Annotated in this window: 102 protein-coding genes, 4 tRNA genes and 2 pseudogenes (1 of these 108 running past the window's edge); 33 read left to right on the forward strand and 75 right to left on the reverse strand. The window is 66.9% G+C overall.

The genetic code is table 11. The features are described 5' to 3' along the window. Positions 1-41: 41 nt before the first annotated feature. A complete protein-coding gene (locus QFZ83_RS20100) occupies positions 42-1,463 on the reverse strand; it encodes a PLP-dependent aminotransferase family protein (protein WP_307509427.1) in 1,422 nt (473 codons plus the stop codon). Positions 1,464-1,613: 150 nt separating this feature from the next. Between QFZ83_RS20100 and QFZ83_RS20105 the strand changes: the two genes are divergently transcribed. Next, positions 1,614-2,225 (forward strand): FMN-dependent NADH-azoreductase, encoded by a 612-nt coding sequence (locus tag QFZ83_RS20105; RefSeq protein ID WP_307509430.1) that lies wholly within the window; start codon positions 1,614-1,616, stop codon positions 2,223-2,225. Here the strand turns inward: QFZ83_RS20105 and QFZ83_RS20110 are convergent. From QFZ83_RS20110 to polA, 3 genes and pseudogenes are all read right to left on the reverse strand, one after another. Next, positions 2,222-3,124 (reverse strand): LysR family transcriptional regulator, encoded by a 903-nt coding sequence (locus QFZ83_RS20110; RefSeq protein ID WP_306877892.1) that lies wholly within the window; start codon positions 3,122-3,124, stop codon positions 2,222-2,224. The two genes, QFZ83_RS20105 and QFZ83_RS20110, sit on opposite strands and share 4 nt — an antisense overlap. A gap of 16 nt (positions 3,125-3,140) precedes the next feature. Further along, the gene (locus QFZ83_RS20115; protein WP_307509435.1) at positions 3,141-4,424 is read right to left on the reverse strand and encodes a M20/M25/M40 family metallo-hydrolase; all 1,284 of its coding nucleotides are present in this window, start codon (positions 4,422-4,424) and stop codon (positions 3,141-3,143) included. A 51-nt stretch (positions 4,425-4,475) separates the two neighbouring features. After that, positions 4,476-7,290: pseudogene (gene polA, locus QFZ83_RS20120) on the reverse strand (DNA polymerase I). A 97-nt stretch (positions 7,291-7,387) separates the two neighbouring features. Here polA and QFZ83_RS20125 point away from each other — a divergent pair. From QFZ83_RS20125 to QFZ83_RS20135, 3 genes are read left to right on the forward strand one after another with little or no spacing between them, the layout of a single operon-like run. Next, entirely contained in the window at positions 7,388-7,753 is a 366-nt protein-coding gene (locus QFZ83_RS20125) for a hypothetical protein (RefSeq protein WP_307509437.1), read from the forward strand. 55 nt (positions 7,754-7,808) lie between these two features. Next, a complete protein-coding gene (locus tag QFZ83_RS20130; RefSeq protein WP_307509439.1) occupies positions 7,809-8,858 on the forward strand; it encodes a homoserine kinase in 1,050 nt (349 codons plus the stop codon). 10 nt (positions 8,859-8,868) lie between these two features. Beyond that, entirely contained in the window at positions 8,869-9,711 is an 843-nt protein-coding gene (locus tag QFZ83_RS20135; protein WP_306877898.1) for a BPSS1780 family membrane protein, read from the forward strand. Positions 9,712-9,721: 10 nt separating this feature from the next. Here the strand turns inward: QFZ83_RS20135 and QFZ83_RS20140 are convergent, their stop codons facing one another. From QFZ83_RS20140 to QFZ83_RS20150, 3 genes are all read right to left on the reverse strand, one after another. Beyond that, a complete protein-coding gene (locus tag QFZ83_RS20140; RefSeq protein ID WP_307509442.1) occupies positions 9,722-11,218 on the reverse strand; it encodes a DUF3999 domain-containing protein in 1,497 nt (498 codons plus the stop codon). Then, positions 11,215-15,066 carry a DUF2339 domain-containing protein gene (locus tag QFZ83_RS20145; RefSeq protein WP_307509444.1) on the reverse strand — a complete coding sequence of 1,284 codons (3,852 nt, stop codon included), beginning with the start codon at positions 15,064-15,066 and terminating at the stop codon, positions 11,215-11,217. Before QFZ83_RS20145 ends, QFZ83_RS20140 begins: the two co-directional genes overlap by 4 nt. Positions 15,067-15,173: 107 nt before the next feature. Beyond that, positions 15,174-17,600: a UvrD-helicase domain-containing protein gene (locus QFZ83_RS20150; RefSeq protein ID WP_307509446.1), complete on the reverse strand. Its 2,427-nt coding sequence runs from the start codon at positions 17,598-17,600 to the stop codon at positions 15,174-15,176. A 204-nt stretch (positions 17,601-17,804) separates the two neighbouring features. Between QFZ83_RS20150 and QFZ83_RS20155 the strand changes: the two genes are divergently transcribed. Next, complete coding sequence (locus QFZ83_RS20155) at positions 17,805-18,782, forward strand: GMP reductase (protein WP_307509448.1); 978 nt, start codon at positions 17,805-17,807, stop codon at positions 18,780-18,782. Positions 18,783-18,806: 24 nt separating this feature from the next. On the opposite strand, the gene QFZ83_RS20160 is transcribed toward QFZ83_RS20155, so the two are convergent. Continuing rightward, entirely contained in the window at positions 18,807-19,673 is an 867-nt protein-coding gene (locus tag QFZ83_RS20160; RefSeq protein ID WP_307509450.1) for an alpha/beta hydrolase, read from the reverse strand. 98 nt (positions 19,674-19,771) lie between these two features. Between QFZ83_RS20160 and QFZ83_RS20165 the strand changes: the two genes are divergently transcribed. Continuing rightward, positions 19,772-19,847: transfer RNA gene (locus QFZ83_RS20165), tRNA-Ala, on the forward strand. Between the two features lie 49 nt (positions 19,848-19,896). Here QFZ83_RS20165 and QFZ83_RS20170 read toward each other — a convergent pair. Continuing rightward, on the reverse strand, positions 19,897-20,607 hold the full coding sequence (locus QFZ83_RS20170) for an SDR family NAD(P)-dependent oxidoreductase (protein WP_307509452.1): 711 nt from the start codon (positions 20,605-20,607) through the stop codon (positions 19,897-19,899). A gap of 142 nt (positions 20,608-20,749) precedes the next feature. Here QFZ83_RS20170 and QFZ83_RS20175 point away from each other — a divergent pair. Beyond that, a tRNA-Lys gene (locus tag QFZ83_RS20175) sits at positions 20,750-20,825 on the forward strand. A 91-nt stretch (positions 20,826-20,916) separates the two neighbouring features. Here the strand turns inward: QFZ83_RS20175 and QFZ83_RS20180 are convergent. Then, positions 20,917-21,324: a hypothetical protein gene (locus QFZ83_RS20180; RefSeq protein WP_307509455.1), complete on the reverse strand. Its 408-nt coding sequence runs from the start codon at positions 21,322-21,324 to the stop codon at positions 20,917-20,919. Positions 21,325-21,531: 207 nt separating this feature from the next. Here QFZ83_RS20180 and QFZ83_RS20185 point away from each other — a divergent pair, with 207 nt between their 5' ends. Further along, complete coding sequence (locus tag QFZ83_RS20185; protein ID WP_307509457.1) at positions 21,532-21,774, forward strand: hypothetical protein; 243 nt, start codon at positions 21,532-21,534, stop codon at positions 21,772-21,774. Positions 21,775-21,863: 89 nt separating this feature from the next. Here the strand turns inward: QFZ83_RS20185 and QFZ83_RS20190 are convergent, their stop codons facing one another. The 5 genes from QFZ83_RS20190 to QFZ83_RS20210 all read right to left on the reverse strand — a co-directional run bounded on the left by QFZ83_RS20190 (position 21,864) and on the right by QFZ83_RS20210 (position 23,477). Beyond that, positions 21,864-22,427 (reverse strand): HNH endonuclease, encoded by a 564-nt coding sequence (locus QFZ83_RS20190; RefSeq protein ID WP_307509459.1) that lies wholly within the window; start codon positions 22,425-22,427, stop codon positions 21,864-21,866. Positions 22,428-22,483: 56 nt separating this feature from the next. After that, positions 22,484-22,557: transfer RNA gene (locus tag QFZ83_RS20195), tRNA-His, on the reverse strand. Positions 22,558-22,582: 25 nt separating this feature from the next. Then, positions 22,583-22,780 carry a short-chain dehydrogenase gene (locus tag QFZ83_RS20200; RefSeq protein ID WP_306877908.1) on the reverse strand — a complete coding sequence of 66 codons (198 nt, stop codon included), beginning with the start codon at positions 22,778-22,780 and terminating at the stop codon, positions 22,583-22,585. Positions 22,781-22,818: 38 nt separating this feature from the next. Next, positions 22,819-22,895 (reverse strand) — tRNA-Arg (locus QFZ83_RS20205). Positions 22,896-23,273: 378 nt separating this feature from the next. Beyond that, entirely contained in the window at positions 23,274-23,477 is a 204-nt protein-coding gene (locus QFZ83_RS20210; RefSeq protein WP_144298954.1) for a hypothetical protein, read from the reverse strand. 153 nt (positions 23,478-23,630) lie between these two features. On the opposite strand from QFZ83_RS20210, the gene QFZ83_RS20215 reads away from it, so the two are divergent. Beyond that, the gene (locus QFZ83_RS20215; RefSeq protein WP_013540117.1) at positions 23,631-24,014 is read left to right on the forward strand and encodes a hypothetical protein; all 384 of its coding nucleotides are present in this window, start codon (positions 23,631-23,633) and stop codon (positions 24,012-24,014) included. A 3-nt stretch (positions 24,015-24,017) separates the two neighbouring features. Here the strand turns inward: QFZ83_RS20215 and QFZ83_RS20220 are convergent, their stop codons facing one another. The 22 genes from QFZ83_RS20220 to QFZ83_RS20325 all read right to left on the reverse strand — a co-directional run bounded on the left by QFZ83_RS20220 (position 24,018) and on the right by QFZ83_RS20325 (position 48,687). Beyond that, the gene (locus QFZ83_RS20220; RefSeq protein ID WP_306877909.1) at positions 24,018-24,482 is read right to left on the reverse strand and encodes a thioesterase family protein; all 465 of its coding nucleotides are present in this window, start codon (positions 24,480-24,482) and stop codon (positions 24,018-24,020) included. A 2-nt stretch (positions 24,483-24,484) separates the two neighbouring features. Then, entirely contained in the window at positions 24,485-25,015 is a 531-nt protein-coding gene (locus QFZ83_RS20225; RefSeq protein WP_306877910.1) for a MarR family winged helix-turn-helix transcriptional regulator, read from the reverse strand. After that, the gene (locus tag QFZ83_RS20230; RefSeq protein WP_307509460.1) at positions 25,012-25,788 is read right to left on the reverse strand and encodes an SDR family NAD(P)-dependent oxidoreductase; all 777 of its coding nucleotides are present in this window, start codon (positions 25,786-25,788) and stop codon (positions 25,012-25,014) included. The genes QFZ83_RS20225 and QFZ83_RS20230 overlap by 4 nt, the downstream gene beginning before the upstream one ends. A gap of 109 nt (positions 25,789-25,897) precedes the next feature. Continuing rightward, entirely contained in the window at positions 25,898-27,484 is a 1,587-nt protein-coding gene (locus QFZ83_RS20235; protein ID WP_307509462.1) for an ATP-dependent acyl-CoA ligase, read from the reverse strand. Beyond that, complete coding sequence (locus QFZ83_RS20240; RefSeq protein ID WP_306877913.1) at positions 27,474-28,205, reverse strand: ABC transporter ATP-binding protein; 732 nt, start codon at positions 28,203-28,205, stop codon at positions 27,474-27,476. The genes QFZ83_RS20235 and QFZ83_RS20240 overlap by 11 nt, the downstream gene beginning before the upstream one ends. Beyond that, positions 28,202-29,989, reverse strand: a complete 1,788-nt coding sequence (locus QFZ83_RS20245) for a branched-chain amino acid ABC transporter ATP-binding protein/permease (RefSeq protein WP_307509464.1) — start codon at positions 29,987-29,989, stop codon at positions 28,202-28,204. The genes QFZ83_RS20240 and QFZ83_RS20245 overlap by 4 nt, the downstream gene beginning before the upstream one ends. Continuing rightward, positions 29,986-31,041, reverse strand: a complete 1,056-nt coding sequence (locus QFZ83_RS20250) for a branched-chain amino acid ABC transporter permease (protein WP_307509467.1) — start codon at positions 31,039-31,041, stop codon at positions 29,986-29,988. Before QFZ83_RS20250 ends, QFZ83_RS20245 begins: the two co-directional genes overlap by 4 nt. 70 nt (positions 31,042-31,111) lie before the next feature. Beyond that, on the reverse strand, positions 31,112-32,275 hold the full coding sequence (locus QFZ83_RS20255; RefSeq protein ID WP_306877915.1) for an ABC transporter substrate-binding protein: 1,164 nt from the start codon (positions 32,273-32,275) through the stop codon (positions 31,112-31,114). Positions 32,276-32,315: 40 nt separating this feature from the next. Beyond that, positions 32,316-32,789: an aromatic-ring-hydroxylating dioxygenase subunit beta gene (locus tag QFZ83_RS20260; RefSeq protein ID WP_307509469.1), complete on the reverse strand. Its 474-nt coding sequence runs from the start codon at positions 32,787-32,789 to the stop codon at positions 32,316-32,318. Beyond that, on the reverse strand, positions 32,786-34,105 hold the full coding sequence (locus tag QFZ83_RS20265; RefSeq protein ID WP_307509471.1) for an aromatic ring-hydroxylating dioxygenase subunit alpha: 1,320 nt from the start codon (positions 34,103-34,105) through the stop codon (positions 32,786-32,788). Before QFZ83_RS20265 ends, QFZ83_RS20260 begins: the two co-directional genes overlap by 4 nt. A gap of 21 nt (positions 34,106-34,126) precedes the next feature. Further along, positions 34,127-35,272 (reverse strand): ABC transporter substrate-binding protein, encoded by a 1,146-nt coding sequence (locus tag QFZ83_RS20270; protein ID WP_307509473.1) that lies wholly within the window; start codon positions 35,270-35,272, stop codon positions 34,127-34,129. Between the two features lie 40 nt (positions 35,273-35,312). Further along, on the reverse strand, positions 35,313-36,482 hold the full coding sequence (locus QFZ83_RS20275; protein ID WP_307509475.1) for an ABC transporter substrate-binding protein: 1,170 nt from the start codon (positions 36,480-36,482) through the stop codon (positions 35,313-35,315). A 56-nt stretch (positions 36,483-36,538) separates the two neighbouring features. Continuing rightward, positions 36,539-37,264, reverse strand: a complete 726-nt coding sequence (locus QFZ83_RS20280) for an SDR family oxidoreductase (RefSeq protein WP_257858558.1) — start codon at positions 37,262-37,264, stop codon at positions 36,539-36,541. Continuing rightward, positions 37,261-38,073 (reverse strand): cyclase family protein, encoded by an 813-nt coding sequence (locus QFZ83_RS20285; RefSeq protein ID WP_307509479.1) that lies wholly within the window; start codon positions 38,071-38,073, stop codon positions 37,261-37,263. The genes QFZ83_RS20280 and QFZ83_RS20285 overlap by 4 nt, the downstream gene beginning before the upstream one ends. A gap of 14 nt (positions 38,074-38,087) precedes the next feature. After that, the gene (locus QFZ83_RS20290) at positions 38,088-39,341 is read right to left on the reverse strand and encodes an SDR family NAD(P)-dependent oxidoreductase (protein WP_198788156.1); all 1,254 of its coding nucleotides are present in this window, start codon (positions 39,339-39,341) and stop codon (positions 38,088-38,090) included. Next, the gene (locus QFZ83_RS20295; protein ID WP_307509484.1) at positions 39,338-40,510 is read right to left on the reverse strand and encodes a thiolase family protein; all 1,173 of its coding nucleotides are present in this window, start codon (positions 40,508-40,510) and stop codon (positions 39,338-39,340) included. The genes QFZ83_RS20290 and QFZ83_RS20295 overlap by 4 nt, the downstream gene beginning before the upstream one ends. Then, on the reverse strand, positions 40,507-42,132 hold the full coding sequence (locus QFZ83_RS20300) for an AMP-binding protein (protein WP_307509487.1): 1,626 nt from the start codon (positions 42,130-42,132) through the stop codon (positions 40,507-40,509). The genes QFZ83_RS20295 and QFZ83_RS20300 overlap by 4 nt, the downstream gene beginning before the upstream one ends. Positions 42,133-42,139: 7 nt before the next feature. Next, positions 42,140-42,634: an aromatic-ring-hydroxylating dioxygenase subunit beta gene (locus QFZ83_RS20305; protein ID WP_306877925.1), complete on the reverse strand. Its 495-nt coding sequence runs from the start codon at positions 42,632-42,634 to the stop codon at positions 42,140-42,142. Next, entirely contained in the window at positions 42,634-43,947 is a 1,314-nt protein-coding gene (locus QFZ83_RS20310) for an aromatic ring-hydroxylating dioxygenase subunit alpha (RefSeq protein ID WP_307509490.1), read from the reverse strand. The genes QFZ83_RS20305 and QFZ83_RS20310 overlap by 1 nt, the downstream gene beginning before the upstream one ends. 20 nt (positions 43,948-43,967) lie before the next feature. After that, positions 43,968-44,960, reverse strand: a complete 993-nt coding sequence (locus tag QFZ83_RS20315) for a PDR/VanB family oxidoreductase (protein ID WP_306877927.1) — start codon at positions 44,958-44,960, stop codon at positions 43,968-43,970. An 18-nt stretch (positions 44,961-44,978) separates the two neighbouring features. Next, the gene (locus QFZ83_RS20320) at positions 44,979-46,490 is read right to left on the reverse strand and encodes an indolepyruvate oxidoreductase subunit beta family protein (protein WP_306877928.1); all 1,512 of its coding nucleotides are present in this window, start codon (positions 46,488-46,490) and stop codon (positions 44,979-44,981) included. A 4-nt stretch (positions 46,491-46,494) separates the two neighbouring features. Beyond that, positions 46,495-48,687, reverse strand: a complete 2,193-nt coding sequence (locus QFZ83_RS20325; RefSeq protein ID WP_307509492.1) for an indolepyruvate ferredoxin oxidoreductase subunit alpha — start codon at positions 48,685-48,687, stop codon at positions 46,495-46,497. 159 nt (positions 48,688-48,846) lie between these two features. Here QFZ83_RS20325 and QFZ83_RS20330 point away from each other — a divergent pair, with 159 nt between their 5' ends. Next, entirely contained in the window at positions 48,847-49,329 is a 483-nt protein-coding gene (locus QFZ83_RS20330) for a MarR family winged helix-turn-helix transcriptional regulator (protein ID WP_013540094.1), read from the forward strand. A gap of 6 nt (positions 49,330-49,335) precedes the next feature. Here QFZ83_RS20330 and QFZ83_RS20335 read toward each other — a convergent pair whose 3' ends face one another. The 6 genes from QFZ83_RS20335 to orn all read right to left on the reverse strand — a co-directional run bounded on the left by QFZ83_RS20335 (position 49,336) and on the right by orn (position 56,083). Beyond that, positions 49,336-50,211: a zinc-binding alcohol dehydrogenase family protein gene (locus QFZ83_RS20335; protein WP_307509495.1), complete on the reverse strand. Its 876-nt coding sequence runs from the start codon at positions 50,209-50,211 to the stop codon at positions 49,336-49,338. Then, entirely contained in the window at positions 50,208-51,008 is an 801-nt protein-coding gene (locus QFZ83_RS20340; protein ID WP_307509497.1) for an alpha/beta fold hydrolase, read from the reverse strand. Before QFZ83_RS20340 ends, QFZ83_RS20335 begins: the two co-directional genes overlap by 4 nt. Beyond that, on the reverse strand, positions 51,005-52,009 hold the full coding sequence (locus QFZ83_RS20345) for a 3-hydroxybutyryl-CoA dehydrogenase (protein WP_307509500.1): 1,005 nt from the start codon (positions 52,007-52,009) through the stop codon (positions 51,005-51,007). Before QFZ83_RS20345 ends, QFZ83_RS20340 begins: the two co-directional genes overlap by 4 nt. After that, entirely contained in the window at positions 51,999-53,072 is a 1,074-nt protein-coding gene (locus tag QFZ83_RS20350) for an NAD/NADP-dependent octopine/nopaline dehydrogenase family protein (protein WP_307509503.1), read from the reverse strand. Before QFZ83_RS20350 ends, QFZ83_RS20345 begins: the two co-directional genes overlap by 11 nt. Before the next feature lie 213 nt (positions 53,073-53,285). After that, positions 53,286-55,235: a DEAD/DEAH box helicase gene (locus QFZ83_RS20355; RefSeq protein WP_306877934.1), complete on the reverse strand. Its 1,950-nt coding sequence runs from the start codon at positions 55,233-55,235 to the stop codon at positions 53,286-53,288. A gap of 251 nt (positions 55,236-55,486) precedes the next feature. Beyond that, positions 55,487-56,083, reverse strand: a complete 597-nt coding sequence (orn, locus tag QFZ83_RS20360) for an oligoribonuclease (protein ID WP_307509506.1) — start codon at positions 56,081-56,083, stop codon at positions 55,487-55,489. Between the two features lie 59 nt (positions 56,084-56,142). On the opposite strand from orn, the gene QFZ83_RS20365 reads away from it, so the two are divergent. Genes QFZ83_RS20365 through rsgA form a run of 3 tightly spaced genes read left to right on the forward strand, consistent with a single transcriptional unit; the run spans position 56,143 to position 58,762 of the window. Beyond that, a complete protein-coding gene (locus tag QFZ83_RS20365; protein ID WP_307509509.1) occupies positions 56,143-57,408 on the forward strand; it encodes a M48 family metallopeptidase in 1,266 nt (421 codons plus the stop codon). Between the two features lie 31 nt (positions 57,409-57,439). Beyond that, positions 57,440-57,790 carry a 4a-hydroxytetrahydrobiopterin dehydratase gene (locus QFZ83_RS20370; protein WP_307509513.1) on the forward strand — a complete coding sequence of 117 codons (351 nt, stop codon included), beginning with the start codon at positions 57,440-57,442 and terminating at the stop codon, positions 57,788-57,790. A 12-nt stretch (positions 57,791-57,802) separates the two neighbouring features. Beyond that, the gene (gene rsgA, locus QFZ83_RS20375) at positions 57,803-58,762 is read left to right on the forward strand and encodes a ribosome small subunit-dependent GTPase A (RefSeq protein ID WP_307509515.1); all 960 of its coding nucleotides are present in this window, start codon (positions 57,803-57,805) and stop codon (positions 58,760-58,762) included. Here the strand turns inward: rsgA and hisC are convergent. The 7 genes from hisC to rpsP all read right to left on the reverse strand — a co-directional run bounded on the left by hisC (position 58,756) and on the right by rpsP (position 63,857). Beyond that, a complete protein-coding gene (gene hisC, locus QFZ83_RS20380) occupies positions 58,756-59,844 on the reverse strand; it encodes a histidinol-phosphate transaminase (protein ID WP_307509518.1) in 1,089 nt (362 codons plus the stop codon). The two genes, rsgA and hisC, sit on opposite strands and share 7 nt — an antisense overlap. A 10-nt stretch (positions 59,845-59,854) precedes the next feature. Further along, on the reverse strand, positions 59,855-60,856 hold the full coding sequence (locus QFZ83_RS20385) for a CobD/CbiB family protein (RefSeq protein WP_307509523.1): 1,002 nt from the start codon (positions 60,854-60,856) through the stop codon (positions 59,855-59,857). A 41-nt stretch (positions 60,857-60,897) separates the two neighbouring features. Continuing rightward, positions 60,898-61,638 (reverse strand): CoA pyrophosphatase, encoded by a 741-nt coding sequence (locus tag QFZ83_RS20390; protein ID WP_307509525.1) that lies wholly within the window; start codon positions 61,636-61,638, stop codon positions 60,898-60,900. Positions 61,639-61,761: 123 nt separating this feature from the next. Continuing rightward, positions 61,762-62,145: a 50S ribosomal protein L19 gene (rplS, locus tag QFZ83_RS20395; protein ID WP_042582524.1), complete on the reverse strand. Its 384-nt coding sequence runs from the start codon at positions 62,143-62,145 to the stop codon at positions 61,762-61,764. 113 nt (positions 62,146-62,258) lie between these two features. Then, positions 62,259-63,005 (reverse strand): tRNA (guanosine(37)-N1)-methyltransferase TrmD, encoded by a 747-nt coding sequence (gene trmD, locus QFZ83_RS20400; RefSeq protein WP_307509530.1) that lies wholly within the window; start codon positions 63,003-63,005, stop codon positions 62,259-62,261. A gap of 17 nt (positions 63,006-63,022) precedes the next feature. Further along, entirely contained in the window at positions 63,023-63,577 is a 555-nt protein-coding gene (rimM, locus tag QFZ83_RS20405) for a ribosome maturation factor RimM (protein ID WP_307509531.1), read from the reverse strand. Positions 63,578-63,593: 16 nt separating this feature from the next. Beyond that, entirely contained in the window at positions 63,594-63,857 is a 264-nt protein-coding gene (gene rpsP / locus QFZ83_RS20410) for a 30S ribosomal protein S16 (protein ID WP_013540078.1), read from the reverse strand. Positions 63,858-64,037: 180 nt separating this feature from the next. On the opposite strand from rpsP, the gene QFZ83_RS20415 reads away from it, so the two are divergent. After that, positions 64,038-64,562, forward strand: coding sequence for a GNAT family N-acetyltransferase (locus tag QFZ83_RS20415; protein WP_307509533.1), 525 nt, complete (start codon positions 64,038-64,040; stop codon positions 64,560-64,562). Further along, entirely contained in the window at positions 64,559-65,005 is a 447-nt protein-coding gene (locus QFZ83_RS20420; RefSeq protein ID WP_307509535.1) for a hypothetical protein, read from the forward strand. Before QFZ83_RS20415 ends, QFZ83_RS20420 begins: the two co-directional genes overlap by 4 nt. 3 nt (positions 65,006-65,008) lie before the next feature. Here the strand turns inward: QFZ83_RS20420 and QFZ83_RS20425 are convergent, their stop codons facing one another. The 5 genes from QFZ83_RS20425 to hda form a co-directional block, all read right to left on the reverse strand. Next, a complete protein-coding gene (locus QFZ83_RS20425; RefSeq protein ID WP_307509537.1) occupies positions 65,009-66,019 on the reverse strand; it encodes an inorganic phosphate transporter in 1,011 nt (336 codons plus the stop codon). Positions 66,020-66,033: 14 nt separating this feature from the next. After that, on the reverse strand, positions 66,034-66,678 hold the full coding sequence (locus QFZ83_RS20430; RefSeq protein WP_124463399.1) for a DUF47 domain-containing protein: 645 nt from the start codon (positions 66,676-66,678) through the stop codon (positions 66,034-66,036). Positions 66,679-66,860: 182 nt separating this feature from the next. Further along, the gene (folK, locus tag QFZ83_RS20435) at positions 66,861-67,520 is read right to left on the reverse strand and encodes a 2-amino-4-hydroxy-6-hydroxymethyldihydropteridine diphosphokinase (RefSeq protein ID WP_307509541.1); all 660 of its coding nucleotides are present in this window, start codon (positions 67,518-67,520) and stop codon (positions 66,861-66,863) included. Continuing rightward, positions 67,517-69,148, reverse strand: coding sequence for a polynucleotide adenylyltransferase PcnB (gene pcnB, locus QFZ83_RS20440; RefSeq protein WP_307509545.1), 1,632 nt, complete (start codon positions 69,146-69,148; stop codon positions 67,517-67,519). The genes folK and pcnB overlap by 4 nt, the downstream gene beginning before the upstream one ends. A gap of 18 nt (positions 69,149-69,166) precedes the next feature. Beyond that, positions 69,167-69,853, reverse strand: coding sequence for a DnaA regulatory inactivator Hda (gene hda / locus QFZ83_RS20445; RefSeq protein ID WP_041942819.1), 687 nt, complete (start codon positions 69,851-69,853; stop codon positions 69,167-69,169). A 133-nt stretch (positions 69,854-69,986) separates the two neighbouring features. Here hda and purM point away from each other — a divergent pair, with 133 nt between their 5' ends. From purM to QFZ83_RS20470, 5 genes are all read left to right on the forward strand, one after another. Then, entirely contained in the window at positions 69,987-71,027 is a 1,041-nt protein-coding gene (gene purM, locus QFZ83_RS20450) for a phosphoribosylformylglycinamidine cyclo-ligase (RefSeq protein ID WP_307509548.1), read from the forward strand. A 54-nt stretch (positions 71,028-71,081) separates the two neighbouring features. Beyond that, complete coding sequence (locus tag QFZ83_RS20455; RefSeq protein ID WP_013540070.1) at positions 71,082-72,167, forward strand: AI-2E family transporter; 1,086 nt, start codon at positions 71,082-71,084, stop codon at positions 72,165-72,167. Between the two features lie 125 nt (positions 72,168-72,292). Further along, positions 72,293-72,859, forward strand: coding sequence for an isochorismatase family protein (locus tag QFZ83_RS20460; protein WP_307509549.1), 567 nt, complete (start codon positions 72,293-72,295; stop codon positions 72,857-72,859). After that, entirely contained in the window at positions 72,856-73,485 is a 630-nt protein-coding gene (locus QFZ83_RS20465) for a DJ-1/PfpI family protein (RefSeq protein ID WP_307509551.1), read from the forward strand. Before QFZ83_RS20460 ends, QFZ83_RS20465 begins: the two co-directional genes overlap by 4 nt. Further along, on the forward strand, positions 73,452-74,450 hold the full coding sequence (locus QFZ83_RS20470) for a GlxA family transcriptional regulator (protein WP_307509554.1): 999 nt from the start codon (positions 73,452-73,454) through the stop codon (positions 74,448-74,450). Before QFZ83_RS20465 ends, QFZ83_RS20470 begins: the two co-directional genes overlap by 34 nt. Here the strand turns inward: QFZ83_RS20470 and QFZ83_RS20475 are convergent. Beyond that, positions 74,447-75,673, reverse strand: a complete 1,227-nt coding sequence (locus tag QFZ83_RS20475; RefSeq protein ID WP_307512781.1) for an RNA polymerase sigma factor — start codon at positions 75,671-75,673, stop codon at positions 74,447-74,449. The genes QFZ83_RS20470 and QFZ83_RS20475 overlap by 4 nt on opposite strands. Before the next feature lie 104 nt (positions 75,674-75,777). Between QFZ83_RS20475 and QFZ83_RS20480 the strand changes: the two genes are divergently transcribed. Then, positions 75,778-76,749 (forward strand): formylglycine-generating enzyme family protein, encoded by a 972-nt coding sequence (locus QFZ83_RS20480; protein WP_307509557.1) that lies wholly within the window; start codon positions 75,778-75,780, stop codon positions 76,747-76,749. A 5-nt stretch (positions 76,750-76,754) separates the two neighbouring features. On the opposite strand, the gene QFZ83_RS20485 is transcribed toward QFZ83_RS20480, so the two are convergent. From QFZ83_RS20485 to murJ, 5 genes are all read right to left on the reverse strand, one after another. Then, complete coding sequence (locus QFZ83_RS20485; protein ID WP_013540064.1) at positions 76,755-77,171, reverse strand: YciI family protein; 417 nt, start codon at positions 77,169-77,171, stop codon at positions 76,755-76,757. A 27-nt stretch (positions 77,172-77,198) separates the two neighbouring features. After that, a complete protein-coding gene (locus tag QFZ83_RS20490) occupies positions 77,199-77,627 on the reverse strand; it encodes a YciI family protein (RefSeq protein WP_307509560.1) in 429 nt (142 codons plus the stop codon). Between the two features lie 129 nt (positions 77,628-77,756). After that, positions 77,757-78,197, reverse strand: coding sequence for a VOC family protein (locus tag QFZ83_RS20495; protein WP_307509562.1), 441 nt, complete (start codon positions 78,195-78,197; stop codon positions 77,757-77,759). Further along, positions 78,194-79,048: a SirB1 family protein gene (locus QFZ83_RS20500; RefSeq protein ID WP_306877982.1), complete on the reverse strand. Its 855-nt coding sequence runs from the start codon at positions 79,046-79,048 to the stop codon at positions 78,194-78,196. Before QFZ83_RS20500 ends, QFZ83_RS20495 begins: the two co-directional genes overlap by 4 nt. A gap of 74 nt (positions 79,049-79,122) precedes the next feature. Further along, positions 79,123-80,676: a murein biosynthesis integral membrane protein MurJ gene (gene murJ, locus QFZ83_RS20505; protein WP_307509565.1), complete on the reverse strand. Its 1,554-nt coding sequence runs from the start codon at positions 80,674-80,676 to the stop codon at positions 79,123-79,125. 117 nt (positions 80,677-80,793) lie between these two features. Between murJ and rpsT the strand changes: the two genes are divergently transcribed. After that, positions 80,794-81,108 carry a 30S ribosomal protein S20 gene (gene rpsT, locus QFZ83_RS20510; protein ID WP_007831346.1) on the forward strand — a complete coding sequence of 105 codons (315 nt, stop codon included), beginning with the start codon at positions 80,794-80,796 and terminating at the stop codon, positions 81,106-81,108. Between the two features lie 124 nt (positions 81,109-81,232). On the opposite strand, the gene QFZ83_RS20515 is transcribed toward rpsT, so the two are convergent. Then, a complete protein-coding gene (locus tag QFZ83_RS20515; RefSeq protein WP_307509568.1) occupies positions 81,233-81,637 on the reverse strand; it encodes a DUF3579 domain-containing protein in 405 nt (134 codons plus the stop codon). Positions 81,638-81,797: 160 nt separating this feature from the next. Between QFZ83_RS20515 and QFZ83_RS20520 the strand changes: the two genes are divergently transcribed. The 9 genes from QFZ83_RS20520 (at position 81,798) to QFZ83_RS20560 (ending at position 90,589) form a co-directional block, all read left to right on the forward strand. Then, complete coding sequence (locus QFZ83_RS20520) at positions 81,798-83,006, forward strand: aspartate aminotransferase family protein (protein WP_307509570.1); 1,209 nt, start codon at positions 81,798-81,800, stop codon at positions 83,004-83,006. Beyond that, complete coding sequence (argF, locus tag QFZ83_RS20525; protein WP_013540057.1) at positions 83,003-83,938, forward strand: ornithine carbamoyltransferase; 936 nt, start codon at positions 83,003-83,005, stop codon at positions 83,936-83,938. Before QFZ83_RS20520 ends, argF begins: the two co-directional genes overlap by 4 nt. Before the next feature lie 29 nt (positions 83,939-83,967). Next, entirely contained in the window at positions 83,968-84,276 is a 309-nt protein-coding gene (locus QFZ83_RS20530; RefSeq protein WP_306878003.1) for a YkgJ family cysteine cluster protein, read from the forward strand. Positions 84,277-84,351: 75 nt separating this feature from the next. After that, positions 84,352-85,005, forward strand: a complete 654-nt coding sequence (kynB, locus tag QFZ83_RS20535) for an arylformamidase (protein ID WP_013540055.1) — start codon at positions 84,352-84,354, stop codon at positions 85,003-85,005. An 11-nt stretch (positions 85,006-85,016) separates the two neighbouring features. Then, positions 85,017-86,294, forward strand: a complete 1,278-nt coding sequence (gene kynU, locus QFZ83_RS20540; protein ID WP_307509573.1) for a kynureninase — start codon at positions 85,017-85,019, stop codon at positions 86,292-86,294. Positions 86,295-86,307: 13 nt separating this feature from the next. Then, positions 86,308-86,793 (forward strand): hypothetical protein, encoded by a 486-nt coding sequence (locus QFZ83_RS20545; RefSeq protein WP_307509576.1) that lies wholly within the window; start codon positions 86,308-86,310, stop codon positions 86,791-86,793. Between the two features lie 16 nt (positions 86,794-86,809). Continuing rightward, the gene (gene kynA / locus QFZ83_RS20550; RefSeq protein WP_307509578.1) at positions 86,810-87,658 is read left to right on the forward strand and encodes a tryptophan 2,3-dioxygenase; all 849 of its coding nucleotides are present in this window, start codon (positions 86,810-86,812) and stop codon (positions 87,656-87,658) included. Positions 87,659-87,879: 221 nt separating this feature from the next. Then, positions 87,880-89,265, forward strand: a complete 1,386-nt coding sequence (locus tag QFZ83_RS20555) for a reverse transcriptase family protein (protein WP_307509581.1) — start codon at positions 87,880-87,882, stop codon at positions 89,263-89,265. 73 nt (positions 89,266-89,338) lie between these two features. Then, the gene (locus QFZ83_RS20560) at positions 89,339-90,589 is read left to right on the forward strand and encodes an SMI1/KNR4 family protein (protein WP_307509583.1); all 1,251 of its coding nucleotides are present in this window, start codon (positions 89,339-89,341) and stop codon (positions 90,587-90,589) included. Between the two features lie 16 nt (positions 90,590-90,605). Here QFZ83_RS20560 and QFZ83_RS20565 read toward each other — a convergent pair whose 3' ends face one another. From QFZ83_RS20565 to QFZ83_RS20585, 5 genes are all read right to left on the reverse strand, one after another. Next, a complete protein-coding gene (locus tag QFZ83_RS20565) occupies positions 90,606-91,790 on the reverse strand; it encodes an FAD-dependent monooxygenase (protein WP_307509585.1) in 1,185 nt (394 codons plus the stop codon). Between the two features lie 5 nt (positions 91,791-91,795). After that, positions 91,796-92,077 (reverse strand): DUF6587 family protein, encoded by a 282-nt coding sequence (locus QFZ83_RS20570; RefSeq protein ID WP_307509588.1) that lies wholly within the window; start codon positions 92,075-92,077, stop codon positions 91,796-91,798. Between the two features lie 34 nt (positions 92,078-92,111). Continuing rightward, the gene (locus QFZ83_RS20575) at positions 92,112-94,007 is read right to left on the reverse strand and encodes a ferrous iron transporter B (protein ID WP_307509591.1); all 1,896 of its coding nucleotides are present in this window, start codon (positions 94,005-94,007) and stop codon (positions 92,112-92,114) included. Then, positions 94,000-94,308: a FeoA family protein gene (locus QFZ83_RS20580; protein WP_257858508.1), complete on the reverse strand. Its 309-nt coding sequence runs from the start codon at positions 94,306-94,308 to the stop codon at positions 94,000-94,002. Before QFZ83_RS20580 ends, QFZ83_RS20575 begins: the two co-directional genes overlap by 8 nt. 126 nt (positions 94,309-94,434) lie before the next feature. Next, positions 94,435-94,893 carry a metallophosphoesterase family protein gene (locus tag QFZ83_RS20585; RefSeq protein WP_307509594.1) on the reverse strand — a complete coding sequence of 153 codons (459 nt, stop codon included), beginning with the start codon at positions 94,891-94,893 and terminating at the stop codon, positions 94,435-94,437. A 69-nt stretch (positions 94,894-94,962) separates the two neighbouring features. On the opposite strand from QFZ83_RS20585, the gene QFZ83_RS20590 reads away from it, so the two are divergent. Next, positions 94,963-96,447, forward strand: coding sequence for a C13 family peptidase (locus tag QFZ83_RS20590; RefSeq protein WP_307509598.1), 1,485 nt, complete (start codon positions 94,963-94,965; stop codon positions 96,445-96,447). A gap of 26 nt (positions 96,448-96,473) precedes the next feature. Here QFZ83_RS20590 and QFZ83_RS20595 read toward each other — a convergent pair whose 3' ends face one another. Continuing rightward, positions 96,474-99,341: an aconitate hydratase gene (locus QFZ83_RS20595; RefSeq protein ID WP_307509601.1), complete on the reverse strand. Its 2,868-nt coding sequence runs from the start codon at positions 99,339-99,341 to the stop codon at positions 96,474-96,476. 162 nt (positions 99,342-99,503) lie between these two features. Further along, positions 99,504-99,917, reverse strand: coding sequence for a hypothetical protein (locus QFZ83_RS20600; protein ID WP_307509604.1), 414 nt, complete (start codon positions 99,915-99,917; stop codon positions 99,504-99,506). 142 nt (positions 99,918-100,059) lie between these two features. On the opposite strand from QFZ83_RS20600, the gene QFZ83_RS20605 reads away from it, so the two are divergent. Then, positions 100,060-100,911 (forward strand): helix-turn-helix domain-containing protein, encoded by an 852-nt coding sequence (locus QFZ83_RS20605; RefSeq protein ID WP_306878030.1) that lies wholly within the window; start codon positions 100,060-100,062, stop codon positions 100,909-100,911. On the opposite strand, the gene QFZ83_RS20610 is transcribed toward QFZ83_RS20605, so the two are convergent. From QFZ83_RS20610 to QFZ83_RS32780, 6 genes and pseudogenes are all read right to left on the reverse strand, one after another. Then, the gene (locus QFZ83_RS20610; protein WP_306878032.1) at positions 100,814-103,099 is read right to left on the reverse strand and encodes an acyl-CoA dehydrogenase; all 2,286 of its coding nucleotides are present in this window, start codon (positions 103,097-103,099) and stop codon (positions 100,814-100,816) included. The genes QFZ83_RS20605 and QFZ83_RS20610 overlap by 98 nt on opposite strands. A gap of 133 nt (positions 103,100-103,232) precedes the next feature. Continuing rightward, positions 103,233-103,868 carry a hypothetical protein gene (locus tag QFZ83_RS20615; protein WP_306878034.1) on the reverse strand — a complete coding sequence of 212 codons (636 nt, stop codon included), beginning with the start codon at positions 103,866-103,868 and terminating at the stop codon, positions 103,233-103,235. Positions 103,869-103,891: 23 nt separating this feature from the next. Next, a complete protein-coding gene (locus QFZ83_RS20620; protein WP_373424044.1) occupies positions 103,892-105,022 on the reverse strand; it encodes a DUF2827 domain-containing protein in 1,131 nt (376 codons plus the stop codon). Between the two features lie 26 nt (positions 105,023-105,048). Next, positions 105,049-106,197 (reverse strand): DUF2827 domain-containing protein, encoded by a 1,149-nt coding sequence (locus QFZ83_RS20625; protein ID WP_307509606.1) that lies wholly within the window; start codon positions 106,195-106,197, stop codon positions 105,049-105,051. Between the two features lie 83 nt (positions 106,198-106,280). Beyond that, on the reverse strand, positions 106,281-106,691 hold the full coding sequence (locus QFZ83_RS32775) for a YadA-like family protein (RefSeq protein WP_373424064.1): 411 nt from the start codon (positions 106,689-106,691) through the stop codon (positions 106,281-106,283). Beyond that, positions 106,674-112,294 (reverse strand): annotated as a pseudogene (locus QFZ83_RS32780) (hypothetical protein) (its annotated part continues 3,154 nt past the right edge of the window); the annotation flags it as partial. The pseudogene QFZ83_RS32780 and the gene QFZ83_RS32775, both read right to left, overlap by 18 nt.

The raw sequence follows: 112,294 nt of genomic DNA on the forward strand, positions 1-112,294 counted from the left end.
AGCCAAGAATGGCATCCGGTTCTAGACCATGATTCCCCGCATCACATCAAGGCCAGGATGCGCTTTCCCAGCTTCTCGGCCGTCGCCAGGGAATCGATGTTCGTGAAGTTGACGAGCAATGCCGAGGCGCCCTTGCCGATCTGCTGCCATTCCGACAACGCCTCCGCGAAGAGGCCGTCTTCCCGCATGCGCAGCATGAGCTTGCGGTCCGACTGGCGGCCCGTCAGCCGCAGGATGAGGTGCATGCCGCCGGGCAGCGCGTCGATCTTCACGTGCTTTCCAAGCACCTTCTCCAGTCCCGCCTTGGTGGCCTCGCGGCGCTCGGCGTAGAGCTTGCGCATGCGCTGGATGTGGCGCGCGAAGTGGCCCTCCTTGATGAAGGCCGTGACGATGGACTGCGTGAGTTCGGGACTGCCCCCGGCGAAGGTCTGGATGATCTGCTCGAAGCGCTCGACCTGCGCTTGCGGCACCACGAGATACGCCAGCCGGAGGCTCGGAAAAAGCACCTTGCTGAAGGTGCCCGCATAGAGCACGCGCCCGTCGCGGTCCAGGCTCTTGAGCGCAGGCAGGGGACGGCTCACATAGCGGTACTCGCCGTCGTAGTCGTCCTCGACGATCCACGCGTTGTTCCGCCCCGCCCAGTCCAGCAGCGCGAGGCGCCGCTGCAAAGACAGGGACACGCCCAGCGGGCTCTGGTGCGCCGGCGTGACCACGGCCATGCGCGCACGCGGCGCCGCCCGGACGCCTTCGGCAACGACCATGCCGTCCGCGTCGACCGGCACCGGAACGGTCGCGATGTGCATCTGCGCGAGCAGTTCGCGCGTGGGCGGATAGCCCGGGTCTTCGAGCCAGACGCGGTCGCCCGCCTTCAGCAAGGCCAGCCCGATCAGCTCGATGGAGTGACGGTATCCCGAGGTCACGAACACCTGCGACGCCGCGCAATGGATGCCGCGCGATACCTGGAGGTAGGCGGCGATTTCCGCGCGCAATGCGGGCTGGCCGTAGACGGAGGGATGCGTCATGTCCGACGGCTGCATGGCCCGCGCGCACCGCGCACCAAGGCGTGCCCATATCTTTCGGGGAAATTCGTCCAGCGCGGGCAAGCCCATCTGGAACGGAAGGATCGAATACGGGCGAAAGCCGATCGATGAAGTCCCGTTGTCGATCACGGGCGACGGCATGGCCACGGGCGTGCGCGGCTTGAGGCCCGGCGTGACGATGGTGCCGGCCTGGCCGCGGGCCTGGATGTAGCCCTCGGCGGTCAGCAGGGAATAGGCCGTGTCGATGGTGCCCCTGGCTAGGCCTAGCTCCTTGGTCAGTGCGCGCGCCGAGGGAATGCGGTCGCCCGGCTTGAGCAAGCCGCTGGCGATGGCGCTGCGCAATCGCTCGTAGATCTGGCGGTAGTAAGGCTCGACCGCGCTGGGGTCCAGGGGCGAGAGGTTGCTGGTCTTCCCGGCGGTCATGAAGAGCCTTCTTTCTCAGCCCGTTCAAGGTGAACGTGGCGTGGTGGTGACGGCAAATTATGGATCAGTGCCAATCTTCACTCATGGCTCTATGACGTAGGCCATGCGATTCCTAGACTTTCGCTTTCACAAGAATCTGAAGTGGTCACTATGAAGATCCTGCACATCGTCTGCAGCCCCCGCGGGGAAGCCTCCGAGAGCTACCGGCTCTCCCGAAAGATCGTCGCGCGCCTCATGGGTCGCGAGCCGGCTGCAACGGTGACGAACCGGGTGATCGGCGGCAACGCCCTGCCCCATATCGACGCGAACTACGCGCTCGGCCAGCATTCGGCAACGGCCGAGATCACGCACGGCGGCTCCATGGCCCAGTCCGACGAACTGATCCAGGAACTGGAGGATTCGGATGCCGTGGTCATCGGAACGCCGATGCACAACCTGGGCGTGCCCTCGGCGTTGAAGGCGTGGATCGATCACGTCGTGCGAGCGCGCCGCACCTTCAACACGGGCTCGGGCGGCAAGGTCGGCACGCTTCGCGACCGGCCCGTATTCATCGCCATCGCTTCAGGGGGCAGTTTTTCCGGAGAGTACGCACGGCAGCCGGATTTTTTGACGCCGTACCTGACGGTCATCCTGGCCCAGATCGGCTTGAAGGACCTGCACTTCTTCTCGGTGCAGGGAACGAGCCTGGGGCCACAGATTCTTGAGGAATCGAGGACGGGCGCCGACGAAGCTCTGCAGGCGTATTTCCCGCTGCGCGTCTAGAGCGTTTCCTGAATCGCCTGCTGCATGCAGCGCGTGATGCCGCGCACCGCCACCGAATCGGGCCGGCCGGTGAAGCGCAGCGCGCGCACAGGCACCGGGATGTGCGGCTCGAGCGTGAGCACATCGACCTTCTCGCGGTCCGCCGAGCGCGCGGTGCAGCCGTCGACCAGCGCCACGCCGAGGCCGTGGTGCGCCATGGCCAGTGCCGCGTGGTAGGTCTGCACCGTCACCACCGCCTGCTGGAAGCCGACGCCGGCCTGCCGGCAGGCCTGGCTCAGGCTGGTGCCGACAGGGTCGCGGCTGTCCAGGCCGATCACCGGGCGATCGACCAGGTCGTGCAGCGCCACCGAGCCGTTGCGCACCAGCGCGCGCGGGAGCATGCCCTTGGGCGCGATGCAGACCATGCGGCTGTCGGCCAGCGTCTCCTGCGTGAGCGAGGGGTGCACCACGGGGCTGAAGGCGAAGCCCACGTCGGCCTCCTGCAGCAGCAGCGCCGACATGATCTGCGGCGAGTGCAGCGACTCGACGGTGATCGCGTAGCCCGGATGCTTTTCGCGAAACGCCTTGAGCGCGCGCGGCAATATCTCGTAGCTCAGCGCCAGCACGCTCAGGATGCGCAGCTCGCCCGTGTCGCTGCCGGCCTTGAGGTTGGAGGCCAGCCGCTGCACTTCGTCGAGTTGCGCGAAGAGGCGCTCGATGTGCGGGTACAGCGTGAGCGCCTCGGTGGTCGGCGAGAGCCGCCCCTTGGCGCGCTGGAACAGCGGAAAACCCAACTGCAGCTCCGCGTGCTGCAGGGTGCGGCTCACCGCCGGCTGCGTGATGTTGATGAGCCGCGCCGCCGCGCTCACGCTGCCGGTCAGCATGATGGCGTTGAAGACCTCGATGTGACGCAGCCGCATGAAGGGGCCGCCGGGGTCAGTTGCCGGTCTTGCCGCGCGAGATATCCATCACCATGCGCGTCGCCAGGTACAGGCGCGGTTCGATGGAATCGATCAGCACGTATTCGGCATCGGCCGAGTGCGCGCCGAAGCCCTGCAGGCCGAAGCGCTCGACAACGGGCGCCTTGGTCTTGAGCGAGGCGAAGGCGGCGTCGGTGCCGCCGCCGGCAGCCTTGTCGTCCGCACCCAGCGGGCGGCCGAGTTCGTCCTTGTAGATGGCCTGCGCATGCTTGGCGAATGCGATCGAGGCGGCGGTGGCTTCGAGCGGCGGACGGCGGCGCTCGAACTTCAGCTCGACCTTGGCCTCGGGAATCAGCTGCTTCTTCACGCGCTCGTTGACCTGCTGCTCGATGCGGTCGTAGTCGGCGACCTTGAGCACCCGCACGTCGGCGCCCGCTGTGGCGGCGGCCGGAATCACGTTGCGGTTGCTGCCCGATTTCGAGATGGTCCAGTTCATCTTCAGGCCCGTGGCCGGGTCGGAGAGGTCGCGCATCTGCAGGATCTGGTGCGAGAGTTCGTAGAGCGCGTTCACGCCCAGCTCGGGCGCGGAGCCCGCATGCGAAGCCTTGCCGGTAACGTTCAGCGTGACCGAGGCGATGCCCGCGGTGGCCAGCGAGAGCTTGTCGTCCTTGATGGAGGCGCCTTCGAACGACATCACCGCATCGTGCTCGCCGCCCAGCCGCGTGAGGAGCGCGCGCGAGCCGGGCGAGCTGATTTCCTCGTCGCCATTGATCAGCACAGTGAGCGTGCCGTACTCCTTGAACTTCAGCGCCTGCAGCATGGCCACCGTGTGCGTGATGACGGCCACGCCCTGCTTGTCGTCGGAAATGCCCAGGCCATAGGCCTTGTCGCCATCGATGCGGAACTGCTGCTTGTTGAGCATGCCCACGGTGTAGACCGTGTCCATGTGCGCGATGAGCATGATCTTCTTGGTGCCCGAGCCCTTGAAGGTGGCGCGCACGACGCGGCCGATTTTCTCGGGCGTGTCTTCCATGCGGTAGGCCTCGGCGCTCGGGTCGATCAGCTCAACCTCTCCGCCCAGCGCCTTGAACTTCGCGGCGATGAGGTCGGAGATTTTTTCCAGGCCGTCGAGGTCGCGGCTGCCCGACTCGATGGAGACCAGCTCCTTGAGCGTGTCGAGCAGCGCGGGCTTTTCTTTCGCGGCGAGCGAGGCGATGCGGGCATCGGGGGCGGCGAAGGCGGTGCCGAGGAAGGCGGCGCAGACGGCGGCGAGCAGGAATTTGCGGGGCTGGATTTTCATGGGTGCGGTTCTTCTTTGGTCTTGTCTCGTATCTCGTAACTTCGTAACGCGTCAGTGGGCCTTGTCCCAGTTGGGGCCAACGCCGATCTCGGCGAGCAGCGGCACCTTGAGCGCCGCCACGCCGGCCATCAGGCGTGGGATTTCGGTGCGCACCCATTCGACTTCGGCCTCGGGCACCTCGAACACCAGTTCGTCGTGCACCTGCATGATCATCTTGGTGGCGCGCTTCTCTTCGTCAAGCACGTTCTGTACCTTGACCATGCTCAGCTTGATGAGGTCGGCCGCCGTGCCCTGCATCGGCGCGTTGATGGCCGCGCGCTCGGCGCCGCCGCGGCGCGGGCCGTTGGGCGAATTGATCTCGGGCAGGTACAGGCGCCGGCCGAACACGGTCTCGACGTAACCCTGCTCCTTGGCGAGCGCCTTGGTCTCGTCCATGTACGCCTTCACGCCCGGGTAGCGCGCGAAGTAGCGCTCGATGTAGGAGGCTGCGGCCTTGGTCTCGATGCCCAGGTTCTTCGCGAGGCCGAAGCTGCTCATGCCGTAGATGAGCCCGAAGTTGATGACCTTCGCATAGCGGCGCTGCTCGCTCGACACCTGGTCGGGCGTGGAGCCGAACACTTCGGCGGCCGTCGCCCGGTGCACGTCGATGCCTTCGGTGAAGGCGCGCAGCAGCGACTCGTCGCCGCTGATGTGGGCCATGATGCGCAGCTCGATCTGCGAGTAGTCGGCGCTGGCGATCACGCTGCCCGCGGGTGCCACGAAGGCTTCGCGCACGCGGCGGCCTTCGGGCGTGCGGATCGGGATGTTCTGCAGATTCGGGTCGTTGCTGCTCAGGCGCCCCGTCACCGCGACGGCCTGCGCATAGTGCGTGTGCACGCGGCCGGTGCGCGGGTTGGCGAGCTGGCCGAGCTTGTCGGTGTAGGTGCCCTTGAGTTTCGAGAGGCCGCGGTGTTCGAGGATCTTGGCGGGGAGCGGGTAGTCCTCGGCCAGTTTCTCCAGCACTTCTTCGTCGGTGCTGGGCGCGCCGCTCGGCGTTTTCTTGACCACCGGCAGGCCCAGCTTGGTGAAGAAGATCTCACCGATCTGCTTGGGCGAACCAAGGTTGAAGGGCTGGCCCGCGATCTCGTAGGCCTCCTGCTCCAGCGCCATGATGCGCGTGCCGAGTTCGTGGCTCTGCGCGGCGAGCGTGGCGCTGTCGATCATCACGCCGTTGCGCTCGACGCGGTAGAGCGCCTCGCTCGAATCCATTTCGAGCTGGTAGACGAAGCGCAGCTTCTCGTTGGCTTCGAGCTGCGGCCACAGCGTGCGGTGCACGTCCAGGGTCTGGTCGCTGTCTTCGCACGAGTATTCGGCGGCCTTGGCGATGTCGACCTGGCTGAAGGAGATCTGGTGCGCGCCCTTGCCGCACAGGTCTTCGTAGGAGATGCCGCTGCGACCCAGGTGGCGCTCGGCCAGGGACGCGAGGCCGTGCGGCTTGTGCACTTCGAGCACGTAGCTCTGCAGCATGGTGTCGTGCGCATAGCCCTCCACCTCGATGCCGTGGTTGGCGAACACATGGCGGTCGTACTTGATGTGCTGACCGAGCTTTTTCTTCTCGGGGTTCTTGAGCCATGGCTTGAGCTTGGCGAGCACTTCGTCGATGGGCAATTGCGCGGGCGCATCGGGATAGTTGTGCGTGAGCGGAATGTAGGCCGCTTCGCCGGGCTCGACGCTGAAGCTCACGCCGACGATCTGCGCGACCATTTCGTCGAGCGAGGTGGTCTCGGTGTCGATGGCGGCGAGTTCGGCGGCTTCGAGCCTCGCGAGCCAGGTGTCGAACTGCTCCCAGGTGGTGATGGTGTCGTACTTGAGGTTGCTCGCGGGCGCGGCGGCGTCGAGCGCGCTCAGGTCCGAAGGCTCGTCGAACAGGCCGCCCTGATCGGTGTTGGCCTTGGCGGCCTTCTTCTTGGCGTTCTCCTCGATCAGCTCGGGCGGCACTTCCTGCGCTTCGAGCGTTTTCACGAGACTCTTGAAGCCGAACTTCTCGTAGAAGGGCTTGAGCTCGCTGGTCTGCGGCGCGCCGACCGGCAGGCCTTCGAGGGACGGCAGGCCGGTGACGTGGCCTTCGAGGTCGCAGTCGGTGCGGATGGTGACGAGCTTGCGGCTCAGCGGCAGCTTGTCGAGCGCCTTGCGCAGGTTCTCGCCCGCGGCGCCCTTCACTTCGGCGGCGCGTTCGACCAGCGCATCGAGCGAGCCGTATTCGAGCAGCCATTTAGCGGCTGTCTTCGGGCCGACCTTCTCGACGCCGGGCACGTTGTCGACCGAGTCGCCCACGAGCGTCTGGTAATCGACCATGAGGTTCGGCGGCACGCCGAACTCGGCCGTGACGCCGGCCACGTCGCGCTTCTTGCCGTTCATCGTGTCGATGATGGTGATGTGCTCGTCGACCAACTGGCTCAGGTCCTTGTCGCCGCTGGAGACGATCACCTCGACGCCCTGCGCGGCGGCGATCTTGGCGAGCGTGCCGATCACGTCGTCGGCCTCCACGTCGGGCACCGTGAGCACCGGCCAGCCCAGGAGCTTCACCACTTCATGGATGGGGTCGATCTGGCTGCGCAGGTCGTCGGGCATCGGCGAGCGGTTGGCCTTGTATTCGGGATACCAGTCGTCGCGGAAGGTCTTGCCGGGTGCATCGAAGATGCAGGCCGCGTAGTCGGCGCGCACCTCGCGGCGCAGGCGCGGTCATCATGTTGATCATTCCCCGGATGGCGCCGGTGGCCGGGCTCTTCGGATCGCCGGGCACGGCGCGCAGGTCGGGCATGGCGTGGAAGGCTCGGTAGAGATAGCTCGAACCATCGACGAGCAGCAGCGTTTTCTTGTCGGTCATCGGGCCATTTTGCCGTGCCCGGACCGGCGCGCAGAACCACGGCGCCATGCGCCCGGCACCGACACCCTTGGCGCAGGTGCGCGCCTACAATGAAGGCATGCCTAGCTCCACACTCCTGATTGCCCGCCGCATCCTGCTGGCGCTGGCCTTTGCAGCCCCCTTCGCCGCCGCGCAGGCGCAGTCCACGCCCGCTGCCACCCCGGCACCGGCGGAGCCGCTACAAAATCAGGAGCAGGCCGACGGCCGCCGCAACCAGAAGATCGAGCACATCCATACGGAAGACAGCGGCGCCTCGGTCGACGAAGTCCGCTACGGCGGCCGCACGCAGAGCATCAACGTCAAGCCGAAGTCGAACATGCCGGGCTACGAAGTGCTGCCCAACGACGGCGGCACCGCCCGGGGTTCGAGCGACGCGAATTCCGGCAGCAGCGGCGCCCGCGTCTGGAACGTGATGAAGTTCTGACCGTGCCCTCGTCGTTCCAGTCCCCCGCATCCCCGGCTCGTCGCTGAGCACCCCCATGGCAGTTTTTACCGAAGTCGAGTTCGGCGAGGCAGACGCGCTCGTCCAGCGTCTGGGCATGGGCGCGTTGCGCGACCTGCGCGGCATCGAGGGCGGCATCGAGAACACCAACTACTTCGCGACCACCGAGTCCGGCGAGTTCGTGCTCACGCTGTTCGAGCGCCTCAGCGCCGAGCAGTTGCCCTACTACCTTTGCCTCATGAAGCACCTGGCGGCCCGGGGCCTGCCGGTGCCGGAACCCGTGGCCGACCCGGCCGTGGAAGCCCCCAAGGGCCACGCGCTGACGGTGCCCGCCAATGCGCCCTGCGAGCTGCTGCACACCGTGGCGGGCAAGCCGGCGGCGCTGGTGCAGCGCCTGTCGGGCCACAGCGAACTCGCCCCGACCGCCGCGCACTGCGCCGAACTGGGCGAGATGCTGGCGCGCATGCACATCGCCGCGCGCGACTTCCCGCGCATCCAGCCGAACCTGCGTGGCCTCGCGTGGTGGAACGAGACCGTTCCGGTGGTGCTGCCCTACATCGACGAATCGCAGGCCGCGCTCCTGCGCGCCGAGCTCGCCTACCAGAACCACATCGCCGAATCGTCGGCCTACGCGGCGCTGCCACGCGGGCCGGTGCATGCCGACATGTTCCGCGACAACGTGATGTTCGCGACCGACGGCGAGCCCGGTTCGGCACCTCGCCTCACCGGCGTGTTCGACTTCTACTTCGCCGGCACCGATACCTGGCTCTTCGACCTCTCGGTGTGCCTGAACGACTGGGCCATCGACCTCGCCACCGGCGTGCACGACGCCGCGCGTGCCGACGCCCTGCTCTCCGCCTACGAAACCGTGCGCCCGCTGAACGCCTCCGAGCGCGCCCTGCTGCCCGCGATGCTGCGCGCTGCGGCGCTGCGCTTCTGGATCTCGCGCCTCTGGGACTTTTACCTGCCGCGCGAGGCCAGCATGCTCAAGCCCCACGACCCCACGCACTTCGAGCGCGTGCTGCGCTGGCGCGCCAACCACCCGCATGCCATGGCGCAGGCTCTCGAGCCGCTCATGGCCGCATGATCCGGACCCCATGAAACTCAACCTCGTGCCGGCGCGAACCGGCGCCGCCTGGGTCCGCTCCGGACTCAAGACCTTCTGGCAGCAGCCGCTGGCCTTCATCTCCCTGTTCTTCCTGTTCATGGCGGCGATCTCGATGGTGTCGGTGCTGCCCATCATCGGCAGCGTGATCGCGCCGGTGCTGCTGCCCTTCATGACGCTGGGCCTGATGGTGGCGACTTCGGTGGCGCACGAGAACAGCAACCCCGACGGCCTCATCCGTGCGACCCGCCCCGGCGACCTGCAGCGGCCCACGGGCTCCGCGATGTTCGTCGAGGTGTTCGGCGCCATGCGCGCCGAATGGCGCTCGCTGGTGGTGCTGGGCGTGATCTCGGCGGTGTACTTCGTGTTCGCGGTGATGGTCACCGCGCTGGTCGACGGCGGACAGCTCATGCGTGCCTACCTGCTGGACGACGCGATCTCGCCCGAGGTGATGGCCAGCAGCGATTTCCAGCTGGCCCGCGTGCTCCTGATGTGCCTGAACCTGCCGCTGTCGCTGGCCATGTGGCACGCGCCGGCGCTGGTGCACTGGCACCGCGTGGAGCCGGTCAAGAGCATCTTCTTCAGCATCGTTGCGCTGTTCCGCAACTTCGGCGCCTATGCGCTCTTCGTGCTCTCATGGTTCGGCGTGTTCCTCCTGGCCGGCATCGCGATGGGCTTGGTGGCCACCGTGCTGGTGGGCGTCGGCGCACTGGGTGCGGGCGGCGCGGCCGTGGCGGTCGGCAACATCCTGATGATCGGCACGGCGCTGGTGCTGGCAGCCATGTCGCTGAGTTCGACCTGGTTCACCTTCCGCGACAGCTTCGATCCGAACTGACCGTCGCCGGTCAATCACTCGCAGCCCTGTCCTTGCGCAGGCTCGCGAACAGCGACCACGCCATGCCTGCGAGCAACAGCAGGCCGACACCCAAGGCACCCCATAGCCACCACTTGCGCGACGGATCGTTCGGCGCCGTCTCGGGAACGGGCGCGAGCGCTGCAGCGGCGACTGCCGCTTCCACCGCCGCCACGGGCAACGTGACCGACGCATCGTCCGCCACGACGGGTTTGTCTGCGGCGTAACCCGGGATCAGCGTAGACAACGCGAGTGGCGCCCCCGGCACCGCACCTTGAACCGCGCCCTTGTCGGGCGCTGCACTCCACGCCAGCGAGAACGGCGCGCCGCCCTGAGCAAGAAACACCAACGTGCGCGGCGTGGCACCCACCGCAATCGTCGGCGGCGTTGCGCCGAGCACGCTCACCGGACCTGAAGTGCGCAGCCTGAGGTGCGAATACACCGCGCCGTCGAGCGCCAGCACCGGCGACCGCGCTTCGCCGCCGGCCTGCGCGAGCCGGTACACGACCGTGTCGAGCAGCGGTGCCTCGCCCGGGCCGGTGGGCAATGGGGTCGTTCGACGCTGCTGGTGCCGCAACGCGTAGAGCGGGTTGCGCGGCACGAACTGCTGTTGCGGCGGCGCCGAAGCCGGTGCGGCATCGACCAGGCCCGACACGCCGACCTGCGCCAGCGTGTTGATGTCGGCCAGGTCGATGCGCAGGCTCTGCACCGGCAGGCCGCGCGGCAGCGAGTAGTCGCAGTAGTCCTCGGCGCAGCGCTCGGGTTTCAGCGCGCCGGACCATTCGATCGGCGCCGCCGGCTCGACCTCCTGCACGCTGTCGATTTCCACCTTGGCGAGCGGTGCGCCTTGTTGCGGATCGCTCCAGCGCAGGCGCAGGAAGCGCGTGCGCAGGTTGCCCAACTCGACCGCCATCCGCTCGATGGTCTGGCCGCCGTGAGCCAGGCGCACCAGTTGCTCCTCGCCGCCCACCGGACGCCATTGCCGCATGTCCTCGCTGGCCTCCAGCCGGAAGGCGAACAGGCCTCGCGCATCGGGCGCGACTTCGAAGCGCGCCTGCAACAGACTGCCCTTGACCTGGCTCACGTCGATGAGCCACTGCGTCGCGTCGTTCGGCTTGGGGGTGGCCTTGTTGTCCAGCGCCAGCGAGCCGTCGGGTCGCACGGTGAACGCAAGTGCGGTGTCGCCAGGTGCGGCATTGCCGGGCAGCGCGAAGATCGGCACTGCCTGCGAGGCCGTGCGCGGCGCGGCCGCCTCGTTGCGCAGCCAGGCATAGGGCACCGCGTGCCCGGCGGCGTTGTGGACCCGCAGGTCGCCGAGGTCGCCATAGGCGGCACGGCCGTAGATGGCAAGCGGCAGCGTGAGCCGGTGGTACGGCCCGGTGCCGTGCAGCGCGATGGGGGCGGAAGTGACCGGCTGCGCCTGCGCAGCGCCTGCCGCAGCCGCGGCCATCAGCGCGATGAAGACGACATGAATCGAACGATCGCTCATACCGCACCTCCTTCAGCCGGTGCCGTCTTCGGCTCCGCCTCTTCCTTCTTGGGCGGCACCGGCGCGAAGTACCCCACCAGCAACAGCAAGGCCCCGACGGCGATGAACGACACGATGCGGAACAGCCCGCCGCGGTCCGCCAGTTCGACGAAGAACAGCTTCAGCACCACCACGCCGAGCAGCGCGGCACCCGCGATCCACAGCGTGCGCACCCGGCGCCCGTGGCCGAGCACCATCGCGACCACGCCGCAGATCGCCCAGGTGATCGACAGCGCCGCCTGCGTGAGCCACGAGGCGTAGAGCGCGTCGAAGCGCCATTCCACGCCCGCGTAGTGATGGCAGGTGCGCAGCACCATGCCGGTCAGCAGCGCGAGGCCGGTGAAGCCGACCGCGCCCTTGGCGACCATCGGCTGCACGCGCGCGAACGAGCCGGGCGGCAGCGCGCGCCACCAGAGCACCATCGCGAACAGCACGAGCCACTGCGCGAGTTCGAGCGGGTTGAGCAGCGGCACATACGGCAGCGGCGCCGCATCGCCGGGGCTCACCGCGTTGGTGACCCAGACCCATGCGAACAGGTACACCGCCACCGGCGTTGCGGCGAGTTCCAGGTAGGCGCTGCGGTATTCGCTGAGCGGCCAGCGCTGCAGCAACACACGCGAGCGCAGCGCCCACAGCGCCAGCGCCGGCACGAGGGCCCAGCCCAGCAGTTGCCAGCTCGACCACTCGGCACCGACGCGGCCGAGCTGCCACTGGCATTCGCGCGCCGCGAGCAGCAGGAAGAGCCAGAAGCCCGCGACGTGGAACGGCGTCAGCACCGAGGCGTCGAGCCAGCGCTTCTGCGCGCGCAGCAGGCGCAGGTGCCACACGAGCGCCAGCGGCCAAGCGATCCAGCCGAGCGCGCTCGACGGCACGTAGAACAGCGTCGGCCCACCCGCGATGCCGTAGGCGGCGATCAGGCCGAAGCCGGGCAGCGTGGCCAGGGTCGCCCGGCCGAGTTGCGACCAGTCGCGCCGGTGTGCCACGAGCGCCGACAGCACGGACGTCACGAGCACCACCGCCATCGCGACCGCCGGCACGTGGCTCGCCAGCGCGTGGAGGTTCAGCACCCGGACGCTCTCGTCCAGCGCGCCGAACAGCCACCAGAACAGGCCCCAGACCACCGGCGTCCACAGCACCGGGGGAAGGGCACACCAGGCGTTGACCCAGCGCTTGCGCGCCACGCCAGTGGGCTCGCCCGCGCGTGGCCGCGCTTCGTCGCGCAGCCAGTCGCCGGCCAGCAGCGCCGTGAGGCCCATCACCACCGGCGTCCAGAAACCAAGGTGCCCGAAGGCGGGACGCAGCACACGCATGTCGCCCCCCATCTCCGCCAGCGTGACGAAGAGAATCGCCGAGACCGCGTGCAGCACGCCCGCAAACGCCGCGAGCGGCAGGTGCGCCATGCGCAGCGCCACCCACAGCACGACAGTGGCAGTCAGTGGCCACAGCAGCGCGGCTTGGGCGAGGCTGATCTGGAACAGCATCGCGAGGTGCAGCAGGCCCACGCCCGCGATCACGCCCACCACATTGCCGACCGACCACACCGGCTGCACGCCGCGCGCGAGTGCCGCGCGGTGCGCCTGCAGCATCGACCAGGCGGCGCTGCCGAGCACGCTGAGGGCGATCAGGCAGGCGGCCGCGGCGCCCTGCCAGCCGCTTTCGAGCGCCCGCCCGGCATCGAGCCCATCGCCTGCGCGGTGCAGCGTGGCGATGAAGCCCGCCACCGCCAGCGCCTGCATGCCGAAGCTCACGTAGGTGAGCGGCAGCAGCGCGAAGCGCACGGCAACCGCGAAGGTGACCGATGCGAGCACGGCCGTCGCGGCCGCGGCCCAGGGCGGTGTGAACCACTGCCACAAGAGCAGCGTGAGCGCGGCCATGCCGAGCCACGGCAAGGCGCTGCCGACGATGGCTTCGAGGCGGTCGCCTTCATCGAGCTTGGCGCGGCGGTGCATGGCCCACATCGCGAAGGCACTCGCCGCCACCAGCAGCGGGCCGATCACCGAGCCCTGCAGCAGCGGATGCCCGGCGGCCCCATCGACCTGCGTGGCTTCGAGCAGCTTCCACACGGCGCCGGCGAACACGAGGAACGAGAAGGCCCGCGCATAGACACGCCCCTGCCGCGCACCCAGCCAGTACATGCCGGCCGCCTCGACCGCCCACGCCGCGCCGGTCCACTGCCCTTCGAGGCCGAGCGGAATCGCGAGCGTGCCGAAGATCACGCCGACGATGGCATAGGCCTCCGCCAACAGCGCGAGGCCCTTGGGCTGCGTGGCGAACACCAGCGGCCCCATCACGAGATAGAACGCCGCGAGCGCCATCGCCGAGAAGGCGGCGCCGTATTCCCACGGATGCATCAGCAGGTACTGCATGCCGAAGGCGACCATCGGCGTGCCGAACACCAGAGAGCTGTCGACCCGGCCGGCGCGGCGCAGTGTGTCCAGCGCGCGCGTCGCCAGCGGCTGCGCGGGCTGCACCGGCGCATCGAACAGCGTTCGGCGCGCGAAGAACAAGCCGATGGCGGTGAACAGCAGGAAGAACACGACGAGGAACGGCTGCACGATGCCGTACTGGTCGTCGGTGTAGTACTTGTGCGCCCAGCCGGACGCGAGCGTGAAGGTGCCCACGAAGCCGATCAGGTTCAGCACGCGCCAGGCCTTGAACCACGCGATCAACACGATGCCCACGTCGAGCACCAGCAGGTAGGTGAAGAGGCCCACCGGCTGGTTGGAGCCGGTCGATGCCAGCACCGGCGCCGCGAAGCCTTCGAGCGCGGCGACGATGGCGAGCAAGGGCGCGTTCTGCAGCACCGCCAATGCAGCACTCAGCACCGCCACGCCGAACAAGAACGCGAAGCCCACGCTGGCCGGCAGCAGGCCGCTGAGCTTCATGGCCGCGAGCGTCGTGAGATAGAAGATGCCGATGCCCGCGCCCTGCAATATCAGCGCATAGCCCGCGCGCTTGTGGCGCAGCAGCCAGCCCAGCACCAGCAGGCCCGCGCCCACCAGGGCGACTGCGGCGTAGCGCAGCTCGATCGGCACGGTGACGCGCTCGGCCGTGTAGCGCAACAGGAAGGCCAAGCCGAGGAACAGGATCAGCACGCCGAGCTTCACCAGCATGTTGCCGCCGAAGATCAGGTTGGCGATCGGTGCGGGCAAGCGGTCGCGCAGCGGGACCGGTGGTGGCGGAGGCGGCGGGGGTGGGCGGCGAACCAGCGGCGGCACCGCGACCTGCGGCGTGGGTGTGACAACGGGCTCAGGTGCGCGTGGCGCGACGGGTTTTTCTGCGGAGGGAGCGACGGGTGCTGCGGGCGGGATCGGCGCTTCTGCAACCGGCTTCTCGACAACGACAACAGGCTGCGGGACCTGCATGGTCGCGATGCGGGGCCGCGTCATCTCGGCAGCTTGTGCCGCCGCAGGTTGAGCCAGCGGCAGCGAAGGCGACTCCGCAACCGGCGTGCTGGCCATGGAGGTGGCGAGGTCGCCGATTGGCGCGGCTGCCGTCGGGACGACGGCTACATCGCTAGCGCCCTGCGCGAGCCGGCGTTCGAGTTGGCTGACGCGCTCCTCGAGTTCTGTCACTCGCTGCTGCAGCTTCAGCACGCCGCCTGCGGGTGCTGTCGCGGCCGGCGTAACGGCGACGCGGCCATCCGGCAAGCCGCCCTCAGCTTCGGTGCGCTGCGGTTCGCCCTTTTTCTTCTTGCCGAACAGCTTGGCGAACGCAAACGCGCCAAGGAGCGCAAGAGCCAGCGCCACAGGCACCGATTCGAACAGCGCCCCAATGAACAGGCCGGCCATCATGCCTATGAACCACATCCCCGACTCCCCTTGTTTTGGCGAGTCCGGAGTGTACGGCTGATCCCGGAAAAACCGGGCTGACGCCCGCCCGGCCTATGCTGTCAGCTATAGGTTTAGTAGCAGCCTCAGACCGGCGTGAGCTTGGCCACCGACAGCGCCAGCCACTTCACGCCGTGCCGCGTGAACTTGACCTGCGCACGCGCGTCGTCGCCCGTGCCTTCGAGGGCCAGCACGGTGCCTTCGCCGAACTTGTTGTGGAACACCTGCATGCCCGAGCGCAGGCCATGCGACGGCGCGGTTTTCTGCGGGGGCACCGGCGGGCTGGCGAAGGTTTCCTTGCTGCCGCCATAGCCACCGCCTCCATATCCGCTGCTTCCACCGCTGTAGCCGCCACTGCCGCCGCGCGTGCTCCCGTAGCCGCCGCCGTAGCCGAAGGCCGATGGCGTGAAGCCCTGGTTCTTGGGCGTGAGCCACTTGAGCGCCCCTTCGGGCAGCTCATCGAAGAAGCGGCTCTTGACGTTGTAGCGGGTCTGCCCGTGCAGCATGCGCGTCTGCGAATGGCTCAGGTACAGGCGCTTGCGGGCGCGCGTGATCGCCACGTACATCAGGCGGCGCTCTTCCTCGAGGCTCTCGAAATCGCTCATCGAGTTCTCGTGCGGGAACAAGCCTTCTTCCATGCCGGTGATGAACACGCAGTCGAACTCCAGGCCCTTGGCGGCGTGCACGGTCATGAGCTGCACCGCGTCCTGGCCGGCCTGCGCCTGGTTGTCGCCCGATTCGAGCGCGGCGTGCGTGAGGAACGCAGCCAGCGGGCTCAGCGTTTCGCCGGTCTCGGCGTCGGGGGCGAGCGGCTCGTCGAGCACCGGGCGGGTCGGGTCGATCCCCTGGCTTGCGGGCGACTGGCGCAATTCGTCGACCGGCAGCGCCACCGCATCGCGGCCGAAGCCTTCCTGCGTGACGAAGCTCTCGGCCGCGTTCACCAGTTCGTCCAGATTCTCCAGGCGATCCGCGCCTTCGCGGTCGGCCTTGTAGTGCTCGACGAGGCCGCTGTGGTCGAGCACCAGCTCGATGATCTCGCGCAGGCTCACGCCTTGCGTCTGCTCCCGCAGCACGTCGATCTTGGCGACGAAGCCGGTGAGGTTCGCGCCCGCCTTGCCGCCGACCACGCTGACCGCGTCGTGCAGCGAACGCCCGGCCGCGCGGGCCGCGTCCTGCAGGGTTTCCAGCGTGCGCGCGCCGATGCCGCGCGGCGGGAAGTTGACGACGCGCAGGAAACTGGTGTCGTCGTCCTTGTTCTCCAAGAGGCGCAGGTAGGCCAGCGCATGCTTGATTTCGGCGCGCTCGAAGAAGCGCAAGCCCCCGTACACGCGGTACGGCACCGAGGCATTGAAGAGCGCGGTTTCGATCACCCGGCTCTGCGCATTGCTGCGGTAGAGCACGGCCATCTCCTTGCGGTCGAAGCCGTCGCGCACGAGCTGGCGCATTTCCTCGACCATCCACTGCGCTTCGGCGAGATCGGTGGGCGACTCGTACACGCGCACCGGTTCGCCCGGGCCCTGGTCGGTGCGCAGGTTCTTGCCCAGGCGCTTCTTGTTGTGGCTGATGAGCTCGTTGGCCGAGTCGAGGATGTTGCTGTAGCTGCGGTAGTTCTGCTCCAGCTTGATCTGGTGCTGCACGTCGAACTCGCGCACGAAGTCGGCCATGTTGCCCACGCGCGCGCCGCGAAAGGCGTAGATGCTCTGGTCGTCGTCGCCCACCGCGATCACGCTGTTGTTGGGGTTCGGCGTGAACTGCCCGCCGACGGTGTTGCCCGAGAGCATCTTGATCCACGCGTACTGCAGGCGGTTGGTGTCCTGGAACTCGTCGATCAGGATGTGGCGAAAGCGCCGCTGGTAGTGCTCGCGGACCGGGTCGTTGTCGCGCAGCAGTTCGTAGCTGCGCAGCATGAGTTCGCCGAAATCGACCACGCCTTCGCGCTGGCACTGCTCTTCGTAGAGCTGGTAGAGCTCGACCTTCTTGCGGTCGTCGTCGCTGCGGATCTCCACGTCCTTCGGACGCAGGCCGTCTTCCTTGGCGCCGGCGATGAACCACTGGGTCTGCTTGGCGGGGAAGCGCTCGTCGTCGACGTTGAACTGCTTCATCAGGCGCTTGATGGCCGAGAGCTGGTCTTGCGTATCGAGGATCTGGAAGGTTGACGGCAGGTTGGCCAGCTTCCAGTGCGCGCGCAGGAGGCGGTTGCACAGGCCGTGGAAGGTGCCGATCCACATGCCGCGCACGTTGACCGGCAGGATCGCCGTCAGCCGCGTCATCATTTCCTTGGCGGCCTTGTTTGTGAAAGTCACGGCGAGGATGCCGCCGGCGGAGACCTGACCTGTCTGGAGCAGCCAGGCGATGCGAGTGGTGAGCACCCGCGTCTTGCCGGAACCGGCGCCCGCGAGGATGAGCGCATTGCCCGCCGGCAGGGTGACCGCAGAAAGCTGCTCCGCGTTCAGGTTCTTGAGCAGCGGCAGGTCCGCAGAGTGGGCGTCAGCCGCAGGATCGTTAAACAACATTCTCTGATTGTAGAAACCACCGCGTATGCGGGTTATACGAGAACTGGAAGACCTGCCTCCGGGACCCCGCGTAAAATCAATCACCGGGCCCAAGATTCTTGCGCCCGGTTTTTTGTGGGCGTTTTCTTTCGAGAAGCACCGCAAAGGCCGGCCGGACCAAGCGCTCATTCGTTTTTTTCAACGATTCCTTTCAGGAGCCTGGTCATGCAGATTTTCGATTACGACAACATCCTTTTGCTCCCCCGCAAGTGCCGCGTGGAGAGCCGTTCGGAGTGCGACGCCAGCGTCACGCTGGGCGAACGCACATTCCGCCTGCCGGTGGTGCCGGCCAACATGAAGACGGTGGTCGACGAGTCGATCTGCCTCTGGCTCGCGCAGAACGGCTACTTCTATGTGATGCACCGCTTCGATCTGGACAACGTGAAGTTCGTCAAGGAGATGCAGGGCAAGGGCGTGTTCGCCTCGATCTCGCTCGGCGTGAAGAAGCCCGACTACGAGACCGTCGACCAGCTGGTGGCACAAGGCCTCGTTCCCGAATACATCACGATCGACATCGCACACGGCCATGCCGACAGCGTGAAGAACATGATCGGCTACCTCAAGGAGAAGCTGCCGAAGGCCTTCGTGATCGCCGGCAATGTTGGCACGCCCGAAGCCGTGATCGACCTTGAGAACTGGGGCGCGGATGCGACCAAGGTCGGCATCGGTCCGGGCAAGGTCTGCATCACCAAGCTCAAGACGGGTTTCGGCACGGGTGGCTGGCAGTTGTCGGCGCTCAAGTGGTGCGCGCGCGTGGCGACCAAGCCGATCATTGCGGACGGCGGCATCCGTGACCACGGCGACATCGCCAAGAGCGTGCGCTTCGGCGCCTCGATGGTGATGATCGGCTCGCTGTTCGCGGGCCACGAAGAGTCGCCGGGCAAAACGGTGGACGTCGACGGCACGCTCTTCAAGGAGTACTACGGCTCGGCCAGCGACTTCAACAAGGGCGAGTACAAGCACGTCGAGGGCAAGCGCATCCTCGAACCCATCAAGGGCAAGCTGGCCGACACGCTGGTCGAGATGGAGCAGGACGTGCAGAGCTCCATCAGCTACGCGGGCGGCCGCACACTGATGGACATCCGCAAGGTCAACTATGTCACGCTGGGCGGCGCCAACGAGGGCGAACACCTGCTGATGTAAGCGCCCTGCCTCGGGCCGTCTCGGTCAGGCCTCGAGCAGTTGCACCGCGTGGCGGTGCAGCGCGTGGGCCGGATCGGCGAATGCGTCGACCACGCTGAAGTGGTCTAGGCCCGGGAGCACCTGGCACACCGGCACGGCGTTGCGGCCCCAGGCGTCGCGGATCATCGCGTTGTGGCGGAGGAATTCGGGGCTCTCTTCGCCACCGGCGACTGCGTAGAGCTGGCCCCTCGGCGGCGCGGGCCAGAGGGCCGGGCTCGCGCGCCGGGCGTCTGCATCGGTCAGCTTCAGCGTGTGCTCCAGGAACGGCGTGTGTTGCAGTGGCCGCAGGTCGTAGAGGCCCGAGATCGAGAGCGCGTTGCGCACCAACTGCGTGGGCAGATCGGGCGCGACCGTTTTCCAGTCGCACGCCAGCAGCGCCGCCGCCATGTGGCCGCCGGCCGAATGACCCGCGACGGTGATGCGCGAAGGATCGCCGCCATAGGCCGCGACGTGGCGCCAGGTCCACTCGAGCGCACGCACCATCTGCATGAGGATGGCCGGCACGGTGACGGGCGCCTCGACCGGTCCGGGACACAGCGCGTAGTTGAGCACCACGACACAGATGCCGCGGTCGTTGAACGACGGCGCGATGAAGGAATGCTGGCTCTTGTCCATCGCACGCCAGTAGCCACCGTGGACGAAGACCAGGACCGGCGCGTCGGGGATCGGCGCCGGAAAGATGTCGAGCGTTTCGTTCGGTCCGTCGCCGTAGCGAAGATCGATCCGGCCGGGCAAGGCGTCGCGCACCGCCGCCGATTCGCGCGTCCAGCGCTCGAAATACACGGGGTGGTTTTTCACCCGCGCGAGATTGTTGTACATGCCTTCCAGCCAGGCGGGGTCGTACGAGGCCATGCGGTTGCTGCTCTTGTGTTCTTGGTTTGCGAGGCGCGGATCTTGGCACGACACAACGTGCGGCGAGACGGGAGTCTGGTTAGAATTTACGCCGTGTTGGGGGGGTAGCTCAGCTGGGAGAGCGCCGCGTTCGCAATGCGGAGGTCGTGAGTTCGATCCTCATCCTCTCCACCAACCGATTTGAAAAGGCCTTGGCAACCGCCAGGGCCTTTTCTTTTGGCGCTCAGGTATCGAGCGTCAGGTGCTGGCCATGCAACGCAGCGGCTGCAGGCGATGCGAGGAAGCCGATGGTCTGCGCCGCAACCGACGTCGACACCCACTCGGCCGGATTGGCATCGGGCATCGCCTGGCGATTCGCTGGTGTGTCCAGCACGCTCGGCGCGACGCTGTTCACGCTGACGCCGTGCGGTGCGGCTTCGGCCGCCATCGCTTCCACCAGGCGCTGCAGCGCGCTCTTCGATGCGATGTACGCGGCCATTGCCGGCGCGCCGCGCGCCGCCACTTTTGCCGTCACCGCGACGATGCGGCCGCTCTTGCGTTCGATCATCGAGGGCAGCACGGCTTGCGTCACCGCGACGAACGACCACGCATTGAGATTCATCATGCGGTCCCAGCTTGCGCGCGACAGCGCATGCGTTGCCTCGCCCATCTCGAAACCACCGGCGATGTGCACGAGCGCGTCGACACGGCCGAAGGCCTTGAGCACCTGGCCGGTCAGCAGCTCGGCCATGTCGGGCGCCGAGGTCACGTCGCCCGCGAGCAGCAGATGCTGCGAGTTGTCGAGCCCCGGAAAGACCTCGGCCAATCGGCCTGCGTGGTGATCGATCAATGCAAGGCGTGCGCCTTGCTCAAGGAAGTGCTGCGCCACGGCACGACCCAACGCGCCCGCGGCACCGGTGATCACGACATGGGGCGTGGTGTTTGCATCGCTCATAAGAAAATGCTCCTGATTGGGGAGGGGCATGGCCCCGTCGGTGGCGCATCCTAACGCCGCGGTTCACAATTTTTTTGGACACCGGAAAATTATGGGATATACTCGTGGTCTTGCCTGAAAACGCTAGTCGCTTGCAGCGCAGGGGCTCTTAGCTCAGTTGGTAGAGCAGCGGACTCTTAATCCGTAGGTCGAGTGTTCGAGTCACTCAGGGCCCACCACCAACATGGCGGAAACGCTGAAAAAGCCTGCTACCTCACCGGTAGCAGGCTTTTTTATTTGCCCGCGACATCACGATCACGGCGCAGCCGCTCAGCCTTGGCGCGCGATCCAGTCATCGACAAAGCGCGCGAGCACATCACGCTTCTCCCCGACTTCCGCCATCAGGTACTGCCGTGCATGCGTCTGCGCCAGTTCGTTCGACAGGAACCATTGCTCCCGCTCAGGGCTGCCCTGCGGCGGTGGCGTGCCCCAGGCCGCGACGCTCTTGCCGAGAAATGCCTCGGTGACCGGCAGTCGCCCATCCGTCTTGCCGATGTCCGACAGCGCATTGCGCGGCTCACCGAGCGTGACGCGCGCTCGGACGCTGTCGCCGTCCACGTGAATGGAGGCACCAAGGCCGCCGGCCTGATGCACCTGCCAGAGCTGGTCCGCCGAGGCATGGCGAATCCAGCTTTCGAGTGCGCGGGTCAGGCTCTCAAGGATGATTTCTTGGTTCATATATGCACTATTTCACATTTACAAATGGCGACTTCGGCCGACGGCGCCTCGTATCCATGAAGTGGGCTGCGTGACATGGCATCTTGTACCCGCTGTCACACAGCACAACAACCAGGATTTCAGGGACATCACATCGAAGCAAAAAAAGCTCGTTGAACCCGCTTCGGCGGGTTATTTTTTGCACTCCTCGATCCAGTGCAATCGGCGATGTCCGACGACAACACAATCCACCGACAGGACAAAGTGATTTCCGGCCTGCGCTATATTTCTTCCATGGAAAAGGCTTCCGACATAGGCAAACCCACCGTCCCCATCGACCTGATCGGGCCGGAACACTGGGGTCGCTCCAGACGCGGCAATGGTCGGGTCACCAAAGTGCTCTGCATCATCGTCGGCGGCATCGCGGCTGCAGGGGTGATCGCCTATCGATTCTTCGGCGTCGGACGCTGAACACCCCATCCGCACAATAGAAAGCCCGCTGTCGAAAGGCAGCAGGCTTTTTTCTTGAAGGTCGAGCCAAAGCACAGCAGAGCGCCTTCTCACTGAAGCCGCGAGCCCTTGGGCAGCCGCCTCGCCAGCCACTCGTGCACGTCTGCGCGGATGTTGCGGCCCTCGAGCAGGAAGTTCTCGAAGCGGCTCGGCACGTAGGGAAGATAGACCAGCGGCATGCCGGCTTCCTCCGGCGTGCGTGCGGCCTTCCTGTTGTTGCAGACGGCGCACGCGCTCACCAGGTTGGTCCAGGTCCACGGGCCACCGCGCGACTCGGGCATCACGTGCTCGCATTGCAGATCGCGCTCGTGGAACACGCCCGCGCAGTACGCGCAGGTGTGGCGGTCGCGACGCAACAGCTTGCCCTTGGTGACACCGGGCACGACGTCGAACAGGTTGATCTTCGATGCGCCACGCAGCGCGATGATGGGTGCCACGTCGATGCGCGACTGCACGCCACGCGCGACGTTGAAACCGCCGCGCAGCGTGGCCAGCGGCAGGTCGCCGTCTTCCCACGCGACCGATCCGGTGGCGTAGTGCAGCACCGCCTGCTCCAGCGAAATCCAGGCTTGCGGCGTGCCCTGAATATCGAGTTGCAGGACGTGAGGGTGCATGTTGGCTCGCCTCCTTTGCGGCGATGGTCGAAGGGGTTGAAAGAAAAAAAGATGGATGGGGTGCACGAACGGAATCGAACCGTCGTCAGCGGGATCACAACCCGCAGCTCTGCCGTTGAGCTACGCGCACCGTAAAGAAGAAGCTGAGAGGGTGGCTACCACTCGCCCACTTCACGCACACGCTGGTCGAGGTCCAGGCCTTCGACAGCACGCTCGCGGCACGGCGAAGCGGATGTACTTTCCGCCGTCCGCCAGCCGATGCCGAAGCGTTGCGCCAGCGCCTGCAGCATGCGCCTGCGCGGCTGGGCCGGGCGCACGGTAATCATCCGGATCGGGGTGTTGCGCTTGCGCATGGTGACTCCTTGGTTGTAGTGGTGACAGCAAAAACAAATGGCCCCACGTGCACGACTCGAACGTGCAACCCCTTGCTTCGTAGGCAAGTGCTCTGATCCATTGAGCTAACGCGGGATGAATGAAAAACGAGAACAAAAAGTGTCCGGTTACGAGTTCCGGCGCCGCCCAATCTTTGCGGCCGGTTTCCGCGGAAGGACCATCTGCAATGGCCCGGTTCCGCTCGGGTTCGGTGCGAAAAAACGAATGCCCGCTTTTCCATTTCGGTTGTGTCCTCACGCGACGGACAACGCGCTTGGCGCTGCCCCGTACGACGTCGCTGCACAGGAGGGATCAGTTCCTGCACATCCCGCCAGACCGTCTACGCGGTGGGTTCTGGCGGTGTGGTGAAGGCACACCCGAAATGGCAAAGCACGAAAAGCAAAAAAAAACAAAAAGGCCCGGAAACCTTTCGGTGTCCGGGCCTCTGCTGGAGAGAGCTTGGAAGGTATGCGCCTATGCGCAACCTCCACCCGGTAGCACCTGATCCTCGAACTTGCCAACGCGCAGGCGGGCTGCGGTTTGCGTGGCATGCACGTAGCTCTGGCGCAGATTCGATTTCGACGACGGCATGCCGAACCCACCGCCACACGACCACACGCGCACGAACGCCCGGCCCGATGCGGGTCGAATGTTGGTGAGGGTCAATGCGGTGTTCACGATGGTTCCTGGGTCAAAAATTGCCGCTGTCGGCTGTGAAGGGTTGGAAAAAGGGGACGGCTTGAGCCGCGAGTGAGGGCAACTGTAAATAGTGTTTACGGCAACGTCAACAACCGGGACAATCTTTTCTTGTCTTGTTGTTGTTTTTGAACAGTGCCCAATACCACCGTCGCGCGCCGTCGCAATGTCCTTGCGCTGCATCGCCGCTTTCTCGAGGGCGCCATTGCCGCCGGCTTGCCAGCCAAGGGGCTGGACCAGTCCTTCGCTAAGAAGATCGAAATCTCCCCGAGCATGTGGAGCCAGATCAAGAGCGCCCGCCCCATCGGCGACAACCTCGCGCGGCAGATCGAGCGGCACTGCGAGGTGGAGCCCGGTTGGCTCGACAAGGAAGACCGTCCCTCCGAGGTGCCCGACGCGGCGGAAGAGCGCTTCATTGCGGCGGCGCGCGAGGCGTGGCGCACCGCCAATGCCAAGGGCAAGAGAGAACTCAGCGGCTGGCTGAAGAAACACGCGCAGGACGCCGACCCGGCGCCCTGAAGTTCAACTCGCCAACGCAGGGGCGTCGCGCAGGATCGCCGCGCGCATGTCATCGGGAATGGCAACTGCGCGATGCGTCTCGAGCGACGTCGTCACGATCACCTGTGTCATCTGCATCCGTACTTCGCCGCTCTCGGCGCCGAAGCAGCGCACCGCCAGCGTCATCGAGCGTGAGCCCAGTCTTTCCACGGCAAGACCAAGCATCACTTGATCGCCCATGCGGCTCACTGCACGAAAGTCCACATCGAGCTTCACGGTCGGCAGCCCGATGCGGCGCTCCGCCACGAGCCCGTGATAACTCAGGCCCAGCCCTTCGTTCACCCAGTCTTCGATCAGCCCGTTGAGCATCACGAAGTACTGCGGATAGAACACGATGCCCGCCGGATCGCAGTCCGAAAAACGGATCAGCCGCGGTCGCCGGAACTCCGTGCTCGTTGCAGCCAGATCAACATGTGTGGCATCACCCATGCTCAGCCCTCCTCGCCCGTCGCCTCGCCCCGCATCACATGCACGCGCAGCAGCCCGAGCTGGCTGTGCATCTGCTTGACCGTCTTCATGTCGAGGCCTGAGAACATCTCGAGGATCCACTGCTCGTGCTCGCTCGCCATCGTCTCGAAGGTGCGCCGCCCCGTGGGCGTCAGGCTCACGATCCATGCGCGGCGGTCGTCGGGGCTGGGCGCACGCGCCACCATGCCTTCGCGCTCGAGCTCGTCGGTCAGGCCCGTCACATTGCCGCCGGTCACCATGAGGTAGCGCGACAGCACGCGCATCTTGAGCCCGTCCTTGTAGCGGTAGAGCTGCGCCATGTAGTCGAAGCGCGCGAGCGAGATGCCGAAGCGCTCACGCAGACGGCGGCGAATTTCCGCCTCGATCTGCGTGGTGCTCGCGAGCATGCGCAGCCACAGCTTGAGCATCGCGTGGTCCTCATGACCGGCGCGTGCCTCATGACCGAGTTCTTCGGCGTCACTGAGCGCAGCGTGCGATGCGTCGTTGCGTGTCATGTCACTTCTCCTCCCGAAACCGAAATCGACTGGCCCGTCACCGACGCCGCGCCTTCGCCGCACAGCCAGCGCACGGTATCGGCCACCTCGGACGGCTGCACGATGCGCTTCTGCGGATTCACGCTGGAGAACTCCGCCAGCGCATCGGCCTCGCTGCGGCCTGTCTTGCCGACGACGTTGGCGACGCTGTTGCGCAGGATGTCGGTGTCGGTGTAGCCCGGGCAAACGGCATTCACCGTGATGCCCTTGCGCGCCACTTCGAGCGCGAGCGAGCGCGTGAGGCCGATCACGCCGTGCTTGGCCGCGGTGTAGGCCGAGACGTAGGCGTAGCCTTTTTGCCCCGCCGTGCTGGCGATGTTGACGATGCGGCCCCAGCCGGCTTCCAGCATGTCGGGCAGCGCGGCCTGCGCGCACAGGAAGCTGCCCGTGAGGTTTACCGACAGCATCCGCTGCCAGAGCTCGACGGAAGTCTTGAGGAACGGTGCGCTTTCGGCGGCACCCGCGTTGTTCACGAGGATTGCGATCGGACCTCGCGCCCCGCGAGCCTGCGCAAAGGCGGCCTGCACGCCTTCCGGGTCAGCCACATCGGCGGCGGCCACGCCATGTCCGCTGCCGGCGAGCGTGTCGGCCACGCGCTGCAATGCTTCACGGTCGCGCCCGAGCATCGTGAGCACCGCACCCTCGGCCGCGAGGGTTCGCGCGATCTCCGCACCGATGCCGCGCGCAGCGCCGGTCACGAGCGCGTGACGGCCAATGAGTAGATTTGATTGCATACCTGAATTGTTTAGTCCTGAATCATTTTAAGGGCGACGCGCTGTTGAAGCTGTCACCGCGTGAAACGCCCGCTATTCATCCAGGTCCAGCGGCAAGGTGCGCACAAGCCTACGACCTTGCGGGCCGGCCGTCCCAGGTTTGCGGCCCCACGCCGCGCTCGCGCAGCTTGAACTTCTGCACCTTGCCGTTCTCGGTGCGCGGCAGGTCGGGCAGCACGTCGATATAGCGCGGCACCGCGAAGTACGGCAGGCGACCTTCGCAGAAGCGCGACAGCTCCACGGGGTCGATGCGTTCGCCCTCGCGCGCGACCAGCGCGGCCATCACCTCGTCCTCGGCCAGTTCGGAGCGCACGGGATACACCGCGCACGACGCCACGCCGGGGTGGCTCAGCAGCACCTGCTCGACCTCGAACGAAGAGATGTTCTCGCCGCGCCGCCGGATCGCATCCTTGATGCGGTCGACAAATCGAAACGCGCCGTCCGCATCGCGCACCACGCGGTCGCCCGTGTGGAACCACAGGTTGCGCCAGGCCTCGACCGTCTTCTCCGGCATGTTGAAGTAGCCACTCGCGAAGGCATACGGCTCGTCCGCGCGCAGCAGCAGTTCGCCGGCCTCGCCGGGCGGCAGCGCCACGTCGTCTTCATCGGCCACGCAGGCCTGGAAGCCGGGCCGCAGCCAGCCCATGACACCGCCGCGCGGCGAATCCGGCGCAGTGGCGATCGCGAAATTGGTTTCCGTCGAGCCGTAGCCTTCGAGCAGCGACACGCCCGTGCGCGCCCTGAACGCCTGCCCCGCCGCCGATGGCACGCCAGGCCCAAGCCCGATGCGCACGCAGTGATCGCGCTCGCCTTCGCCCTCGGGTTGCGCAAGCAGGATCGGCACCATCGCGCCAAGCAGGTAGACCACGGTCGCGCCATTCGCCCGCATCGACGGCCAGAAACCCGACGCCGAGAAGCGCGATTCGAAAACCACTTCGGCCCCGGTCAACGCTGCCTGCGCGAAGGTATTGAGCGCGTTGATGTGAAAGAGCGGCAGCGTGGTGCACAGCACGTCGTCGCTCCTGACGCCCAGCACCTCGGCGCTGTTCACGCCCCACCAGAAATACTGCGCATGCGGGCAGATCACGCCCTTGGCGGGACCGGTGGTGCCCGAGGTGTAGAGGATGGCGAGCGGATCGCCCGGCTGTACCGCGGCAGGCGCAATGGCCTCCGAGCCTTCCGGGTAGCTCGAAACGCGCACACCGGCGGGCGGCTCCCACGGCGCGTCACCCTCGCCCACCACCCACACTTCACGCAGCGCCGTGCGCGCGAGATCGGCCGTCTTCAACCGCTCGAGAAAGCCGGCCTCGATCACCAGCAGCTTCGCCGCGCTGTTGGCCAGGAAGTACTCGATCTGAGGCCCCATCGACGCCGTGTTCACCGGCACCACCGACGCGCCCAGCCATCCCGCACCGAGGAAGGTCTCGATAAACTCGATTCGATTGCCGCACATCACCGCGATGCGGTCGCCGCGCGCCACGCCGTGCTGCGCCAGCGCACCGGCACGCACCGCCGCGGCCTCTGCCGCGTCGCCGTGCGTCCACTGTCGCCCTGCGATCCGCAGCAGCGGACGACCAGCGAACAGCGCCGCTTGCCGCTGCAGCATCGCCGGCAGCGTGCGCTGCGCGGGCGGCAGTGCGCGCACCTCACTCGTCATCGTGCGTGCCTCCGCCGAGGTACGTCGCCTGCACGCGTGGATCACTCGCCAATTCGGCCGATGCGCCCGAGAGCGCGATCTCGCCCGTCTCCAGCACGTAGCCCTGGTCCGAACTTTCCAGCGCGGCGCGTGCGTTCTGCTCCACGAGCAGGATCGAGACACCGTCTTCGCGCAGCTTGCGCACGATGGTGAGGATGTCCCGCACGATCAGCGGCGCAAGGCCCAGGCTGGGTTCGTCGAGCATCAAGAGGCGCGGCGCCGACATCAGCGCGCGCCCCACTGCCAGCATCTGGCGCTCGCCGCCCGAGAGCGTGTCGGCGCGCTGTGCGCGGCGCTCCGCCAAGCGCGGAAAGCGGTCGTACACCGACTGCAGCCGCTTCTTCATCGCATCGCCGCGCAGCCGTTTGGCATAGGCGCCGAGCTGCAGGTTGTCGAGCACGGTGAGCTCGCCGAACAACTCGCGCTTCTCGGGCACGAGGCAGAGGCCGCGCTCCACGCGCGCCTCCACGTCGAGCCCTTGCAGGTCTTCACCCTCGAAGCGCAGCGTGCCCTTGCACGGCAGGAGGCCCATCGCGGCCGCCAGCAGCGTGGTCTTGCCCGCACCGTTCGGCCCGATCACCGAAATGATCTGCCCCGGCTGCAGGTCGAGCGACACGCCGCGCACCGCCTCCACCTGCCCATAAGACACATGCAGGTCGCCGATCTCCAGCATCGCGGTCATACAACGCTCCCCAGGTACGCAGCCTGCACGCGCTCGTCGGCACGCACCGCCGACGGCACGCCCTCCACGAGCTTGGAGCCGAAGTTCATCACCACCAAACGGTCCACAAGTTTCATCACGAAGTCCATGTCGTGTTCGACGATGAGGATGGTCACGCCCTCTTCGCGCAACTTGCGCAGCAGGTCGCCTAGCGCCATCTTTTCCTTGCGGCGCAAACCGGCCGCGGGCTCGTCGAGCACCAGCAGCACCGGGTCGGCAGCCAACGCGCGCGCGATCTCCAGGATGCGCTGCGTGCCCAGCGGCAGGCTGCCCGCGAGTTCGTGCGCGCGGTCGCCGAGGCCGATGCGGTCGAGCTGGCGCTGCGCCTCCTGCAGGATCTGCATTTCCTCCTTACGGTCGAGCCGGAGACCCGCCTTCAGGATGCCCGAGCGCGTGCGCGAATGCGCGCCCAGCGCCACGTTGTCCAAGAGGCTCATGTGCGGCCGCAGCTTCACGTGCTGGAAGGTGCGCGCCAGGCCCAGCCGCGCCACCTGCCGCTGCGGCATGCCGGCGATGTCATGGTCGAGAAAGCGCACCTGGCCCGATGTCATCGGCAGCGTGCAGGTCAGCAGGTTGAACATGGTCGACTTGCCCGCGCCGTTCGGCCCGATCAGCCCGACGATCTCGCCGGCCTTCACATCGAAGCTCACGTCGTTGACCGCCACCAGCCCGCCGAAGCGCTTGACCGCGCCGTTCACCGACAGCACCTGCGTGCCGCGCGCCGGCAGTTGCCGATGCGCGAGCGGCTCGACCGGCGCCGCCGCGTGGCGCGAGGCACCCTGCGTGGCGCCGCGTCGCCGCGTCCAGCGCCGCAGCAGCCCCATCAACCCGCCGCGCGCAAAGTGCAGCAGCAGGATGAAGAGCGCGGCAAAAGCCACGGCCTCCAGTTGCCCCGCGCGCTGCGTGAGCATCGGCAGCACGTCCTGCAAGCCGTTCTTGAGCACCAGCACCAGCGCGGCGCCCACCAGCGCACCCGCCAGTTGCCCGAGCCCGCCGGCCACGGCCATCAGCAGGTACTCGATGCTCGCGCGCACATCGAACGGCGACGGGCTCACGAAGCGGTTCATGTGCGCATAGAGCCAGCCCGCCAGCCCCGCGAAGAGCGCCGCCGTCACGAACAGCGTGAGCCGCACGCGGTACGCATCCGCGCCCACGCTCGCCAGCAGCGTCGCACCGCCGCGCAGCCCGCGAATCGCACGGCCGGGCCGCGACTGCAGCAGGTTGTGGCTGAACAGGCAGGCAAGCCCGACCACCACCCAGATCAGGTAGTACATCGACCGCGGATCGGCCAGCGACCAGCCGCCGACCTGAAGCGCCGGAATGTTCGAAAGCCCCGTGTGCCGGCCGAGCGCATCGACATTGCCGAACAGCATCGCGATCGACAAGCCCCACGCAATGGTGCTCAGCGGCAGGAAGTGCCCGCCGAGCCGCAGCGTGAGCATGCCGATGGCAAGTGCCGAGAGGCCCGTGAGCAGCAGCGCGAACAAGAGGCCGATCCACGGCGACATGCCTTGCGCAGTCGTGAGCCATGCCGTCGCATAGGCCGCGATGCCGACGAAGGCGGCCTGGCCGAACGAGGTCGCACCGCCCACCCCGGTGAGCAGCACCAGCCCGAGCGCCACCAGCGCGCCGATGCCGATGTCGTTGAGCAGCGAGACCGTGAAGCTTCCGGCCGCCGCCGGCACCAGTGCCAGGACGACGACCACCGCGGCGATCCACAGCATGCGTTTGCGGTTGCCGTTCATTGGTCCACCTCGTCTTCTTCCTCTTCCGAATGGGCCGCCATGAAGGAGCGCAGCATGAGCACCGGGATCAGCAGGCTGAAGACGATCACGTCCTTCAGCGCGCCGCTCCAGAACGAGGCGAAGCTCTCCACCACGCCGACCGCAAGGGCGCCCACGGCCGTCATCGGGTAGCTCACGAGCCCGCCGATGATCGCGGCCACGAAGGCCTTCAAGCCGATGATGAAACCCGAGTCGTAGTACATGGTCGTCACCGGTGCGATGAGCACGCCGATGAGGCCGGCGAGCAGCGACGCGCAGCCGTACGCCAGAAGCGCGGTGCGCACCGGCCGGATGCCGACCAGCCGCGCGCCCACTCGATTGACGGCCGTTGCGCGCAGCGCCTTGCCGGCCACCGTGCGCTCGAACACCAGGAAGAAGAGGCCGCTCAACACAATCGCCGCACCCACCATCAGCACCACCTGCCCGCTGACCGTGAACCCGTCGCCCAGCGTGAACACCGCACTCGTGAGCGGCGTGGTGCGCGAACCTTCAGGACCGAAGAACAACAAGCCCAGGCCCGACAGCAGGAAGTGCAGCGCCAGCGACACGATCAGCAGCACCAGCACCGATGCATCCGCAATCGGCTGGAACACCACCCGTGCGAGCAGCGGCGCGATCGGCACGACCAGCAACACAGCCACCGCGATGTGCACCGCCACCGGCACCCCGGGCCGCGCGGCAAGCCACGCGAGCACGCATGGAATCGCGGGCAGCACGCCCCACATGAGCACCGCCTTCGGTATGCGCGAGCTCTCGCCGCGCCGCAGCAGGCTGCCGACTTCCGTCGCCAGCGCCAGCACCGCGAGCACGGCCACCATGCCAATGGTCGCCGGGACGCGACCGGTTTCGAAGGCCGCGAGCGACAGGGCCGCGAAGGCCGCGATGTCGCCGAACGGCACGAACACCACCCGCGTCACGGAAAAGATCAGCACCAGCCCGAGGCCGGCCAGCAGATAGACGGCACCGTTGGCGAGGCCGTCGGTGATGAGAATCAGCGCGACGTCCCACGTCATAGGAAAACCTCAGGCATTGCTTTCATCTTCTTGTTCGTCGTTCTTGTCGTTTGCGAAAAAGAGCGGGCGCTCAGGGAGCGAGCTTCCATTGGCCGTTGTCGAGCTTGACGATCACGCGGGCGCGTTCGTCCACGCCGTAGAGGCTGCCGGGCTTGAAGCTGTAGACGCCGTGCGTGCCCACCACTTCCTTGGTGCTGAAGATGGCATCGCGCAACGCAACGCGGAACTCGGCGGTTCCCGGCTCGGCCTTCTTCATCGCGCGCGAAGCGGCATCGGCGAACACCAGCCAGCCGTCGAAGGAATAGGCCGAGAAGGCATCGCTGGTCGGCGCGTTGTTGACCTTCTGGAACACGGCGCGGAAATCGGTTGCGATCTTCTTGGTGGGGTAGCTGTCGGGCAGCTGCTCGGCGACGATCACCGGGCCGGTGGGCATCAGCGCGTTCTGGCCTGCAGCGCCGACCACACGCACGAAGTCGGGGTTGATGAGCCCGTGCTGGCCGTACACGCCGCCCTTGTAGCCGCGCTCCTGCAGCGCAAGGAACGGCAGAGCGCCCGGCGTGCCGGCGCCGCCGGTCATCACCGCGTCGGGGCGCAGCGCCACGATCTTGAGCACCTGGCCGGTCACCGAGGCGTCGGCGCGCGCATAGCGCTCGTTGCTCACCACCTTGATGCCGGCGCCGGGCGCCGCCTTCATGAGCGCGTCGTAAACCAGGTCGCCCCACGCATCGGTGAAGCCGATGTAGCCCACGGTCTTGACATTGTTGCGCTTCATGCGCTCGACCACTGCATCGATCATCAACTGCGTGGGCTGCGCGACCGTCATGACCCACGGGTTCTCGTTGGGGTCGAGCAGAATGGGCGTGAGGCCGATCATCGGCGTCTTCGCATCGCGGCCGACCTGCGCCATCGCGATGGCCGCCGGCACACCCGAAGTGCCCATGAGCACATCGACCTTTTCCTCCTCGACGAGCTTGCGCGCATTGCGCCCGGCGGTCGTCGGGTCGGAGCCGTCGTCCAGCACGATGAGCTGCACCTTGCGGCCGTTGATCTCGGGCTTGTAGGCCAGCGCAGCCTGCATGCCCTTCGCATAGGGCACGCCGAGCGAAGAGTTCGGCCCCGAGAGCGACACGCTCAGGCCGACCTTGAGGTCGGCCGCGAAAACGCTCGCAACGCCACAGGCGGTCAGCGCCGCGGCGAGGGCACCGCGCGTCAGGGTCAGCATCAGGCTCTTCATGTCGTAGCTCCGGTGAGGATGGTTGGAATGGACAGGTAACTCAGATGAACAACTGGATCGCAGGCAATGCGCGCGCGGCGTTGAGCAGGTCGATGCGCTTCTGGCGGATGGCCCAGCCCGAAAGCGTCGATGGCGAACGCACGAGGTGGTGGCGGGCCGTGCCGCTCAGCAGGATCTGCGACTCGCCGCGCGCCTCGACGTAGAGGAACGGCGTGCGCAGCCGCACCTCGCCGCTCGTTTCTTCCTCGATGCGCGAAGGCTGCAGCACATGCTGGCTGTGGCTCGCGGGGTGCTGCGAATGCGCGCGCGGGTTCTTCAGGCGATCAACACGCAGTTGCAGCAGCAACCGGTCTTCATAGGCCAGCGAGTTGTGCGAGAGGGGATCGGCCTGCGCCGCACCGAGCAGCGGCACCCAGTAGTGGCCGTCGTCGGCGAAGAGCGCGAGCCAGTCGTCGAAGCGCCGCTCGTCGAGCAGCGCGGCCTCGTGGGCGATGAAGTCGCGGGGATCGTTCATGCCGCGACCTCCGATGCCATCGCCTTGGCCCAGGCGCGGAACTGGTTGCGCATGAGCAGCTCGTTCGTGCCGTTGGTCGTGATGGTCGATTGCGCGAGTTCGGCCGCGTCGAAGTTGCGGTGCAGGCTCACCCATTCGTTGCCGCCGGCGCGCAGGCCCTGCTGGATGCTCTCGAAGAGGTGCACGTCGTCGTGCGCCACCACCGACATCGGCGAGAACACGAGCCGGTTGTAGCTCATCGCGCGCTCGAAGAGCAGCGCGGGCGCACCGGCTGCGCGGAAGCTCCAGGCCTCGATCAGCGTGCGGTCGGCAGCGAGCGGGCGAATCACGCGGATCGCCTGCGGCGAGCCCTTCACCGACAGGCTCGGATAGAAGACCGAGTTCTGCGGCGAGCGCTGCAGGATGTCGGCCGCGCGTTCCACGCCATGCGCGGCCTGCATCGCGGCCTCGTACTCGGGAAGCTGCGCGTAGTTGGAGTGGATGCTGAAGTTCACGCCCAGCACGCTGTGCCCGTTGGCGAACACGCGGCCGCCCATCCTGTCGAAGAACTCGTAGCCCGAGCCGAAGGGCAGGATCTGCTCCATCGCCATCGGCTTGGGATCAGAAGGCCCATGGCCTTCCCACAGCGCCTCGGCCGCCTTGGTGGCCGACTCGTGCGTCGACATCGGATGCACCGTGTCGTTGATGTTCTCCAGGTACATCTTCCAGTTGCAATGGACGATGTTGCGCAGCACGCCACCGCCCACGGTGAGCTTGCCCTCGGGCGAGCGGTCGACCATGTTGTCGATGGCGCCGAGCACTTCGCCGAAGTAGTCCTCGAACGAGGGGCCGGTGTCGGCCAGGCGCACGAACACGAAGTCGCGGTAGACCTTCACGTGCTTCACCACGGAAAGGCCCTGCCCCGATTCGCAGGCCTTGAGCTGCGTGCCTTCGTAGCCGTTCTTGAGCGGCAGGCCGAGCGGCGCGCCGTCGAGCTTGTAGGTCCAGGCGTGGTACGGGCAGCGGAAGAACCGCCCGGTGTTGCCGCTCTCGTCCGTCACGAGTTGCGTGCCCTTGTGGGCGCAGCGGTTGTACATGACATGCACCGCGCCATCGGGCTGCCGCACCATCAGGAGCGGCCGGCCTGCGACCTCCTGCGTCACGAAGTCGCCCGCCTCCGGCACCTGGCTCGCGTGGCCGAGGAAGACCCAGGTGTTCGCGAACAGGCGCTCCTGCTCGAGCGCGAAGATCTCTTCGCTCAGGTACAGGTCGCGGTGCACGCGGTCGTCCTGCACCAGGGCGGCGATGCGGTCGGGATGATGGCGGTAGCTGGTCATCGGCGGGCGCTCGGGTTTATGTCAGGGGACCAGCTTCCACTGGCCCTTGTTCATCTGCACGATCACCACGCCGCGCTGGTCGGAGCCATAGCGGTCGTCGGGCTTGAAGGTGTAGATGCCGTGCGTGCCCACCAGCTCCTTGGTGCTCACGATGGCGTCGCGCAAAGCGGTGCGGTATTGCGGCGTGCCGGGCTCGCCCTTGGTGCGCGAGGCGGCGTCGGCCAGCAGCAGGTAGGCGTCGTAGGTGTACGAGGAGAAGGCATCGGTCGGCACCGCGCCGTTCACCTTCTGGTAGGCCGCGCGGAAGGCCATCGACACCTTCTTGATGGGGTTGCTGTCGGGCAGCTGGTCGGCCACGAGCACCGGGCCGCTGGGCACCTGCAGCCCTTCGATGGAGGCACCTCCCACGCGCACGAAGTCGGCGTTGATGAGCCCGTGCGTGCCGTAGATCTTGCCCTTGTAGCCGCGCTCGGCGAGTGCGATGTAGGGCAGTGCGCCGGGCGTGCCGGAGTTGCCCGCGAACACCGCGTCGGGCCGCGCCGCGACGATCTTCAGGATCTGCCCCGCCACCGACGAATCGCTGCGCGCATAGCGCTCGTTCGCCACCACCTTGATGCCGGCCGTAGCCGCACTCTTCACCAGCGAGTCGTAGGCCAGGTCGCCCAGCGCGTCGGAAAAACCGATGAAGGCTACCGTCTTCACGCCCGACTTCTGCATGCGCTCGACCACGCCCGCGACCATGAGCGGGAAGGGTTGCGACACCGTCACCGTCCACGCGCCTTCGGGGCCGGCGATGGTCACCGGCGTGGGCGAGATCAGCGGCGTGTTGAGTTCGCGCGCCACCGAGGCGATGGCCATCGCGCCCGGTACGCCCGAGGTGCCGATCAGCACGTCGACCTTGTCTTCTGTCACCAGCTTGCGCGCGTTGCGGCCTGCGGTGGTCGGATCGGAGGCGTCGTCTAGCACGATGAGCTGCACCTTGCGCCCGCCGATTTCCGGATGCTCGGCGATGGCTGCGCGAATGCCCTTTTCGTAGGGCACGCCGAGCGCGGCGACAGGGCCCGACAACGAGCTGATGAAGCCGATCTTCAGGTCGGCCGCCATGGCTTGTGCGGCGGCCAGTGCGACAGCAGTGAGGCCGACGATGCGGGTCAGTTTCTTTTTCATCGAGGTTGCTCCAGCGAGTTGGTGTGTGGTGCGCGTTGAATCAGGGGACCAGCTTCCACTGGCCCTTTTCCAGCTTCACGACGACACGCGAGCGCTCGTCCGATCCGTAGCGATCGGTCGGCTTGAAGTTGTAGACGCTGTGCGTGCCCACCAGCTCCTTGGTGCTCACGATGGCATCGCGCAGGGCAAGGCGGAACTGCGGCGTGCCCGGCTCGGCCTTGGTGGCGAGCGCACGCTGGGCCGCATCGAGGTACAGCAGCCAGGCGTCGAAGGTGTAGGCCGAGAAGGCATCGGTCGGCGGTGCGCCGTTGGCCTTCTGGTAGGCGGCGCGGAAGTCCATCGACACCTTGCGGATCGGGTTGTCGTTGGGCAACTGCTCGGCCACGATCACCGGGCCGGTGGGTGCGAGCATGCCTTCGACGGCGGCACCGCCCACGCGCACGAAGTCGGGGTTGATGAGCGCGTGCATGCCGTAGATCTGGCCCTTGTAGCCACGCTCCGCGAGCGCCAGGTAAGGCAGCGCGCCGGGCGTGCCCGAGGTGCCGGTGATCACCGCATCGGGGCGCAGCGCCACGATCTTGAGCACCTGCCCGGTCACCGACGAATCGGCGCGCGCATAGCGCTCGTTCGACACGATCTTGATGCCCGCCGGCTCCGCGCTCTTCTGCAGCGCGTCGTACACCAGGTCGCCCCAGGCGTCGGAAAAGCCGATGTAGCCGACCGTCTTCACGCCCGATTTCTTCATGCGCTCGACCACCGCGCTCACCATCAGCGGCGCAGGCTGCGGCAGCGTGACCATCCATGCGCCCTCTTCGCCTGGCAGGTTGGCATTGGCGATGGAGATCAGCGGCGTCTTCGTCTCGCGCGCCACGCCGGCGATGGCCAGCGCACCAGGCGATCCTGCGGTACCGATGATGACGTCGACCTTGTCCTCGTCGATCATCTTGCGGGCGTTGCGTGCGGCCGTGGACGGGTCCGACGCGTCGTCGAGCTGCACCATCTGGATCTTGCGGCCGCCCAGGTCGGCCTTGTAGGCGAGCGCGGCCTTCATGCCCTTTTCATAGGGAATGCCCAGCGACGACACCGGCCCCGAGAGCGAGGTGATGAAACCGACCTTGAGATCGGCCGCCCAGGCGCCCGCCACGGCACTCAGGGCGCCGAGACCCACGGCAATGCTTGCGAGGGCACGGAATCGGTTCAGGACTTTCATGGCGATGCTCCAGAGGTGATGTTTTTTGAACGGAACGGACGAACTGACACTGAAAACTAGAGGGCCAGGCTGCCGACGCTGGTGCCGCCGCAGACGTAGAGCACCTGGCCGGTGACGAAGCTGTTGTCAGGGTCGGCAAAGAAACGCACGGCGCGTGCCACATCGGCTGATTCGCCCAGGCGCTTGACGGGCACGGAGGCCGCGAGCGCGCGTTCCTTCTCGCTACCGGCTTCGACGACGTCGTAGAACATGTCGGTGCGAATCGGGCCCGGCGCCACGACGTTCACCGTGATGCCGTCCGCCGCGAGTTCGAGTGCCCAGGTGCGGGCCATGCCCAGCATGCCGGCCTTGGTCGCGGAGTAGCTGGTGCGGGTGGCGAGGCCCAGCGCCGCGCGCGACGACAGCAGCACCACGCGGCCGAAGCGCTGCGCGCGCATCGCGGGCAGTGCGCCCTGCACGAGCTGGATCGCGCAGCCCAGGTGCAGGTCGACCAGCGCATCGAGGTCGTCGAGCTTCACCTCAGGCAGCAGCGCGGCGCGAATCACGCCTGCGTTGTGCACGATGGTGGTCGGCGCAAAGCGCTCGACCAGTTCGCGCACCGCCTCGCCCGTCGCGGCGCGGTCGCTCAGGTCGACCTCCAGGCTGTGCAGCTTCGGATGATCGATCTCGGCCTTGCGGCGCGCGAGCGACACCACCTCGTAACCCTGTGCGAGCAGGTCTTCGCAAATCGCCTTGCCGATGCCGGCGCTGCCGCCGGTGACGGCCGCGACCTTCGGCGTCATGCTTGCGCTCCCACGAGTGCCAGCACGCGCAGCGGACTGCCGCTGCCCTTCTCGATCTTCAGCGGCGGGCAGATCAGCACGGCGCCCGCGGGCGGCAGCAGGTCGAGGTTGCTCAGGCACTGCAGCCCATAGCGTCCCGCGCCGTGCATGTAGTAGTGGCACGGGTACGGCGGCCGCAGGTGGTAGCCCTGCCCCGCATCAGTACCGATGGCCTCCGAGCCAAAGCCCAGCACGTCGCGCTGCTCCACCAGGAAGCGCACGGCCTCGGTGCTCGGGCCGGGCGTGTGCTGGCCGGTCTCGTCGAAGTTTTGATAAGCCTCGGGGTCGCTGCGCTTGGACCAGTCGGTGCGCATCAGCACCCACGCGCCCTTCGGGATGCGGCCGTGCGCGGCTTCGTAGCGCTCGATGTCGGCAACGCTCAACAGGTAGTCGTCGTTGGCCTGCACATCGGCCGAGCAGTCGATCACGCAGGCCGGTGCGACGAAGTTCTGCACGGGGATGGTGTCGACCGAATTGTTCGGCAGGTCGCGTCCGGAGATCCAGTGGATCGGCGCATCGAAGTGCGTGCCTGTGTGCTCGCCGCAGGAGAAGTTGTTCCAGTACCAGGCCGGCCCGCGCTCGTCGTACTTCGACACTTCCTCGATGCGGAAGGGCCAGCACTGGCCCATTTCGGGCGGCAGCGCGATCTGCGGGAATTCGGGCGTGAGCGTCTGCGTGAGGTCGATCACGCGGATGCGGCCGCTCGCCATGGCGGTCACGAGGCCGCCGAGGATTTCGGCGGCGGACATCAGTTCGGTGGTTGTCGTCATCGTGGGTTCCTTCTTCAGCCGCCTGCGGCCAGCTCGCGCTCGAGCACCTTCGGGTTGTCGCGCCAGCGCTCCAGCCACTCCTGCGCGACGTCGCCGGGATAGACGTCTTCGACGCCATCGCGCAGCGCCTTCACGATGGCGTTCGCCAGCGCGGTGGGGGCCAGCTTGGGCGGCGGCGTGTGCTGGTTCCATTCGTCGTCGATGGGACCGGGGAACACGTTGATCACGCGGATGCCGGCCGGCCGCATTTCGGCGCGCAGGCACTGCGCAAGCGAATGCGCCGCCGCCTTCGAAGCACTGAAGGTGCCGTGCGGCGGGAAGTTGCTGAGCGCGTAGATCGACAGCAGGTTGACCCATGCGGTCGCGCCGGTCGCGCCATCGGCCGAGCGGCCCTTGAGCGCGGGCCCGAACTCTTGCGCCAGGCGCAGCAGGCCGAAGTAGTTGATGTCCATCTCGGCCTTGGCCACGTCGGTGCCGCGCCGCGCGCCGATGCCGAAGGTGCGGTGCACCTCGGCGTTGTTGATGACGATGTCGACCTTGCCGCCGATGGAGCCCGCGAGCTCGGTCACCTGCCGGCCGTTGGTGAGGTCGAGCGGCACCAGCGTGACCTGCGGCAATGCGGAGATATCGTCCAGGCCGTCGCCCATCTTCTTCCAGGGTTCGGCATGGCCGACCCAGACGATGTCGGCGCCGGCCTTCACCAGCGCACGCACGATGGCCTGGCCGGTCTCGGTCTTGCCGTCGGTCACCAGCGCCTTGCGGAACTTGGGGTCGCTGGTCATTTCACGCAGCATCTTGTCGTCGGCCATATGGGCACTCCCTTCATTCGGAAAACCAATGAGAACGGCCTGGCCGGCGCGGTCGAGCCGGGCGCCGACACGCACGCGCGTGGGCGCATCGCCGACCTCGCCGTGCAGGTGGACCATGAGCGTCGGGCCGGCATCCAGGTGCACCAGGCCCAGCCGCCAGGGCAGCCGCTCGCGAAAGAACAGGTCGTTGCTGTGGTGCAGCGTGGTGCTGCCGAGCAGCTCGCCCTCGCCGCTCTGCGTGCGCCAGCGCAGCGCAGCAGACAGACACTTGTGGCAGACCTCGCGCGGTGGGTACTGCACGGTGCCGCAGTCTTCGCAGGTCTGCAGCTCGAAGCGGCCTTCGGCGGCGGCGGCCGTGAGGCCGAGCGCGACGCGACCGCGCGCGCCGGGCGGCAGGTTCATCTGCCGCGTGCGCAGCACCGGGTTCTTGCGCGGGGGGCGCATCAGGGGCATCGTCATGCGGGTCTCCCCAGGATGACCGCGCCGGTACACAGGCAGCGGTCGTAGGTCACCATGCCGAAGCCGGCAACAAGGCCGAGTTGTGCGTCGGGCACCGCGCGCGGTCCGGCTTGATCGGTCAACTGGCGAATGGCCTCGACCATGCCGAGGAAACCACCCGCCGCGCCCGCCTGCCCCGCCGAGAGTTGCCCGCCGCTCGTGTTGTTCGGAAAGCTGCCGTCGAAGGTCATGGTGTGCGACTGCACGAAGGCCGAGCCCTCGCCCTTCTCGCAGAAGCCCAGGTCCTCGAACTGCATCATCACGATGACGGGGTAGTCGTCGTAGGTCTGCACGAAGTCGAGCGCGGCGGGCTGCACGCCGGCCTGCGCATAGAGGTCGTCTCGGTCCTTGCGCCAGCCGCCCTGCACCATCACCGGGTCTTCGGCGTAGGCGTTGTGGCGCTCGATGGCGCCGCGGATCACCGCATGCGGCAGGCCCAGGTCGCGGGCGCGCTCCTCGCTCATCACGAGGAAGGCGTCGGCTCCCGCGCAGGGCATCACGCAATCGAAGAGGTGGATCGGGTCGGAGATGGGCCGCCCCGCCATGTACTCGTCCAGCGTCAGGCCCTTCTTGAACATCGCGTTCGGATTGCCCAGCGCGTTGGTGCGCTGGTCCACGCAGATGCGACCGAAGTCTTCGCGCTTCGCGCCGTAGGTGCGCATGTAGTTGGCGGTGATGAACGCGAAGATCGAGTTCGGTCCGCCCGAGCCGTAGGGGTAGCTCGCATCGCGTGCGAAGTTGCTGAAGCTGCCGAGCGTCTGGCGGAAGGAATCGACGTGGTTGGTGTCGGCGCCGACGCAGGCGACGATGTCGGCATCGCCCGCCTGCACGGCGCGCGCGGCGCGGCGCAGGCACATCACGCCCGAGGCGCCGCCGGTGGGCACGTGGTCGAGCCAGCGCGGCGACATGCCAAGGTGCTGCGTCACGCCCACAGCCGTGTCGGGCGCGAGCGAGAAGCTGCTGAGGCACAGTCCGTCGATCTGCTCCTTCGGCACGCCGCTCGCTTCGACCAGCGCCTGCACGGCCTGCCCGATGAACCAATGCGCGGTGTGCGTGGAGTAGCGCACGTAGGGCACCGTGATGGGCACGGCCACCGCGACGCCTTCGTAGGAAAGCCGGTTGCGACTCATGCTTGCCTCTTCTTCATCGACCGGGTGTCGATGCAATGGCCCTGCCCCGGCAGCGACTGCGCCATCTCGCGCAGTTGGCCGCGCTGGATCTTCTGGGAGGGCGTGAGCGGCAGCGCATCGACGAAGGCGACGTAGCCCGGCGCCTTGTAATAGGCCAGCTGCGCGAGCGCGTGCTGCACGATGCTGGCTGCGATCTGCTCGCGCTGCGATGCATCGGCGTCTTCGCGCATCACGATGCAGGCCAGCACCTCGTCGCCGCGCACCGCGTCGGGCGTCGCGGCCACGGCCGAGGTCTTCACGGCCGGATGCTGATTGAGCACGCTCTCGACCTCGACGGCCGAGATGTTCTCGCCGCTGCGGCGGATCACGTTCTTCTTGCGGTCGACGAAGAAGAAATTGCCCTCGGCGTCGCGGCGCACGAGGTCGCCGGTGTGAAACCAGCCATCGGCCCAGGCTTCGCGCGTGGCTTCCTCGTCCTTGAGGTAGCCGGAGAAGAAGTAGCGCTTCGGGTCGTCGCCGGCCGAATGCACGAGCAGCTCACCCGGTGCGTCGGTGCCGACCTCGCTGCCGTCTTCACCCACGAGGCGGATCCGCACGAAGTCTTCCTGCCGGCCGAAGCAGCTTGTGCCCACCAGGCGCGGCTCGCGGTTGGCCATGATGCAGGCGGCCGCGCCGGTCTCGGTCATGGCCCAGGCCTCGACCAGCGGGAAGCCGAAGCGCTCCTCGAAGGGCGCGTGGTTCTTGCGGTCCACGCCGGCACCGAAGCCCCAGCGGATCGCGTGATCGCGGTCGGCGGCAGAGGGCGAGGCAGAGAGCAGCATCGCCGGCATTACGCCGAGGTAGTGAACGATGGTCGCGCCGCTTTCGCGCGCGCTGGCGAGCCACGTCTTCGGATGGAAGCGGTCGAGCTGCACCAGGCAGCCGCCAGCCACCAGCACCACCATGGTGGAGAACGCCATCGCGTTCATGTGGTTGAGCGGCAGCGGCGTGATGACCCGCTCGGTGTCCGGGCGAATGCTGCACACGCCATCGAGCGCGGCGTACCACTCGCCTGCGCGCAGGAAGTAGGCGTTGCTCAGGATGCAGCCCTTGGGGCGACCGGTCGTGCCCGAGGTGTAGAGCAGGCCGCATTCGGTATCTACGCCGATGGGCTCGTTAGCACGCGGCGCGGCAGTCCTTGCGCTCGGCACTGCGTCGCCCGGTCCCATCGTCTCGAAGGTCACGCCAGCTTGTGCCGCGGCTGCGCGCAAGTCGTTCGCGCGTTCGGGCAGCGTCACGGCGAGGCCGATCTCGCTGTGGCCGATCAGGTAGACCAGTTCGGCCGATCGCATCTCGGCGTTGATCGGCACCACGCTCACGCCGAGGGCATTGAGCGCGAACCAGTGGAAGAGGAACGCGGGCCGGTTCTCCAGCAGCAAGCCGACGCGGTGGCCGTGCCCGTAGCCGGCCTCTGCATAGGCGGCGCGTAGGCGCTCGACCTCGGCAGCGGCTTCGCCCCAGCGAATGGCGCCGGCTGCGATGCCATAGGCCGCGGCCGTCACCGATTCGGTGAACAGGAACTCGGCCTCCGGCGTGCGCGCCGCGGTCGCCGAAAAAACTTGATGGACGGTGGCGTGTTGCATCGCGTCCTTAGATGAAAAGCTGCACGGCCGGAAGCGCCGCGTCGCAGTTGAGCAGGTTCACGCGCTTGAGCGTCATGCGCAGCGCGCCGTCCTGCACGGTGAGGTGATGGAAGAACGTGCCGACGTAGAACTGCAGCTCGTCGCCTTGCGATTCGGTGTAGTGGAAGCTGGTGCGCACCACGAAGCGGTTGCCCTGGGCGTCGAAGGTCTCGACGACCGGCACCTGCAGCAGGTGATGGCAGCGGCTCGGCGGCTGCTGCGAAAACGCGCGCGGGCTCTTCAGGCGCTCGATGCGGAGATCGCGCAAGAGCTTGTCTTCGTAGAGGTGCGAGGTGTGGTTGAGGCCGTCTTCCTGATCGGGCACGAGCGGCACCCAGTAGAAAGCGTCGTCAGTGAAGAGCGCGTTCCACTCTTCATAGCGGCGCGTGTCGAGCAGGTGCGCTTCGTTCACGACGAAGTCGATGAGGTCCTGGCGGGTGACTCGGGTGTCGGTGCCGGCCATCACATCGTCTCCGTCATGCGTTCGACCCAGCTGCGGTACTGGTTGCGCATCGGCAGCTCGTTGGTGCCACCGGTCGTGATCTCACCGCCCTTCAGTTCGGCGGGGTCGTAGTCGCGGTGCAGGCTCACCCATTCGTTGCCGCTCGCGTGCAGCCCGGCCTGCATGCCGCGATACGCCTGCAGGTCGTCGTGCCCCACCACCGAGAACGGCGAGTTGATGAGCCGGTTGTACATGGTGGTGCGCTGCAGCAGCTCGGGCGGCGCGCCCTTCAGGCGGAAGGTCCAGCTCTCGATCAGCGTCTTGTCGGCCGAGATCGGCTTCACCACGCGGATCGCCTGGATCGCGCCCTTGATCGTGAGGTTCGGGTAGTACACGGTGTTGTGCCGCGCCATGCCCAGGATCTGCGCGGTCTTCTCCTCGCCGTAGCGTGCCTTCATCGCGTCGTCGTATTCGGGGATCGCCTTGTACTTGCTGTGGATGCTGAAGTGCACGCCCGTGAAGCTGTGGCCGTGGTCGTAGGTGCGGATGCCCATGTCCTCGAAGAACTTGTAGTCGGACATGAAGGGCACGAACTGCTCGACCGCCATGGGTTTGGGTTCGTCGGCCGGCTTGTCGGCCCACATGCGTTTGGCGGTGCCCGCCGAAGACTCGTGCGCCACCATCGGATGCATGGTGTCGTTCAGGTTCTCCACGAACATCTTCCAGTTGCACTGGTGCACGAAGCGCAGGCAGCCGCCGGCGATTTCGAGTTCGCCTTCGGGCGAGCGGTCGGCCATGTTGTCGATGGAGCTCAGCGAATCGCCGAAGTATTCGTCGAAGTCGGGGCCCGCATCGTTGATCTTCACGAAGATGAAGCCGCGGTGGCTGCGCACATGCTTGAGCGTCGTCAGGCCCTTGGCCGACTCGCACTCGTGCAGCGCGGTGTTTTCGTAGCCGGTCTTCAGCGGAATCGCGAGCAGCGAGCCATCGGTCTTGAAGGTCCAGGCGTGGTAGGGGCAGCGGAAGAACTTGCCGGTGTTGCCGCAAGGCGCGCTCACCAGGCGCGAGCCTTTGTGGGCGCAGCGGTTCATCATCGCGCGCACGCTGCCGTCGGTGTGGCGTACCACGATCAGCGGGCGGCCGGCAATCTCGTTGCTGATCCAGTCGCCGGGCTTGGGCAGCTGGCTTTCGTGGCCGACGTAGTTCCAGGTGTTGGCGAAGAAGTGCTCCTGCTCCAGCGCGAAGAGCTCCTGGCTGGTGTAGAGGTCGCGATGCACGCGGTCGTTCTGCACGAGCGCGCGGACGGCGTCAGGGTTGTCTCTGTAGGAAGGCATGGTTCTCGTGGCTCCTTGCTTCAGATGTCGAGCACCAGGCGCGCACCCTTGGCGCGCGAGATGCAGATCTGCATGACGTTGCCCTCGGCCTTCTCTCGGGCGGTGAGCACGTAGTCGCGGTGGTCGATCTCGCCTTCGAGCACGGGCACGGCGCACACGCCGCATTCGCCGCGCTTGCAATCGAACATCGGGTCGCAGCCGTTGTCGATGAGGCAGTCGAGGATGCTCTGGTCGGCTGCGACCGTGAAGCGCTGGCCCGACTGGGCGAGCTCCACCTCGAAGGGCTGATCGCCTTCTTCGGCGACCGGCTCGGTGAAGAGTTCGAAATGCACGCGGTCGTGGTCCCAGCCGCGTGCCTGGGTGCGGGCAAGCACGGCATCGAGCATGACCTTGGGGCCGCAGACGTAGAGGCGATCGCCGGCGGGCACGCTGTCGAGCAGCGCATCGATGTTGAGCGGGGCGCCGGCTTCGGCGTCCGCATGCACGCGCAGGTCGTCGCCCAGCAGCGCCTGGAGCTCAGGCAGGAAGGCCATCAACTCGCGGCTGCGGCCGGCGTAGTGCATGCGCACGGGCGCCTCTTCGGCGCGGCGGCGTGCGGCCATGGTGGCGAGCGGCGTGACGCCGATGCCGCCGGCGACCAGCACAGAGCCACCGGGGCCGGTGTGCAGCGGGAAGTCGTTCTTCGGCGCTTCGATGGCGAGCGTGTCGCCCTCCTTCAGCCCCTCGTGCATGAAGAGGGAGCCGCCGCGGCCTTCGGCCTCCTTGCGCACGGCGATCACGTACTCGATCGGCGCATTCGTCGCGTTGCGCGCGGTCGCGAAGTTGATCAGCGAGTAGTGGCGCCAATCGGTCTTGCAATCGGGCAGCGACACCTGCACGCGGATGTGCGCGCCGGCCGCGAAGCCCGGCAGCGGGCGACCGTCTTCCGCGCGCAGGCGCAGCATGCGGATCAGCGGATTGAGTTCGCGCGCTTCGGCGATGCGAACCTGGAGCGTGGCGGTGGGAGCGGTCATGGTGTGTCCGTTGTCTCTTCAAGCCAAGGCGTGCTGCGCCAGCGCAGCCTGCAGCTTGTGGCCGTGTTCGTCGGCGAGCGCCGCGTCGCGCAGTTCGCGCAGGGTGGCGGGCGCGAGCTGCGCGCCGGCGCGCTCGACCGCGCGCATCACCGTGTCGTAGTTGCGGATGCCGCGCTCGTGCGTGTCGCTGTAGCCCTTGACGAGGCGCTGGCACTGCGCGAGTTCCACCGCCAGCTCGGGGTTGCGCTGGGCGGTGGCGGCGATGCGTTGCAGCCATTCCTCGATGCGGCGGTTTTCTTCGGCGTAGCGCATCGTCGAACGGCGCCAGCGCTTCATGGCGGCCACGGTGCGCAGCATCAGGTAGCCGCGCAGCGAGCTGGTCTGGATCACGCGGCCTTTCTGCGTGAAGCGCTCGACAAACTTCTTGGGCGTCGAGGAATTCATGAGCCAACGGCCGATGCCGCCCGGCAGCGTTTCGCAGATTTCCTGCAGGCGCGGGTGCATGTATTCGTTGATGGCGAGCACCTGGCCGGCCTGCACGCGGGCCTCGCCGCGCACGCGCTCGAAGCGGGTGGCACGGGTCTTGAGGGCCGCCACGCGGGCGGTGTCTTCGTAGGACATCCAGAGGGCGAGATGCCGCGCCGTTTCGCGGAGCAGACGGTGATCGCCAGTTCCCGGCAAGGCGGCGATGGTGGCCATCCGGTCCAGGTACAGGCCGGCATAGGCCAGGTCCTGGTAGTCGATCAGGCGGCGCACGCCTTCGAGGAGGAAGTCTTGCGCAGCGGGCGGGAAGTCGTTCTGCACGCGTTCGACCAACGCGCGCACGGCCGGGTGACGGGGTTGCGGCGTCGGCGTGGCCAACGCGGGTTCAGGCGGCGTCTCACCATCGTCACCGCCTTGAGCGCGAGCGAACGCGCCACCGAAGGCTTTAAGACTGGGCTTCACGCCGACGCCGCCGCGTTCGATGGTCGCTTCGAACTGCGCGCGGCTGAACGGCAGCACGCCCGAGCCCGCGAGCGCGCCGAAGAGCACGGCGCTGATCACGCTGCCCGAGGCTTCGGCGGCTTGTGCCATGTCGAAGCGGATGAAGCGCTTGGCGGCCTTGGCCGTGTGCGCGAGCAACTGCGTGCTGTCGACGCGACCATCGCCCAGCGCGCTCTTCTCCGCAATGGAGAACACGCGGTGCGTGGAGGCGATGAGCGTGGTGCGGTCGTTGGTGACCAGCCCGCGCTGCACCGCGCGGCCAGCTTCCATGAGTTCGGATGCGAGCACCACATCGACGTCGCCCGGCAATGGCATCAGCGCCAGCACGGGCCGGCCGCCATCCGCTTCGGCTTGCGCGACCGGATAGAGCTCGACGTAGTAGATGGTCGCGCCAGTGCGCTGCGCCACGCCGGGCACCGAGGTGGTCTGGGCGACATAACCGTTCGCCTCGCCCATGTCCACGATCCAGTCGGCCAGCACGCCGCCGCCCTCCCCGCCCATGGCGAGGATCGCGATCTTGATAGGTTGCGCCTTGGTGTTCGTCATCGCTTCAGAACGCATAGGTTTCGCGTCGGCGCGCTTCGCCGCGCTGCAGCCAGCCGATGACGGCGGAGCGCACGCGCTCGCGCAGCTTGTCCCAGCCGGTCGGGTTGCTCACAATCTGCGCCTTGTAGAACGAGGGGCACAGCACCGCGGCATGCGAGACCTCGCCGCACACGCCGCAGCCCACGCAGCTGTCGAGCACGGCCGCGACCGGGTCGGTGCGCAGCGGATCGGGGTTGGGCTTGATGGAGAGCGACGGGCAGCCCGACAGGCGGATGCACGAGTGATCGCCGGTGCAGGTGTCGGAATCGACGCCGAACTTCTCGCGCACCATGCGCTTGCCATCGGCGATGGCCTTGCGCACCAGCGGCTTCTCGCGGCGCTGCTTGTTGAGCATGCACTCCGATTGCGCGATGAGGACCTTGGGGCCCTTCTTCGTGGTGGTGAGCGCTTCTTTCAGCGCGTCGCGCATGCCGGCCACGTCGTAGGTGCGGCGCAGCGTCTTCACCCATTCGACGCCCACGCCGCGTACGGCGCGCTCGATCTCGTGGCCGGTGCTGCGCGTCTTGTTGACGGCATTCGACGAGAGGATGTCCTGCCCGCCGGTGGCCGAGGTGTAGTTGTTGTCGACGACGATGGTGAGGTTGTCGCTCTTGTTGAAGACCGAGTTCGCCACGCCGCTGGTGAGGCCGTTGTGCCAGAAGCCACCGTCGCCCATCATCGAGATGGCGCGCTTGCCCGCCGGCGCGTTGAGCGCCGACGCGCCCGCACCGCCCAGGCCGTAGCCCATGGTGGTGTTGCCGATGTTGAAGGGCGGCAGGATCGAGAACAGGTGGCAGCCGATATCGGCGCTCACGTGGTGCGCGCCGAGTTCGCGCTCGACCAGCTTCATCGCGCTGAAGATCGGGCGTTCGGGGCAGCCGGTGCAGAAGCCCGGGGGGCGGGCGTGCACGACATCGCCGAGTGCCGACGATGGAATGGCCGGTTCGGGCGCGGCATCGACGCCGATGGCAGCCACTTCCTTCAGCGGGATGACCTTGCGCACCGGGACGGGCACCGGCAGCGGCGCGAGTCGCTCGTAACGCTCGCAGAAAGCGCGCGCGCCCTTGAGCAGTTCGGAGGACGTGTACTCGCCTGCGACGGGCAGCATGTCCTTGCCGTGCAGCGCTGTGGTCGATCCCGCCTGGCGCAGGATGGTCGCGAGGTTCTGCTCGACGAAGTTGGGCTGGCCCTCTTCCACGATCAGCACCGCACGCTTGCCTTCGCAGAAGCGGATGACTTCGCTCTCGATCACCGGGTAGGCCACGTTCATCACATAGAGCGGCACCTTGGTGTTGCCGTACACGTCGGCGAGATCGAGCCGTTCGAGCGCGCGCAGCAGCGTGTTGTAGCTGCCGCCCTGCACGATGATGCCGATGTCGTCGGCGTCTTCGGAGAAGAACTCGTTGAGCTGGCGCTCCTCGATGAAGCGCACCGCGGCGGGCCAGCGGTCCTTCACCTTCTCTTGTTCGTGTACGAAGCTCGCGGGCGGCAGCACGATGCGGCTGACGTCGCGCTGCGGGTTCTCCAGCGCCTCCTGCAGCGTGAATTTGGCGCGCTTGTTGTCGCCCGCGATGAAGTGGCCGTGCACGTGGCAGGCGCGGATGCGCAGCTGCAGCATCACGGGCGTGTTGCTGGCCTCGGAGAGATCGAAGCCCGTCTTCACCGCATCGACGATGCTCGGCAGGTTGGGGCGCGGATCGAGCAGCCAAATCTGCGACTTCATCGCGAACGCATGGCTGCGCTCCTGCATGATCGACGAGCCTTCGCCGTAGTCCTCGCCCACGATGATGAGTGCGCCGCCGGTCACGCCGCCCGATGCGAGGTTGGCCAGTGCATCGGAGGCGACGTTGGTGCCCACGGTGGCCTTGAAGGTGACGGCGCCGCGCAGCGGGTAGTTGACTGATGCAGCGAGCGTGGCGGCGGCGGTGGCTTCGCTCGCGCTGTTCTCGAAGCGGATGCTCTGCTCGGCAAGGATGTCCTGCGCGTCGGCCAGCACGTCCATCAGGTGCGAGATGGGCGCGCCCTGGTAGCCGGCCACATAGGAAACCCCCGATTCGAGCAAGGCCTTGGTGACCGCCAGAATGCCTTCGCCACGAAACACATCTCCGCCGGAAAGCCGCAGCTTCTTGACTTCTTCGACGAACGAACGCTCAGCCATGTGGGTCCTTCTTCTTTCTCGTGGGAGGATGCGCTTCAGTTGCCACATCACGCTTTCTATAATGTTGACAAATGAATGTATCCACAATCATGAATTACCCTAGACATGCAAGCAGCGTGCCCACGGCTGGTTTGACGTGCATGGCAGCGAGGTGCCTTCGTGGCTGAACAAGACCAACCCAGCGAATCGCATCGCTTCGTCGACGACTACCTGCCGGCACTGCTGGCGCAGGCCAGCCAGTTGATCTCTTCGGAGTTCCACGAGGTGGCGCGACAGCAAGGCTTCTCGGTGTCGGAGTGGCGCGTGATGGCATCGCTCGCGGGCAGCGAGCCGATCAGCATCGGCCAACTCGCGCAGGTGACCGTGACCAAGCAGCCGACGGTGACGCGCCTGCTGGACCGCATGGAATCGCGCGGACAAGTGGAGCGCCTGCCCCACGAAAGTGATCGCCGCATCACGCTGGTGCGCATCACGCGCAAGGGACTGAAGGCCGTCGAGCACCTGATGGAACTGGCGCGCGAGCACGAGCGGCGCGTGCTCGAACCCTTCGGCCTGCGGCGGGCCGAAGAGCTCAAGCAGACGCTGCGGCGAATGATCGAACTGCACGTGCACGTGCCGCTCGAGGAACCGGAAGAAGAGTGAGGCCGCCTAGGGCACGAGCACCGCGCGGCCGCGATGTCCGCGCTGCGCAATCCATTCGAGTGCGATAGCGGCATCGGCGAGCGCGAAGCTCTGCACGTCGAGGCGCAGGCGCCCATCGGCCAACCGGGCGAGCAACTCGGGCGCTGCGGCACGGCCCTCGGCCTCGCGCCTGAACATGTTGAGCGGCAGCAGCGCCACGTCGCGCTGCAGGAAGTGCGCGATGTCCAGTTGCAATGTGGGCCCGGCGGTGTAGCCGATCAGCACGGCGCGTCCGCCGGGGCGCACCGCAGGCAACGACGCTGCGAGCACATTGCCGCCGACGGCATCGATGAGCAGGTCGGCGCTGGCAGCGGCGGGTGCAATGTTCGGATCGACCGGCATTACCGTGCACCCTGCATCGCGCGCAAGTTGCATCACGAGAGAACCCACCGCGCCGCTCGCACCCGTCACCAGGACTTGCTCTCCAGCTTGCAGCTTCGCGACCTCATGCAACGCCACCCATGCCGATGTGGTGGGCGAGAAGAACGCGGCGCCGAGTTCCATCGGCACCGCATCGGGCAGGAGGCCGAGCGCTTCATCGGGCGCATCGATCCGCTCGCACCAAGTGCCGTCGAACAGGGTACCCAGGCCGCTGCCGCGCAGCCACACGCGTTGCCCCACCTCGTAGCGCCCGCTCGCGATGACGATGCCCGCGGCTTCCACGCCCGGCGTGTAGGGCAGCGGCGGGTGCCGCAGGAAACTGCCACGCCACACAGTGCGGTCGATATGGCCAACCGTGGCGGCTTGCATGCGAACGAGGGTGCGGCCAGGGCGCGCGACGGGGTCGGCCACCTCGTCCATCACCGGGACTGCGTCGAAACCGTGGATGCGGATCGCTTTCATGGCAACGTAGAAAGAAACTCGAGCACGGTCTGCGCGAACGCTTCGGGCATCTGGTCCGGCAAGGGCACCATGCCGCCTTCGATGTCGACGATGCGCGCGTGCGGCAGATGGTGCTGCAGCTCGGCCGCATGCGGTGCAGCAAACGGATCATCGATGGCGCGGATGATGAGTGTCGGTTGCGTCACTCGGCCGATGCGATCTTCCATGCGGTAGGACGCAACGGCGCGATGGCCCTCCTCCACGCGATGACCGACCTTCAGCGCATCGAGCACAAAGGCTTCGAGCAAGTCGGGTCGCCCCGCCGGATAGAAGCCCTGACGCTTTTGCCACAGCGCGGCGAGATGGCTGCCGTCTTCGCTCGGCGCGACCTCGTCGATGGGCGGCCGCTGGGCACGCGCGATGCGAAAGGGCTCGTCGGTGTATGGCGCGGACGACAGCACCAGACCGCGCACGCGATTCGGAAACGCGGCAGCCAGTTCGATGGCGATGACGCCGCCCGTGTGGTGGCCCACAACATCAGCTTGTTGGATACCCAGCGCATCGAGCAACTCGCACGCCACGCGCGCCCATTGCTCAATGCCCGCGGGCACGCCGCCGTCCGAAGAATCACCGAAGCCTGCGGTGTCCATCGCGATAGCACGGTAGCGTGCGCCGATCAGCGGAAGCACCTCGCGGTACTCGGCCCAGCTGCGCGGCGACTGGTGCAGCAGAAGCACGGCCGGTGCATCCGTGTCGCCGCATGCGGCGTAGTGCACCTGCCCCACTGACAGGTCGGCAAAAGCGCGGCGGATCGTCATGACAGCGTCTCGTCGGCAGGCGCGCGCCAAAGGCCCGCGTGCTTCAGCTCGCCGAGCGTGCGCGAGAGCACGTCGCGCCGGTACGCGGCGACGTCACGACCTTCGTAGTCGTAGAAACCGCTGCCGCTCTTGAGACCGAGGCGCCCCTCGGCGACCATGCGGTCGACGATGGCCGGTGCGGCGTAGCGGCCCTTGTCGATCGAGGCGGACATCTCGCGGCTCGCGTGATGCAGGATGTCGCAGCCGCCGAAGTCGATGAACTCGACCACGCCGAGCGCGGCGAAGCGCAGGCCGAGGCCGTAGCGCGTGGCCTTGTCGATTTCCTCAGCGGTGGCGGCGCCCTCCTCGATCATGCGGGCCGCCTCATTCATCACGAGCGCCTGCAGGCGCGGCACGATGTAGCCGGGCGATGCGCCGCAGACCACGGGCAGCTTGCCGATCGCTTCCATCAGCGCCTTGGTGCGTGCGAGCACTCCAGCGTCGGTGCCCGGATGGCAACTGAGTTCCACCACGGGGATCACATACGCCGGGTTGAGCCAGTGCATGTTGAGAAAGCGCTCGGGCAGCCGCACCAGCGCCGCGAGTTGCGTCACAAGGATGCTGCTGGTGGTCGAGGTGAGGATCGCGTCGTCGCGGCAATGGCGGTTGAGGTGTTCGAAGGCTTCTCGCTTGGCCTCCATGGTTTCGGGGACGCCTTCGAATACCAACTCGGCGGCGGCGAGCGCTTGCGGGGCGGCAGCGGCATTCACGAAGTCCACACGCCCGGCGATGGACTGGATCTGCGCTGCATCGATCACGCCGAGTTGCGCGAGGCCTGCGAGGCTCGTTTCGATCTCCGCCTTCGCCTCCTCGCGAAGGCGCTGCCAGGCCTCGTCGCTGCGCGGGCGCAAGTCGATCAGCGAGATGCAGTGACCGGCATACGCGAACGCGATCGCGATGCCGCGCCCCATGCGGCCGGCGCCGACGGCTGCGAAGCGGGGTCGCGCGGCCTCATTCGCCATCGTGCAGCCTCTGCTTGAGCTGCGCCGCGCTCAGGTTGGCGAGGCCCAGGCTTTCGAAAGTGCGCGGACCGTGGCGCAGGTCGCGGCCGAGAAAGCCGCCGACGATGGCCAGAAGGCCGTGAGCGATGGGCGCATCCACGCCCGCATGTCGCGCGGCCGAGGCGAGGAAGGCAAGGCCGAGTTCGGTGTCTTCGGTGATGTAGCGGTGCGTGTGCAGGTCGATGTTCTCTCGCCAGTCGCCGGACTTGACGAGCTGCTTGTGCGCGTCGCCGTACATCCACTGGTCGTTGTTGTAATGGTCGGCCAGCGGGTAGTGCGGCGCGCCCTGCCCGAAGGCTTCGCGCACGGCCATGCGCTCGCGGTCGAGGCGGTCGGTCACATCCCGCACCGCGCTCTGGGTGCCTTCGTTGTGTATGTCCCAGCGCTCGAAGTGCTGCAGCGGCGCGGCGTTCATCACCATCAGCGGCGGGTGGATGACGGGGCCGGCGTTCATGAGCGCCCCCGAGAGCGCATCGCCGCAGCCGTGCACTGCCGGGTAGGCCTTGCGGATCACCTCGATCGCCTCGGCCTCCTTTCGCGCCGGGTAGACGCCAGTCGGCAGGCGGATCGCGCGGATGGTGACGTTCACCTCGCGCTCGCCGTGCTTGCGTGCGAGGTAAGGCAAGGTGCCGGTCTCGGTCCAAGCCACGTCGGCGTGGTTGCCGGCCTCTTTCACCGTTCGTGCCATCACGTAGCTGCCGAAGGTGCCTGGCGGCAAGAAGACGACCTGGCCGTCGACGAGGTGCGGGGCCATGGCGAGCGCGATGTCGTGCTGGGCGATGGCGGGCGTGGGGACGACGATCAGCTCGGCGCCTTTGAGCGCCGCGGCGATGTCGGCGGTCGCGAGCGACAGCGGCACCTCGCGTACGCCGCCGGCATCCTTCAGCGTGATCGCGCCGGCCTGCACAACCGGCTCGAGTGCTGCGGCATCACGACGCCACAGGCGCACCTCGTGACCGGCTTCGGACAGGTCCGCTGCGGCTGCGTAAGCGCCGTGACCACCGCCAAGAATTGCAATTTTCATGTTCGGAATTTGAAAAGCAGATGTCGATGAACCGGCAGCCGCGGCGCGGACCGGGGAGCAATGCGCCATTACATTACTTTTCATCGATTCAGATGTCAACCAAACCGAGGGACAAAAACCCTCTCGGAAATCCGCAATGAAAAAGCCCGCGCTTCTTGCGAAGCGCGGGCTTTCTTTTGGGGCGAGACGGCTGCTGGGCCGCTCTGAAATGTGTCAGCGCGAGGGCTTGAACGCACGCTTCTGTGCGTCGCGGGGCACGAACACCTTGCCCGGGCCGCCATGGCCCGCGCCATTGCCGCGCGGCGCGAAACCTTCGCGGGGTGCGAAGCCTTCACGGGGCGCGAAGCCGCCATCGCCGCGACCACCACCGTGGTGACCTTGGCCGCCATGGCCGCCGCGCGGGGCGCTGTCGCCCCAGCCCGGCTTGCGGCCGTAGCCCGCGCCACCACCGTTGTTGCCGCCGTCGTCACGACCGCCGCCAAAGCCGGCGTTGTTGCCGCCCTGGAAGCCGCGCGGGCCTTGGTGACCTTGGCTCGGGGCCGGACCGCGTGCGTTGCGGTCGTTGAAGCCGCTGGCGCCGGCATAGCCACCGCCGTTGTTGCCGCGATAGCCACCGCCGCCGCCTGCACCGCCGTTGCCGAACTTGCGGTCGCGCGATTGGTTGTCGCCACGGCCGCCCCGGTACTCACCCATCGGCGGACGCGATTGCGGCATGCGCTGTTGCGGCTCGAGGCCGGCAACCACTTCAGCTTTGAACTGTTGGCGGCTGTATTGCTCGATGTCCATGATCTTGCGGCGATCGCGGAACTCGGCAAACGTGATGGCCAGGCCATCGCGGCCTGCACGGCCGGTGCGGCCGATGCGGTGGGTGTAGTCCTCGGCCTTCATCGGCAGGCCGAAGTTGAAGACGTGGGTGATGGTCGGCACGTCGATGCCGCGGGCGGCAACGTCGGTGGCCACCAGGATCTGCACCTGGCCCTGGCGCAGCGCCATCAGGCGACGGTTGCGCAGGCCTTGGCTCAGGGCGCCGTGCAGCGCCACGGCGCTGAAGCCTTCTTGCTGCAGGTCGTTGGCGAGGCCATCGCACTCGACTTGCGTGCTGGCGAACACGATTGCCTGGTTGATGCTGGTGTCGCGCAGCCAGTGGTCGAGCAGCTTGCGCTTGTGCTGGCTGTTGTCGGCCCAGTACAGCGATTGCTTGATGTTGGCGTGCTTTTCCTGCGGGCTGTCGATGGTCACGCGCTGCGGCTCGCGCATCACGCGCTGGGCCAGTTGCTGGATGCGCGGCGCGAAGGTGGCGCTGAACATCATCGTTTGCTGGCGCTCGATGGTGAGCTGGTTGACTTCGGCCAGGTCGTCGGAGAAGCCCAGGTCGAGCATGCGGTCGGCTTCGTCGACCACCAGGAACTTGACCTGGTCGAGTTTGAGTTGCTGCGAGCGTTGCAGGTCAAGCAGACGGCCGGGCGTGGCAACCACGAGGTCGGCGTTCTGCAGCTTGGCGATCTGCAGTTGGTAAGGCATGCCGCCCACCACATTGGCGATGCGCAGGCCGCGGCAATGGCGAACCAGTTCGATCGCGTCGTGTGCGACTTGCTGCGCGAGTTCGCGCGTCGGGCACAGGATCAGGGCGCCGGGGGTGGCAGCCTTGAAGTGACGGGTGTTGGTCGGGTCCTTGCGCTTGGGCTTCTTCGGCGCGGCTTCACCGCGGGCAGCGGCTTCGGCGGCCAGGCGCTGGAATTCGGCCTTGGCTTCCGCTTCGGCTTCGGCTTGGCGTTTCAGGAGGGTGTGCAGCACGGGCAGCAGGAAGGCTGCGGTCTTGCCCGAACCGGTCTGGCTCGAGACCATCAGGTCGACGAAACGGGCCTTGCCGTCCTGGCCGGCTTCACCGCCCATGGCGAGCGGGATCACCTTGTCTTGCACGGTGGTCGGCTGGGTGAAACCCAGGTCGGCCACGGCGGCTATCAGTTCGGGTGCGAGGCCCAGGCGGATGAAGCCGTTGGGCAGGCTGGGTTCTTGTTCGACCGCAGCGGCCTCGGGGGCAGCTGCATCCAGCGCCTCGAGGATCGGCGCTTCGGACACAGTGTCCACAGCGGCGGTGAATTCGTTGTTGGTAGAGGATTGCACAGGCGCGAACTCGCCCTGCGCTTCAAAAGCGTCGGTCATGTAGATATCAATCTCAAACGCGAGCGCTGCCGTAGGCGGCGCCCCGTTGGTGGTTAAAAACATCAACCATCCAACGACATTCAGCTTCCGGCTAACGCCTGAGGCTGTGGCCCTTTTTGATCAGCGAATGCGATCGGGCGCGGTGTGCAAGATAGGGAGATGCAAGAGACGCTGATCTGTGTCCTGTGACAAATGCAAATCAGCGAAGCCTGCGATTATGGCACGGCTTCGGGTTTTTACCTAATCTCTTGTCAATCGGTCAGGCGAATGAAGGTTTCCCGGTAATGGGCGAGTTCCTCGATGGACTCGTGCACGTCCGCCAGCGCCGTGTGCGCCTGCTGTTTCTTGAAGGCGCTGTAAGCCGAGGGCTTCCACCGCTTGGCCAGTTCCTTGAGGGTGCTGACGTCGAGGTTGCGATAGTGGAAGTACGCCTCCAGCTTGGGCATGAACTTCACCAGGAATCGCCGGTCCTGCCCGATGGTGTTGCCGCACATCGGCGAGCCGCTGCGGGGAATGTATTTGGCGATGAATTCCAGCAGTTGCTGTTCGGCCGCGGCCTCGTCCAACGTGGAAACCTTCACCTTGTCGATCAGCCCGCTGCGGCCATGGGTGCCCTTGTTCCACGCGTCCATGGCGTCGAGCACGGCGTCGCTCTGATGGATGACGAGCACAGGGCCGTCGATGCGAGGCGTGAGGTCGGGGCCGGTGACGACCACGGCGATCTCGAGCAGGAACTCTTTCTCGGGGTCGAGGCCGCTCATCTCGCAGTCCAGCCAGACCAGGTTCTGGTCGCTTTTCTTCAGGGTGGGTACGGTTGCGGGGGGCGTCGGGTCAATGGATTCGGGCATCGCAGGATTGTCGCCCAAGGCCTGCACCCCGATTTACCGGGGACTAAACTCGCCGCTCCATGTCCTATTCGCTCATCTTCACCATCGCCTTCGCGGCCGCGCTCGTTGCAGGCCTGCTCGTGAAGTTCTGGCTCGCTTCGCGGCAGGTGCGCCACGTGGCGCAGCACCGCGGCGCCGTGCCGGAAGCTTTCGCGCAGACCATCACGCTCGCCGCCCATCAAAAGGCCGCCGATTACACGATCGCAAAGGCCCGCTTCGGCTTGGTCGAGATGGCTTGGAGCGCGGCTCTGCTTTTGGGCTGGACGCTGCTCGGCGGCCTGGATGTGCTGAACAAGCTCCTGCTGTTGTGGCTCGGCGGCGGCATGGTGCAGCAACTGGTGCTGCTGGGCGCAGTCGCGGCCATCGGCGGCCTGCTCGAGCTGCCCTTCGCGCTGTGGCAGATCTTCCGGCTCGAGGAGCGCTTCGGCTTCAACAAGATGACCTGGCGGCTTTGGCTCAAGGACACCCTGAAGTCGATCGGCATCGGCACCGCGATGGGGTTGCCGATTGCCGCGTTGATCCTCTGGCTTATGGGCGCGGCCGGCGAGCTCTGGTGGCTGTGGGCCTGGGCCTCCTGGATGGGCTACAGCCTGCTGGTGATGGTGATCTATCCGATCTTCATCGCTCCGTTGTACAACAAGTTCGAGCCGCTCGACGACCCGACGCTCAAGGCGCGTGTAACGGCCTTGCTCAAGCGCTGCGGCTTCAAGGCCAAGGGCCTTTTCGTGATGGACGGCAGCACCCGCAGCGCGCACGCCAACGCATATTTCACGGGCTTCGGCTCGAGCAAGCGTGTGGTCTTCTACGACACGCTCCTGCGCCAGCTCAATGCCGGTGAAATGGAAGCAGTGCTTGCGCACGAACTCGGCCACTTCAAGCACCGTCACATCGTGAAGCGGCTCGTCGCGATGTTCGCGCTCAGCCTCGCCGGCTTCGCGCTGCTGGGCTGGGTCTCGACCCAGGTCTGGTTCTATACCGGCCTGGGCGTACAGCCGAACATGTCGCCCGCCGCGCCCAACAGCGCGCTGGCCCTGCTGCTGTTCATGCTCGCGGTGCCGGTGTTCGGCTTCTTCGTGGCGCCCCTGCCGGCGCGCCTCTCGCGCAAGCACGAGTTCGAAGCCGATGCCTATGCCGTCGCGCAGACCAGCGGCGCCGACCTCTCCGCTGCTCTGCTCAAGCTCTACCAGGACAACGCATCGACGCTCACGCCCGATCCGGTGTTCGTCAAGTTCTACTATTCCCATCCGCCCGCGTCCGAGCGCCTTGCGCGCATGACTGCGGCGTGATCAACCACCCCAAATTTCAGCAGAGCCCCTCATGAGCAGTATGTTCAAACCCAAGGACTGGAAGAACCTTCCGGCCCGCAAGGCACTGAGTGCCACGGAGATCGTTTCCGGCCTCTCCAAGCTCGACGGCTGGAAGCTCACCGGCGACGGTGCCGATGTCGCCATCGAGAAGACCTTCACCTTCGCCAATTACTTCGAGACCATCGCCTTCGTGAACGCGCTGGCTATGGTTGCGCACACGCAGGACCACCACCCCGACCTGTCGGTGCACTACAACCGCTGCGTGGCGCGCTTCAACACGCATGACGTGAAGGGCCTGTCGGTCACCGATTTCGATTGCGCACGGCAGGCCGACGCGTTGGTTGCGAGTCCCTCCGCGTGAGGAAACACGCCTGTGGCTAAGCCGGGCCGCGCCGCCTTCACCCCTGCTGCGCACAACACGGGGAAGGCGCAGCACGACGGCCTCGTCGTCGCCAGCCATGGGCGTCACTGCCTCGTCGAAACGCCCACGGGCGAGCGGTTGATCTGCCGCCCGCGTGGCAAGAAGAGCCAGGCCGTGGTCGGCGATCGCGTGCGTTGGCAGGCCACCGAGGACGAAGGCACCATCGAGGAAGTGCTTCCACGGCGCAATCTCTTCTATCGGCAGGACGAGATTCGCACGAAATCTTTTGCGGCCAATCTCGACCATGTGCTGATCCTGATCGCCGCCGAGCCGGAGTTCTCCGAGCACCAACTGGCCCGCGCGCTGATTGCGGCGGAGGCCGAGCGCATCACGCCGATCATCGCGCTCAACAAGAGCGACCTGGTGGAGCCCTTCGAGCGCGCCTGGACCAAGCTGGCCCCTTATCGCCGCATGCATCACGGCGTGCTGCCGCTGTCGCTCAAGGCGTCGGGCGAGGCGGACTATGCATCGCTGATGAAGCTGCTGTCCGGCAAGTCCACCCTCGTGCTCGGCCCTTCCGGTTCGGGCAAGAGCACGCTGACCAACCTGCTGGTGCCCGGCGCGACCGTGCTGACCCAGGAGATCTCGCAAGCGCTGAATTCCGGCAAGCACACGACCACGAGCACCACCTGGTACTGGATCGACGAAGCGCGCACCACCGGCCTGATCGATTCGCCGGGCTTCCAGGAATTCGGCCTGAACCACATCGAGCCGATGCAGCTCGCCGGGTTGATGCCTGACATTGCCGAGCACACGGGCGACTGCAAGTTCTACAACTGCACGCACCTGCACGAGCCAGGCTGCGGCGTGATCTCGAACGTCGAGACGCCCACACAACCAGGTCCGATCAGTGCATCCCGCTACAGGATCTACGGCGAACTGTTCGCCGAACTGAGCCAGACGCGCTACTGAGCGTCCAGGATCGCTTGCAGCGCCTGCACCAGCGCGCTGCACTGCTCTCGCGTGCCGATGCTGATGCGCAGGTACTGCGCGATGCGCGGTTGCTTGAAATGCCGCACCAGCACCGCACGCTCGCGCAGCAACGCGGCCAGCTCGGCCGCATCGCGTTGTGGATGGCGCGCGAACACGAAGTTGGTCTGCGAGGGCAATACCTCGAAGCCCAGGTCTTCGAGCTGCAGGTGCAGCCCTTCGCGGGTGTCGACGATCTTGTCGCGGGTGGTGTTGAACCAGGCCTCATCTTCCAGCGCCGCGACGGCGCCCGCTGTGGCGAGCCTGTCGAGCGGATAGGAATTGAAGCTGTCCTTCACGCGCACCAAGGCGTCGATCAGATGCTGCTGACCACACGCAAAGCCGACACGCAAGCCAGCCAGCGAACGCGACTTGGAAAGGGTCTGCACCACGAGCAGGTTCGGATACTTGCCGACGAGCGGCAGGGCGCTCTCGCCGCCGAAATCAACGTAGGCCTCGTCCACCAGCACCAAGCGATCGGGGCATGCTGCGAGCAGCCGTTCGATCTGCGACAGCGGCAAGCCGATGCCCGTGGGGGCGTTCGGATTGGCGATCACGATGCCTGCGCATCCATTGCGCGCACGCACCGCAATGGCTTCGATGTCAACTCGCAAGCCGGCATCGACCGGCTGCAGCTCGCAGGCAATGCCGTAGATCTGGGCATAGACCTTGTAGAAGCTGTAGCTCACATCGGGCATGAGCAAAGGCTCGGCCTGTTGGAAGAAGGCGAAGAAGGCGTGCGCGAGCACTTCGTCTGAACCGTTGCCTGCGAACACTTGGTCGACCGTCAGGCCGTGCCGCCTCGCTACCGCTTCGCGCAACGCGAGCGAGGTGGGATCGGGGTAGCGCTCCAACCCGTCTGCAGCAGCTTGCTGAATCGCGTCGACAGCCAGCGGCGACGGCGGATACGGGTTCTCGTTGGTGTTGAGCTTGACGAGGTTCGCGATGCGCGGCTGCTCGCCCGGCACGTAGGGCTCGAGCGCAGCGATGCGCGGGCTCCAGAAGGCCGGCACTGCGGTGGTCATGTCACGCCGCTCAGCCCAGCAGACGGGCCAGCGTCAACAACGCCAGCAGCACCATCCACATCACGACCGAGCGCCAGACGAGACCGACCACGCTGCGCAAGTGACCGGGCTCGGGCTCGCGCCCCGGCGTGCTGCCGCTGTCGGGCCTGCGGCCGTCGATCACGGATTCGCCGGCTTGTGCGCGCGGCAGCGGGTCGGTGACCGGAATGGGGCTCAGCGAACCGCCGCCCAGCCGCACATTGACCGCGCCGGACGTGGCCGCGAGGATCACGCCGTCGTTCTCGTTCGGAAAGCGCCGGGCGTCGTTGCGCCAGCAGTCGATGGCCTCTTCGAAGCTGCCGACCACCGCGAAGCCCAGCGCCGTGATGCGCGCGGGCAGCCAGTCGATGCCGTGCCAGGCGCTCTCTGCGGCCTGCTGCACGGAGACGCTCGACGGCTGCACCGCCGCGCCGTTCTTGTGGGCCCAGTAGCGCGCGACGAATTCGCTCATCCGATAGAACACCGCGCCGGCTGGTCCGAGGCCGATCGCGGCGAGCACCGAGAACCACGCCAGCACGCCGAACACATGGCGGTGCGCCGCAATGACCGAATGCTCGATCACATGGCGCACGATCTCGCTGCGCTTGAGCTCGGCCGCATCCACGCCCTGCCAGTGCGCGAGCAGCGAACGCGCGAGCGGCTCGTCGCCCTCGTCGAGCGCATCGCGGATGTCGGTGAAGTGATGGCTGAACTGCCGAAAGCCCAGCGTGACGTAGAGCACCGCGATGCTCCAGAGGACCGCGAACGGCAGGCCCAGCGTGAGCACCAGCAGCCAATGCACGCCGAGGGCCACGAGTGTCGGCACGAAGACCGCGAGACCCCAGGCGATCCATCCGTGATGGGGCTTGCCCGCATCGAAGTTGCGGCTGGTCCAGCGGGTCCACGCGAGGACGGTGCCGTACACGGGGTTGTGAGGGCCCAGCGGCCTCACTTGCTCGATCAGCAACGCGCACAGGATGGCAAAGAAGCTCATCCGTCGATGATAGCGAGAGAGCCTGCAGATTCAGCCGGGATTCAGGCGGCGAGGAAACGGTAAAGATTGCGCAGCATGCCGGCGGTCGCGCCCCAGACGAAGCGCTCGTCGGCGCCGTCCTGATAGGGCATCGAATACCACTGGCGCTTCGTGCCGTCGGGTGCGGGCACGGTGTGGTGGCGATGGTTGGCCGGGTCCATCAGCCACGCGAGCGGCACCTCGAAGGCATCGGCGACTTCGTAGGGATTGATGGCGAGTTCGAAGCCGGGCTGCACCAGCGCGACCACTGGCGTCACGATGAAGGACGTGACCGTCGTGTAGGTCGGCAGGTTGCCGAGCACCTCGACGTATTGCGCCGAGAGGCCGACCTCTTCCCAAGCCTCGCGCAACGCGGCGGCTGCGACGTTCGCATCTTCGGGATCAACGCGGCCGCCGGGAAACGCGACCTGACCCGAATGGGTCGAGAGGTGCGCAGTGCGCTCGGTCAGCAGCACGGTCGCGCCTTGCGGGCGCTGCACGATCGGCACGAGCACGGCCGCCTGCGCGGGTACTCGCTCGGTCATTCGCGGCTCACGGCGCAGTTCGGGAGTCCAGACCGGAGGCGTTTCGAAACGCGCCCGCAGGGCCTGCGCCGTCAACTGCGCGGCAGGCACTGCCGGCAATCCATCGTTCCTCACCGTGAAGGGCGCCTTACGCGGATCGAACGGCGGCAGCGTGGACGGCGCCACGGCGTTGACCGGTTCGAGGGAAGCGTCCTGCGGGGAAGTGGATGAGGTGGTCAAGAGATGAAAAGTGCCGGAGCCGGAAGGAAGAAGTAGAGCGGAAAAACGGAAAGTTGTCTTCGAGCGGAGCAACAACGCAAAAAGCCGCCAGAACGGCGGCTTTTTGCACTGCAGGAAAACGGCTTACTTGGCGGCCGCTGCTGCTTGCGACTTGCCCGGCAGCTTTTCCTTGATACGTGCCGAACGGCCGCTGCGATCGCGCAGGTAGTACAGCTTGGCGCGGCGCACATCGCCACGACGCTTGACTTCGATACCAGCGATCAGCGGGCTGTAGGTCTGGAACGTACGTTCCACGCCTTCGCCGCTGGAGATCTTGCGCACGGTGAAGCCGCTGTTGAGGCCGCGATTGCGCTTGGCGATCACGACGCCTTCGTAGGCCTGCACGCGCTTGCGGGTGCCTTCGACGACGCTCACACTGACGATGACCGTGTCACCGGGCATGAAATCGGGGATCTTCTTGCCGAGGCGGGCGATTTCTTCCTGCTCGAGGGTTTCGATGAGGTTCATGATTTCCTGATATTCGATCGTGTCGGGCTACACAAAAGGCGCCGTTGGTATCTGTCGCCCTGAGGTGAACAGAAGGCCAGGCGCGGCCGGGCAGAGGATCGGGGAGCCAAAGATTATAGCTTTTTTTTCAGAGCCGTCTCATCGGCTTTGTCCAGGCGGCTGGCGGCGCGGGCGGCGTCGATCAGATCAGGGCGCTTGGCAGCCGTCATGGCCAGTCGCTGGTCGCGGCGCCAGCGCTCGATCTGCGCGTGATGTCCCGAGAGCAACGGCGCGGGAACGCCCTGCCCGTTCCATTGCTCTGGCCGGGTGTAATGCGGGCAGTCGAGCAGGCCGTCGAGCGCGGGGTTGAAGCTGTCCTGCACATGGCTCGCCTCGTCGCCCAGCACCCCTGGCTGCAACCGCGCTACCGCATCGAGCAGCGCCATGGCCGCGATCTCGCCGCCGGAGAGGACGAAGTCGCCGAGGCTGATCTGATGGGTGACGCGCGCATCGATGAAACGCTGGTCGATGCCTTCGTAGCGGCCGCAGACCAGCACTGCGCCCTCGCTGGCCGACCATTTTTCGACCGCCCCGTGACGCAGCGCCTCGCCGATGGGAGAAAACAGCACGACAGGTGCATCCGCCCCTCGCGCGGCCAGCGCCGCGTCGAGGCAGGCGGCGAGCGGCTCGGCCATCATCACCATGCCGGGACCGCCGCCGAAGGGCCGGTCGTCCACGCGCTTGTAGTTGCCCTGAGCGAAATCGCGCGGATTCCAGAGCACGACCTCGACCTGCTTCGACTCGTAGGCGCGACGCGTCACGCCGCTGGCCATGAAAGGCGCGAACAGTTCGGGAAAGAGCGTGAGGACGTCGAAGCGCATGCGCGCAAGCCCCGGGGTCAGAACTCGGGTTGCCAGTCGACCGTGATGAGGCGGCCGGCCAGATCGACCTTGTCGACGAAAACAGAGACGAAGGGCACCATGCGCTCGACGGTCTTGCCGTCTTCTTCGGCGGTGAGCACCAGCGTGGTCTGCGGGCCGGTGGCGAGCAGTTCGCGCACCGTGCCGAGCGTCACGCCTTCTCGGTTGACGACCGACAGGCCGATCAGGTCGACCCAGTAGTACTCGTCGTCGCCGGCCGTCGGGAAGCTCGAGCGCGGCACGAACACGCGCGCGCCGCGCAGGGCCTCGGCCGCATTGCGGTCAGGCACCTCTTCGGACGAGGCGACGATGCAGTCGGAATGTTCTTTGGCTTCGCGAATTGCGAGCCGGAAAGCGGCGTTCGCCGAGGCTCCGGGAGCCTGCAGGAACCAGCGCTTGGAAGAAAAAAGCGCCTCGGGTTGGGCGCTGTGGGGCAGGACCTTGAACCAGCCCTTGATGCCCCAGGCATCGGCGATGCGTCCTACCTCGATCGCGTCCGCCGGCAATTCGGCGGCTTCGAGTGCGGGCAACATCGCCGTGCGTGACGGCTTAGGCTGCCGCCTTGGGGGCTGCGGCTGCAGCTTGCTTGATCAGGCGCAGGACCGTGGGCGAGGCTTGGGCGCCAACGCTCTTCCAGTAGGTCAGGCGATCCTGGGCAATGCGGATGCTTTCTTCGTTTTCCTTGGCAGTCGGGTTGTAGAAACCCAGGCGCTCGATGAAACGGCCATCGCGGCGAACGCGCTTGTCCGACACGACGATGTTGAAGAACGGACGGCCTTTGGAGCCGCCGCGGGAGAGTCGAATGACGACCATGATTTATCCTTGGGTGGTCAGCGAGCCAGTTGGATGAGAAAGAGGCCCGCTCACAATGTTCTTCCAGCGTCGAGACACGCGACATGGCCACCCGGCCAGCGACACGCTGAAAAGCCTGCGATTATAGCCCGCTACGCGTTTTCTCCGAATTTTCGGCCCCGCGCCGTCTCTTTTTCACCCATGACCCTCTCCATCCGCCCCAGTCGCGACGACGACGTCGCGGCCATCACGGCCATCTACGCCCACCATGTGCTGCACGGCACGGGCACCTTCGAGACCGAGGCGCCCTCCGGCATCGACATGGCTGCGCGCCGCGCCGACGTGCTGAGCAAAAACCTGCCCTACCTGGTCGCCGAAGAAGACGGCGAAGTGCTGGGTTTTGCCTACTGCAACTGGTTCAAGCCGCGCCCGGCCTACCGTTTTTCGGCCGAAGACTCGATCTACATGGCGCAGTCAGCACGCGGCAAGGGTCTGGGCGCCAAGCTGCTGGCGGCGCTCTCGCAGGCCGCGGAAGCGGTCGGCGTACGCAAGCTCATAGCAGTGATCGGCGACTCGGCCAACGCCGGCTCCGTCGGCGTCCACCGCAGCCAAGGCTTCACCCACGTGGGTGTGCTGAAAGACTGCGGCTGGAAGTTCGGCGAATGGCGCGACGTGGTCCTGATGGAAAAGGTGCTCGGCGAAGGCAGCACGACAAAACCCGAATGAAAAACAAAACTACCGCGGCCTGGCTCTCTTTCCTCGGCGGCCCCTTGGGCCTGCACCGCTTCTACCTGCGCGGCATGGGCGACCTGCTGGGCTGGCTGCTGCCCATTCCGACGGCACTGGGCATCTACGGTATCGAGCGCGTGCGCATGTACGGCGTGGACGACGGCCTGAGCTGGGCGCTGATTCCACTGCTGGGTTTCACCATCGCCGGCTGCGCATTGACGGCGATCGTCTACGGCCTCATGGCGCCCGCAAAGTGGAACGCCCGCTTCAATACCGGCGCACCGGAAGACGCCGCGCCGGGCCAGACCAACTGGTTCACGATCGGTGCCGTGGTGCTGTCGCTCTTCTTCGGCAGCACGATCCTGATGGCCAGCATCGTGTTCAGCTTCCAGCGCTACTTCGAACACCAGATCGAAGAAGGCCGAAAGATCTCGCAGTAGCCGTCAGAAGAGCTGCATGCTGAGCCAGTAGGCGATCGCGGCCACGAAGGCCGACGCCGGAATGGTGAAGATCCACGCCCAGACGATGTTCCCCGCCACACCCCAACGCACCGCGCTCGCGCGCTGCGTAGAGCCCACGCCGACGATGGCGCCGGTGATGGTGTGGGTGGTCGACACCGGAATGCCCAGCGCCGTTGCCAGGAACAGCGTCAACGCGCCGCCGGTTTCTGCGCAGAAGCCGCCCACGGGCTTCAACTTGGTGATCTTCTGGCCCATCGTCTTCACGATGCGCCAGCCGCCGAACATGGTGCCCAGCGCGATCGCGGCGTAGCAACTGATGATGACCCAGCTCGGCGGCGCCGCGTCGCCGGCCGAGGCGTAGCCGGTGGCGATCAGCAGCATCCAGATGATGCCGATGGTCTTCTGTGCGTCGTTGCCGCCGTGGCCCAGGCTGTAGGCGCCGGCCGAAACCAGCTGCAGCCGCCGGAACCAGCGGTCCACCCGCGACGGGGTGGCGCGCCGGAAGCCCCAAGCCACCACGATCATCATCATCGAGCCCAGCAGGAAGCCCAGCAGCGGCGACACGAAGATGAACGCCACAGTCTTCCAGATGCCCGAGGCCACGAGGCCGGTCGTGCCGGTCTTGGCGATCACCGCACCCACGATGCCGCCGATCAACGCGTGCGACGAGCTGCTCGGGATGCCGTAGTACCAGGTGACCAGGTTCCAACTGATGGCACCGATGAGCGCACCGAACACCACGTGTACGTCGACTACGCCGGGCTGGGCGATGCCCTTGCCCACCGTGGCCGCCACGCTCAAATGGAAGATGAAGATCGCGATCAGGTTGAAGAAAGCCGCGAACACCACGGCCTGCCCCGGCTTGAGCACGCCGGTGGAGACCACCGTCGCGATCGAATTGGCGGCGTCGTGGAATCCGTTCATGAAGTCGAACAGGATCGCCAGCGCGACCAGAACTATCACCACCCAGAGGGCGACCTGAACCGTTGCCATCGGTTGCTACCCGCTCAGGAATTCTCGAGGACGATGCCCTCGATCACGTTGGCCACGTCCTCGCACTTGTCGGTGATCGTCTCGAGCAACTCGTAGATCGCCTTCAGCTTGATCACCTCGCGCACATCGGGCTCCTCGCGGAACAGCTTGCTCATGGCGCTGCGCATCACGCGGTCGGCGTCCGACTCGAGGCGGTCGATTTCCTCGCAGGTCTTGAGCACCGCCTCGGCCACGGCCGGGTCGGCGATCTTGCCGAGGAACTTGACGGCGTCCTTCAGGCGGTCGCAGCACTTCACGCTCAGGGCGGTCAGGCGCACGATCTCGTCGGTCATGTGGCGCACGTCGTACAGCGCCATCGTCTCGGCCGAGTCCTGGATCAGGTCGGCCACGTCGTCCATCGTGTTGATGAGCTTGTGGATCTGCTCGCGGTCGATGGGCGTGATGAAGGTCTTGTGGATCAGCCGGTTGACGTCGTGCGTCACGCGGTCGGCCGCGCGCTCGGCGTTGTCGACGTCGCGGTTGTACTGCTCCCGCAGGTGCACGTCGCTGTAGTTGGCGACGAGTTGCTCGAAAGCCCTCGCCGCCTCCACGATGCGCTCGGCGTGCTGGTTGAACATCTCGAAGAAATTGCCCTCGCGGGGCAGCAGCTTGCCGAACATGGAAACTCCTGGGGTGTGCCAACCACAACTGGATGACACCTTCATGAAAAACCGGCGAAGTTTAACGGGAGCGACGACCGTGTCCCGGCGCGCCGGCTTTCCCGGTCGCTGGATTGCCTGAAATCAGGGTGCCGGTCGGCGAACCATCGCAAGGCAAAGCGGGGCGCTTGCCGTGCGGTTTCTCAGACGATGCGCTTGACCACCTGGCCCGTGACGCGGGCCAGCGCCGCGCGCGGCACCTTGTCCGGGGCGATCTCGGCGAGCGGCTTCAGAACGAAGGCGCGCTCGCGCATGCGGGGATGCGGCAGGGTCAGCGTGGGCGTGTCCATCACCGAATTGCCGTGCATCAGGAGGTCCAGGTCGAGCGTGCGCGGCGCGTTGGGAAACGGCCTTTCGCGGCCGGCCTGTGTCTCCAGGCGCTGCAACGCCACGAGGAATTGCTCGGCATCCAGGCCGGTTCGCACGGCCACCACGGCGTTGACGAAATTCGGGCCTTCGGCATCCACCGGTTCGCTGCGGTAGAGCGACGAGCGGGCGGTCACCGTGGTGCGTTGCAGCGCGCCGATGGCGGCCATGGCGGCCTTCACCGAAGTCTCGGCATCGCCCAGGTTGGCGCCGATGGCGACGAAGGCCTGCACGGTCGGGTAGTCCTCGCGTGGGCCGCGGGGGCGGCTCGTGGGGGCTCGGGCAGGCGCACGGCGTGCGGGGGGGCCGCCGGGCGGGCCCTTCCTGGCGCCGGCTGGCGGAGGCCTGGCACCGCCCGCGCGCGGCGGAGCGGCCTTGGCCTTGTCACTGGCCTTGGGGTTCTTCTTGCCGTCCTTCGGCTGGTCGGACGCGCTCATGCGCCGTCGGCGCTCCCGCCGCCCTCACCACCACCGCCACCGGTCCGGGGTTTGCGGCGACGCCGGCGCTTGCGCACCGCGGGCGCTTCGCCATCGGGCGGCACGGCGCCAGCTTCGACTTCGACTTCTTCGTCCTGTTCCGAATCCTGGACCAGGGCTTCACCCTGGCGCTGCCGGCCGGCCGGCTCGCTGCGTGGCTTCGACGGCGGCGGGGTTTCGCGCACTCGCACGCGCTGGCGGGTCTTCTGCTCGTCGCGCACCTGCTCCAGCAGGTCCTGGCGGCGCACATCGTCGGCGGTGCTGAATTCCTGCCACCACTCGGCAATCGCCTCCCCGACCTCGCCCACGTCGGCGCGCAGCCGCATGAAGTCGAAAGCAGCGCGAAAGCGCGCCTGCTCGACCAGGCTGTAGGGCGTGGAGCCGGTGCGCTTGTCGAAGCGCGGCTGCATCATCCAGATCTCGCGCATGTCCGCTGCCAGCTTGCCGCGGCCCGACACGTCGCCGATGCGCGAATTGAACACATCGTCGATCGCGTCCTGCAGCGCCGGGAACGGCGGCTGCGGGCGCTGGCCGTGCCGGCCTTCCTGGCGCTGGGCCCAGCCGTCACGCACGTCGGCCCAAAGCACGCAGGCCAAGAGGAAACTGGGCGCCACAGGCTTGCCTTCGCCCACGCGGCGGTCGGTGTCCTGCAGGGCTGCCTTCACGAAAGGCTGGTCGGCGCGCTCGACCACCACGTCCAGCAGCGGATAGATGCCGGTGGCGAGCCCCAGCTTTCGCAGTTGCTCGATCGTTGCGATGGCATGGCCGGTCTGCAAGAGCTTGAGCATCTCGTCGAACATGCGGCTTTGCGGCACGTCGGCCAGGAGCTTGCTCGACTCGATCAGCGGCGCGGCGGTCTTGGCTTCCATCTTGAAGCCCAGCGCCGCAAGCTTGGCCGAGAAGCGAATGGCGCGAATGATGCGCACCGGATCTTCGCGGTAGCGCGTGACCGGGTCGCCGATCATGCGCAGCGTGAGCTTCTGGGCGTCCTTGATGCCGTTGTGATAGTCGACCACCACCTGGTTGGCCGGGTCGTAGTACATGGCGTTGACGGTGAAGTCGCGGCGCGCCGCATCTTCTTCCTGCGGGCCCCAGACGTTGTCGCGCAGCACGCGGCCGCTGGCGTCCACCGCGTGCTTCATGCTCGCGAGTTCGCCCTTGCTGGTGCGCTCGTTGCCGGCCACCTGCTCGGCGGCGGCGCTGTCCATGTAGGCACGGAAGGTCGAGACCTCGATCACTTCGTGCTCGCGCCCCCGGCCGTACACCACGTGCACGATGCGAAAACGCCGCCCGATGATGAAGGCGCGGCGGAACAGCGACTTGACCTGCTCGGGCGTGGCATTGGTGGCAACGTCGAAATCTTTCGGGCGCAGGCCCAGCAACAGGTCGCGCACCGCGCCGCCCACCACATAGGCCTCGTAGCCCGCCTGCTGGAGCGTGGTGACCACGTTCTTCGCGCGTTCGTCGACCAGGGCCGGATCGATCTTGTGAACCTCTGCCGGCACCTCCTGGCGCTTGCCGAAGCGGCTCTTGCCCTGTGTGCTGCCGGCGGATTTGCCCAGCAGCTTGTCGATGAATGTCTTGATCATTGGTTGTGAAAGCTCTTCTTATTCGTTTTCGAGCATGGATCGGATCAACGGGATGGTGATCGCGCGTTGTGTCTGGAGCGCGTAGCCGTCGAGCTGCGTGAGCAGTTCCATCAGGCTGCCGAGGTCGCGGCTGAAGCGGTGCAGCATGAAATCGAGCACGTCGTCGGACAGCATCACGCCGCGCGCATCGGCCGCCTGGCGCAGCACCGCGCGGCGTTCGGTCTCGCTCAGCACCTGCAGGTGGAACACATGGCCCCAACCCAGGCGGGTGCGCAGGTCTTCGCGCAGCGGCAGGTCGGCCGGCGGCAGCGCGCCGGCGGCGACCACGCCGCGCTGCAGGGTCTGGGCGTTGACGAACCAGTTGAAGGCCGCGTGCTGCTGCACGGCGGTGTAGAGGTGCACGTCGTCGAGCAGCACGGCGCCCCAGCGCTCGTCGAACTCGGGCGGCTCGAGCAGGCCGGCGTGCAGCCAGCCCACGCTCGCGCCCTGCTCGCGCAGTGCGACACGCACCGATTCGAGCAGATGGGTCTTGCCACTGCCGCCTTCGCCCCAAAGATAGGTGGGCACCGGCGAGTGCAGCGCAGGGCTGCCGGCGCTGCCCACCCACACTTGCAGGTGGCGCAGCGCCGCCTCGTTGGGGCCGGCAAAAAAGGCGTCGAAGCTGGGGCCCGTCGCAATGCCGATATCGAGCGCGAGCTGTTTCATCCCGGGAAGGTTCATGGAGGGGGCCGCTGGGGCCCTTAAAATCAACAGGAATTCTATCGGCCCGGCCGCTCCGGTTGCCGGCGCCTCTACCACCCCGCCTCTTGTGGGCTCTCTTGTTCGCTTTCGCACACCCATGACCTCCCCTACGCCCACCCCGCTCAGCTACAAGGATGCCGGTGTCGATATCGATGCCGGCGACGCGCTGATTGACCGCATCAAGCCCCTGGCCAAGAAGACCATGCGCGAAGGCGTGCTGGCCGGCATCGGCGGTTTCGGCGCCCTGTTCGAGGTGCCCAAGCGCTACAAGGAGCCGGTGCTGGTGAGCGGCACCGACGGCGTGGGCACCAAGCTCAAGCTGGCTTTCGAATGGAACATGCACGACACCGTCGGCATCGACCTCGTGGCAATGAGCGTCAACGACGTGCTGGTGCAGGGCGCCGAGCCGCTCTTCTTCCTCGATTACTTCGCCTGCGGCAAGCTGGACGTGGAAACGGCCGCGGCCGTCATCGGCGGCATCGCCCGCGGCTGCGAGCTCTCGGGCTGCGCACTCATCGGCGGCGAAACCGCCGAAATGCCCGGCATGTACCCCGCCGGCGAGTACGACCTGGCGGGCTTCGCGGTCGGCGCGGTCGAAAAATCGAAGATCCTCACCGGCCAGAACGTGAAGCCCGGCGACGTGGTGCTCGGCCTGGCCTCGGCCGGTGTTCATTCCAACGGTTTCAGCCTGGTGCGCAAGGTGATCGAACGGGCCGGCGCCGACCTGCCCGCCACGCTCGACGGCAAGCCCTTCCGCGAAGCCGTGATGGAGCCCACCCACCTCTACGTGAAGCCGGTGCTCGAAGCGCTGGCCAAGCACCCGATCAAGGCGCTCGCCCACATCACCGGCGGCGGCCTGCTCGAGAACATTCCGCGCGTGCTGCCCGAAGGCACCGCCGCCCACCTCAAGAAGGGCAGCTGGCCGCAGACCGAGCTCTTCGCCTGGCTGCAGAAGGTTGCCGGCATCGACGACATCGAGATGAACCGCACCTTCAACAACGGCATCGGCATGGTCGTGGTCATCGATGCGGCCGAAGCCGCCGCCTGCGCCGCCACGCTGCGCGCATCGGGCGAAAAGGTGCATGAGATCGGCGTCATCGCCGAGCGCGGCGAAGGCGCCGCGGTGATCGTGGGCTGATCGCCGACGACTCAACCTTCCCCAAGCACCCGAGCAGCGCACCCACTCCCCCGGATGGCCAAAAAGCCGCAACCCACCTTCACCGCCGCCGCACCCGCGGCGCCCATCGTCCGGACCACGGCCTCGCGCGGCGTGATGCTCGCCAGCTACCTGCTGATGCTGGGCGCGCTGATGTTGGTGATGTGGGAGCACCTGCTGCCCGGCCTCATCTGCGTGTGCATCGGCTTCCTGCTCACGCGCTGGTTCGCCCGCCTGCTCGAAAAGGGCCTGCTGCGCATTCCGGCCATGCGCTCCAGCGCCGCAGGCTGGGCCGGCGTACTGGCGGTGATCGTGGTGCTGCTGGCCCCGGCCGCGCTGGTCACGCTGGGGCTGTCGCAGGCGCGCGAGTACATCGTCGATGCGCCCGACCAGTACCGTGAACTGCTCGACTACACCGCCCGCACGGTGCTCGAGCTGCGCTCCAAGCTGCCGCCCGACATCGCGACCTACCTGCCCGAAGGCGCGGCCGAGATCCAGCGCGTGATCGCCAACTACCTGCGCGCGCAGGCCGGCTCGCTCGCGATGGCTGGACGTGCCTGGCTGCACGGGCTGCTCTTTTCCTACGTGGGGCTGATCGTCGGCAGCCTGGCCGCCGTGGCGGCAGCGCCCCTGCGGCGCAAGCCCCTGGCCGAGCAACTGCACCAGCGCGTGGAGACTTTCGGCGAGGCCTTTGCCCAGATCGTGGCGGCCCAGTTCTGGATCGCCGCCTTCAACACGCTGCTGACCGCCATCTTCCTGCTGTTCCTGATGCCGCTGTGGGGCGCCCACCTGCCCTACACGCCGGCACTCATCACCCTCACCTTCCTGGCGGGGCTGGTGCCGATCGTGGGCAACCTGGTCTGCAATTCGGTGATCACGCTGGTGGGCCTGTCGGTTTCGCCGGTCACGGCGGCGGCCTGCCTGATCTTCCTGATCGTGATTCACAAGGCCGAGTACGTGATCAACGCCAAGGTGGTGGGCGCGCGCACGCAGATGAGCGTGTGGGAGCTGCTCGCGGTGATGTTCGTGGCCGAGGCGGTGTTCGGGCCGGCCGGACTGGTGGCGGCGCCGCTGTACTACGCGTACCTGAAGAAAGAGCTTCAGGCCGCCTCGCTGGTCTGAGCCCCACGGGACATCCTTGATGTCCTGATCTGATCGGTTCTGGTCCGCTTCGGCGCGGACCGAACCTATGGCGGCGCACAAGAATTGGCGGCATCATCCACTCCGCTTCCGCGCCAGCCACCGCCATGAAAACCTGTCTGATTGTGATCGACGCCCAGGAATCGTTTCGCCAGCGCGCCTATTGGAACGAAGGCGTCGCGGCGCCCTACTTCGCCGCCCAGAACGCGCTGATCGAAGGCGTCGCGGCGGCGGGCCTGCCGATCGTGCGCATCTTTCACGTCGACGAGCCCAGCAACGCGAGCAACCCGTTCGCCGTGGAATCGGGCCACGTCCACCCCATCGACGGGGTCGTGGCGTTCGACGCCGCGGCCACCTTCACCAAGCACCGCCACAGCGCGCTGGTCAACAGCGGGCTCGATGTCTGGCTCACCGAGAACGGCATCCGCCGGCTGATCGTGAGCGGCATCCGCACCGAGCAGTGCTGCGAAACCACCACCCGCCACGCTTCGGACCTGGGCTGGGAGGTCGACTACGTGACGGACGCCACGCTGACCTTCGACATGGTGCAGCCTGACGGCCGGCCGCTGCTGGCGGCCGACATCAAGTCGCGAACGGCCGCCGTGCTGGCCGGCCGTTTCGCGACGATCTGCAGCGTGCCGCAGGCGCTGGAACGCGCTGGTTCGGTGGCATGACCGCCCTGCGCGTGCTGATCCTGGCCTACGACGGCGTCGAGGCACTGGATTTCGCCGGCCCCTTCGAGGTGTTCACCACAGCCAGCCGCGTCAGCCAGCGCATGCAGCCGGGCACGGCGGCGCCGTTCGAAGTCGCATCGGTCGCGCTCACGCCGCCCGGCCAGCCCGTGCAGGCGCGAGCCGGCCTGCAACTGCTCGCCGACCACACCGTCGCAAGCAACCCGGCCGCCGACGTGCTGATCGTTCCCGGCGGCCTGGTCGATGCGCCGATGTCGAGCCCCGAAACCCTGCGCTGGATCGCCGATTGCGCGGCTGGCGCGCAACTCGTCGCCTCGGTCTGCACCGGCGTCTTCCTGCTCGCCAGGAGCGACGTGGTCACGCAGGAGGCCGTCACCACGCACTGGGAAGACATCGCCGACCTGCGCGCGCAGTTCCCGAAACTCGACGTGCGCGACGACGTGCGCTGGGTCGACACCGGCCGCATCGTCAGTTCGGCCGGGATCAGCGCAGGCATCGACATGAGCCTGCACCTGGTCGAGCGCCTCGCAGGCCGTGCGTTGGCCGAACGCACCGCGCGCCAGATGGACTACGCATGGACCCACAACAGCAGCCACCCATCCGCGTAGTTTTCGTGCTGCTCCCCGGCAGCCTCGTGCTCGACTGGGCCGGGCCGGCCGAGGCGCTGCGGATCGCGAACCAGCGGCTGCTGGCGTCGGGCCGGCCTGAGCGTTTCTCGATCGAGTTCGCCAGCCCGCGGCCGACGTCCATGGCCTCGGTCGGCGTCGCGCTCGCCGGGCTCTCGCCCCTGCCCGCGCAATGGGACGGCCCCGCCTGGGTCGTGCTCGTCGGCCTGACCGGCCAGACCATCGCCATCGACAACCCCGAGACACAGGACCTGCTGCACTGGCTGCGCGGCCAGCGTTTCGAGCGTGGCCGCGTCGAGCTGGTCACGGTCTGCGCGGGCGCGGTGCTGGCGGCGCATGCCGGCGCGCTCGCGGGGCGGCGCGCCACCACGCACCACCATCACCTGGACGAACTGCGCATGGTCGAGCCGCGTTGCGACGTGGTGAGCAACCGCGTGTTCGTGATCGATCCGCCGCTCTACAGCAGCGCGGGGGTCACGACCGGCATCGACCTCGTGCTGCACCGCATCGCCGAGACCTGTGGCGAAGCGCTCGCGGCGCAGGTGGCGCAGACGATGGTGGTGGCGCTGCGGCGCGGCCCGCACGATCCGGAGCTCTCGCCCTTTCTCGCCTACCGCAACCACCTGCACGCCGCGCTGCACCGCGTGCAGGACGCCGTGAGCGAGCAGCCGCAGGCCAACTGGAGCGTGCCGCGCATGGCGGATGTGGCCCACACCTCGGCGCGGCACCTCACGCGGCTCTTCGTGGAACACGCGGGCGTGGCGCCGCTGGCCTATCTGCGGCGGCTGCGGCTCGCGGCCGCGCAACTGGCGCTGTCGTCGGGCGCGAGCGTGACGCGGGCAGCGGAGCTGTCGGGTTTCGGCTCCGACACGCAACTGCGGCGGGCGTGGCACCAGTTCGGATTGCCCGGCTCGCCGTCGGAAGCGAACACCGCACTGAAGACTTAGGCCGTGCAGGCCCGCGCACGCGCCCGCAGCAACGCCTGCTCGCGCGTGTTGCGCGTGAGCGAGGCGGCGCGGTCGAACTCCTTGCGCGCCTCGTCGCGGCGGCCGAGCTTGAAGAGCAGATCGCCGCGCACCGTTGGCAGCAGGTGGTAGCCCTTGAGGGCCGGCTCGTCCATGAGCGCATCGACCACCTCGAGCCCCGCCGCCGGCCCGAAGGCCATCGACAGCGCGACCGCGCGGTTGAGCTCGACGATGGGTGACGGTGCAAGTTCGGCCAGCGCGTCGTAGAGCGCGGCGATGCGCGGCCAGTCGGTTTCGTCGGCGGTGCGCGCGCGGCCGTGGCAGGCGGCGATGGCGGCCTGCAAGGCGTAGGGGCCCAGTGCGCCTAACGCCTCCGCCCGCGCGAGTCCCGCGAGGCCGCGGCGGATCAGCATCTGGTCCCAGCGCGCGCGGTTCTGTTCGAGCAGCAGCACCGGTTCGCCCGAGGCGCCGACGCGCGCAGCCGTGCGGGAGGCCTGGATTTCCATCAGCGCCACGAGGCCGTGCACCTCCGACGCGTCGGGTACCAGCCCGGCCACGATGCGGCCCAGGCGCATCGCCTCATCGCAGAGCGCGGGACGCATCCAGTCGTCGCCGGCGGTGGCCGAGTAGCCCTCGTTGAAGATCAGGTAGAGCACCTCGAGCACCGAGGCCAGACGCGCTTCGAGCTCGTGGCGGCGCGGCACCTCGAAAGGCACGCGCGCCTCGAGCAGGGTGCGCTTGGCGCGCACGATGCGCTGCGCCACGGTGGCCTCGGGCACGAGGAAGGCGCGGGCGATCTCGTCGGTCGTGAGCCCGCCCATCAGCCGCAATGTGAGCGCCACGCGCGCCTCGGTCGAAAGTACCGGGTGGCAGGCGGTGAAGACGAGGCGCAGCAGATCGTCGCCGATGTCGTCGTCGATGGCCGCATCGACCGCTTCGGCGAAATCGGCCTGCGCCATCTCGTGCTGCGCGTCGAGTTCGCGGCCGATCTCGGGCGCCTTGCGTTCGGCCAGCTGGCCGTGGCGCAGGCGGTCGAGCGCGCGGTGCTTGGCCACCTGCGTGAGCCAGGCAGCGGGGTTGTCGGGCACGCCGGCCCCGGGCCATTGTTCGAGCGCGGCGACCAGCGCGTCCTGCGCCAGTTCTTCGGCCAGGCCCACGTCGCGCACCATGCGCGCGACGGTGGCGATGATCTTGGCCGACTCCATGCGCCAGACGGCGTCGATGGCGCGGTGGATGGCCGCTTCGTTCTTGCTGTCGCTCACGCTACAGCCCCTTCTTCGACGCTCATTGCGCGCGCTAGCATGCGGCCATGAAGCAGTGCCTCCTGATCCTGTGCCTCATCCTGGGCGGCGCCCAGGCCGCCGAGGTCGAACGCAACAGCCTCGGCATGGCCTTCGTCAAGTTGCCGGCCGGCGAATTCATGATGGGCAGCGACGAGACGCCCGAAGCGCTGGCCGCCGCCTACCCCGACTTGCCAAAGGAGCGTTTCACCAAGCTGGACGACGAAGGGCCGGTGCATCGCGTGCGCATCACGCGCTCGTTCTGGATGGGTCAGCACGAGGTGACGGTCGGCCAGTTCCGCCGTTTTGTCGAAGCCTCGGGCTACGTACCGGAATCGGTCGCCGACGGCACCGGCGGCTACGGCTGGCGCGCCGACTACAACCCGGCCACGACCCGGCGCGGCGATGCTTTCGAGGGGCGCGACGTGCGCTACTCCTGGCGCAACCCGGGCTTTGCACAAAGCGACGAGCACCCCGTGGTCAACGTGACCTGGAACGACGCGCAGGCGCTTGCCGCTTGGCTGAGCAAGTCCGAAGGCAAGCGCTACCGGCTGCCGACCGAGGCCGAGTGGGAATACGCCTGCCGCGCCGGCACCCGCACGCGCTACAGCGCGGGCGACGATCCGCAATCGCTGCTGCGCACGGCCAACGTGTTCGATGCGCGCACCGCCAGGTACTGGCCGCGCTGGGCGCCGATGGCACTGAAGGGCGACGACGGCTTCGCATTCACCGCGCCGGTCGGCAGCTTCGCGCCGAACGCCTGGGGCCTCTACGACATGCACGGCAATGCCTGGGAGTGGGTGGCCGATTGGCATGGCGAGGAATACTACGCGCGCTCCCCGGTCGACGACCCGCAGGGCCCGGCCGAGGGCACGGTGCGGGTGCGCCGCGGGGGCTCCTGGCACACCTGGCCGTTCTACGCGCGCGCCGCGTACCGCAACTGGAACGCACCGGACACGCGCTACACGCTCGTGGGCATCCGGCTGCTTCGCGAACAGTAAGACGGTTATTTCTTCACCGTCTGCATCGACGGGAAGCTCTCGGCCACGGCCTGCAGGTCGGGCGAATAATCTTCCAGTTCCTGGATCTGCCGCACCTCGATGACCTCGTTCTCCCCGCCCGGGCAGCGCGTGGCCCATTCGATGGCCTCGGCGCGCGAAGCGACCTCGATGACCCAGTAGCCGCCCAGCACTTCCTTGACCTCGGCGAAGGGGCCGTCGACCACCTTCGGCTTGCGCCCCGGAAAGCTCACGCGCGCGCCCATCGAAGGCGGATGCAGGCCGTCGCAGCTGATCAGCACGCCGGCTTTCTGCAGGGATTCGTTGTAGGCCATCATCGCGGCCATCGCCTCGCGGTCCTCGGGCATCGTGCCGGGGGCGGCCGTCTCGTAGCCGTGGGGAATCATCAGCATCATGAATCGCATGGTGTGTCTCCTTGGGATTCGATGGGCTCAGCCGGCAGCGCCGGTGCGCTTGGCGGATTCGGTGCGCAGGCGGTCTTCCTGCGCCAGCAGTTCGGGCGTCATCGAATCACCGAAGTCGGTGGCTTCGAACACCTGGCGGATCTCGATCTCGCCCTCCTGGAAGGGGCTGCGCTTGATCCACTCGATGGCTTCTTCCTTCGACTTGACCTGCAGCAGCCAGAAGCCGGCCAGCAGTTCTTTCGTTTCGGCGAAGGGCCCGTCGATCACGGTGCGCTTCAGGCCTTCGCAGCGCACGCGCGCGCCCTTGGAACTGGGGTGCAGCCCCTCGCCCGCCAGCAGCACGCCGGCCTTGACCAGTTCTTCGTTGAACTTGCCCATCTCAGTGAGGATCTCGGTGCTGGGCATCACGCCCGCTTCGGAATCCTTGTTCGCCTTGACCAGAATCATGAATCGCATGTCGTTTCTCCTGAAGGTTGATGAAATCGGGAGCCGCTGAAATTGCGTGCTCCTGTAATCACGTCGGACGAGCGGAAGCCGGATCGACACGCTCGCATCGGTCCAGATGTAATTTTGCGTTTCAGAAATTCAGGGCAGATAGCCGCAGAAGCGCAGCACGTGGCCATCGGGTTCGCGGATAGCGAATTCGCGCAGGCCCCAGGGTTGGGAGACAGGCGGCTCGATCACCGTCACGCCGCGTTTCACATAGGCGTCGTGCAGGCCGTCGATGTCCTTGCCCACGTGGATGACGATTTCGCCGCGCCAGGGCGGCGTGCCGCGGGTGCTGCACTGCCAGAGGCGCAGATAGACCGGGTCGCCGTGGCTGCCGTCGCCTTTTTTTACCCGCGCATAGCTGGGCGGTTCGCCGGCGATGAAATCGAGTTCGAAGCCCAGCACGTCACGAAACCAGCGTGCGGCGCGGGACACATCCGAGACGGGCAAGACCGGCTGCACGCCATGGAATTCGTGCAGGGTGCCCAGGTCGGGCGCCGTGCCGCCCACGCCGCTCACGCCGGCCTTGGCGGTCATCCGTTGGCCGTTCGGCGCAAGGCGGCCACGCGCTCGGCGATGGCGTCGATGTCCAGGGCGTCCTCGGCGTGGGTCAGGTAGACCTCCAGGTCGTGCACCGCCAGCGCGGTGTTGCCCTGCTCCGCGTGCGCGATGCCGCGGTCGCGGTACTCGCCCCAGGCGCTGGGCAGCAACGCGATGAGGCGGTCCTGCACCGCGATGGCACGTTGCCAGTCTTCCTGCGCGCGGTGCACCTCCTTGAGGTTGCGCAGCATGCGGCCGATGATTTCGCGCGAACTGGCCGGCTGCAGGTAGAGGCCGAGCGGCACGTCGAAGTCGCCGACCAGCCCGTTGCTGCGCTTGTAGGGCTCCAGCCGCTCGCCGAGCTCTTCGCGCGAGAGCGACTTGCCGGTGAACGGATCGATCACCACTTGCCCCTTGGGCAGCGTGACCTTGAGCATGAAGTGGCCCGGAAATCCGATGCCGCGTGCCTGCAGGCCCAAGCCCTGGGCCAGTTCCATCCACACCACCGCCAGCGAGATCGGAATGCCGCGGCGGGTGCGCAGCACGGCGTTCAGGTAGCTGTTGTCGGGGTCGTAGTAGTCGTTGACGTTGCCGCCGAAGTTCAGGTCGTTGAAGAAGAACTGGTTCAGCGCGCGCAGCCGGGCGAGCGGTGCGGCGTCGGCCGGCAGGCGGCGCTTCAAGCGGGCGAGGAGCTGGTCGACGTCGCCGAGGACCTGCTGGACGTCCAGATCGGGGTACTCGTCCTGCGCCAGGCTGGCGGCGGCTTCGAGCAGCGGGAAATGGTCATCGCTGCGGACGAGCGATTCGAAATATTCCAGAGCGGTGGGGACCTGAAATGTGAACGTCATGTGTCTTTGTAGAGGAGCATCCGGGGAGCGTCAAGGCGGGACACATGCGTATTGCACAGGTATCGCCAGGCGGTTCAGCGGCGCATGAAACTGCGCAGCCGCACCCCGACGGCCGCCAGGATGGCGAAATAGATCAGCGCGGCGCCCGCGACGAGCGCGGCCAGGAGGCCGATGCGATGCAGGGGCTGCGCCCGCAGGCCAATCCAGTCGAAATAGCGTGCGCCCCACACCAGGAAAGCCGCCAGCACCAGCGTGCCGGCCAAAACCTGCAGCGTGAACTTGCCCCAGCCGGGTTCCGGCTTGTAGCTGCCGCGGCGCACGAGGCCCACCAGCAGCCAGGTCGCATTGACCAGCGCGCCGATGGCGATCGTGAGCGTCAGCGCCGCGTGCTGCAGCACCGGCACCAGGAAGAAATTGAGCACTTGGGTGAAGACGAGCACGCCCACGGCGATCAGCATCGGTGTGCGCGTGTCCTGCTTGGCGTAGTAGCCGGGCGCGAGGATCTTGATGGCCACGATGCCGACGAGGCCCACGCCGTAGCCCATCAGCGCCAGGGTGGTGCGTTTCACGTCCTCGTCGCCGAAAGCGCCGTTGTGGAAGAGCACAGCGACCAGCGGCTGTGCGAAGAGCAAAAGCGCGATGGCGCACGGGGCGGACAGCAGCACCACCAGGCGCAAGCCCCAGTCGAGCAGCGCGGAATAGCGCGCGTCGTCCTTGGCCGCGCGGGCGCTGGAGAGTTGCGGCATCAGCACGACGCCGAGCGCGACGCCGAGCATCGCGGTGGGAAATTCCATCAGCCGGTCGGCGTTGACCACCCAGGTCACGCTGCCGGTCGCGAGATGCGAGGCGATCTGCGTGTTGATGAGCAGCGATATCTGCGCAACGCTCACGCCCAGCAGGGCGGGGAGCATCAGCTTCATCACCTTGCGGGTGGTCGGGTCGGCCCAGGCGGCGCGCAGCGCCTTGAAGCTTGCGCCGACGCGCGGCATCAGGTTGAGCGCGCGCAACGCCGGAATCTGCAGGGCCAGCTGCAACACACCACCGACCAGCACACCCACGCACTGCGCGTAGATCGGCTCGATGCCATAGCGCCGAAACAGCGGCGCGCCGACCACGATGGAAAAGATCAGCGCCAGGTTCAGCAGCACCGGCGACGCCGCCGGCACCGCGAACTTGCGCCACGTATTGAGGATGCCACCCGCCAGCGCCACCAGCGACATGAAGCCGATGTAGGGAAACATCCAGCGCGTCATGACGATGGCCGCGTCGAATCCCTTCAGGCCGCTGGCCATGGCCCAGACCAGGAGCGGCGCGCCGACCACGCCGGCCACGCAGACCACGAGAAGCGTCCAGGTCAGCAGCGTCGCGACGTGGTCGATCAGCTCCTTGGCGCCCTCTTCCCCGCCTTCAGTCTTGCGCCCGGCCAGCACCGGCACGAAGGCCTGGCTGAAGGCGCCTTCGCCGAAGACCCGCCGGAACAGGTTCGGAATGCGGAATGCGACGTTGAAGGCATCGGTGAGCGCGCTGACACCGAACACCGAGGCAAAGAGCACGTCGCGCACGAGGCCCGTGATCCGCGAGGCGAGGGTCAGAAGCGAAACGGTGGAGGCGGATTTGAGCAGGGACACCGGGCGAGTGTAGGGTGCCGAAGGGCCGCCAAATCGGCCGAATTGGCTGGGGAAGGCCGGCCGGCTTATAATCGCGGGCTTTGCTGCATCATCCTCAGACACCTAAGGAACTAAATCATGGCATCCGCCAAGCCCAAGAAAAAGAACCCGCGCCTCGCCTCCGGCCGTAAGCGCGTCCGCCAGGACACCAAGCTCAACGCTGCGAACACCTCGCTGCGCTCCAAATACCGTACCGCGGTCAAGAACGTCGAAAAGGCTGTTCTGGCTGGCGACAAGACCAAGGCAAGCGAACTGTTCGCTAAGGCCCAGAGCATCGTCGACACTGTCGCCGACAAGGGCATCTTCCACAAGAACAAGGCAGCCCGCGACAAGAGCCGCCTGTCGGCCAAGGTCAAGGCCCTCGCCCTCGCGCCTGAAAAGGCCGCCGCCTGACACCTGTCAGGCAAGCCCGGATCGGAATTCTCCGGTCCGCCGTTTGATCGGGGTGCGCTGCAGCAAAGTGTAAAAACCGCCTTCGGGCGGTTTTTTCATGGGCGCTCGGTTTCGGCTTTGCCGGTCAATCGGCTTTGGGCTGCTCGACGGGAATCACCGGCGCGGCGGGCTCCGACCGCACAGCAGCCGCCACCGGCGTCTGCGCGGCCTTCGGCGCGGCCGGTGCGGGCGCCGCCGGACACACCTCGGAGACCTGCAGGTCGTTGTCCTTGGCGAAGTTCACACAGAAATCCCAGGCCATGGGCTCGGCATCGCGCAGGTCGCGGTTCACGATCACGCACTTGATTCCGTTGATGCTCGTCGGCACGCACCACGGCGAATAGCTCAGGTAGCTGCCCGGAAACGCGCCGCCGGGCCGGAAGGAGCTCATGACGCCCGCCAGCCGCTCGGCCCAATCGCTGGGGCGGAAGGTCCGGCCATCACGGGTGATGCCCTGGATGAAGATTTCTTTGGCGGTGGGGGAAATCATCGTTGATTGAGGCGACCGAAACAGGTGCTGCGGTGCAGCAACGGATTCTATCCGGGGCACTTTTTGCATCCTGAAGAGCGGGCATTGCTGTAATGCGGAATCCTCAACGAAGCCGTCAAAACGCACGCCTAGAATCCGCGTTCCCTATCTGGAGAACCCAATGAGCGCTACCGCCCAACCCACCTCGCCCCACGTCATGAACACCTACGGTCGCCTGCCGATCGCACTGTCGCATGGCCAGGGCTGCCGAGTCTGGGACACCGCGGGCAAGGCCTACCTCGACGGCCTGGGCGGGATCGCCGTCAACACGCTGGGCCACAACCACCCCGAGCTGGTGCCCGCGCTGCAGGACCAGCTGACCAAGCTGATCCACAGCTCCAACTATTACCACGTGACCGGCCAGGAACAGCTGGCCACCAAGCTGACCGAGCTCTCGGGCCTGACGAACGCCTTCTTCTGCTGCACCGGCCTCGAAGCCAATGAAGCGGCCCTGAAGCTGGCGCGCAAGTACGGCCACGACAAGGGCATCGAGCGTCCCGAAATCGTCGTCTACGAAGCCGCCTTCCATGGCCGCAGCATCGCCACCCTGTCAGCCACCGGCAACCCCAAGGTGCAGGCCGGCTTCGGCCCGCTGGTCGAGGGCTTCATCCGCGTGCCGCTGAACGACATAGAGGCGCTCAAGAAGGCCACCGAAGGCAACCCCAACGTGGTGGCCGTGTTCTTCGAGACCATCCAGGGCGAAGGCGGCATCAACCCGATGCGCGTGGACTACCTGAAGCAAGTGCGCCAGCTTTGCGACGAGCGCGACTGGCTCATGATGATCGACGAAGTGCAGTGCGGCATGGGCCGCACCGGCAAGTGGTTCGCCCACCAGTGGGCGGGCATCAAGCCCGACGTGATGCCGCTGGCCAAGGGCCTCGGCTCGGGCGTGCCGATCGGCGCCGTGGTGGCCGGCCCCAAGGCCGCCAACATCTTCGGCCCCGGCAATCACGGCACCACCTTCGGCGGCAACCCGCTCGCGATGCGTGCCGGCGTGGAAACCATCCGCATCATGGAAGAGCACAAGTTGCTCGAGAACGCCGCCACCGTCGGCGCGCACCTGAAGGCCGCGTTGGAACGCGAAATCGGCGGCCTGCCCGGCGTGAAGGAAATCCGCGGCCAGGGCCTGATGCTCGGCATCGAACTCGACCATCCCTGCGGCGTGATCCTGAACCGCGCCTGCGACGCCGGCCTGCTGCTGAGCGTGACCGCCGACAAGGTGATCCGCCTCGTGCCGCCGCTCATTCTGAGCATTGCCGAGGCCGACGAAATCGTCGCGATCCTCGCGCCGATCGTCAAAAACTTCCTGTCGGAGCCTGCCGCGCAATGACGACCGCCACGACACAGCCCACCATCCGCCACTACCTGCAGTTCGCCGACCTCACGGCCGACGAGTACGTCTACCTCTTCGATCGCATGGCGATCATCAAGAAGAAGTTCAAGACGTACGAAAAGCACCAGCCGCTGGTCGACCGCACGCTGGCCATGATCTTCGAGAAAGCCAGCACGCGCACCCGCGTGAGCTTCGAGGCCGGCATGTACCAGCTCGGCGGCAGCGTGGTGCACCTGACCACCGGCGACAGCCAACTGGGCCGCGCCGAACCCATCGAGGACAGCGCCAAGGTCATCAGCCGCATGGTCGACCTCGTGATGATCCGCACCTACGAGCAGACCAAGATCGATGCCTTCGCCGCGCACTCGCGCGTGCCGGTCATCAACGGCCTCACGAACGAGTTCCACCCCTGCCAGATCCTCGCGGACATCTTCACGTACATCGAGCACCGCGGCTCGATCCAAGGCAAGACGGTGGCGTGGGTGGGCGACGGCAACAACATGGCCAACACCTGGCTGCAGGCGGCCGAGATCCTGGGCTTCACGGTGCATGTGAGCACGCCCAGCGGCTACGAAGTCGACCAGTCGATCGCGGGCATCCGCTCGGGCGACAGCTACAAGGTCTTCAAGGACCCGATGGAAGCCTGCCGCGGCGCCGACCTCGTCACCACCGACGTCTGGACCAGCATGGGCTACGAGGCCGAGAACGAGGCGCGCCGCAAGGCCTTTGCCGACTGGTGCGTCGACGAGGACATGATGCGCATCGCCCAGCCCGGCGCCCTCTTCATGCACTGCCTGCCCGCGCACCGCGGCGAGGAAGTGCAGGCCGAGGTCATCGACGGGCCGCAGTCGGTGGTGTGGGACGAAGCCGAGAACCGCCTGCACGCACAAAAGGCTTTGATGGAGTTCCTGCTGCTCGGCAGGCTCTGACGAGCACCTGAAGAAGAAGGCGCGGCCGCGTGTCCCCTTGCCAGCAATGCGGCGCCTGCTGCGCCAGCTACCGCGTCGACTTCAGCGTGCATGAACTCGACGACAACGGCGGCCGCGTGCCGTCGGGCCTTGCGGTCGAGGTGAACGACGCCCTCTGCCGCATGCGCGGCACCGACCACACGCCGATGCGCTGCGCAGCGCTCACCGGAAAGATCGGTCAGACGGTCGCCTGCGGCATCTACGAGTGGCGCCCCAACCCGTGCCACGAGTTGCAGTCCGGCAGCGACGCCTGCGAACGGGCGCGCGCCCGGCACGGCCTCCCCGCGCTGAACGCCTGAGTCACAGCATCTGGTCACGCGGTGTGTTGGAAATAACCGACACCACGACCCCTCGCCCGGCGCTAACTTCGCGCCATGCGTTCTCTGCAACCCCAACCCCGTGTCTGGGACATCTCCCCTCCGGTGCATGAAGGCGCTCCGGTGTTCCCCGGCGACACGCCCTACCAGCAGCGCTGGGCCGCGACCATTTCACCGGAGTGCCCGGTCAACGTCAGCGAGATCAAGCTCTCGCCCCACATCGGCGCGCATGCCGATGCGCCCCTGCACTACGACCCCGAAGGCCAGACCATCGGCCACGTCGATCTCGCGCCCTTCCTCGGGCCGTGCCGGGTGATCCATGCGATCGCCAAGGGGCCGCTGATCGAGTGGGAGCACATCGCGCATGCGGTCACGAGCGACCTGCCGCCCCGCGTGCTGGTGCGCACCTACGCCACCATGCCCGTCGGCCACTGGGACCCGCAACTGGCGGCCTATGCGCCCGCCACCGTCGAGCGCCTGGCGGCGATGGGCGTGAAGCTCATCGGCATCGACACCGCCAGCATCGACCCGGCCGACAGCAAGACGCTGGAGAGCCACCAACGCATTCGCCGCCTGGACCTGCGCGTGCTCGAGAACCTCGTGCTCGACGCCGTGCCCGAGGGCGACTACGAACTCATCGCGCTGCCGCTCAAGCTGGTGAGCGCCGATGCTTCTCCCGTTCGCGCCGTGCTGCGCGATCTTCCCCGCTGAAACCTTTCACCATGACGACCCTTGCAGACTGCCGCGCGCTCGACGCGCAAGACCCGCTGCGCGCCCTGCGCGACCAATTCATCCTTCCCGAGGGCGTGCTCTACCTCGACGGCAACTCGCTCGGCGTGCTGCCCAAGTCCGCGCCAGCCCGCATCGCCGAAGTCGTGACCAAGGAATGGGGCGAAGGCCTCATCCGCTCCTGGAACACCGCGAGCTGGTTCGACCTGCCGCAGCGCCTGGGCGACAAGGTGGCAAGGCTCATCGGCGCAGCGCCCGGCGAAGTGGTGTGCACCGACAGCACCTCGGTCAATCTCTACAAGGTGCTGTTCGCCGCGCTCTCGCAACAGAAGGACAGCGGCCGCAAGCTGGTGGTGAGCGAGCGCAGCAACTTCCCGACCGACCTCTACATCGCCGAGTCGCTGTGCCGCGAGCGCGGCTTCACGCTCAAGCTGATCGACGCGAGCGAACTACCTGCGGTGCTGACAGACGAAGTAGCCGTGTTGATGCTCACGCACGTCAACTACCGCACCGGCGCAATGCACGACATGAAGGCCATCACGGCCGCCGCGCACGCAGCCGGCGCGCTCACGGTGTGGGACCTCGCGCACAGCGCGGGCGCCGTGCCGGTCGCACTCAACGACAGCAACGCCGACTACGCGATCGGCTGCGGCTACAAGTACCTGAACGGCGGCCCCGGCGCACCGGCTTTCGCCTGGGTCAATACGAAGCACGCGGGTCAGTTCGAACAGCCGCTGTCGGGTTGGTGGGGCCATGCGGCGCCATTCGAATTCACGCCGCACTACCGTCCCGCGCCGGGCGTCAGCCGCTATCTCTGCGGCACCCAACCCATCATCGCGCTGGCGGGTCTGGAATGCGGCCTGGACACCGTGCTTGCCGCCGAAGCCTTCAACAAGGACCAGGGCGCGATGGCCGCACTGCGCACCAAGTCGCTCGCGCTCACCGACCTCTTCATCGCACTGGTCGAGGAGCGCTGCGCAGGACAAGGGCTCTCGCTCGTCACCCCGCGCGACCACGCACAGCGCGGCTCGCAGGTCTGCCTCAGCCGCGAAGAAGGCGCCTACGCCATCGTGCAGGCGCTGATCGCACGCGGCGTGATCGGCGACTACCGCGCCGGCGATTCGCAGATGCCCGACATCCTGCGCTTCGGCTTCACGCCGCTGTACATCGGCTTCGAGGACGTGTGGAACTCGGTCGAACACCTGGTGCAGGTGCTCGAATCCGGTGAGTGGAAGCGCGAAGAATTCAACCGCAAGAACGCAGTGACCTGAGCAACGCATCCCCATGAAACACCGATTGATCGCGTTCTTCGGGTCGCTCCTGATGCTGGCTGCCCCGGCCTTCGCGCAGCAGCCGAACTTCACCCTGCCCCAGCTCAAGGCCTTCGTCGCCATGTCTCCCGACGCCTTCCGGCAGGAGATCAAGCGCCAGGGCTTTTCCTACCGCGACAAGACCACGACCGAGTGGGTCAGCATGATCGAGTACGACAAGTTAGCGGGCGACCACACCACCAACGTCATGAAGTCCACCTATGTGGAGAGCCGCGCCGACGAAAACAGCGTCCAGTTCTCGACCACCGACAAGGCTGTCTTCGACGTGCTCGTGAAGGAAGCTCGCGCCGCGGGCTACGCACCGGCCGACAAGGGCCGCATTCCTGGCGGCGAGACCTACCAGGAGTTCAAGCGCAAGAACGAGGTCGTGCGCTTCGTCTACCCGAAGAAAGAATCCGGCATGGGCCTGTCTTCCTACACCGCCGTGGTCTGGCGATGACCGGCCGGCACACATCATGAGCATCGACAAATCCCCCGAGAACATCGTCCACGAAGAAAAGGCCCAACTGGACTTCAGCAAGTCCATGAGCTACGGCGACTACCTGCACCTCGACGAGATCCTCAACGCCCAGCATCCGCTTTCGCCCGCGCACGACGAGATGCTGTTCATCGTGCAGCACCAGACCAGCGAGCTCTGGATGAAGCTGATGCTGCACGAGCTGCGCGCCGCCACCACCTGCATCGCCGAAGAGAAGCTGGCCGACGCCTTCAAGATGCTCGCGCGCGTGAGCCGCATCATGGAACAGCTGGTGAGCGCATGGACCGTGCTCTCGACCATGACGCCGCCCGAATACACGGCGATGCGTCCCTACCTCGCGAATTCCAGCGGCTTCCAGAGCGCGCAGTACCGCTGCATCGAGTTCGCGCTCGGCAACAAGAACGCCGCGATGCTCAAGCCGCACGCGCACCGCGCCGATCTGCTCGCGCAGGTCGAAGCGGCCTACCGCTCTCCGTCGCTCTACGACGAGTCCCTGCGCCTTCTCGCGCGCCACGGCCTGCCGGTGCCAGCCGACCGGCTGGAGCGCGACTGGACGCAGCCTTACGAATCGAGCGACGGCGTCGAGGCGGCATGGCTCGTGGTCTACCGCAACCCGCACGACCACTGGGACCTGTACCAGCTCGGCGAAAAACTCACCGACCTCGAAGACGCCTTCCGCCTCTGGCGCTTTCGCCATGTGACGACGGTCGAACGCGTGATCGGCTTCAAGCGCGGCACCGGCGGCACGGGCGGCGTGAGCTACCTGCGCAAGATGCTCGACGTGGTGCTGTTCCCCGAGATCTGGAAGCTGCGCACCGACCTCTGAGCGTCGCAGGCCGCGTGCAACAATCGCCGCGGCACCGGACCTTCAAGACTCGACAAGGCAGGCGATTCGTCGCTTTTCTTGTGCTGCGGGGCACCCCCGCGGTGGATGGATGGGTACGCATTTCGGCGCGAGAGCATCACTGCGCTGACGCGCAGGCGTGCTAGCGCATCACCGGCTGGTTGAAGGGCCGGTTGCCACTTTCGTTCCACTTCACCGCCTTCATGACGCGCGAGACGAGCTACAGGGAATGGATTGCACGCGGCCTCGCGCATGCCTTGCTGGCGGATGCGAGGCAGCCCGGCGGCACCACGCCCGATGCGTTGCGTGCGCGGGCCGAGGCGGCGCTGGGCGTCAACCCGCCGTGGCTGAAGCTGCTGGCCGAAGAACTCGGCAAGCGATCGCTCGCGACATGGGAGCGCACCGATCCTCCCGGGCTGACGCTGGCGATCCTCGAGACGCCAGCGCTGGAACTCGCCTTCGAACAGGACGAGCCGCCCCGCATCCGCAGGCTCATCCTGCGTCCCGCCGACATGCTCCCGCGCCCAATGGGCCTCGATCACTTCGCCTTGCCTCGGCTACCCACGCTGGCCGATCTTGCGCTGTGGCTCGAACTCGAACCCAACCGCCTCGCGTGGCTCACCGCCGCATCGCAGGCCTTTCGCGCACCCGACGCATCGGCCTCGCGCCCCGCATTGCACTACCGCTACCAGCTGCAGCCCAAGCGCATCGGCGGCCTGCGGCTGCTGGAGATTCCCAAGGCCGACCTCAAACGTGTGCAGCGCCGCATCCTCGAAGACCTGCTGCAGCGGGTGCCGGTGCACGAGGCGGCCCATGGTTTCGTGCAGGAGCGCTCGGTCGCGAGCCATGCGGCCGCGCACGTTGGCCAGGAGGTGGTGATCGGCTTCGACCTGCGCGACTTCTTTCCCAGCATTCGCGCCTCGCGTGTGCATGCGCTGTGGCGCACGCTGGGCTATCCCGAGGGCGTGGCGCGCGCGCTCACCGCGCTGTGCACGCACCGCACGTCGGCAGCGGTGATCGAGCGCCTTCGCGACGACGGCGGGCTCGACTGGATGGGCGCCAAGCGTCTGGCCGAGCCGCATCTGCCGCAGGGTTCGCCCTGCTCGCCCGCGCTGGCGAACCTCTGCGCCTTTCGCCTCGACATGCGGCTCGAAGGCCTCGCGTGGGCCTTCGGCGCGACCTACACGCGCTATGCGGACGATCTCGTGTTCTCGGGGCCTGCGTCGCTGCGCGGACGGTTCAGCGCGCTGCGTGCCTGGGTCGATGGCATCTCGGCCGGCGAAGGTTTCGCGCTTCATCCGCGCAAGGTGCGCTGCATGCCGCGGCATCACCAACAGCGCGTGACAGGCGTGGTCGTGAACGAGAAGGCGAACACGCCGCGCGTCGACTTCGACCGTTTGAAAGCGGTGCTGCATCAGTGCGTGATGCACGGCCCCACGAGCCAGAACCGCGCGAAGGTCGCCGACTTCCGTGGTCACCTGCTCGGCCATATCGCGTGGATCGGCCAGTTCAATCCGGTGCGCAAGGCGAGGCTGATGCGCCTCTTCGAACGCATCGAATGGCCAGTCGTTTCGCAATCAACAGGCTGAACGCTCGCATGTACCGGTTGCCACACCCGCGCAAAGCGCTACATTTTTGGCAACAACGACGGAGGCCACTGCCATGCACAACATCCGGTTCTCACCCGACGAGATCTCCACCTTGCGGGCACACGGCGTCGTGATGTTCGCGGACCGCGTGATCTTCGATGCGCAGCCGCCGATGCCGGCGCAGCAGATCGCCGCGGTGCAGGCCCTCTGCGCAGGACCGATTCCCGAGGCAATGGTCGCGTTGTGGCAAGAGACGGCGGGCGGACGCCTCGACTACGACCTCGCGCTGCCGATGAACGGCAACATCGAGAGCGTGAGCTGGTCGGAACTCTTCTGGGACGGCAGCGACGGCTACCACGACCTGCAGGGCTGGATCGAGCACGAGCAGGCGCTGGCCAAAGACGCCGCTGCCGAGAACGGCGCGCCCTGGAACGGCAAGCTCACGCACCTGCCCTTCGGCGGCTTCGAGTACCTCGACCGCATCTACGCCGTGGTCGAGCCCGGCGAGGCGTACGGCCGGGTCATCGCATGGAAGCAAGGCTTGCCGCCGGCCTGGACGCACGCCTTGCACGAAGACACGTTGAGCACCATCGCACCGGACCTGCAAGGCGCCTTCGCCGCATTGCACCTCGACGAAGACCCGCTGGCCCCCACGAGCGATTACTTCTCGGGCCAGACCCTGCTGCAGTACCTGGACGACCGCCACCAGGACCACGGGCTGGACCTCGACCTGATGGACAAACTGGTCACCTTCTACTGCCGCGCCGTGGTCGACTGGCGCACGCCGCTCGCGGACGGCACGCTGCGCCATCACCCGGCGCTCGCGCGCGCGGCGCTCCATCACGCGATCGCGACCGACGATGCGCCGCTGGTGGCCGATCTGGCGGCTTCGGGCGTGAGCTTCGACGGGCCGCAGCAAGGCAGCGCCCTCGCGACCGACGTGGCGTTGAGCCAGAGTGCCTTCGCAGCGGCCGCGGCCTTGGTGCGTGCGGGCGCGCCGGTGGCAGCCGACGCCTTGCGCAACGTCGATGGCCAGATCGCGCCCGAGCTCACGAGCGCGCTGCTGGCCAACGGGGCCGAGCCGAGCGTGGCGGCCATCGTCAAGTGCGTGGCATGCGGTGCGCCCGCGAGCGCGCACCTGATCGCCGATGCCTGCACCGAAGCCGGCATCGACGTGCCGCCGGCCTTTGTCGCGGAACGCGATGCGATGCTGACGGAACTGGAAACGACGTTGGTGAAAGTGCGCGATGGCTCGCTCGGGCACTACCTCGGGCCGGAAGGTTTGGCGGAACGCATCGAACACCTGCAGACCTTCAGGCTCTGAAGGCCCGAGGGTTCATTCAACCGCCGTACAGCCAGGGCTGGTCGAGCAAGCGCGCGCCGAGCGTGCGCATCGCGAGGTCGCGCCCGAAGCGCACAGGGCCGGTCGCATGAAAGACCTCGCCGTTGCGCCGCGCGCGGGCCTGCACCTGCGCATTGCGCTGCCAGCGCGCCTCGGCGTAGCGCGCGAAGGCTGCGGGCACCTCGGCCGCGCTGCCAGCGCCCAATGCTTCGGCCAGCGCGACGGCATCCTCGATCGCCATGCCGGCGCCCTGCGCGAGGTACGGCACCATCGGATGCGCAGCATCGCCCACCAGCGCGACGCGCTCGTGCGCCATGTCGGCGGCGGAGGTCAGCGGCGCGCGGTCGCTGAGCGACCAGGCGCGCCAGCCGGGCATCGCTTCGAGCAACGCCTGCAGGCCGCCGCCGCTGCGGCCCGTGGCCTGCTGCAAGGCCGCGATGCTGCTGGACTGGTCCCAGTCGCGCGCATCGCCGGCCGGTGCGGATTCGGCGATCACCACCACGTTGAGCCAGTCGCCGCCGCGCACCGGGTACGCCACGGCGTGGAGATGCGGGCCCAGCCACACATCGATCTGCTGGCGCCGCAATGCCGCGGGCAAGTCGGACTGCAAGGCCAGCGCGCGCCATGCCGTGTGGCCGGTGACGCGAGGTGGCTCCGCAGCCGCGGGCGTATCGAGTTGGCGCCGCACCATGCTCCAGAGACCATCGGCGCCCACAAGCGCCTCGCCCTCCCAGGCGCGGGCATCGGCGCTCGAGACGCACACGAGGTCGTCGCTGGTCTCGACCTGCTTGATCTGCGCGGCCGTCACCAACGTGCCGGTGCCGCGCGTGCGCACCGCTTCGAGCAGCAGTGCATGCAGGTCGGCACGGTGTGCGCAGAAGTAGGGAGCGCCGTAGCGCTGCTGCATCGCATCGCCCAGCGGCAGGCGGGCCAGCACGGCATCGCTTCCGGCACTGCGGACCACCAATGCATCGGGACGTGCCGCGATCTTCGCGAGGCCCGTGCCCAGGTCCAGTTGTTGAAGGCGCCGCGTGACGTTGGGTCCGAGCTGCACGCCGGCCCCGATCTCGCCGAAGACCGCCGCCTGCTCGAAGACATCGGCGCGGTGCCGGCCCCGCGAAAGCGCCAGTGCCGCGGCCAGCCCCCCGATGCCGCCCCCGGCGACGAGGATGTGCGTGGGCATCGGTCTCAGAGACTGTTCGAGAGGGCCTTGTCGGCTTGCGTGGTGTTGGTGCTGACCGGTTTCTTGGGAGCGCAGCTGCCGCAGGTGTCGCACGAGCCACAGCCCGAAGTCTTGGCGAGCGATGCGGCCAGTTGGTTGGCGCGCTCTTGGTCGACCAGGCCGGCACGCTGCGTGCCGGCTGCCAGCTTGTGGGCCGCGCTGCGCCGCCAGCCTGCGGGCATCCAGCGCCAGACCGCGTAGAACGCGGCGGCCGCGACGATCAATCCGACGATCAGTTGTTGGGTCATTTCTTCTTCAAACCTTTCAGCGTCAGGAGCGGTTTTAACCCGCGCCCAGTGCCACTGCAACGTGATAGGTGATGAAGCACGCCGCGTAGGCGAGCGCGAACAGGTAGCCCGCCATGATCCACACGTACTTCCACGAGGCCGTCTCGCGCTTCACGGCGGCCAGCGTCGAGATGCATTGCGGTGCGAACACGTACCAGACCAGGAGTGACAGCGCCGTCGCCAGCGACCAGCTGCCGGCGATCAGCGGCTCGAGCGCGCCGGCCACGTCGTCGCCTGTGGCCGAGAGCGCGTACACCGTGCCCAGCGCGCCGACCGCCACTTCGCGCGCCGCCATGCCCGGCACCAGCGCGATCGAGATCTGCCAGTTGAAGCCGATGGGCGCGAAGATGTATTCGAGCCCGCGGCCGATCATGCCGGCCAGGCTGTACTGGATGGCCGGTCCGGTCGCGCCTTCGGGTGGCGACGGGAAGGTCGACAGGAACCACAGCAGGATCGTGAGCGTGAGGATGATCGTGCCCACGCGCTGGATGAAGATCCACGCCCGCTCGTAGAGGCCGAGCGCGAGGTTGCGCAGGTTCGGCCAGCGGTAGGCGGGCAGTTCCATCAGAAGCGGCGAATGCTGCGTGGTGTCGCGGAACCGCTTCATCACCCAGGCCACGGCCATCGCCGAGACGATGCCGAACACGTACAGCGCAAAGAGCACCACGCCCTGCAGGTTGAAGATGCCGCCCACGGTGCGCGCCGGAATGAAGGCCGCGATGAGCAGCGCATACACCGGCAGCCGCGCCGAACAGGTCATGAGCGGCGCGATCATGATCGTCGTGATGCGGTCGCGCCAGTTGCTGATGGTGCGGGTCGCCATCACGCCCGGAATGGCGCAGGCGAAGCTGGAGAGCAGCGGAATGAACGAGCGGCCCGACAGGCCCACGGTGCCCATCACGCGGTCGAGCAGGAAGGCCGCGCGCGGCAGGTAGCCCGAGTCTTCCAGCGCGAGGATGAAGAGGAACAGGATCAGGATCTGCGGCAGGAACACGATCACGCCGCCCACGCCCGCGATCACGCCATCGACCAGCAGGCTCTGCAGCATGCCTTCGGGAATAGCTGTCTTGAGCAGGTTGCCGAGCGCCTCGGTGCCGGCCTTGATGGCGTCCATCGGCACGTTGGCCCAGCTGAACACGGCCTGGAACATCAGGAACATCGTGACGGCCAGCACCACCATGCCCCAGACCGGATGCATCACCACGCGGTCGATGCGGTCGCTGGTGGCGAGGCTGCCGACCGGCTCCTTCACCGCGAGGCCGAGGATGCGGCGCACCTCGCGCTGTGTGGCCAGAACGTCGTCCAGACCGGGCGCCTGCCAGGGCTGCGGTGCGGCGGCGGCGACCGGTGCGTCGAGCGCTTCGAGCAAATTCTTCGCGCCGCCGGTGTGAACACCGACGGTTTCGATCACCGGCACGCCGAGTTCGCGCGAGAGCACGGCGGTGTCGACCGCGATGCCCTGCTTCTTGGCCATGTCCGTCATGTTGAGCGCCACCACCATCGGCAGGCCGAGCTTCTTCGCCTCGAGCACGAGGCGCAGGTTCAGGCGCAAGTTGGTCGCGTCGGTCACGCACACCAGCAGGTCGGGCAGCGCTTCGTTGCTCTTGCCTGTGACGATGTCGCGGGTGACGGCTTCATCGGCGCTGAGGGCGTTCAGGCTGTAGGCGCCCGGCAGGTCGAGCACGAAGACGCGGCGGCCCGTGGGGGTGCGCAGCGTTCCTTCCTTGCGCTCGACGGTCACACCGGCGTAGTTGGCGACCTTCTGGCGGCTGCCCGTCAACAGGTTGAAGAGCGCTGTCTTGCCGCAGTTGGGGTTGCCGAGCAGCGCGATGCGCCCCGGCTGGGCGGTGGGGGCGAAACCGCCGGGTCCCTGGATGACGGCTTCAGCCATGGTTGGCGGCTCCCGGCGTGACGTGGATGAGCGCGGCCTCGTGGCGGCGCAGCGCGAAGGTGGTGTGGCCCAGGCGCACTGCCAGCGGCTCCCGGCCCGGAATGCCGCTCGCGACGATGCGCACCGCCTCGCCCGGCACGAAGCCGATTTCGGTCAGGCGCAGCACGAGCTCGCGGTCGTCCGCGCCCTCGGGGCGCGCCACGTCGAGCACGGTGGCCCACTGGTTGTTCGGAAGCTGGTCGAGGCGCAGGGCGACGGCCGTGGTGTTGGCCGGCGCGGTGCCGAAATCGTTTGTTCGCACGGTGGGGCGGCGCCCTGGAGACCGGGCGCACCTGTAAGCAAAACCTAGATGCTATCAATTCTCAATTGCAGACACCTGACTAAAGCCCTATGACCACGAAGATCGGGGCTTTTCTGCAAAGGGAATTCAGACGAGCTCGACGATGCGCGCCGACACCGCATTGCCATCGACGATGAGCTCGGCGACCGCGATCGGCAATTTGAATCGCCGCGGGCCGGCGCTGCCCGGGTTGACGTAGAGCACGCCGTCGCGCTCCTCGATCTTCGGCTTATGGGAGTGGCCGGAGACCACCACACGGACGCCCGCCCCAGCGGGATCGATGTCGATCTGCGAGAGATCGTGAATGGCGTAGATCACCACGCCGCCCACCTTCAGGAATTCCGACTCGCCAATGCCGTCGGCCCACGGCTCCCGGTCGTTGTTGCCGCGCACGACCGTCAGCGGCGCGATGGCGGCCAGCGCTTGGAGGATGCTGGCGCTGCCGATGTCCCCGCCGTGCACGATGAAGTCGCAGCCTTGCAGGAAGGCGGTGGCTTCCGGCCGAAGGAGGCCGTGCGTGTCGGAGATGAGACCGATGCGATGCATAAGATGAAAGTTCTTCTCGCTAACCCGAAGGTGCTGCAATGCGGGTCGGGGGTGCCGTTTGGCAAAGGCATGATCGCCGCCATGCCCGAGGACATCATCGCGCCCCCCACCGCTGCCCAAACGCCCGAAGCGGCGCCGGCCCCTCCCCTTTCGCCACCTGCCGAACCACCGGTTGCGCCGCGTGCAAGCCTGCTGCACTGGATCGCGGCGGGCCTGCGCACCGCTTTCCTGCAGCCGCCGCGCATCGAAGCCGCGCCCGCGCCCTGGCAACTGTTGCTGCTCGTGCTGCTGCCGGAATTGGTCTGGCTCGGCCTCGGCCGTTTCGAGGTGCGCGGGCCGGTCGAGCTCAGCCCCACGGTCGCGCTCTACCAGTTCTGGATGTGGGGTGCGCTCGCGTGGCTGGGCTGGGGCGCGTTGCAGGGCGGACCGGGCCGGCTCGCACGCTGGCTGGTGCTCGCCACCTGGGCCTCGTTCCCCGTCAACCTGCTGTTCATGAGCCTGACGCTTGCCCTCGCGTACGGCTGGTCCCCTGCGTTCCTCAAGAGCACGACGAACGTCTGGCTGGTCTACGGCGTCGGCTATGCGTGGATGCTGATCGCGATCACTCGCCTCACGGTGCGCGAGGCCGTCGTGCGCTGGCGGATCGCCTTGTTCGTGCCGGGGCTCGTGGTGCTGATGGCGCTGGGTTTCTGGCAGTCGCTCAACATGCAGGAGCGCGTGTGGCACGTCGACTACGCCGCCGCGGCGGCCGCCCGGCCCCAGCGCCCGACGCTGGAACTCACGCAGGAAGTCTTCGAACAGCAGCAGGCGCTCTGGGAGCACGCGGTGGCCGGCATCGGCGAGCGGCGGCCCGGGCAGGTCAATGTCTACGGCCTCGTGTTCGCGCCCTACGCCGCCGAAGACGTGTTCCTGCGCGAAAGCACGATGGTCGCCAAGCTGCTCGAAGAGCGCTTCGATGCGAAGCAGCGTGTGCTGCATCTGGCCAACCACGCGACCACTGCCGACACGCTGCCCTGGGCCACGCCGCTCAACCTGCAGCGCGCCATTGCCGCGCTCGGCCAGCGCATGGACCGCGAGAACGACCTGCTCGTGGTCTACCTCACCTCGCACGGCGCGCACGACCACCAACTCGCCGCCACGAACGGCGTGCTGACCGTGCCATGGCTCACGCCCGAAGACCTGCGCAAGGCGCTGGACGACGCCGGCATCCGCCACCGCGTGCTGGCGATCTCGGCTTGCTACTCGGGCGGCTGGATCGAACCCCTGGCGAGCGACGAGACGCTGCTCATGACCGCCGCCGACGCCACGCACACCTCGTACGGTTGCGGACGCCTGTCGGAGCTGACCTTCTTTGGCCGCGCGATGTTCGACGAGGAACTGCGCAAGACACACTCGTTCGAAACCGCCTTCGCGGCCGCGGTGCCCGTGATCAAGCAGCGCGAAATTGACGCCGGCAAGGACGACGGTTTTTCCAACCCGCAGATCAGCGTCGGCGAAAAGATCCGCCCGGTGCTCGACCAGCTTGCACAGCGGCTCGACGCCGCCGGCAAGTAGGCACGACTACAAAACGGCGGCGACGATCAGGCGGCCAGCAACTGCCGCAGCACGAACGGCAGGATGCCGCCGTGCTTGTAGTAGTCGACCTCGATCGGCGTGTCGATGCGAAGGCGCACCGTCACCTCCTGGTGGTTGCCGTCGGGGCGGTGCACGACCAGCTTCACGTCCATCTGCGGCTTGAGTTCGCCGCCGATCACCACGTCGATCTTCTCGTCGCCCGTGAGGCCCAGCGTCTGCCATGAATCGGCGCCGCGGAACTGCAGCGGCAGCACGCCCATTCCGACCAGGTTGGCGCGGTGGATGCGCTCGAAGCTGCGCGCCACCACGGCCTTGATGCCCAGCAGCTGCGTGCCCTTGGCGGCCCAGTCGCGCGACGAACCGGTGCCGTATTCCTCGCCGCCGAACACCACCGTGGGGGTGCCCTCTTCCATGTACTTCATGGCGGCGTCGTAGATGAACATCTTCTGGTTGCCCGGCTGGAACAGCGTGACGCCGCCCTCTTCCTGCGTGCCGTTGGCATCCGGCGGAATCATCAGGTTCTTGATGCGCACGTTGGCGAAGGTGCCGCGCATCATCACGTCGTGGTTGCCGCGACGCGAGCCATAGCTGTTGAAGTCGGCCTTGGGCACGCCGTGCGCCTTGAGCCAGATGCCCGCGGGCGAGCTTTCCTTGATCGAGCCGGCCGGCGAGATGTGGTCGGTGGTGATCGAGTCGCCGAAGAGCGCCATGATCCGCGCGCCCTTGAAGCCCGCATCGGCGGCATGCGGCTTCATCTTGAAGCCCTCGAAGAACGGCGGCTCGGCGATGTAGGTCGACTTGGGCCAGTCGTACACCTGGCCCTCGGTGCCCTTGATGCTGCTCCAGAACTTGCCCGGGTCAGTCTTCACCTTGTCGTAGTTCGCGCGGAACGACTTGGCGTTCATCGCAAAGCGCAGGTTCTCGTCGATTTCCTTCGGGCTCGGCCAGATGTCGCCCAGGTACACGTCCTTGCCGTTCTTGCCCTTGCCCACGGGCTCGGTCATCAGGTCGGTCATCACGTTGCCTGCGATCGCGAACGCCACCACCAGCGGCGGCGAGGCCAGGAAATTGGCCTTCAGGTTCGGGTGGATGCGCGCCTCGAAATTGCGGTTGCCCGACAGCACGGCCGCGCCGATGAGGTCGTTCTTGGTGATGGCTTCGTTGATCTCGGGCGTGAGGTCGCCGGCATTGCCGATGCAGGTGGTGCAGCCGTAGCCCGCGAGGTAGAAGCCCAGCTTCTCCAGGTACGGCAAGAGGCCCGCCTTCTCCAGGTATTCGGTCACGATGCGCGAGCCCGGGGCCAGCGATGTCTTGATGTGCGGCTTGACCGTGAGCCCAGCCTCCACCGCCTTCTTCGCCAGGAGGCCCGCCGCGAGCATCACGCTCGGGTTCGAGGTGTTGGTGCACGAGGTGATGGCCGCGATCAGCACGTCGCCGTTGCCGATGGTGACCTGGCCCTTGGGCGCGGGCGGCGCCGTGGCGCTGGTGTGCGCGGCGGCCTTGGTCGAGCGGTTGGCGACCATCTCGACCAGTTCGCGCGGCGAGCCGGCCGGCGGTGCGGCGGCCTCTTCGTCGCCGCCCTGGCCGGCAATGGCGAGCGGATAGCGCTGCTTGAGCTTCTCGGGCGGCTGGTTGAAGCCGTTCGCGTCGTTGGGCTTGCTGTAGAGCTCGGAGAACTTGGTGGACAGGTGACCGAGGTCGATGCGGTCCTGCGGGCGCTTGGGGCCGGCCAGGCTCGGCGACACGGTGCCCAGGTCGAGCTTGACGATCTTGGTGTAGTCGATGTCGCCCGGCGCGGGCATGCCGAACAGGCCCTGCGCCTTGTAGTAGGCCTCGAAGCGTTCGACCTCTTCCTTGGTGCGGCCGGTGCCTTCGAAGTAAGCCACGGTCATTTCGTCGACCGGGAAGAAGCCCATCGTCGCGCCGTATTCGGGCGCCATGTTGCCGATGGTTGCGCGGTCGGGCACGGCAATCGATGCGGCGCCGGGGCCGAAGAATTCGACGAACTTGCCCACCACCTTTTCGGCGCGAAGGATCGCGGTGACGTACAGCACCAGGTCGGTCGCCGTCACGCCTTCGCGCAGCTTGCCGGTGAGCTCGAAGCCCACCACGTCGGGCGTGAGCATGTAGACCGGCTGGCCCAGCATGGCCGCCTCGGCCTCGATGCCGCCCACGCCCCAGCCGACCACGCCGATGCCGTTGATCATGGTCGTGTGGCTGTCGGTGCCGACCAGCGAGTCGGGGTAGTAGGTGGGCACGTCGGCGTTGTCATGCGGGCTCTTGTAGACGCCGCGCGCGAAGTATTCGAGGTTGACCTGGTGCACGATGCCGAAGCCCGGCGGCACGACACGGAAGGTGTCGAAGGCCTGCATGCCCCACTTCATGAACTGGTAGCGCTCGTTGTTGCGCTGGAATTCCAGCTTCATGTTGAGGTCGAGCGCCTTGGGCGTGCCGTAGTAGTCGACCATCACCGAGTGGTCGACCACCAGGTCGACAGGCACCAGCGGCTCGATGGTCTTGGGCGACTTGTTCAGCTTGGCGGCCACGCTGCGCATGGCGGCCAGGTCGGCCAGGAGCGGCACGCCGGTGAAGTCCTGCAGCACGACGCGGGTGACGACGAAGGGAATCTCGTCGGTGCGCTCTGCGTTGGGCGCCCAGTGGGCCAGCTCTTCGACGTGCTTGGGGGAGACCTTCTGGCCATCGCAATTGCGCAACACCGATTCGAGCACGATGCGGATCGACACGGGCAGCCGCTCGATGGTGGGATATTGCTTGGCCAGCTCCTTCAGGGACCAGTATTTGCCGGACTTGCCCGATGCGGTCTTGAAGGTCTTGAGGGTGGACGCAAAGGCGTGAGCCGGTGCTTTGGCCATAGAGGAACTCCTGTTGTTTCGTGGAAGCTCCTCAAGGATAGCGGGGTTCAATGTCAGCTGTTGTAGTCGGTCTTCCCTCTCACGCTCCCTCCGCGCTATGTTCCTCATAGCGAGAAATGCCGGGTAGACGGGCGTTGCCGGCACCTCTCGCGTCGCCTGCGTTCAGGCCAGTGCCATGCCGGCGCTGCTGCGGGTGCGGCGAAGGCCCGCCCATTGCAGTTCGGCCAGCACCACCACGCACAGGGCCTGCGCCAGCACCCAGGCCATGCCCAGCGCAGTGACTGCGAACACGCCGCTCACCAGCAATGCGATGCAGGCCACGGCCCAGCCGAAGTTGCCGAAGATCACGAGGCCGATCAGCGTGCGCGGCGGCGCACTGCGGCTGGCCATGAAGGCGGCGAGCGCCGCATACGCCAGCAGGAACACGCCGGTGCCCATCAGCAGCGCCGCGGGCAGCCCGGTGAGCGCCGCCAATGCGTCGGTGAAGGCCACCTGCAGCGCACCGGTCGCGGCGCAGGAGGCGGCGTCGGCCCACATCACGTTGGGCAGGAAGCGGGGGGAAGTGAAGACGGACATGTGAATCTCCTTGGGGGTCACTGGGGTGGTACGCCGCAAGCCAGTCCTGCCGCGTTGGAGCCAATGATTCCGCCGGGCGTGCATCGCGTCGATGACCTGGGAGGTCATGGCGCCGCGCCGGCACCGCGCCAGAATGCGGGCCATGAACACCACCCGCAGCACCCATTCGTCCAAGGCCGGCCAGCCCGGCGCGCGCGATCCGTTCGGCGCGCATCTCCGGCACTGGCGCACCCACCGGCGCCTGAGCCAGCTCGACCTGGCGCAGGAGGCCGAGGTCTCGACCCGCCACCTGAGCTACGTGGAAACCGGCCGGGCCGCGCCCAGCCGCGAGATGGTGCTGCGGCTGGCCGAACGGCTGGAGGTGCCGCTGCGCGAGCGCAATGCGCTGCTGGTGGCCGCGGGCTTCGCGCCGATGTACCGACAGCGTTCGCTGGACGATCCCGCGATGGCCGCGGCGCGGCGCGCGGTCGACCTGGTGTTGAAGGGGCACGAGCCCTTTCCCGCACTGGCCGTGGACCGACACTGGAACCTGGTGGCGCACAACGCGCTGGTGCCGCTGTTGATGGAAGGTGCCGCGCCCGAGTTGCTGAAGCCGCCCATCAACGTGCTGCGCCTGAGCCTGCATCCCGAGGGCGTGGCGCCGCGCATCGCCAACCTTGCGCAATGGCGCACCCACCTGCTCGAGCGGCTGCTGCAGCAGATCGCGGCCACCGGCGACGCAGTACTGCAGGCGCTGCACGACGAACTGGCGGCCTACCCCGCGCCCGCCGTGAGCCACGACGCGCCCGTCATCGACACCGCGCTGTCGGCCGTCGCCGTGCCCTTCCAGGTGGTCATGCCGAGCGGCGTGCTGAGCTTCATCAGCACCATCACGATCTTCGGCACGCCGGTCGATGTCACGCTGCAGGAACTCGCGGTGGAATCGTTCTTTCCGGCGGACGAGCAGACGGCGGCGGCGCTGACGGCGCTGGCGGCGGCGCAGCAAGCGGGTTGATCGACGAGCCGGCAGGCCGATCGAGATCGGCCCGCCCGTCCGAGTTGCGCGGCGGGCCTTCGAAATCGTCCACCTGGATGACCTTGTCGGCCGCCTTCAGGTAGGCCAGTGCCAGCTCCGGATCGGGCGCCGAACGAGCCGCCTCTTCCAGCGAGTTCGTGCGGCGCAGCACCTTGTTGAGCGCGGCCGTCGTGTCGCCGAGCTGCGCGCCCAGTTCCATCGCATGCATCAGGTCGCGCAGGCCCCCGGCCGCCGGTTCGCTGAGGTCGGGCGCCAGGCGCTCGACGATGCGCGGGTTCGTGCGCAGCAGGTCCGCCAGTTCGATGAGCTGCACATCGCGCAGCGGCGCCAGGTGCGCGGTGCGGCGCAGCACCAGCGCGCCAATCACGCGCCGGCCGGCCGTCGGCAAATTGGCATACAGGTCGCGCAGGATCTTGCCGGCCTCGTCGAGCTGCAGCCGGATCGCGGCCTGCGCGAACGGCAGCAGTTCCGGTGCCGCATCGACGCGATAACGCCAGACGCACGCACTCGCCAGGTACAGGTGCGCGAGCACATCACCCAGCCGCGCCGACAGCAACTCCATGCGCTTGAGCTTGCCGCCGAGCATGCCCATCGCGAGGTCGGCGGTGAGCGCGTACTTGGCGCTCATGCGCGCGATGAGCCGCGCCTCGCGCGCCAGCTCCTGCGGCGGTTCGCCGAGCACCGGCGCGCCGAAGAGGCTATGCCACAGGTTGACCGCCACGTGCTTGCCGTGCGCGATGAGCGCCTTGCCAAGCGCGGTTTCGTCGTTCGCCTGCACAGCCGCCATTTCGTCGAGCACATGCGGATGGCAGCGCACCGCACCTTGCCCGAACACGATGAGCGCGCGCGTGAGGATGTTCGCGCCCTCCACCGTGATCGCGATCGGCGCCTGCCGGTAGGCCACGCCCAGCAGGTTCGACGGGCCCGAGATGATGCCCTTGCCGCCCAGGATGTCCATGCCATGGTTGACCGCGCGGCGCCCCGCCTCGGTGAGCTGCACCTTGAGGATCGCGCTCGCCACGCTGGGCCGCTCACCCTTGTCGAGCGCGGCCGCCGTGAAGCGCCGCGCCGCATCGCTCGCATAAAGCTCCGCCGACATCTGCGCGACCAGTCCCGCAATCGCATGGAACTTGCCGACCGGCAGGCCGAACTGCTCGCGGATCTGCCCGTAGCCGTTGCTCACGTACAGCGCCGTCTGCTGCATCGACGAACCGAGTGCCGGCAACGAAATCGCGCGTCCCGCGGCCAGGCACTCCATCAGCATGCGCCAGCCCTGGCCGACCTGTTTTTCGCCGCCGATGATCCAGTCCACCGGCACGAAGACCTGGCGGCCGTGGATCGGGCCGTTCATGAAGGCGCTGTCCATCGGGCGATGGCGCCGGCCGATTTCCATGCCTTCGTGCGGCACGGGAATCAGCGCGCAGGTGATGCCCAGCTCGCGCTGGCCCTCGGGCCGGCTCTCGTCGATGGCGTGGAAGGCCAGGCCCACCACGGTGGCGACGGGCGCGAGCGTGATGTAGCGCTTGTCGAAGTCGACCAGGAAGCCGCGCGTCGGCTTGCCGTTGAACTCGCGCTCGACGATCACGCCTCGGTCGGGAATCGATGCGGCATCGGAGCCGGCATAGGGCGAGGTCAGCCCGAAGCACGGCAGCTCGCGGCCATCGGCCAGGCGCGGCAGGTAGTGCTCCTTCTGCGCATCGGTGCCGTAGCGCAGCAGCAGCTCGGCCGGCCCGAGCGAGTTGGGCACCATCACCGTGACGGCCGTGGCCACGTTGACGGTGGCGATGCGCGCCACCACCGCGGCGTGGGCGTAGTGGCCGAAGCCGAGGCCGCCGAATTCCTCGGGAATGATCATTCCGAAGAAGCGTTTCTCGCGGAGGAACCGCCACACCTCGGGCGGCAGGTCGTGCGCCTGGTCGATGGCGTGGTCGTCGAGCATGTGGCACAGCGTGCGCACCTCGTTGTGCAGGAAGGCCTGCTCGCGTTCAGTGAGTTGGTTGGGCCCCATGGCCGAGAGCACATCGAAGTCCGGGCGCCCTGCGAAGAGCTGGCCTTCGAAACCGACGGTGCCGGCCTCGAGCGCCGCACGCTCGGTGTCGCCCAGCGGCGGCAGCGCCTTCGAGAAGGGCTGCATCGCCCATCGGCCGATCAATGAAGCCAGAGGCATGGGGTCTCCTTCGCCGCGACGGATGCGCGGATCGGCCTTCATGCTGAACTTCAACGCGCCCGCGCCGGGCCGGTCAAGGGCGTCCCTGCGTGTCGGATGCGGACGCGCCCCAGCCCGCCCGCGATAGGTCCGGCTAGCGGCGCTTGGGCGCCTGTCCGGCCGGAGCTGCCGCAGGTGCAGGCGCAGCGGCGGCGGCCGACGGATCGCGCCAGCCGTATTCGACATAGCGGCGGATCACGAGGCAGCCCGGCGGCGAATCGATCAGCGATACCGACGAGGTCGGCTCCTTGGGATCGGTGTAGACCGCGTAGATGGGCAGCAGGCGCGTCATCTGGTAGTCCTTGAGTTCCTGCTCGGCGACGCTCTGGCAGGTGAAGGGCGCCACCGAGATGCGCTCGGCCGACACAGTGCAGCTGCCGCCGTCGCCGGGAATCGCGGTGATCGAGGCCGCCACCCCGGCGTTCGGGTACTGGATGCCGACCAGCGAGAACATCGGGCCGTCGTCGGGGCGCTTGCGGTCCCAGTCGAGCAGCACGTCGTGGCCGCGGCTGCCCTGCACGGTGAGCGTCGCGAGCCGCGTGATGGCGGGCAGGCAGCGCTTGATGCCCACGCTGGTGGCGGCGCGCGTGAGCGTGTCCTGCGGCGCTGCGGCCGGTGCCTGGGGGACCAGCACGCCTTGTGCGAGCGCGGTGCCGGCGATGGCCCACGCGGCCACGGTTGTCGCAATGGACAGCAGCCGCGCGGATCGTTGTGTTGCAGCAGTCTTCATCCGGGTTCTCCTCTCACGCGTGCTCACGTGTAAAGGCTCTCGATGGCGGCGGTGTAGATGCGCACGTTTTCCTCGCCTTCGGGGTCGAGCTTGGCGACGAGTTGGCGTGCGCGCTCGCGATAGGCCGGCAGGTTGGCGTCGTGCGTGGCAAAGGCCTCCTGCAGCGCGCGGCCGCCCTCCTCGCAGTCGAAGTCGTGGTAGCGGTAGCCGCAGTCGCCGATGAGGTGCGAGTTGTGAATCAGCGGATAGCCGCCGTAGAGCGCCTCGTAGTAGAGATAGTTCTGCGCGTTCTCCCAGTGGTGCGCGAAGACGGCATCGACGTTGCCCGGCAGCACCTGGTACAGCGGAAAACGCCCCTCGAACGTAGCCAGCCCGTGCTGCACGATGTTCAGGCTCTGCGCGAAGCCGACGAACAGCGGCTTCTCTTTCAGGTGGAAGCTGTTGTAGACCCACACCCGCTCGAGCAGCCGCGGCTGCGCGCGGTGCGCCGCCTCGCAGCCGAGCATGGGGATGAAGCTGGTCTTCACCATGCAGATGTTGGGCTCGAAGATGGCCACGCGCCAGTGCTTGCGCCCGGGCACGTAGTCGAAGCCCTTGTCCTTGTCGTTGCCTTCGGCACGCGCCATGGCTTTTTCCAGAACCATCGGGCTCCAGAGGTGCGGCACCAGACGCACCGGCGCGCGGAAGGTGCTCGCGAAGTACGGCTTGCACGACACCTCGTACTCCGGCAGCGTCCAGACCTCGTCGTAGGGCGCGCCCGAGACCAGCATGCCGTGCGGCTTGTTGAAGATCATGCGTTCGATGTCGATCACGTAGTCGTTGCCCACGCGCATCGAGACGATCTTGCCGCCGCGCTCCTTGAACGCCACCGACCACTCGCGCGCCAGTTGCGCGCTCATCTCGATCATGAGATCGAGCTCCTGCGCGGCGGTGGCCATGTCGATGATCGGCACGGGCGAATCGGCCAGGAAGTTGGTGGCGTCCGCAGGACCGCCGTCGCCGCCGCCCGCCACCAGCACGGTGCTGCCCACGCGCGGCGAGCGCATCAGGAGCATCACGAGGAACAGGCAGTTCTGGTAGACGCCGTTTTCCCAGAGACTCTGCTCGCCCTTGCGGATGAAGATGGAAACGCCGACGCGGAGCTTTGCGGGCATGGCGCCGTGCTGTTGCTGTTGTTCGCTCATGCGGCCCTCACGCCATCGGCACGGAATGCGGGGTCGCCGCCCACGAGGTGCAGCAGCCGCTGCGCGTAGCCGTCGATGTTCGCCTGATGGAGCGGATCGATCGCATCGAACATGCGCTGGCTGCGGGCGCGGTAGTCGTGCAGTTGCGCATCGTGCCCGCGTACCGCCTGCAGCAGTTGGTCGGTGCCGGCGGCGATGTCGAAGTCGGGGTAGTAATAACCGGCATCGCGCAGCCAGGGCGAGTTGTGCACCAGCGGGTAGTTGCCGTACAGCGCGTCGAGATAGCTGTAGTTCTGGTCGTTCTGCCACTGGTGCGACACCACCGCATCGGCGAACTGCACCATGAACCCCGCGAAGTCGTGCCGTCCATGGAAGATGGCCTTGTGCTGGCGCACGATGTCCAGCGAGTTCGCCATGTAGAGCATCGTCGCGTGGTCCTTCAGGTGCAGGGTGTTGAGCACCTGCATCGACGTGACGGCGTTCGGGTCGATGCGGTAGGCGCCGTCGCAGATCAGCATGGGCACGCTGCTGGACTTCACCACCGAGATGTTGGGCTCGAAGATCGCCACGCGGAAGCCGGGTTGCTCGGCGGTACGCGGCGTGTAGCCGAAGCGATAGCCCGACGCCTCGACCTCGGCCACGCGCTGGTCCAGGAACTGCGGCGACCAGAGGTACGGCACCTCATGCACCGGGCAGCGGTGCAGGGTGCGCATCATCGGTGCGAAGACGCCGTCCTTGGGCAGCAGCCAGACCTCGTCGCAGCGGTCGGGCTTGCTGAAGTGGCCCTTGTCGCTGAACACGATCGGCTCGGCCAGCGCCACGAAGGGCTGCCCCACGCAATGGAAGACGGCGCGCCCGCCGCAGGCACGGAAGTAGGAGAGCCATTGCACGTCGAGCGCACCGGCCATCTCGATGACCACGTCCAGCGAATCGGTCAGATCGCGGGCGCGTCCGAAGGCCAGACCCATGGCGGACAGGTCGACCTGCGGCGGCATGGCCTGCTGGTCGCCCGCATCGACCAGCGTGACGGACTCGACGAAGTCGATGCGTTGCAGCAGCCGGGCAAGAAACAGGACGTTCTGTCCCATCCCGTTTTCCCAGATGTTCTGCCCCGCGTGGGTGAGGACTGAAATACCAATGCGCATGGGGGTGAGTGTGTACCAAAAAAAATGGCTCCCACACCCTCGGTGCGGGAGCCACGTTGCTGCGGCAACGCTGGTTCAGTGGCTTATTTCCACTTCCAACCGATGCCGGCGTTCACGCCCCACTCCTTGCCGGTGGTCGACAGACCCGCGCCCCAGGACATCTTGCCGTCGTCCGACAGGGCCTTGAAGGTCAGCGCCACGGCGCTGTAGCCCTTGTAGTTGCCGAAGCCCACGCCCACGGTCTTCTCGCCCGGGTAGAGCGTCGGCAGGTACGTGCCCGACATCGCGAAGGCCATCGCCGAGCCGGAGTAGGCGATGCGCGCCACCTCTCCGACCTGGCCCTGCACCTGGTTCAGCTGCTGCACGTTGACCGCATCGCCCGGCAGGATGCCCGGCGCCACGTTCGAGATGCGCGTGCCGCCCGGCGCCTGGCCGCCACCCAACGTGATCTGGTTGTAGTTGACCGACCCGTCCGGGTTGGTCGCGTACTGCACGCTGCTGGCCTTGGCTGCGGTCGATGCGGCCTTCAACTGGGCGACGTTGGTCGCGTCGCTGTCGGCCGAGCCTGCCGCCACACCGGTGATCTGGCGGAACTGGCCGTTGGCTGCGTCGCCCACGGACACCGCGGCTTGCGTGCTGGTCGTGGCCTTGATGGCTGCTTCCTGCTGCGCATTGGCGCTGCCGGGGACGTAGCCGACCATGCCGGCTCCGGTCGTCGCCTTGGACCCCGCGCCCAGCGCCACGCCACCGCTCTGGGTAACCAGCGAGTTGAAGCCGATGGCCGTGCCCTGGGAGACGTTCTGCGCCTGGCTCAGCGGCGTACCACCCGCATCAGCTCCGTCGCCGAATGCCACACCCTCGCCACCTGCGCGGGAGTTCTTACCGAATGCCTGCGAACCCGTCGCCAATGCTCCGGCACCGATCGCGATGGCGTTAGCACCGACAGCCTGGGCGCCAGAACCGATCGCGATGGCGTTGGTTTGGGTGGCTTGTGCGCCGAAGCCAATCGCCACGGTGCCGTCGGCCGTTGCCTTCGCGCTGTTGCCGGCGGCAAAGGAGTTGGCGCCGCTGGCTTCCGACTGCGGGCCAATCGCCACGGCTTCCTTGCCGCTGGCCACCGAGTCACCAGCGGTCGAGTTGGCGTGGAAGTACTTGGTGCCTTCGTTGTAGATCTTGCTGACCGACGTGCTCAGGCTGCCGATGTTGCTCGTGGCAGTGCTCAAGCCCGAAGAAGTCGAAGTCGACAGGCTGGCCAGGCCGCTGGTCGCGCCGCCCACGCTGGTCGACAGGCTGGCCAGGTTGCTGTCCGTCGTGCTCAGGCCGGTCGACAGGCTGTTGATGCTGCTCGTCGCAGTGCTCAGGCCGCTCGACGTGGACGTCGAGAGGCTGTTGACGTTGCTGTTCGTCGTGCTCAGGCCCGTCGACAGGCTGCCGACGCTGCTGGTCACGGTGCTCAGACCGGTCGACAGGCTGCTGATGCTGCTGGTCGCAGTGCTCAGGCCGCTCGACGTGGAGGTCGAGAGGCTGTCGACGCTGCTGGTGACCGTGCTCAGGCCGGACGAGGTCGAGGTCGACAGGCTGTTGATGCTGCTCGTGGCAGTGCTCAGGCCGGACGATGTCGAGGTCGAGAGGCTGTTGATGCTGCTGGTGGCAGTGCTCAAGCCCGACGATGTCGAAGTCGACAGACTGTTGACGCCGCTGGTCGCCGTGCTCAGGCCGCTCGACAGGCTCGAGATGCCGCTGGTGGCGGTGCTCAGGCCCGTGGAAAGGCTGCCAATGCCGCTGACCGCAGTGCTCAGGCCGATGGACAGGCTGCCGATGCCGCTGAACGCCGTGCTCAGACCGGTGGAGAGGCTGCCGATGCTGCTCGTCGCTGTGCTCAGGCCGCTCGAAGTGGAGGTCGAGAGGCTGCTCACGGTGCTGTCGGTCGTGCTCAGGCCTGTGGAGAGGCTGGTGATTCCGCTGGTGGCAGTGCTCAGGCCGGACGACGTGGAGGTCGACAGGCTGCTGACGTTGCTGTTGGTGGTGCTCAGGCCAGTGGACAGGCTGGAGATGCCGCTGGTTGCGGTGCTCAGCCCGCTCGAGGTCGAAGTGGACAAGCTGCCGATGCTGCTGGTCGCGGTGCTCAAACCCGACGATGTGGACGTCGACAAGCTGCCGACGGTGCTGTTGGTCGTGCTCAGGCCCGTCGACAGGCTGGAGATGCCGCTGGTCGCAGTGCTCAAACCAGACGACGTCGAGGTCGACAGGCTATCAATGCTGCTCGTTGCAGTGCTCAGGCCGCTCGAAGTAGACGTGGACAAGCTGCCGATGCTGCTCGTAGCAGTGCTCAGGCCGGACGACGTCGAGGTCGACAAGCTGTTGACCGTACTGTTCGTCGTGCTCAGGCCCGTCGACAGGCTCGAGATACCGCTGGTCGCCGTGCTCAAGCCAGACGACGTAGAGGTCGACAAGCTATCGATGCTGCTTGTGGCCGTACTCAAGCCGCTCGAAGTAGACGTTGACAAGCTGCCGATGCTGCTGGTTGCAGTACTCAGACCCGACGATGTGGACGTCGACAAGCTGCCGACAGTGCTGTTGGTCGTGCTCAGGCCGGTGGACAGGCTGGAGATACCGCTGGTCGCAGTGCTCAAACCCGACGATGTCGAGCTCGACAGGCTGCCGATGCTGCTGGTCGCGGTACTCAGACCCGACGATGTGGACGTCGACAAGCTGCCGACAGTGCTGTTGGTCGTGCTCAGGCCGGTGGACAGGCTGGAGATACCGCTGGTCGCAGTGCTCAAACCCGACGATGTCGAGCTCGACAGGCTGCCGATGCTGCTGGTCGCGGTGCTCAGACCCGACGACGTGGAAGTCGACAGGCTGCCGACAGTGCTGTTGGTCGTGCTCAGGCCGGTAGACAGGCTGGAGATGCCGCTGGTTGCAGTGCTCAGACCGGAGGACGTGGAGGTAGACAGGCTACCGATGCTGCTCGTGGCCGTGCTCAAGCCACTCGAAGTAGACGTCGACAGGCTGCCGATGCTGCTGGTTGCAGTGCTCAAACCCGACGATGTGGAAGTCGACAGGCTGCCAACGGTGCTGTTGGTCGTGCTCAGGCCGGTGGACAGGCTGGAGATGCCGCTGGACGCAGTGCTCAAACCAGACGATGTCGAGGTCGACAGGCTGCCGATGCTGCTAGTCGCGGTACTCAGACCCGACGATGTGGACGTCGACAAGCTGCCGACAGTGCTGTTGGTCGTGCTCAGGCCGGTGGACAGGCTGGAGATACCGCTGGTCGCAGTGCTCAGACCAGACGACGTCGAGGTCGACAGACTATCGATGCTGCTTGTGGCAGTGCTCAGGCCGCTTGAGGTCGAAGTCGACAGGCTGGAGATACCGCTGGTCGCCGTGCTCAGACCACTGGAAGTAGAGGTCGACAAGCTACCGATACTGCTGGTCGCAGTGCTCAAACCGGACGACGTTGAGGTCGACAGGCTGCTGATACCGCTGGTGGCAGTGCTCAGACCAGACGACGTCGAAGTCGACAAGCTGCCAATGCTGCTGGTTGCCGTGCTCAAACCCGAGGATGTGGAAGTCGACAGGCTGCCAACGGTGCTGTTGGTTGTGCTCAAGCCGGTGGACAGGCTGGAGATGCCGCTGGTCGCAGTGCTCAGACCACTGGAAGTCGAGGTCGACAGGCTATCGATGCTGCTTGTGGCCGTGCTCAAGCCGCTCGAAGTAGACGTCGACAAGCTGCCGATGCTGCTGGTTGCAGTGCTCAAACCAGCCGACGTCGAGGTCGACAGGCTGGAGATACCACTGGTCGCCGTGCTCAGGCCGGACGATGTGGAGGTTGAGAGGCTGCTGATACCGCTGGAGGTAGACGTCGACAGGCTGCTGATGCTGCTCGTCGCCGTGCTCAGGCCGCTCGAGGTCGAAGTCGACAGACTGGAGATACCACTGGTCGCCGTGCTCAAGCCCGACGATGTCGAGCTCGACAAGCTGTCAATGCTGCTCGTTGCAGTGCTCAGACCGGAGGAGGTCGAGGTCGACAGGCTGCCGATGCTGCTGGTAGCAGTGCTCAGACCGGACGACGTGGAGGTCGACAAACTGCTGATGCCGCTGGTGGCAGTGCTCAGACCAGACGACGTCGAAGTCGACAGGCTGCCGATGCTGCTTGTGGCGGTGCTCAGACCGGACGACGTGGAAGTCGACAGGCTGCTGATGCTGCTGGTCGCGGTGCTCAAGCCACTCGAAGTAGACGTCGACAAGCTCGAGATACCGCTGGTGGCAGTGCTCAGGCCGCTCGAAGTTGAGGTCGACAGGCTGCCGATGCCGCTCGTGGCGGTGCTCAGACCCGACGACGTCGAGGTCGACAAGCTATCAATGCTGCTCGTAGCGGTACTCAGACCTGAAGAGGTCGAAGTCGACAGGCTGCCGATGCTGCTCGTCGCAGTGCTCAAACCGCTTGATGTTGAAGTCGACAAGCTGCTGATGCCACTGGTCGCCGTGCTCAATCCCGACGATGTCGAGGTCGACAAGCTATCGATGCTGCTCGTGGCAGTGCTCAGACCAGACGACGCGGAAGTCGACAGGCTATCGATGCTGCTTGTGGCCGTGCTCAAGCCGCTCGAAGTAGACGTCGACAAGCTGCCGATGCTGCTGGTTGCAGTGCTCAAACCAGCCGACGTCGAGGTCGACAGGCTGGAGATACCACTGGTCGCCGTACTCAGGCCAGACGACGTGGAGGTTGAGAGGCTGCTGATACCGCTGGAGGTAGACGTCGACAGGCTGCTGATGCTGCTCGTTGCAGTGCTCAAGCCAGACGAGGTCGAAGTCGACAGGCTGGAGATGCTGCTGGTCGCCGTGCTTAGACCAGACGATGTCGAGGTCGACAGACTATCGATGCTGCTCGTAGCGGTGCTCAGACCTGAAGAGGTCGAAGTCGACAGGCTGCCAACCGTGCTGTTGGTCGTGCTCAGGCCAGTGGACAGGCTGGAGATGCCGCTGGTAGCGGTACTCAAACCAGACGACGTCGAGGTCGACAGACTATCGATGCTGCTCGTTGCGGTGCTCAGACCGCTCGAGGTCGAAGTTGACAAGCTGCCGATGCTGCTGGTGGCTGTGCTCAGACCTGACGATGTGGAGGTCGACAGGCTCGAGATACCGCTGGTCGCCGTGCTCAAGCCCGACGATGTTGACGTCGACAAGCTGTCAATGCTGCTTGTCGCGGTGCTCAGACCCGAAGAGGTCGAAGTCGACAGGCTGCCGATGCTGCTAGTCGCAGTGCTCAGACCGGACGATGTCGAGGTCGACAGACTATCGATGCTGCTTGTGGCAGTGCTCAATCCAGACGAGGTCGAAGTCGACAGGCTGCCAATGCTGCTCGTCGCAGTGCTCAGACCGCTCGAGGTCGAAGTCGACAAGCTGCCGATGCTGCTGGTCGCCGTGCTCAGACCGGACGATGTCGAGGTCGACAGGCTGCTGATGCCGCTGGTGGCAGTGCTCAGACCAGACGACGTCGAAGTTGACAAGCTGCTGATGCCACTGGTCGCCGTGCTCAAGCCAGACGATGTCGAGGTCGACAAGCTGTCAATGCTGCTCGTAGCCGTGCTCAAGCCAGACGAGGTCGAGGTCGATAAGCTGTCAATGCTGCTCGTGGCCGTGCTCAGACCACTCGAAGTCGAGGTCGACAGGCTGAAGATACCGCTGGTCGCCGTGCTCAGGCCAGACGACGTGGAGGTTGAGAGGCTGCTGATACCGCTGGATGTAGACGTCGACAGACTGCTGATACTGCTTGTGGCTGTGCTCAGGCCACTCGACGTCGAGGTCGACAGACTGCCAATGCTGCTGGTGGCCGTGCTCAGTCCGCTCGAGGTCGAGGTCGACAGGCTGGAGATACCACTGGTCGCCGTGCTCAGGCCGGACGATGTGGAGGTTGAGAGGCTGCTGATACCGCTGGAGGTAGACGTCGACAGACTGCTGATACTGCTTGTCGCTGTGCTCAGGCCGGACGACGTCGAAGTCGACAGGCTGCCAATGCTGCTGGTGGCCGTGCTCAGCCCGCTCGAGGTCGAAGTCGACAGGCTGGAGATACCACTGGTCGCCGTGCTCAGAC

The organism is Variovorax sp. W1I1 (assembly GCF_030815625.1).
Lineage (GTDB): Bacteria > Pseudomonadota > Gammaproteobacteria > Burkholderiales > Burkholderiaceae_C > Variovorax > Variovorax paradoxus_C.

Coding starts and splice junctions, on each gene's coding strand:
- QFZ83_RS20340 (WP_307509497.1), bottom strand. CDS start 51,008: ATGACGATCCGCCGCGCTTTTGCCGACCTGTCAGTGGGGCAGGTGCAC.
- QFZ83_RS20430 (WP_124463399.1), bottom strand. CDS start 66,678: ATGTTCGGCAAGCTGCTGCCCCGCGAGGGCAATTTCTTCGAGATGTTC.
- QFZ83_RS20335 (WP_307509495.1), bottom strand. CDS start 50,211: ATGAAAGCGATCCGCATCCACGGTTTCGACGCAGTCCCGGTGATGGAC.
- QFZ83_RS20315 (WP_306877927.1), bottom strand. CDS start 44,960: ATGACCGCTCCCACCGCCACGCTCCAGGTTCGCATCGCCGAAGCGCGC.
- rplS (WP_042582524.1), bottom strand. CDS start 62,145: ATGAACCTCATCGAAACCCTCGAGCAGGAAGAAATCGCCCGCCTCGGC.
- QFZ83_RS20235 (WP_307509462.1), bottom strand. CDS start 27,484: ATGACGAGTGAGGTGCGCGCACTGCCGCCCGCGCAGCGCACGCTGCCG.
- hda (WP_041942819.1), bottom strand. CDS start 69,853: ATGAAACAGCTCGCGCTCGATATCGGCATTGCGACGGGCCCCAGCTTC.
- QFZ83_RS20465 (WP_307509551.1), top strand. CDS start 72,856: ATGACCGCCCTGCGCGTGCTGATCCTGGCCTACGACGGCGTCGAGGCA.
- QFZ83_RS20305 (WP_306877925.1), bottom strand. CDS start 42,634: ATGGCCGGCACCGACACCCGAGTCACCCGCCAGGACCTCATCGACTTC.
- QFZ83_RS20475 (WP_307512781.1), bottom strand. CDS start 75,673: ATGGAGTCGGCCAAGATCATCGCCACCGTCGCGCGCATGGTGCGCGAC.
- QFZ83_RS20225 (WP_306877910.1), bottom strand. CDS start 25,015: ATGACACGCAACGACGCATCGCACGCTGCGCTCAGTGACGCCGAAGAA.
- trmD (WP_307509530.1), bottom strand. CDS start 63,005: ATGCGCTTCGACGTCCTCACGCTCTTTCCCGAACTGTTCGCGCCTTTC.
- QFZ83_RS20610 (WP_306878032.1), bottom strand. CDS start 103,099: ATGCCTCTGGCTTCATTGATCGGCCGATGGGCGATGCAGCCCTTCTCG.
- QFZ83_RS20470 (WP_307509554.1), top strand. CDS start 73,452: ATGGACCCACAACAGCAGCCACCCATCCGCGTAGTTTTCGTGCTGCTC.
- QFZ83_RS20355 (WP_306877934.1), bottom strand. CDS start 55,235: ATGACCGACGCTTTTGAAGCGCAGGGCGAGTTCGCGCCTGTGCAATCC.
- QFZ83_RS20620 (WP_373424044.1), bottom strand. CDS start 105,022: ATGCCCGCAAAGCTCCGCGTCGGCGTTTCCATCTTCATCCGCAAGGGC.
- QFZ83_RS20255 (WP_306877915.1), bottom strand. CDS start 32,275: ATGAAGAGCCTGATGCTGACCCTGACGCGCGGTGCCCTCGCCGCGGCG.
- QFZ83_RS20515 (WP_307509568.1), bottom strand. CDS start 81,637: ATGATTTCCCCCACCGCCAAAGAAATCTTCATCCAGGGCATCACCCGT.
- QFZ83_RS20265 (WP_307509471.1), bottom strand. CDS start 34,105: ATGACCAGCTACCGCCATCATCCCGACCGCATCGCCGCCCTGGTGCAG.
- QFZ83_RS20295 (WP_307509484.1), bottom strand. CDS start 40,510: ATGAGTCGCAACCGGCTTTCCTACGAAGGCGTCGCGGTGGCCGTGCCC.
- QFZ83_RS20125 (WP_307509437.1), top strand. CDS start 7,388: ATGCCTAGCTCCACACTCCTGATTGCCCGCCGCATCCTGCTGGCGCTG.
- QFZ83_RS20285 (WP_307509479.1), bottom strand. CDS start 38,073: ATGACGACAACCACCGAACTGATGTCCGCCGCCGAAATCCTCGGCGGC.
- QFZ83_RS20200 (WP_306877908.1), bottom strand. CDS start 22,780: ATGCGCAAGCGCAACACCCCGATCCGGATGATTACCGTGCGCCCGGCC.
- QFZ83_RS20280 (WP_257858558.1), bottom strand. CDS start 37,264: ATGACGCCGAAGGTCGCGGCCGTCACCGGCGGCAGCGCCGGCATCGGC.
- QFZ83_RS20485 (WP_013540064.1), bottom strand. CDS start 77,171: ATGCGATTCATGATGCTGATGATTCCCCACGGCTACGAGACGGCCGCC.
- QFZ83_RS20230 (WP_307509460.1), bottom strand. CDS start 25,788: ATGCAATCAAATCTACTCATTGGCCGTCACGCGCTCGTGACCGGCGCT.
- QFZ83_RS20420 (WP_307509535.1), top strand. CDS start 64,559: ATGAAAAACAAAACTACCGCGGCCTGGCTCTCTTTCCTCGGCGGCCCC.
- QFZ83_RS20495 (WP_307509562.1), bottom strand. CDS start 78,197: ATGACCGCCAAGGCCGGCGTGAGCGGCGTGGGCGGCACGGCGCCCGAC.
- QFZ83_RS20385 (WP_307509523.1), bottom strand. CDS start 60,856: ATGAGCTTCTTTGCCATCCTGTGCGCGTTGCTGATCGAGCAAGTGAGG.
- QFZ83_RS20150 (WP_307509446.1), bottom strand. CDS start 17,600: ATGTTGTTTAACGATCCTGCGGCTGACGCCCACTCTGCGGACCTGCCG.
- QFZ83_RS20180 (WP_307509455.1), bottom strand. CDS start 21,324: ATGAACCAAGAAATCATCCTTGAGAGCCTGACCCGCGCACTCGAAAGC.
- QFZ83_RS20135 (WP_306877898.1), top strand. CDS start 8,869: ATGAAACTCAACCTCGTGCCGGCGCGAACCGGCGCCGCCTGGGTCCGC.
- QFZ83_RS20325 (WP_307509492.1), bottom strand. CDS start 48,687: ATGGCTGAGCGTTCGTTCGTCGAAGAAGTCAAGAAGCTGCGGCTTTCC.
- QFZ83_RS20600 (WP_307509604.1), bottom strand. CDS start 99,917: ATGTCCGTCTTCACTTCCCCCCGCTTCCTGCCCAACGTGATGTGGGCC.
- folK (WP_307509541.1), bottom strand. CDS start 67,520: ATGAGCGCGTCCGACCAGCCGAAGGACGGCAAGAAGAACCCCAAGGCC.
- QFZ83_RS20560 (WP_307509583.1), top strand. CDS start 89,339: ATGCACAACATCCGGTTCTCACCCGACGAGATCTCCACCTTGCGGGCA.
- QFZ83_RS20555 (WP_307509581.1), top strand. CDS start 87,880: ATGACGCGCGAGACGAGCTACAGGGAATGGATTGCACGCGGCCTCGCG.
- kynU (WP_307509573.1), top strand. CDS start 85,017: ATGACGACCCTTGCAGACTGCCGCGCGCTCGACGCGCAAGACCCGCTG.
- QFZ83_RS20595 (WP_307509601.1), bottom strand. CDS start 99,341: ATGGCCAAAGCACCGGCTCACGCCTTTGCGTCCACCCTCAAGACCTTC.
- QFZ83_RS20220 (WP_306877909.1), bottom strand. CDS start 24,482: ATGGGTGATGCCACACATGTTGATCTGGCTGCAACGAGCACGGAGTTC.
- QFZ83_RS20625 (WP_307509606.1), bottom strand. CDS start 106,197: ATGCGCATTGGTATTTCAGTCCTCACCCACGCGGGGCAGAACATCTGG.
- QFZ83_RS20185 (WP_307509457.1), top strand. CDS start 21,532: ATGTCCGACGACAACACAATCCACCGACAGGACAAAGTGATTTCCGGC.
- QFZ83_RS20270 (WP_307509473.1), bottom strand. CDS start 35,272: ATGAAAAAGAAACTGACCCGCATCGTCGGCCTCACTGCTGTCGCACTG.
- QFZ83_RS20365 (WP_307509509.1), top strand. CDS start 56,143: ATGTCCTATTCGCTCATCTTCACCATCGCCTTCGCGGCCGCGCTCGTT.
- QFZ83_RS20570 (WP_307509588.1), bottom strand. CDS start 92,077: ATGACCCAACAACTGATCGTCGGATTGATCGTCGCGGCCGCCGCGTTC.
- hisC (WP_307509518.1), bottom strand. CDS start 59,844: ATGACCACCGCAGTGCCGGCCTTCTGGAGCCCGCGCATCGCTGCGCTC.
- QFZ83_RS20415 (WP_307509533.1), top strand. CDS start 64,038: ATGACCCTCTCCATCCGCCCCAGTCGCGACGACGACGTCGCGGCCATC.
- QFZ83_RS20310 (WP_307509490.1), bottom strand. CDS start 43,947: ATGCCTTCCTACAGAGACAACCCTGACGCCGTCCGCGCGCTCGTGCAG.
- QFZ83_RS20500 (WP_306877982.1), bottom strand. CDS start 79,048: ATGACGTTCACATTTCAGGTCCCCACCGCTCTGGAATATTTCGAATCG.
- QFZ83_RS20565 (WP_307509585.1), bottom strand. CDS start 91,790: ATGCCCACGCACATCCTCGTCGCCGGGGGCGGCATCGGGGGGCTGGCC.
- rimM (WP_307509531.1), bottom strand. CDS start 63,577: ATGTTGCCCGCACTCGAAGCCGCCGAATTGCCGGCGGACGCGATCGAG.
- rpsT (WP_007831346.1), top strand. CDS start 80,794: ATGGCATCCGCCAAGCCCAAGAAAAAGAACCCGCGCCTCGCCTCCGGC.
- QFZ83_RS20590 (WP_307509598.1), top strand. CDS start 94,963: ATGATCGCCGCCATGCCCGAGGACATCATCGCGCCCCCCACCGCTGCC.
- orn (WP_307509506.1), bottom strand. CDS start 56,083: ATGCCCGAATCCATTGACCCGACGCCCCCCGCAACCGTACCCACCCTG.
- QFZ83_RS20575 (WP_307509591.1), bottom strand. CDS start 94,007: ATGGCTGAAGCCGTCATCCAGGGACCCGGCGGTTTCGCCCCCACCGCC.
- QFZ83_RS20260 (WP_307509469.1), bottom strand. CDS start 32,789: ATGAACGATCCCCGCGACTTCATCGCCCACGAGGCCGCGCTGCTCGAC.
- QFZ83_RS20130 (WP_307509439.1), top strand. CDS start 7,809: ATGGCAGTTTTTACCGAAGTCGAGTTCGGCGAGGCAGACGCGCTCGTC.
- pcnB (WP_307509545.1), bottom strand. CDS start 69,148: ATGATCAAGACATTCATCGACAAGCTGCTGGGCAAATCCGCCGGCAGC.
- QFZ83_RS20460 (WP_307509549.1), top strand. CDS start 72,293: ATGAAAACCTGTCTGATTGTGATCGACGCCCAGGAATCGTTTCGCCAG.
- QFZ83_RS20160 (WP_307509450.1), bottom strand. CDS start 19,673: ATGGCCTCGTACGACCCCGCCTGGCTGGAAGGCATGTACAACAATCTC.
- QFZ83_RS20605 (WP_306878030.1), top strand. CDS start 100,060: ATGAACACCACCCGCAGCACCCATTCGTCCAAGGCCGGCCAGCCCGGC.
- kynA (WP_307509578.1), top strand. CDS start 86,810: ATGAGCATCGACAAATCCCCCGAGAACATCGTCCACGAAGAAAAGGCC.
- QFZ83_RS20615 (WP_306878034.1), bottom strand. CDS start 103,868: ATGAAGACTGCTGCAACACAACGATCCGCGCGGCTGCTGTCCATTGCG.
- QFZ83_RS20490 (WP_307509560.1), bottom strand. CDS start 77,627: ATGCGATTCATGATTCTGGTCAAGGCGAACAAGGATTCCGAAGCGGGC.
- QFZ83_RS20290 (WP_198788156.1), bottom strand. CDS start 39,341: ATGACGATGCCCCTGATGCGCCCCCCGCGCAAGAACCCGGTGCTGCGC.
- QFZ83_RS20370 (WP_307509513.1), top strand. CDS start 57,440: ATGAGCAGTATGTTCAAACCCAAGGACTGGAAGAACCTTCCGGCCCGC.
- QFZ83_RS20455 (WP_013540070.1), top strand. CDS start 71,082: ATGGCCAAAAAGCCGCAACCCACCTTCACCGCCGCCGCACCCGCGGCG.
- QFZ83_RS20320 (WP_306877928.1), bottom strand. CDS start 46,490: ATGACGAACACCAAGGCGCAACCTATCAAGATCGCGATCCTCGCCATG.
- QFZ83_RS20240 (WP_306877913.1), bottom strand. CDS start 28,205: ATGACCGCGATGCTGGAGATCGGCGACCTGCATGTGTCTTATGGGCAG.
- QFZ83_RS20140 (WP_307509442.1), bottom strand. CDS start 11,218: ATGAGCGATCGTTCGATTCATGTCGTCTTCATCGCGCTGATGGCCGCG.
- QFZ83_RS20585 (WP_307509594.1), bottom strand. CDS start 94,893: ATGCATCGCATCGGTCTCATCTCCGACACGCACGGCCTCCTTCGGCCG.
- QFZ83_RS20275 (WP_307509475.1), bottom strand. CDS start 36,482: ATGAAAGTCCTGAACCGATTCCGTGCCCTCGCAAGCATTGCCGTGGGT.
- QFZ83_RS20545 (WP_307509576.1), top strand. CDS start 86,308: ATGAAACACCGATTGATCGCGTTCTTCGGGTCGCTCCTGATGCTGGCT.
- QFZ83_RS20110 (WP_306877892.1), bottom strand. CDS start 3,124: ATGCGGCTGCGTCACATCGAGGTCTTCAACGCCATCATGCTGACCGGC.
- QFZ83_RS20480 (WP_307509557.1), top strand. CDS start 75,778: ATGAAGCAGTGCCTCCTGATCCTGTGCCTCATCCTGGGCGGCGCCCAG.
- purM (WP_307509548.1), top strand. CDS start 69,987: ATGACCTCCCCTACGCCCACCCCGCTCAGCTACAAGGATGCCGGTGTC.
- QFZ83_RS20100 (WP_307509427.1), bottom strand. CDS start 1,463: ATGACCGCCGGGAAGACCAGCAACCTCTCGCCCCTGGACCCCAGCGCG.
- QFZ83_RS20350 (WP_307509503.1), bottom strand. CDS start 53,072: ATGAAAATTGCAATTCTTGGCGGTGGTCACGGCGCTTACGCAGCCGCA.
- rpsP (WP_013540078.1), bottom strand. CDS start 63,857: ATGGTCGTCATTCGACTCTCCCGCGGCGGCTCCAAAGGCCGTCCGTTC.
- QFZ83_RS20145 (WP_307509444.1), bottom strand. CDS start 15,066: ATGTGGTTCATAGGCATGATGGCCGGCCTGTTCATTGGGGCGCTGTTC.
- kynB (WP_013540055.1), top strand. CDS start 84,352: ATGCGTTCTCTGCAACCCCAACCCCGTGTCTGGGACATCTCCCCTCCG.
- QFZ83_RS20245 (WP_307509464.1), bottom strand. CDS start 29,989: ATGAACGGCAACCGCAAACGCATGCTGTGGATCGCCGCGGTGGTCGTC.
- QFZ83_RS20115 (WP_307509435.1), bottom strand. CDS start 4,424: ATGAAAATCCAGCCCCGCAAATTCCTGCTCGCCGCCGTCTGCGCCGCC.
- QFZ83_RS20300 (WP_307509487.1), bottom strand. CDS start 42,132: ATGCAACACGCCACCGTCCATCAAGTTTTTTCGGCGACCGCGGCGCGC.
- argF (WP_013540057.1), top strand. CDS start 83,003: ATGACGACCGCCACGACACAGCCCACCATCCGCCACTACCTGCAGTTC.
- QFZ83_RS20190 (WP_307509459.1), bottom strand. CDS start 22,427: ATGCACCCTCACGTCCTGCAACTCGATATTCAGGGCACGCCGCAAGCC.
- QFZ83_RS20155 (WP_307509448.1), top strand. CDS start 17,805: ATGCAGATTTTCGATTACGACAACATCCTTTTGCTCCCCCGCAAGTGC.
- QFZ83_RS20520 (WP_307509570.1), top strand. CDS start 81,798: ATGAGCGCTACCGCCCAACCCACCTCGCCCCACGTCATGAACACCTAC.
- QFZ83_RS20170 (WP_307509452.1), bottom strand. CDS start 20,607: ATGAGCGATGCAAACACCACGCCCCATGTCGTGATCACCGGTGCCGCG.
- QFZ83_RS20250 (WP_307509467.1), bottom strand. CDS start 31,041: ATGACGTGGGACGTCGCGCTGATTCTCATCACCGACGGCCTCGCCAAC.
- QFZ83_RS20425 (WP_307509537.1), bottom strand. CDS start 66,019: ATGGCAACGGTTCAGGTCGCCCTCTGGGTGGTGATAGTTCTGGTCGCG.
- QFZ83_RS20105 (WP_307509430.1), top strand. CDS start 1,614: ATGAAGATCCTGCACATCGTCTGCAGCCCCCGCGGGGAAGCCTCCGAG.
- QFZ83_RS20345 (WP_307509500.1), bottom strand. CDS start 52,009: ATGGCGAATGAGGCCGCGCGACCCCGCTTCGCAGCCGTCGGCGCCGGC.